The organism is Rhodococcus sp. AQ5-07 (assembly GCF_009707305.1).
In the GTDB taxonomy this organism is placed as follows: domain Bacteria; phylum Actinomycetota; class Actinomycetes; order Mycobacteriales; family Mycobacteriaceae; genus Rhodococcus_F; species Rhodococcus_F erythropolis.
Map to the genome: position 1 here is coordinate 3,263,874 of NZ_CP046099.1, position 114,155 is coordinate 3,378,028.

General features: G+C 62.5%; 112 protein-coding genes and 1 tRNA gene (2 of these 113 cut by a window edge). 55 read left to right on the top strand and 58 right to left on the bottom strand.

The genetic code is table 11. The annotated features are described in order from the left end of the window. The 4 genes from GJB56_RS14970 to GJB56_RS14985 form a co-directional block, all read left to right on the top strand. Window positions 1-900, top strand: partial view of an SDR family NAD(P)-dependent oxidoreductase gene (locus tag GJB56_RS14970; protein ID WP_021345227.1) — the 3' portion only. It extends 24 nt beyond the left edge of the window; 900 of the gene's 924 nt are visible here — the last part of the coding sequence; the start codon falls outside the window, past its left edge; it ends in the stop codon at window positions 898-900. Then, window positions 897-1,721 carry a DUF1295 domain-containing protein gene (locus GJB56_RS14975; RefSeq protein ID WP_113683251.1) on the top strand — a complete coding sequence of 275 codons (825 nt, stop codon included), beginning with the start codon at window positions 897-899 and terminating at the stop codon, window positions 1,719-1,721. The genes GJB56_RS14970 and GJB56_RS14975 overlap by 4 nt, the downstream gene beginning before the upstream one ends. Then, window positions 1,718-2,584, top strand: a complete 867-nt coding sequence (locus GJB56_RS14980) for an acyl-CoA thioesterase (RefSeq protein ID WP_020908689.1) — start codon at window positions 1,718-1,720, stop codon at window positions 2,582-2,584. Before GJB56_RS14975 ends, GJB56_RS14980 begins: the two co-directional genes overlap by 4 nt. Window positions 2,585-2,665: 81 nt before the next feature. Beyond that, a complete protein-coding gene (locus GJB56_RS14985) occupies window positions 2,666-3,682 on the top strand; it encodes a winged helix-turn-helix transcriptional regulator (protein WP_021345229.1) in 1,017 nt (338 codons plus the stop codon). Window positions 3,683-3,691: 9 nt separating this feature from the next. On the opposite strand, the gene GJB56_RS14990 is transcribed toward GJB56_RS14985, so the two are convergent. Continuing rightward, window positions 3,692-5,071 (bottom strand): LLM class flavin-dependent oxidoreductase, encoded by a 1,380-nt coding sequence (locus GJB56_RS14990; RefSeq protein WP_195849546.1) that lies wholly within the window; start codon window positions 5,069-5,071, stop codon window positions 3,692-3,694. Window positions 5,072-5,313: 242 nt separating this feature from the next. Between GJB56_RS14990 and GJB56_RS14995 the strand changes: the two genes are divergently transcribed. Further along, a tRNA-Arg gene (locus GJB56_RS14995) sits at window positions 5,314-5,389 on the top strand. A 49-nt stretch (window positions 5,390-5,438) separates the two neighbouring features. After that, entirely contained in the window at window positions 5,439-6,401 is a 963-nt protein-coding gene (locus GJB56_RS15000; protein WP_021332260.1) for a formylglycine-generating enzyme family protein, read from the top strand. 1 nt (window position 6,402) lies between these two features. Here the strand turns inward: GJB56_RS15000 and GJB56_RS15005 are convergent, their stop codons facing one another. Both GJB56_RS15005 and GJB56_RS15010 read right to left on the bottom strand, forming a co-directional pair. Then, window positions 6,403-7,320 carry a TauD/TfdA dioxygenase family protein gene (locus tag GJB56_RS15005; RefSeq protein WP_020970412.1) on the bottom strand — a complete coding sequence of 306 codons (918 nt, stop codon included), beginning with the start codon at window positions 7,318-7,320 and terminating at the stop codon, window positions 6,403-6,405. Window positions 7,321-7,355: 35 nt separating this feature from the next. Next, window positions 7,356-8,024: a TetR family transcriptional regulator gene (locus tag GJB56_RS15010; protein WP_021332258.1), complete on the bottom strand. Its 669-nt coding sequence runs from the start codon at window positions 8,022-8,024 to the stop codon at window positions 7,356-7,358. A gap of 205 nt (window positions 8,025-8,229) precedes the next feature. Here GJB56_RS15010 and GJB56_RS15015 point away from each other — a divergent pair, with 205 nt between their 5' ends. Continuing rightward, the gene (locus GJB56_RS15015) at window positions 8,230-10,566 is read left to right on the top strand and encodes an arylsulfatase (protein WP_113683253.1); all 2,337 of its coding nucleotides are present in this window, start codon (window positions 8,230-8,232) and stop codon (window positions 10,564-10,566) included. A gap of 73 nt (window positions 10,567-10,639) precedes the next feature. On the opposite strand, the gene GJB56_RS15020 is transcribed toward GJB56_RS15015, so the two are convergent. The 4 genes from GJB56_RS15020 to GJB56_RS15035 form a co-directional block, all read right to left on the bottom strand. After that, complete coding sequence (locus GJB56_RS15020) at window positions 10,640-12,142, bottom strand: DUF4153 domain-containing protein (protein ID WP_230090978.1); 1,503 nt, start codon at window positions 12,140-12,142, stop codon at window positions 10,640-10,642. Window positions 12,143-12,250: 108 nt separating this feature from the next. After that, window positions 12,251-13,246: a HAMP domain-containing sensor histidine kinase gene (locus tag GJB56_RS15025; protein ID WP_020908707.1), complete on the bottom strand. Its 996-nt coding sequence runs from the start codon at window positions 13,244-13,246 to the stop codon at window positions 12,251-12,253. Continuing rightward, the gene (locus tag GJB56_RS15030) at window positions 13,243-13,929 is read right to left on the bottom strand and encodes a response regulator transcription factor (RefSeq protein ID WP_020908708.1); all 687 of its coding nucleotides are present in this window, start codon (window positions 13,927-13,929) and stop codon (window positions 13,243-13,245) included. Before GJB56_RS15030 ends, GJB56_RS15025 begins: the two co-directional genes overlap by 4 nt. Before the next feature lie 65 nt (window positions 13,930-13,994). After that, a complete protein-coding gene (locus tag GJB56_RS15035; RefSeq protein WP_029255974.1) occupies window positions 13,995-14,528 on the bottom strand; it encodes an NlpC/P60 family protein in 534 nt (177 codons plus the stop codon). A gap of 250 nt (window positions 14,529-14,778) precedes the next feature. On the opposite strand from GJB56_RS15035, the gene GJB56_RS15040 reads away from it, so the two are divergent. Then, window positions 14,779-15,903: a serine hydrolase domain-containing protein gene (locus tag GJB56_RS15040; RefSeq protein ID WP_113683255.1), complete on the top strand. Its 1,125-nt coding sequence runs from the start codon at window positions 14,779-14,781 to the stop codon at window positions 15,901-15,903. A 5-nt stretch (window positions 15,904-15,908) separates the two neighbouring features. Here GJB56_RS15040 and GJB56_RS15045 read toward each other — a convergent pair whose 3' ends face one another. Beyond that, window positions 15,909-17,132, bottom strand: a complete 1,224-nt coding sequence (locus tag GJB56_RS15045; RefSeq protein WP_113683256.1) for an erythromycin esterase family protein — start codon at window positions 17,130-17,132, stop codon at window positions 15,909-15,911. A gap of 107 nt (window positions 17,133-17,239) precedes the next feature. Here GJB56_RS15045 and GJB56_RS15050 point away from each other — a divergent pair, with 107 nt between their 5' ends. Further along, on the top strand, window positions 17,240-17,962 hold the full coding sequence (locus GJB56_RS15050) for a TioE family transcriptional regulator (RefSeq protein WP_060938194.1): 723 nt from the start codon (window positions 17,240-17,242) through the stop codon (window positions 17,960-17,962). 4 nt (window positions 17,963-17,966) lie between these two features. On the opposite strand, the gene GJB56_RS15055 is transcribed toward GJB56_RS15050, so the two are convergent. Beyond that, a complete protein-coding gene (locus GJB56_RS15055) occupies window positions 17,967-18,614 on the bottom strand; it encodes a TetR/AcrR family transcriptional regulator (protein WP_060938193.1) in 648 nt (215 codons plus the stop codon). A gap of 77 nt (window positions 18,615-18,691) precedes the next feature. On the opposite strand from GJB56_RS15055, the gene GJB56_RS15060 reads away from it, so the two are divergent. After that, window positions 18,692-20,233: an MFS transporter gene (locus GJB56_RS15060; RefSeq protein ID WP_113683257.1), complete on the top strand. Its 1,542-nt coding sequence runs from the start codon at window positions 18,692-18,694 to the stop codon at window positions 20,231-20,233. On the opposite strand, the gene GJB56_RS15065 is transcribed toward GJB56_RS15060, so the two are convergent. Continuing rightward, window positions 20,133-22,415, bottom strand: a complete 2,283-nt coding sequence (locus GJB56_RS15065; protein ID WP_113683258.1) for an ATP-dependent DNA ligase — start codon at window positions 22,413-22,415, stop codon at window positions 20,133-20,135. The genes GJB56_RS15060 and GJB56_RS15065 overlap by 101 nt on opposite strands. 115 nt (window positions 22,416-22,530) lie before the next feature. Between GJB56_RS15065 and GJB56_RS15070 the strand changes: the two genes are divergently transcribed. After that, window positions 22,531-22,803, top strand: a complete 273-nt coding sequence (locus GJB56_RS15070) for a WhiB family transcriptional regulator (RefSeq protein WP_019744832.1) — start codon at window positions 22,531-22,533, stop codon at window positions 22,801-22,803. 65 nt (window positions 22,804-22,868) lie between these two features. After that, window positions 22,869-23,774 carry an ABC transporter substrate-binding protein gene (locus GJB56_RS15075; protein WP_020970424.1) on the top strand — a complete coding sequence of 302 codons (906 nt, stop codon included), beginning with the start codon at window positions 22,869-22,871 and terminating at the stop codon, window positions 23,772-23,774. 1 nt (window position 23,775) lies between these two features. Here the strand turns inward: GJB56_RS15075 and GJB56_RS15080 are convergent, their stop codons facing one another. The 12 genes from GJB56_RS15080 to GJB56_RS15135 form a co-directional block, all read right to left on the bottom strand. Next, on the bottom strand, window positions 23,776-25,431 hold the full coding sequence (locus GJB56_RS15080) for a substrate-binding domain-containing protein (RefSeq protein ID WP_113683259.1): 1,656 nt from the start codon (window positions 25,429-25,431) through the stop codon (window positions 23,776-23,778). A gap of 120 nt (window positions 25,432-25,551) precedes the next feature. Further along, window positions 25,552-25,983 (bottom strand): type II toxin-antitoxin system Rv0910 family toxin, encoded by a 432-nt coding sequence (locus GJB56_RS15085; RefSeq protein ID WP_003939735.1) that lies wholly within the window; start codon window positions 25,981-25,983, stop codon window positions 25,552-25,554. A gap of 73 nt (window positions 25,984-26,056) precedes the next feature. Then, entirely contained in the window at window positions 26,057-27,694 is a 1,638-nt protein-coding gene (locus GJB56_RS15090; protein WP_003939876.1) for a solute symporter family protein, read from the bottom strand. Next, on the bottom strand, window positions 27,691-28,053 hold the full coding sequence (locus GJB56_RS15095) for a DUF485 domain-containing protein (RefSeq protein ID WP_003939976.1): 363 nt from the start codon (window positions 28,051-28,053) through the stop codon (window positions 27,691-27,693). Before GJB56_RS15095 ends, GJB56_RS15090 begins: the two co-directional genes overlap by 4 nt. Before the next feature lie 162 nt (window positions 28,054-28,215). Further along, the gene (locus tag GJB56_RS15100; protein ID WP_019744836.1) at window positions 28,216-29,967 is read right to left on the bottom strand and encodes a sodium/solute symporter; all 1,752 of its coding nucleotides are present in this window, start codon (window positions 29,965-29,967) and stop codon (window positions 28,216-28,218) included. Between the two features lie 10 nt (window positions 29,968-29,977). Next, window positions 29,978-30,349 (bottom strand): membrane protein, encoded by a 372-nt coding sequence (locus tag GJB56_RS15105; RefSeq protein WP_003939880.1) that lies wholly within the window; start codon window positions 30,347-30,349, stop codon window positions 29,978-29,980. Further along, on the bottom strand, window positions 30,346-31,137 hold the full coding sequence (locus tag GJB56_RS15110) for a LytR/AlgR family response regulator transcription factor (RefSeq protein WP_113683340.1): 792 nt from the start codon (window positions 31,135-31,137) through the stop codon (window positions 30,346-30,348). The genes GJB56_RS15105 and GJB56_RS15110 overlap by 4 nt, the downstream gene beginning before the upstream one ends. 51 nt (window positions 31,138-31,188) lie before the next feature. Continuing rightward, window positions 31,189-32,406, bottom strand: a complete 1,218-nt coding sequence (locus tag GJB56_RS15115; protein ID WP_019744838.1) for a sensor histidine kinase — start codon at window positions 32,404-32,406, stop codon at window positions 31,189-31,191. Further along, window positions 32,403-32,789 (bottom strand): MmcQ/YjbR family DNA-binding protein, encoded by a 387-nt coding sequence (locus tag GJB56_RS15120; RefSeq protein ID WP_113683260.1) that lies wholly within the window; start codon window positions 32,787-32,789, stop codon window positions 32,403-32,405. Before GJB56_RS15120 ends, GJB56_RS15115 begins: the two co-directional genes overlap by 4 nt. Window positions 32,790-32,793: 4 nt before the next feature. Next, window positions 32,794-34,011 (bottom strand): lipase family protein, encoded by a 1,218-nt coding sequence (locus GJB56_RS15125; protein ID WP_019744840.1) that lies wholly within the window; start codon window positions 34,009-34,011, stop codon window positions 32,794-32,796. A gap of 15 nt (window positions 34,012-34,026) precedes the next feature. Continuing rightward, window positions 34,027-35,670 (bottom strand): Na+/H+ antiporter, encoded by a 1,644-nt coding sequence (locus GJB56_RS15130; protein WP_019744841.1) that lies wholly within the window; start codon window positions 35,668-35,670, stop codon window positions 34,027-34,029. Window positions 35,671-35,776: 106 nt separating this feature from the next. Next, window positions 35,777-35,968 (bottom strand): antitoxin, encoded by a 192-nt coding sequence (locus GJB56_RS15135; protein WP_003940164.1) that lies wholly within the window; start codon window positions 35,966-35,968, stop codon window positions 35,777-35,779. A gap of 180 nt (window positions 35,969-36,148) precedes the next feature. Between GJB56_RS15135 and GJB56_RS15140 the strand changes: the two genes are divergently transcribed. Further along, on the top strand, window positions 36,149-37,291 hold the full coding sequence (locus GJB56_RS15140; protein ID WP_046379031.1) for a GGDEF domain-containing protein: 1,143 nt from the start codon (window positions 36,149-36,151) through the stop codon (window positions 37,289-37,291). Window positions 37,292-37,297: 6 nt separating this feature from the next. On the opposite strand, the gene GJB56_RS15145 is transcribed toward GJB56_RS15140, so the two are convergent. Beyond that, entirely contained in the window at window positions 37,298-39,802 is a 2,505-nt protein-coding gene (locus tag GJB56_RS15145) for an HAD-IC family P-type ATPase (RefSeq protein WP_019744843.1), read from the bottom strand. A gap of 137 nt (window positions 39,803-39,939) precedes the next feature. Here GJB56_RS15145 and GJB56_RS15150 point away from each other — a divergent pair, with 137 nt between their 5' ends. Next, window positions 39,940-40,527 (top strand): hypothetical protein, encoded by a 588-nt coding sequence (locus GJB56_RS15150; RefSeq protein WP_020970431.1) that lies wholly within the window; start codon window positions 39,940-39,942, stop codon window positions 40,525-40,527. A 36-nt stretch (window positions 40,528-40,563) separates the two neighbouring features. Here the strand turns inward: GJB56_RS15150 and GJB56_RS15155 are convergent, their stop codons facing one another. Both GJB56_RS15155 and GJB56_RS15160 read right to left on the bottom strand, forming a co-directional pair. Continuing rightward, on the bottom strand, window positions 40,564-41,679 hold the full coding sequence (locus tag GJB56_RS15155; protein WP_092763063.1) for an MBL fold metallo-hydrolase: 1,116 nt from the start codon (window positions 41,677-41,679) through the stop codon (window positions 40,564-40,566). A gap of 62 nt (window positions 41,680-41,741) precedes the next feature. Beyond that, the gene (locus GJB56_RS15160) at window positions 41,742-42,473 is read right to left on the bottom strand and encodes an enoyl-CoA hydratase (RefSeq protein WP_019744845.1); all 732 of its coding nucleotides are present in this window, start codon (window positions 42,471-42,473) and stop codon (window positions 41,742-41,744) included. Window positions 42,474-42,585: 112 nt separating this feature from the next. Here GJB56_RS15160 and GJB56_RS15165 point away from each other — a divergent pair, with 112 nt between their 5' ends. After that, a complete protein-coding gene (locus tag GJB56_RS15165; RefSeq protein ID WP_113683261.1) occupies window positions 42,586-43,689 on the top strand; it encodes an NAD(P)-binding domain-containing protein in 1,104 nt (367 codons plus the stop codon). Continuing rightward, on the top strand, window positions 43,686-45,128 hold the full coding sequence (locus GJB56_RS15170) for a phospholipase D-like domain-containing protein (RefSeq protein WP_060938182.1): 1,443 nt from the start codon (window positions 43,686-43,688) through the stop codon (window positions 45,126-45,128). The genes GJB56_RS15165 and GJB56_RS15170 overlap by 4 nt, the downstream gene beginning before the upstream one ends. Before the next feature lie 4 nt (window positions 45,129-45,132). On the opposite strand, the gene GJB56_RS15175 is transcribed toward GJB56_RS15170, so the two are convergent. Next, on the bottom strand, window positions 45,133-45,669 hold the full coding sequence (locus GJB56_RS15175) for a DUF6630 family protein (RefSeq protein ID WP_230090980.1): 537 nt from the start codon (window positions 45,667-45,669) through the stop codon (window positions 45,133-45,135). Between the two features lie 349 nt (window positions 45,670-46,018). Between GJB56_RS15175 and GJB56_RS15180 the strand changes: the two genes are divergently transcribed. The 6 genes from GJB56_RS15180 to GJB56_RS15205 are packed head-to-tail and all read left to right on the top strand — an operon-like array spanning window position 46,019 to window position 51,657. Then, complete coding sequence (locus GJB56_RS15180) at window positions 46,019-48,865, top strand: HAMP domain-containing sensor histidine kinase (RefSeq protein WP_230090981.1); 2,847 nt, start codon at window positions 46,019-46,021, stop codon at window positions 48,863-48,865. Further along, window positions 48,862-49,278: a roadblock/LC7 domain-containing protein gene (locus tag GJB56_RS15185; protein WP_003940329.1), complete on the top strand. Its 417-nt coding sequence runs from the start codon at window positions 48,862-48,864 to the stop codon at window positions 49,276-49,278. Before GJB56_RS15180 ends, GJB56_RS15185 begins: the two co-directional genes overlap by 4 nt. A 5-nt stretch (window positions 49,279-49,283) precedes the next feature. Then, on the top strand, window positions 49,284-49,658 hold the full coding sequence (locus GJB56_RS15190) for a DUF742 domain-containing protein (protein ID WP_029255987.1): 375 nt from the start codon (window positions 49,284-49,286) through the stop codon (window positions 49,656-49,658). Further along, a complete protein-coding gene (locus tag GJB56_RS15195; RefSeq protein ID WP_003940118.1) occupies window positions 49,639-50,226 on the top strand; it encodes a GTP-binding protein in 588 nt (195 codons plus the stop codon). The genes GJB56_RS15190 and GJB56_RS15195 overlap by 20 nt, the downstream gene beginning before the upstream one ends. 40 nt (window positions 50,227-50,266) lie before the next feature. After that, a complete protein-coding gene (locus tag GJB56_RS15200; protein WP_019744851.1) occupies window positions 50,267-51,061 on the top strand; it encodes an MHYT domain-containing protein in 795 nt (264 codons plus the stop codon). Window positions 51,062-51,114: 53 nt separating this feature from the next. Next, complete coding sequence (locus tag GJB56_RS15205) at window positions 51,115-51,657, top strand: AAA family ATPase (RefSeq protein WP_029255988.1); 543 nt, start codon at window positions 51,115-51,117, stop codon at window positions 51,655-51,657. 7 nt (window positions 51,658-51,664) lie between these two features. On the opposite strand, the gene GJB56_RS15210 is transcribed toward GJB56_RS15205, so the two are convergent. After that, window positions 51,665-52,123, bottom strand: a complete 459-nt coding sequence (locus GJB56_RS15210; RefSeq protein WP_019744853.1) for a GNAT family N-acetyltransferase — start codon at window positions 52,121-52,123, stop codon at window positions 51,665-51,667. Between the two features lie 56 nt (window positions 52,124-52,179). Beyond that, window positions 52,180-52,806 carry a helix-turn-helix domain-containing protein gene (locus GJB56_RS15215; RefSeq protein WP_113683263.1) on the bottom strand — a complete coding sequence of 209 codons (627 nt, stop codon included), beginning with the start codon at window positions 52,804-52,806 and terminating at the stop codon, window positions 52,180-52,182. Between the two features lie 33 nt (window positions 52,807-52,839). On the opposite strand from GJB56_RS15215, the gene GJB56_RS15220 reads away from it, so the two are divergent. Continuing rightward, the gene (locus GJB56_RS15220) at window positions 52,840-53,868 is read left to right on the top strand and encodes an NAD(P)/FAD-dependent oxidoreductase (protein ID WP_113683342.1); all 1,029 of its coding nucleotides are present in this window, start codon (window positions 52,840-52,842) and stop codon (window positions 53,866-53,868) included. Between the two features lie 9 nt (window positions 53,869-53,877). Here the strand turns inward: GJB56_RS15220 and GJB56_RS15225 are convergent, their stop codons facing one another. Genes GJB56_RS15225 through ctaD form a run of 3 tightly spaced genes read right to left on the bottom strand, consistent with a single transcriptional unit; the run spans window position 53,878 to window position 56,623 of the window. Further along, window positions 53,878-54,297 carry a DUF5313 family protein gene (locus GJB56_RS15225; RefSeq protein ID WP_042451127.1) on the bottom strand — a complete coding sequence of 140 codons (420 nt, stop codon included), beginning with the start codon at window positions 54,295-54,297 and terminating at the stop codon, window positions 53,878-53,880. Window positions 54,298-54,349: 52 nt separating this feature from the next. After that, window positions 54,350-54,823: a MarR family winged helix-turn-helix transcriptional regulator gene (locus GJB56_RS15230; RefSeq protein ID WP_019744857.1), complete on the bottom strand. Its 474-nt coding sequence runs from the start codon at window positions 54,821-54,823 to the stop codon at window positions 54,350-54,352. A 45-nt stretch (window positions 54,824-54,868) separates the two neighbouring features. Continuing rightward, window positions 54,869-56,623: an aa3-type cytochrome oxidase subunit I gene (gene ctaD, locus GJB56_RS15235; protein ID WP_020970441.1), complete on the bottom strand. Its 1,755-nt coding sequence runs from the start codon at window positions 56,621-56,623 to the stop codon at window positions 54,869-54,871. 203 nt (window positions 56,624-56,826) lie between these two features. On the opposite strand from ctaD, the gene GJB56_RS15240 reads away from it, so the two are divergent. Beyond that, on the top strand, window positions 56,827-57,978 hold the full coding sequence (locus GJB56_RS15240) for an NADH:flavin oxidoreductase (RefSeq protein WP_113683265.1): 1,152 nt from the start codon (window positions 56,827-56,829) through the stop codon (window positions 57,976-57,978). A gap of 64 nt (window positions 57,979-58,042) precedes the next feature. Here GJB56_RS15240 and GJB56_RS15245 read toward each other — a convergent pair whose 3' ends face one another. Next, window positions 58,043-58,891, bottom strand: a complete 849-nt coding sequence (locus tag GJB56_RS15245) for an aldo/keto reductase (protein WP_113683343.1) — start codon at window positions 58,889-58,891, stop codon at window positions 58,043-58,045. Window positions 58,892-59,021: 130 nt separating this feature from the next. On the opposite strand from GJB56_RS15245, the gene GJB56_RS15250 reads away from it, so the two are divergent. The 3 genes from GJB56_RS15250 to GJB56_RS15260 all read left to right on the top strand — a co-directional run bounded on the left by GJB56_RS15250 (window position 59,022) and on the right by GJB56_RS15260 (window position 62,322). Then, window positions 59,022-59,618, top strand: a complete 597-nt coding sequence (locus GJB56_RS15250) for a class I SAM-dependent methyltransferase (protein ID WP_113683266.1) — start codon at window positions 59,022-59,024, stop codon at window positions 59,616-59,618. Window positions 59,619-59,707: 89 nt separating this feature from the next. After that, window positions 59,708-61,339, top strand: coding sequence for an ABC-F family ATP-binding cassette domain-containing protein (locus tag GJB56_RS15255; RefSeq protein WP_113683267.1), 1,632 nt, complete (start codon window positions 59,708-59,710; stop codon window positions 61,337-61,339). Window positions 61,340-61,482: 143 nt separating this feature from the next. Next, window positions 61,483-62,322 (top strand): aldo/keto reductase, encoded by an 840-nt coding sequence (locus tag GJB56_RS15260; protein WP_113683268.1) that lies wholly within the window; start codon window positions 61,483-61,485, stop codon window positions 62,320-62,322. Window positions 62,323-62,334: 12 nt separating this feature from the next. Here GJB56_RS15260 and GJB56_RS15265 read toward each other — a convergent pair whose 3' ends face one another. From GJB56_RS15265 to GJB56_RS15275, 3 genes are all read right to left on the bottom strand, one after another. After that, on the bottom strand, window positions 62,335-62,910 hold the full coding sequence (locus GJB56_RS15265) for a TetR/AcrR family transcriptional regulator (RefSeq protein ID WP_007733408.1): 576 nt from the start codon (window positions 62,908-62,910) through the stop codon (window positions 62,335-62,337). Next, the gene (locus GJB56_RS15270) at window positions 62,911-63,324 is read right to left on the bottom strand and encodes a VOC family protein (protein WP_021332241.1); all 414 of its coding nucleotides are present in this window, start codon (window positions 63,322-63,324) and stop codon (window positions 62,911-62,913) included. 74 nt (window positions 63,325-63,398) lie between these two features. After that, a complete protein-coding gene (locus GJB56_RS15275; RefSeq protein ID WP_029255992.1) occupies window positions 63,399-63,818 on the bottom strand; it encodes a hypothetical protein in 420 nt (139 codons plus the stop codon). Window positions 63,819-63,924: 106 nt separating this feature from the next. Here GJB56_RS15275 and GJB56_RS15280 point away from each other — a divergent pair, with 106 nt between their 5' ends. The 6 genes from GJB56_RS15280 to GJB56_RS15305 all read left to right on the top strand — a co-directional run bounded on the left by GJB56_RS15280 (window position 63,925) and on the right by GJB56_RS15305 (window position 69,561). Next, on the top strand, window positions 63,925-64,275 hold the full coding sequence (locus GJB56_RS15280) for a helix-turn-helix transcriptional regulator (protein ID WP_020970449.1): 351 nt from the start codon (window positions 63,925-63,927) through the stop codon (window positions 64,273-64,275). Beyond that, window positions 64,268-64,813: a hypothetical protein gene (locus GJB56_RS15285; protein ID WP_020970450.1), complete on the top strand. Its 546-nt coding sequence runs from the start codon at window positions 64,268-64,270 to the stop codon at window positions 64,811-64,813. The genes GJB56_RS15280 and GJB56_RS15285 overlap by 8 nt, the downstream gene beginning before the upstream one ends. A 43-nt stretch (window positions 64,814-64,856) precedes the next feature. Continuing rightward, a complete protein-coding gene (locus GJB56_RS15290; RefSeq protein ID WP_113683269.1) occupies window positions 64,857-65,753 on the top strand; it encodes an ABC transporter ATP-binding protein in 897 nt (298 codons plus the stop codon). Then, window positions 65,750-66,943, top strand: coding sequence for an ABC transporter permease (locus GJB56_RS15295; RefSeq protein WP_019744870.1), 1,194 nt, complete (start codon window positions 65,750-65,752; stop codon window positions 66,941-66,943). The genes GJB56_RS15290 and GJB56_RS15295 overlap by 4 nt, the downstream gene beginning before the upstream one ends. Before the next feature lie 93 nt (window positions 66,944-67,036). Then, window positions 67,037-68,524, top strand: a complete 1,488-nt coding sequence (locus GJB56_RS15300; RefSeq protein ID WP_113683270.1) for an acetyl-coenzyme A carboxylase carboxyl transferase subunits beta/alpha — start codon at window positions 67,037-67,039, stop codon at window positions 68,522-68,524. Beyond that, window positions 68,521-69,561 carry a hypothetical protein gene (locus tag GJB56_RS15305; protein WP_020908745.1) on the top strand — a complete coding sequence of 347 codons (1,041 nt, stop codon included), beginning with the start codon at window positions 68,521-68,523 and terminating at the stop codon, window positions 69,559-69,561. Before GJB56_RS15300 ends, GJB56_RS15305 begins: the two co-directional genes overlap by 4 nt. A 52-nt stretch (window positions 69,562-69,613) precedes the next feature. Here the strand turns inward: GJB56_RS15305 and GJB56_RS15310 are convergent, their stop codons facing one another. Further along, entirely contained in the window at window positions 69,614-70,885 is a 1,272-nt protein-coding gene (locus GJB56_RS15310) for an MFS transporter (RefSeq protein WP_020908746.1), read from the bottom strand. A 177-nt stretch (window positions 70,886-71,062) separates the two neighbouring features. On the opposite strand from GJB56_RS15310, the gene GJB56_RS15315 reads away from it, so the two are divergent. From GJB56_RS15315 to GJB56_RS15325, 3 genes are all read left to right on the top strand, one after another. Next, window positions 71,063-72,979, top strand: coding sequence for a propionyl-CoA synthetase (locus GJB56_RS15315; RefSeq protein WP_019744874.1), 1,917 nt, complete (start codon window positions 71,063-71,065; stop codon window positions 72,977-72,979). 93 nt (window positions 72,980-73,072) lie between these two features. After that, window positions 73,073-73,918, top strand: a complete 846-nt coding sequence (locus tag GJB56_RS15320) for a mycofactocin-coupled SDR family oxidoreductase (RefSeq protein WP_020908748.1) — start codon at window positions 73,073-73,075, stop codon at window positions 73,916-73,918. A 301-nt stretch (window positions 73,919-74,219) separates the two neighbouring features. After that, window positions 74,220-74,729, top strand: a complete 510-nt coding sequence (locus tag GJB56_RS15325) for a hypothetical protein (RefSeq protein ID WP_042952672.1) — start codon at window positions 74,220-74,222, stop codon at window positions 74,727-74,729. 7 nt (window positions 74,730-74,736) lie between these two features. Here the strand turns inward: GJB56_RS15325 and GJB56_RS15330 are convergent, their stop codons facing one another. Further along, window positions 74,737-75,123 (bottom strand): DUF1304 domain-containing protein, encoded by a 387-nt coding sequence (locus tag GJB56_RS15330; protein ID WP_113683271.1) that lies wholly within the window; start codon window positions 75,121-75,123, stop codon window positions 74,737-74,739. 87 nt (window positions 75,124-75,210) lie between these two features. Between GJB56_RS15330 and GJB56_RS15335 the strand changes: the two genes are divergently transcribed. Together GJB56_RS15335 and GJB56_RS31990 are read left to right on the top strand one after the other, a co-directional pair. Continuing rightward, window positions 75,211-75,804, top strand: a complete 594-nt coding sequence (locus GJB56_RS15335) for a TetR/AcrR family transcriptional regulator (protein ID WP_113683272.1) — start codon at window positions 75,211-75,213, stop codon at window positions 75,802-75,804. A 51-nt stretch (window positions 75,805-75,855) separates the two neighbouring features. After that, a complete protein-coding gene (locus GJB56_RS31990) occupies window positions 75,856-76,044 on the top strand; it encodes a GNAT family N-acetyltransferase (RefSeq protein ID WP_326839311.1) in 189 nt (62 codons plus the stop codon). Here GJB56_RS31990 and GJB56_RS15340 read toward each other — a convergent pair. Next, window positions 76,002-76,592 (bottom strand): TetR/AcrR family transcriptional regulator, encoded by a 591-nt coding sequence (locus tag GJB56_RS15340; RefSeq protein ID WP_020970457.1) that lies wholly within the window; start codon window positions 76,590-76,592, stop codon window positions 76,002-76,004. The genes GJB56_RS31990 and GJB56_RS15340 overlap by 43 nt on opposite strands. Window positions 76,593-76,704: 112 nt before the next feature. Here GJB56_RS15340 and GJB56_RS15345 point away from each other — a divergent pair, with 112 nt between their 5' ends. The 3 genes from GJB56_RS15345 to GJB56_RS15355 all read left to right on the top strand — a co-directional run bounded on the left by GJB56_RS15345 (window position 76,705) and on the right by GJB56_RS15355 (window position 79,049). After that, window positions 76,705-77,943 carry an MFS transporter gene (locus tag GJB56_RS15345; protein ID WP_046379047.1) on the top strand — a complete coding sequence of 413 codons (1,239 nt, stop codon included), beginning with the start codon at window positions 76,705-76,707 and terminating at the stop codon, window positions 77,941-77,943. Window positions 77,944-78,077: 134 nt separating this feature from the next. Next, window positions 78,078-78,524 carry a hypothetical protein gene (locus GJB56_RS15350; RefSeq protein WP_020970459.1) on the top strand — a complete coding sequence of 149 codons (447 nt, stop codon included), beginning with the start codon at window positions 78,078-78,080 and terminating at the stop codon, window positions 78,522-78,524. Between the two features lie 156 nt (window positions 78,525-78,680). Then, a complete protein-coding gene (locus GJB56_RS15355) occupies window positions 78,681-79,049 on the top strand; it encodes a VOC family protein (RefSeq protein ID WP_020970460.1) in 369 nt (122 codons plus the stop codon). A gap of 4 nt (window positions 79,050-79,053) precedes the next feature. Here GJB56_RS15355 and GJB56_RS15360 read toward each other — a convergent pair whose 3' ends face one another. Both GJB56_RS15360 and GJB56_RS15365 read right to left on the bottom strand, forming a co-directional pair. Continuing rightward, a complete protein-coding gene (locus GJB56_RS15360) occupies window positions 79,054-80,400 on the bottom strand; it encodes a cryptochrome/photolyase family protein (protein ID WP_113683344.1) in 1,347 nt (448 codons plus the stop codon). A gap of 10 nt (window positions 80,401-80,410) precedes the next feature. Then, a complete protein-coding gene (locus GJB56_RS15365; RefSeq protein ID WP_021345249.1) occupies window positions 80,411-80,998 on the bottom strand; it encodes a TetR/AcrR family transcriptional regulator in 588 nt (195 codons plus the stop codon). A 76-nt stretch (window positions 80,999-81,074) separates the two neighbouring features. Between GJB56_RS15365 and GJB56_RS15370 the strand changes: the two genes are divergently transcribed. Next, window positions 81,075-81,452 (top strand): DUF952 domain-containing protein, encoded by a 378-nt coding sequence (locus tag GJB56_RS15370; RefSeq protein ID WP_113683273.1) that lies wholly within the window; start codon window positions 81,075-81,077, stop codon window positions 81,450-81,452. On the opposite strand, the gene GJB56_RS15375 is transcribed toward GJB56_RS15370, so the two are convergent. Beyond that, the gene (locus GJB56_RS15375; protein WP_060938170.1) at window positions 81,449-82,444 is read right to left on the bottom strand and encodes a hypothetical protein; all 996 of its coding nucleotides are present in this window, start codon (window positions 82,442-82,444) and stop codon (window positions 81,449-81,451) included. The genes GJB56_RS15370 and GJB56_RS15375 overlap by 4 nt on opposite strands. An 89-nt stretch (window positions 82,445-82,533) precedes the next feature. Between GJB56_RS15375 and GJB56_RS15380 the strand changes: the two genes are divergently transcribed. Genes GJB56_RS15380 through GJB56_RS15390 form a run of 3 tightly spaced genes read left to right on the top strand, consistent with a single transcriptional unit; the run spans window position 82,534 to window position 85,194 of the window. Beyond that, window positions 82,534-83,109: a TetR/AcrR family transcriptional regulator gene (locus GJB56_RS15380; RefSeq protein WP_020970464.1), complete on the top strand. Its 576-nt coding sequence runs from the start codon at window positions 82,534-82,536 to the stop codon at window positions 83,107-83,109. Between the two features lie 40 nt (window positions 83,110-83,149). Beyond that, window positions 83,150-83,854: a response regulator transcription factor gene (locus tag GJB56_RS15385; protein ID WP_113683274.1), complete on the top strand. Its 705-nt coding sequence runs from the start codon at window positions 83,150-83,152 to the stop codon at window positions 83,852-83,854. After that, complete coding sequence (locus GJB56_RS15390; protein ID WP_113683275.1) at window positions 83,851-85,194, top strand: sensor histidine kinase; 1,344 nt, start codon at window positions 83,851-83,853, stop codon at window positions 85,192-85,194. The genes GJB56_RS15385 and GJB56_RS15390 overlap by 4 nt, the downstream gene beginning before the upstream one ends. Before the next feature lie 5 nt (window positions 85,195-85,199). On the opposite strand, the gene GJB56_RS15395 is transcribed toward GJB56_RS15390, so the two are convergent. Then, the gene (locus GJB56_RS15395) at window positions 85,200-87,476 is read right to left on the bottom strand and encodes a SulP family inorganic anion transporter (protein ID WP_019744889.1); all 2,277 of its coding nucleotides are present in this window, start codon (window positions 87,474-87,476) and stop codon (window positions 85,200-85,202) included. A gap of 318 nt (window positions 87,477-87,794) precedes the next feature. Here GJB56_RS15395 and mgrA point away from each other — a divergent pair, with 318 nt between their 5' ends. Next, on the top strand, window positions 87,795-88,826 hold the full coding sequence (mgrA, locus tag GJB56_RS15400) for an L-glyceraldehyde 3-phosphate reductase (RefSeq protein WP_113683345.1): 1,032 nt from the start codon (window positions 87,795-87,797) through the stop codon (window positions 88,824-88,826). Window positions 88,827-88,839: 13 nt separating this feature from the next. Here the strand turns inward: mgrA and ppk2 are convergent, their stop codons facing one another. Next, window positions 88,840-89,805 carry a polyphosphate kinase 2 gene (gene ppk2 / locus GJB56_RS15405; RefSeq protein WP_020970466.1) on the bottom strand — a complete coding sequence of 322 codons (966 nt, stop codon included), beginning with the start codon at window positions 89,803-89,805 and terminating at the stop codon, window positions 88,840-88,842. 211 nt (window positions 89,806-90,016) lie between these two features. On the opposite strand from ppk2, the gene GJB56_RS15410 reads away from it, so the two are divergent. After that, window positions 90,017-92,434, top strand: a complete 2,418-nt coding sequence (locus GJB56_RS15410; RefSeq protein WP_019744892.1) for a lysylphosphatidylglycerol synthase transmembrane domain-containing protein — start codon at window positions 90,017-90,019, stop codon at window positions 92,432-92,434. 9 nt (window positions 92,435-92,443) lie between these two features. On the opposite strand, the gene GJB56_RS15415 is transcribed toward GJB56_RS15410, so the two are convergent. Next, window positions 92,444-92,734 carry a hypothetical protein gene (locus tag GJB56_RS15415; RefSeq protein ID WP_029536907.1) on the bottom strand — a complete coding sequence of 97 codons (291 nt, stop codon included), beginning with the start codon at window positions 92,732-92,734 and terminating at the stop codon, window positions 92,444-92,446. Window positions 92,735-92,755: 21 nt separating this feature from the next. Beyond that, a complete protein-coding gene (locus GJB56_RS15420; protein WP_230090983.1) occupies window positions 92,756-92,983 on the bottom strand; it encodes a flavin reductase family protein in 228 nt (75 codons plus the stop codon). 192 nt (window positions 92,984-93,175) lie between these two features. On the opposite strand from GJB56_RS15420, the gene GJB56_RS15425 reads away from it, so the two are divergent. Then, window positions 93,176-94,387: a low temperature requirement protein A gene (locus tag GJB56_RS15425; RefSeq protein WP_113683277.1), complete on the top strand. Its 1,212-nt coding sequence runs from the start codon at window positions 93,176-93,178 to the stop codon at window positions 94,385-94,387. A gap of 10 nt (window positions 94,388-94,397) precedes the next feature. Here the strand turns inward: GJB56_RS15425 and GJB56_RS15430 are convergent, their stop codons facing one another. The 7 genes from GJB56_RS15430 to GJB56_RS15460 form a co-directional block, all read right to left on the bottom strand. Then, window positions 94,398-95,636 carry a helix-turn-helix domain-containing protein gene (locus tag GJB56_RS15430; protein WP_113683278.1) on the bottom strand — a complete coding sequence of 413 codons (1,239 nt, stop codon included), beginning with the start codon at window positions 95,634-95,636 and terminating at the stop codon, window positions 94,398-94,400. A 105-nt stretch (window positions 95,637-95,741) separates the two neighbouring features. Beyond that, entirely contained in the window at window positions 95,742-97,139 is a 1,398-nt protein-coding gene (lpdA, locus tag GJB56_RS15435) for a dihydrolipoyl dehydrogenase (RefSeq protein ID WP_113683279.1), read from the bottom strand. Between the two features lie 6 nt (window positions 97,140-97,145). Next, window positions 97,146-98,663: a 2-oxo acid dehydrogenase subunit E2 gene (locus GJB56_RS15440; RefSeq protein ID WP_113683280.1), complete on the bottom strand. Its 1,518-nt coding sequence runs from the start codon at window positions 98,661-98,663 to the stop codon at window positions 97,146-97,148. A 2-nt stretch (window positions 98,664-98,665) separates the two neighbouring features. Further along, window positions 98,666-99,715 (bottom strand): alpha-ketoacid dehydrogenase subunit beta, encoded by a 1,050-nt coding sequence (locus GJB56_RS15445; RefSeq protein WP_070385568.1) that lies wholly within the window; start codon window positions 99,713-99,715, stop codon window positions 98,666-98,668. A 10-nt stretch (window positions 99,716-99,725) separates the two neighbouring features. Continuing rightward, window positions 99,726-100,649 carry a thiamine pyrophosphate-dependent dehydrogenase E1 component subunit alpha gene (locus GJB56_RS15450; protein ID WP_044479496.1) on the bottom strand — a complete coding sequence of 308 codons (924 nt, stop codon included), beginning with the start codon at window positions 100,647-100,649 and terminating at the stop codon, window positions 99,726-99,728. A gap of 236 nt (window positions 100,650-100,885) precedes the next feature. Next, window positions 100,886-101,347, bottom strand: a complete 462-nt coding sequence (locus GJB56_RS15455) for an RNA polymerase sigma factor SigD (RefSeq protein ID WP_020970474.1) — start codon at window positions 101,345-101,347, stop codon at window positions 100,886-100,888. Between the two features lie 63 nt (window positions 101,348-101,410). Further along, window positions 101,411-101,977, bottom strand: a complete 567-nt coding sequence (locus tag GJB56_RS15460; RefSeq protein WP_019744902.1) for a hypothetical protein — start codon at window positions 101,975-101,977, stop codon at window positions 101,411-101,413. A 256-nt stretch (window positions 101,978-102,233) separates the two neighbouring features. On the opposite strand from GJB56_RS15460, the gene GJB56_RS15465 reads away from it, so the two are divergent. Genes GJB56_RS15465 through GJB56_RS15480 form a run of 4 tightly spaced genes read left to right on the top strand, consistent with a single transcriptional unit; the run spans window position 102,234 to window position 105,410 of the window. Next, window positions 102,234-102,890 carry a hypothetical protein gene (locus GJB56_RS15465; protein WP_230090985.1) on the top strand — a complete coding sequence of 219 codons (657 nt, stop codon included), beginning with the start codon at window positions 102,234-102,236 and terminating at the stop codon, window positions 102,888-102,890. After that, on the top strand, window positions 102,883-103,446 hold the full coding sequence (locus GJB56_RS15470) for a hypothetical protein (RefSeq protein ID WP_113683282.1): 564 nt from the start codon (window positions 102,883-102,885) through the stop codon (window positions 103,444-103,446). The genes GJB56_RS15465 and GJB56_RS15470 overlap by 8 nt, the downstream gene beginning before the upstream one ends. 12 nt (window positions 103,447-103,458) lie before the next feature. Beyond that, window positions 103,459-104,136 (top strand): response regulator transcription factor, encoded by a 678-nt coding sequence (locus GJB56_RS15475; RefSeq protein ID WP_020908777.1) that lies wholly within the window; start codon window positions 103,459-103,461, stop codon window positions 104,134-104,136. Then, complete coding sequence (locus GJB56_RS15480) at window positions 104,133-105,410, top strand: sensor histidine kinase (protein ID WP_020970479.1); 1,278 nt, start codon at window positions 104,133-104,135, stop codon at window positions 105,408-105,410. The genes GJB56_RS15475 and GJB56_RS15480 overlap by 4 nt, the downstream gene beginning before the upstream one ends. Window positions 105,411-105,474: 64 nt before the next feature. Here the strand turns inward: GJB56_RS15480 and GJB56_RS15485 are convergent, their stop codons facing one another. From GJB56_RS15485 to GJB56_RS15495, 3 genes are all read right to left on the bottom strand, one after another. Continuing rightward, the gene (locus GJB56_RS15485) at window positions 105,475-107,190 is read right to left on the bottom strand and encodes a glycerol-3-phosphate dehydrogenase/oxidase (protein ID WP_113683283.1); all 1,716 of its coding nucleotides are present in this window, start codon (window positions 107,188-107,190) and stop codon (window positions 105,475-105,477) included. Window positions 107,191-107,238: 48 nt separating this feature from the next. Next, window positions 107,239-108,747 carry a glycerol kinase GlpK gene (gene glpK / locus GJB56_RS15490; RefSeq protein ID WP_113683284.1) on the bottom strand — a complete coding sequence of 503 codons (1,509 nt, stop codon included), beginning with the start codon at window positions 108,745-108,747 and terminating at the stop codon, window positions 107,239-107,241. A 65-nt stretch (window positions 108,748-108,812) separates the two neighbouring features. Then, the gene (locus GJB56_RS15495; protein ID WP_019744909.1) at window positions 108,813-109,643 is read right to left on the bottom strand and encodes an MIP/aquaporin family protein; all 831 of its coding nucleotides are present in this window, start codon (window positions 109,641-109,643) and stop codon (window positions 108,813-108,815) included. Window positions 109,644-109,882: 239 nt separating this feature from the next. Between GJB56_RS15495 and GJB56_RS15500 the strand changes: the two genes are divergently transcribed. Further along, window positions 109,883-110,866 (top strand): sugar-binding transcriptional regulator, encoded by a 984-nt coding sequence (locus GJB56_RS15500; protein ID WP_113683285.1) that lies wholly within the window; start codon window positions 109,883-109,885, stop codon window positions 110,864-110,866. Here the strand turns inward: GJB56_RS15500 and GJB56_RS15505 are convergent. After that, complete coding sequence (locus tag GJB56_RS15505) at window positions 110,801-111,604, bottom strand: TetR/AcrR family transcriptional regulator (RefSeq protein ID WP_019744910.1); 804 nt, start codon at window positions 111,602-111,604, stop codon at window positions 110,801-110,803. The two genes, GJB56_RS15500 and GJB56_RS15505, sit on opposite strands and share 66 nt — an antisense overlap. A gap of 93 nt (window positions 111,605-111,697) precedes the next feature. Between GJB56_RS15505 and GJB56_RS15510 the strand changes: the two genes are divergently transcribed. Beyond that, complete coding sequence (locus tag GJB56_RS15510; protein WP_020970481.1) at window positions 111,698-112,651, top strand: ATP-binding cassette domain-containing protein; 954 nt, start codon at window positions 111,698-111,700, stop codon at window positions 112,649-112,651. After that, window positions 112,648-113,409 (top strand): ABC transporter permease, encoded by a 762-nt coding sequence (locus tag GJB56_RS15515; RefSeq protein WP_019744912.1) that lies wholly within the window; start codon window positions 112,648-112,650, stop codon window positions 113,407-113,409. The genes GJB56_RS15510 and GJB56_RS15515 overlap by 4 nt, the downstream gene beginning before the upstream one ends. A 92-nt stretch (window positions 113,410-113,501) precedes the next feature. Here the strand turns inward: GJB56_RS15515 and GJB56_RS15520 are convergent, their stop codons facing one another. Together GJB56_RS15520 and GJB56_RS15525 are read right to left on the bottom strand one after the other, a co-directional pair. Then, window positions 113,502-113,864 (bottom strand): FKBP-type peptidyl-prolyl cis-trans isomerase, encoded by a 363-nt coding sequence (locus GJB56_RS15520; RefSeq protein ID WP_019744913.1) that lies wholly within the window; start codon window positions 113,862-113,864, stop codon window positions 113,502-113,504. A gap of 101 nt (window positions 113,865-113,965) precedes the next feature. Next, a protein-coding gene (locus tag GJB56_RS15525; RefSeq protein ID WP_003940509.1) for a citrate synthase crosses the window boundary here: on the bottom strand, window positions 113,966-114,155 show its final stretch. 1,109 nt of this gene lie beyond the right edge of the window; 190 of the gene's 1,299 nt are visible here — the last part of the coding sequence; its start codon lies beyond the right edge, outside the window — the gene reads right to left on this strand; its stop codon occupies window positions 113,966-113,968.

Sequence of the window (114,155 nt, forward strand, 5' to 3'; positions counted from 1 at the left end):
CGCGTTGCCGTCGTCACGGGAGGGGGTAAGGGCCTCGGCCGTGCCGTCGCACTGCATCTCGCGAGCCGAGGGGTCACGGTGATCGTCAACAACCGAAATCGCACACTCGACGCGAGCGGCCGGGGCCCTGCAGATCAGGTCGTCGACGAAATCCTCGAAGCCGGTGGCCACGCCGTCGCCAACCACGACGACGTCACCGACCCCGAGGTCGGCCGAAAGTTGGTGGACGACGCTCTCACTCGGTTCGGACGACTCGATTTCTGCATCACCAGTGCCGCGGTCAGCGGTCCACAGATGCTCCATCGCACCACCGCCGAGAACCTCAGCACCGTCATCACGACAAACGTCGTCGGGACCGCGCTGGTTGCCGCCGAAGCCTCCCGAGTCATGCGCGAAGCCGGATTCGGCCGCATCGTGATGATTGCCTCGACCGCAGGACTGCACGGCGAACCCACCGTGTCCGCCTACGCCGCCAGTAAGGGTGCCGTCATCGCCCTGGGCCGCACCGCGGCAGGCGAAGGTGCGAGTCGCAATGTGTTCACCAATGTCGTACTGCCCTATGCCACTACGCAGATGACCGAGTCCGGAATGGACCCACGATTCATCGACATCATGGGGGCCGACCTGGTAGCCCCGGTGGTCACTGCCCTCGTCGATCCCGAGTCCACGACCAACGGGCAGGTGATCGTCACCGCAGGTAACGGGGTGCGTTCGGCCGACGCAGTCGAGGGCTCGACCGAATTCTTGCCCACCACCACAGAACTCGATGCCAAAGCGCTCGACGCACTGCTCGTGACCAGCCGGCTCGGCACTCCTCACACCTATCCGAGCGCACAGGAAGCCTTCGCGGACTTCGCTTCCGAACTGCTCGACCACCACAATCAGAAAGCGCGCGCATGACCGACATCCCATTGGGCGACCTTGCACTGAACTTCGGTGTGAGCGCACTCGCCGTGCTCGTCTTCATCGCAGTCGTGATGGCCGTAGCCATCCGGATGAACAATCACTCGATCATCGACATCTGTTGGGGGCCTGGCTTCGCCGTCGTCGCCGTCGTCTCGTACCTGACGTCCATCGGATCGGACGGCAACGATCTGCGTCGCCTCGTGGTGCTGGCACTGACCGTGGTGTGGGGAATGCGACTCGGCCTCTACATCGGTTTCCGAAACCGTGGGCACGGGCAGGACAAGCGCTACACTGCCCTACTCAAACATCAACAGGGACCGCTGGTTCCGTTCCTGATTCGCAAAATCTACGGCCTCCAGGGCGTCCTCATTCTCGTGGTGTCGCTGCCCGTCCAGTTCGCGATGTACGAGTTTCGCGCCCTCGGAGTCCTCGGTGCGATCGGCACCGCAGTCTGGACCGTCGGCTTCGTCTTCGAATCGGTTGGTGACTACCAACTTTCCCGATTCAAGGCAGATCCGGCCAATTCGGGAATGGTGATGGATCGTGGACTCTGGGCCTGGACCCGGCATCCCAACTACTTCGGCGACGCATGTGTCTGGGTCGGACTGTTCATCCTCGCGCTTGGTGATCCATTGGCGCTGATCACGATCGTCTCGCCGATCGTCATGATCAAACTACTGGTGAGCTACAGCGGTAAGGCCTTGCTCGAACGAGGCATGCGCAAGAGCAAAGGCCAGGCCTACGACGACTACGTCGCCCGGACCAGTGGCTTCTTTCCCCGTCCGCCCCGTCCGGCACGAAACCACGCGTCGTGAGCGCCCCCACGAGTGGTCTCGCTGACGTCTTCGATCTGGAATCGACCGGCCCGGACCGGTGGCAGGGGTCGAACGACGGTGTTCGTCTACCTCAATTGTTCGGCGGCCAACTGGTAGCCCAGTCGATTCTCGCAGCCGGGCACACGGTTACCGACGGCAAAGCGATCAGTTCCGTCCACACGCACTTCCTTCGCCCGGGGTCGACGAATCGCGCAACCGAGTTCTCGGTAGATCGCCTTCGGGATGGAAAACGCCTGTCCACCAGAGGCGTCGACGTCCACCAGGACGGACGACTCGTCTGCCGTTCGACGGTCTCTGCCTCCTCGATCGACGAGGGCATCACTCACAGTCGCGCCGTACCCGCCGCGCTCCCGCCCGCTGAGTGCGTGACGTTGCAGGAGTTGGCCGAGGCAGACGGCGGGCTGGGCGAGGTGTGGGAGGAGTTCTCCGCCATCGAGATTCGTGTGTCCCCCCTCGATTCGCAGTCCCCCACGACGCATTCGGCGGCGCCTCCGCGCAACATCTGGATGCGTTCGGCTCAGCGACTGAGCGACGATCCGCTGATTCACGTCGCTGCTCTCGCCTATGCCAGTGATCTGATGCTGATGGCAACCGCGCTGACTCCGCACGGCTACGACATCGGGCAGGAGCACTCGCTCGATACGGATTGGACGGGCGTGTCCCTCGATCACACGATGTGGTTTCAGCGTCCCGTGCGAGCGGACGAGTGGCTCCTCTTCGAGCATTCGACACCCACTGCTCATGCCGGCAGAGCAGTCGTGAATGCCGCGGTCTTCGATCAGTCCGGACTCCAGATCTGCCAAATCACCCAGGAAGCGTTACTCATTGCCCGTATCGAGTGATTCCCGACTCTTTCTGCAGACCACTCGGTACGGTCTCGCGGTGCCGCAGGGTTCGCGGCCTATGATTTCGGGGTGGTACGAGTGAATGCAACCGGATCTTCGGCGTCGGCCGGATCTCCGACACCCACGCCGTCGGTGGGCGTCACCGAGTTGCCTGCGGGCGGACCCAACGCACTGGCGGTCACGCTCGGGCTACTGGGAGACGAGTGGAACCTCTGGATTCTGCGGTTCGCCCTTTTGGGGTCGCGTCGATACAACGACTGGCTGGCTCTCGGGGGAATCTCCAACTCGGTGCTGTCCTCACGGTTGGCAGTCCTGACGGCCGGCGGAATGCTCGAGCGCCGGGAGTACCAGCAGAACCCGCCGAGGCACGAATACTCGGTCACTCGCAAAGGCCAGTCGATCTGGCCGGTCCTCATCACCATGTGGTCGTGGGAGAAGCAGTGGGCACCGAATGAAACCGCGCCACTACCGCCACTACGGCACAGCACCTGCGGAAACGACTTCACTCCGATCCTGCGTTGCAAGGAGTGCGGCGAGGACGTCGACGTGCGATCCCTGGACTCCCAAATGGGGCCGAGTGGGGACTTCTCACGCAGTGTGCCCGAAGCAACGTCGAGGCGCCGCTCCACCAAGTCCGAACGCCGACCGGAAATCCTGGCTCACACGATGGAACTCGTCGGCAATCGCTGGTCTGCAGCGATCATCGGGGCAGCTTTCCGAGGTGCCCGTCGTTACGGAGAGTTCGCCGAGATCACCGGTGCGCCGCCGGCAATCGTCGCCGATCGGTTGAAGCACCTCACCGAGATCGGTGTGATGGAAACGCGGCCGCTTCCGGATCGCCCACAGTGGTCGGAGTATCGACTCACCGACAAGGGAACCGCCTACTTCCCCGTCGTGATGTGCATGATCTCGTGGGGTCAGCGCTGGTTCAGATCCGCGGACGGTCCGGACATCGTTCTCCATCACAAGGCGTGTGGAAAACGGTTCGAAGCAAGGCTGGGTTGTAGTGCGTGTGGTGAGGAACTGAGGTCTTCGGACATCGAGGCGATCGACCTCACCACCTCGGTGCACGTGCCGGGGTCCGGCTGGTCCTGAGATCCCCACTCAGCCGGCAGTGCGGATCCGGTCGAAGCTCCGGCCTCGGTGTTCGAGCGGCAGCCTGTCCCCTCGCCCGAACAATTTGTTGCGCAGCGTCCCCGCTTCGTAGTCGCTCTGGTAGGCACCCCTCCTCGTCAGCTCCGGAATCACATGCTCCACAATGTCTTCGAAGGTTCCAGGAGTCACCGCGTACGCGAGATTGAAGCCGTCGACGTCGGTCTCGGCAACCCACTCCTGCAACTCGTCGGCGACCTCCGCGCCGGAACCGACAACGATCGGGCCGAGCCCGCCGATACCCGCCCACTCCGCGATGTCTCCCACCGTCCATTCGCCGCCCTTCTCGTCGGCCTGACGAAACGATGCGACCGCGGATTGAATGGCGTTGCTCTCGACGTTCCCGATCGGCTCGTCCGCTCGGTATCCGGAGAGGTCGATTCCCATCCACCCCGAAGTGAAAACGAGCGCGCCTTCACTACTCGCGTAACTGCGGTAGTCCTCGAGCTTCGCCTGGGCCAACTCGGGGGTTCGGTCGGTGATGATCGTCAACAGTGTGTAAATGCGGGCCGAGTACGGATCGCGCCCGACCTTCGTCAGTTCGTTTCGGATTCGGGCAACGGTGTCTTTGAGAATCGCCTTTGTCGGTGCACCCACAAAGATCGCCTCGGCATTCTCGGCGGCGAACCGAACCCCGCGTGGCGACGCGCCGGCCTGGAAGATGACCGGCGTCCGCTGCGGAGAAGGTTCGGAGATGTGGATGCCCGGAACCGTGAAGTGCTTGCCTTCGTGCTCGATCGGGTGAACTTTGGCGGGGTCCGTGTAGACCCCGGTGGTTCTGTCACGCACCACCGCGTCGTCTTCCCACGACGTTTCCCACAACTTGTAGAGAACTTCGAGGTACTCGTCCGCGTGGTCGTAGCGATTGTCGTGCTGGAGTTGGTCGTCCTCGCCCATGTTCCGTGCGGCCGACGGGAGGTATCCGGTGACCACGTTCCACCCGATTCGCCCGTTCGTCAGGTGGTCGAGGGTGCTCAAGCGCCGAGCGAACGGGTACGGATGCTCGAAAGCTGTACCTGCGGTGATACCGAAGCCCAAGTGCTCGGTCACGGCCGCCATCGCCGAGGCCAGCAGTAGCGGGTCCGAGACCGGTACCTGCGCGCCCTGCCGCAGCGCTGCGTCGTGATTGCCGCCGTACACGTCGTACGTTCCCAACACGTCGGCCAGGAACAGCCCGTCGAATCGTCCACGCTCGAGGAGTTTCGCCAATTCCGTCCAGTACCTCAGATCCGTGTACCTGGACGACTGGTCCTCCGGGTGGCGCCACAGACCTGGCGATTGGTGGGCGACGCAGTTCATGGCAAAGGCGTTGAAGCGGATTCTGCGGGTCATTCCCGCACCATGCCGTGCCTGCTCCGCAGTGACCACCATTGCGATCAGTGCGATCGGTTCGACTCCTGCTTGCACCCGGCGATACCGTCGACTTCGCGACCTCGTCGGCGGGCCGCTACACTGACTAGCGCAGCTGTGACGCCCGAGGCTTCGTGCCGACAGGTCGATCGGATGCAACAGCAGTATCGGGAAGCGAAAACCCCGGCAGCACAGGGTTTTCAGCACTTGTCGGTACGCTCCCCGCCCTCGTAGCTCAGGGGATAGAGCATTCCTCTCCTAAAGGAAGGGTCGCAGGTTCGAATCCTGCCGAGGGCACCAGGTGGGACTCTCCCCACATCGGCGTGACCAACGTGCCATTCTTGAATTCATGACGACGCCTCACTCCACGGCAACTCCCCCGAAGAACATGTCTTTGATCCCGGGTGGGACGTACTGGATGGGCTCCGAAGACTTCTATCCGGAAGAACGCCCAGTTCACCAGGTCACCGTCGACGGATTCTGGATGGACACGACGGCGGTGACAGTCGCCGAGTTCCGACGCTTCGTGAAGGCAACCGGCCACGTCACCACTGCTGAAATCGCCCCGGATGCCGCCGACTATCCCGACGCCGATCCAGCCCTCCTCGTCCCGGGATCGTTGGTCTTCAATTCGCCACCCGGCCCGGTCTCACTCGACGACTACACCCAGTGGTGGTCGTTCACCCCCGGCGCCGATTGGCGCCATCCCGAGGGCTCCGACAGCAACATCGGGGGACGTGAACGACACCCCGTCACCCACGTGTCGTACTTCGACGCCCAGGCCTACGCCGCGTGGGCCGGCAAGGAACTCCCGACCGAGGCCGAGTGGGAGTTTGCCGCCCGCGGCGGACTCGATCGCCAGGCCTACGTGTGGGGCGATCACGACTCTCCGGGCGGGCGGCCCGGTGGCAACGTATGGCAGGGCCAGTTCCCCTGGGAGAACCTGCTCGAGGACGGGTACGAGCGCACCGCTCCGGTCGGAAAGTTCCGGCCCAACGGCTACGGACTGTTCGACATGGCCGGGAACGTGTGGGAATGGACGGCCGATCACTACACGTCCGACCACGCCCACAGTTCCAAGAACGTCGCGCCGGCCTCGTCGTGCTGCATTCCTCGCAATCCCCGCGCGGAGTTCGCCACCGAGGCCTTGGCCGGCGAACCCTACGCACGACGGGTGATCAAGGGCGGCTCACATCTGTGTGCACCGAACTACTGCTTGCGATACCGCCCTGCCGCGCGGCAGGGCGAATCCGAGGAGTCCTCGACCTGCCACGTCGGCTTCCGGTGCATCATCCGCATTCCGCAGGAGTAGATCAGAAGGGCACGTCCCCCAGGATGGCCACCCGCTCCATGACGCGGCGATGTGGGAAGTAGTCGCTCGCAGCGTAGTGCTGGGTGGCCCGGTTGTCCCAGAAGGCAATGGAATTCGGCGCCCACTTGAAGCGGCACTGAAAGTCCGGGACCTTGACCTGCGCGAACAGCAGGTTGAGCAGATCGTTGCCTTCGACAGGATCCATATCCGGAATGTGGGTGGTGAAGAGGCTGTTGACGAACAGCGTCTTCCGCCCGGTCTCCGGATGCTTACGCACCATCGGATGCAGAACCGGCGGGTACTGCTCCTTCATCTGCTCCAACTTCTCCGGGCTCATGCCGCGTCCGAAGGACGGCACAAAATCGTGGATGGCGTCCTTGCCGTCGATCAAGTCCTTGATCTCGTCGGGGAGGCAGTCGAAGGCGTTACCCATATCGGCCCAGAGCGTGTCACCACCGGCAGGCGGTACGTCGATCGCCCGAAGTACTGAACCGAGTGGCGGCGTCTTCGTCCAGGTGACGTCGACGTGCCAGATGTTCTCCGTTCCTGGACTGTCCTCTCCGCGTTCGAATCTGACGACTGCCGGGACCTCTCCCTGCGGGAGAAGTGGATGGACCTCGAGTTCACCCCAATGGGCCGCGAAGTCACGATGATTCAAGCTCGAAATCGGCTGGTCCCGAAAGAACACGACCTTCCATTCGAGGAGGGCCCGGCGCACGTCCTCGATCTGCTCCTCCGACGGATCACGCAAGTCGATATCGCTGATCTCGGCACCGATGAACGGTGTGACGGGTGTCAGAGTGAACCGCTCGTACGGCCTCGATTCAACGCCTTCCGGATTGCGCCTCATTCCGCGTGGTCCGAATTCGATTGTGTGATTGCCGATTTGGACTGTTCGTGATGATGTAAGGGTAGCCATCGAATGACTCCGTCCTGTCGTGTCGTGTCGCGGGGTCACACGTCAGTCGACGCGTGCACCCGCTTTGCTCGTGTGCGTTTGTGTGCGCTTTGGGGCGCTGTCAGTGCTCCTACCGCGAGATCGACCAGATGATCCACCGTCGTATCGAAATCTGCCTGCACAACGGGGTTTTCGTCTTCGCGGCGCTGCTCGAAGATGGCCAGAGCAGAGACGCTCATGTTGAACGTCAGATCGATCCGTTCCACCGCGACGCGGCGGGGCAGATGCGGCAACGCCCGCGTCAACCTGCCGACTACCTCGTTGATTCCTTCACTGACCTCGCGAAACTCAGCACTCTGTGTATCTACTGACGGTGAAATTCTCGCGATGAACCGCGCATAGTTGGACCCGTCGACCGTCGCCATGAAATCGGCCAGCGGGTACAGGAAGGCTTCGACCAAAGCACGGACCAAGTCGGTCCGCCCACTGGCGTCGACGTCGTCGAGATACGTCAGTCGCGCTGCATTGATCTGATCCATCCGATGCCGGAATACGGCCAGCACCAGACCGTCTCGCCCGCCGAAGTGATACTGAACTGCAGAGTTGTTGCGCTGCCCGGCCGCAGTCGCCACGTCCCGCATGGACACTTCGTGAATACCGTGCTCGGCGAACATCCGCTCGGCGACGGCGATCATGGCGTTCTTGGCATCCAACGAGGCGGGCATATACCGACCATATAAGTCACTGACTTAATTTCGCAAGACCCACCCCCTGTGCGCGGTTAGGGAGTGCAGGGACTCCTTAACCACTCACAGGGGTGATTATCCCAGTCAGCGAGACCTACGCCGCCAACTGAATTCCGATCGATACGCTCCAGATTAAGACGACTGCTTAATCGACCCGGTTTTGCATACGCCAAGGAGCCTGCTGGTGAATCGCCATTCCATCCCGATCATTCCCGAGACGCCGAACGTCGCGGCCGCCGTGTACTACCCCGATCAGAATCCCCCGTACACCCGCCCGGAACCGCTTCGCCCGCCGGCCGGGGCCCCGAACGTGCTGCTGATCATGATCGACGACGTCGGATTCGGCGCACCCTCCGCGTTCGGTGGCCCGTGCCGCACGCCCACCGCCGAGCGTTTGGCCGAAACCGGCGTGAAATACAGCCGATTCCACACCACGGCTCTGTGCTCGCCGACGCGTGCCGCCACACTGACCGGGCGCAACCACCACAGTGTCGGTATGGGTGTCATCTCCGAAATGGCCAACGCGGCACCGGGATACAACGGTACCCGCCCTGCCTCTGCCGCCACGGTCGCACGCGTCCTGCAGGGAAACGGCTATGCGACGGGCGCTTTCGGCAAGATGCACCAGACCCCGACGTGGGAGACCACCGCTGCCGGGCCGTTCGATCGGTGGCCGGTCCGTGAGGGTTTCGACAAGTTCTACGGTTTTCTCGGTGCCGAGTCCGATCAGTTCACCCCGGTTCTCTACGAGGACTTCACGATGGTCGACTTACCCAAGACGCCACAGGAGGGTTACCACCTGTCCGAAGATCTCGTCGACCACGCGATCGAATGGGTCGAGGGCGTCAACACGATGGACCCGGACAAGCCGTGGTTCTGCTACCTCCCCTTCGGCGCGTGCCACGCTCCACTTCAGGTCCCGGACCGCTACCTGGACAAGTACGTCGGCGAATTCGATCACGGGTGGGATCGCCAACGTGAGATCACCCTCCACAAGCAGAAGGAACTGGGCGTCGTCGCTCCTGACACCGAGTTGGCCCCCTGGGCTCCGGGGCTCCCGCACTGGGACGAACTCGACGACGACCAGAAGAAGGTCTCGGCCCGTTTGATGGAGTTGTACGCGGCATTTCTCGAGCACACCGACGACGAGGTAGGCAGGCTCGTCGACCGGTTGCAGGAAATGGGTGTACTCGACAACACTCTGGTGCTCTACATGATGGGTGACAACGGCGCCTCCGCGGAAGGCGGCATGGAGGGCTCGTTCAACTACCTCGCCGGCCTCAACGGTTACAAGAGTGCGACATCCGACGTACTGGCGCGCTACGACGAATTGGGGACCGAAACCAGCTACCCGCACTATCCGGCGTCGTGGGCTCTGGCTCTCGACACCCCGTACCAGTGGGCCAAGCAGGTTGCGTCCCACTACGGCGGTACCCGAAACGGTCTGATCGCCCACTGGCCCAAGGGGATCGACAAGCCAGGCGTCAGGGAGCAATGGCATCACTGCGTCGACATCACGCCGACAATCCTGGAAGCTGCCGGTATTCCGGCACCGACCAGCGTCGACGGGGTCACCCAGAAACCGATGGAAGGCGTGGCAATGAACTACACCTTCGCCGAGCCCGACGCCGAAGAGCGCCACACCACACAGTATTTCGAGATCTTCGGCAACCGCGGAATCTACGATCACGGTTGGACCGCAGTCACGGCCCACCGCGCACCCTGGCTGATGGCCACTCACGGCCTCGAGCTCGCACCGATGAGCGAAGACCGTTGGGAGCTGTACGACACCTCGGTCGACTGGTCGCAGGCCCGCGATCTCGCGGACGAGCATCCCCAGATCCTGGCCCGGCTCAAGGAAAAGTTCCTCGTCGAGGCGGCCAAATATCAGGTGTTGCCGCTGGACGACAGAACGGTCGGTCGCCACGCCACCGCGGAATCACGACCCCCGCATCCGATGATGGGCCGAAAGACCCTCACGCTGTACCCACACATGAACGGCCTGGTCGAGAAAGCCGCGCCGACGTTCTTCAACCGCTCGTACACGCTGACCGCGAGTCTGGGTAGCGTCGCCGACGGCATGCTGGTCAGCCTCGGTGGCCGGTTCGGCGGATTCGCTTTGTACATACTCGATTCCGTCCCCGTCTACTGCTACAACTTCAGCGGCGGTGGTCGGACCTTCGTGCGTGGGCGCAACCCGCTGGCACCCGATGCGCGCGAGGTGTCCGTCCACTTCGAGTACGACGGCGGCGGAATCGGCAAGGGTGGAACCGCAACCCTGAGCGTCGACGACGAGGTGGTCTCCGAGGGTCGGATCGAGAAGACCACTCGGGCGATCTTCAGCATGAACGAACAGCTCGACGTCGGCATCAACCGGGGAAGCCCGGTCGCGGAAGAGTTCGCGGACAAGGGCACGTTCCGCTACGGCGGCAAACTCAACAGCGTGACGATCGACTTACGCTCCACCCGCGACGTGGTGTCCGCGGAGGAACGGGAGAAAATCTCACTCGCCGTGCACTGATCGAACAGGCGACGCTCGCCGATTGTGCAGCCGCGCGCGATATCTGCCGTGCGGCTGCACAATCGCCCTGCGTCTATCCGGCCGTGTACATCTGCAGGCACGGCCCGACCGGGCGAGCTTCCAGGATGTCGCGCGCCTTCTCACGCGCTGCGTTGAACTCCCAGGGCGCAGTGGTACCCGGCACTCCGAATCGATATCTGCTCAAGGCACATGAACGCTGCGGTTCCGGTAGACGATCCAAGGCAGGTACCGCGTCGACGGAGAGCCCGCGTAAGTAGGAAACGTCTATGCTCTTGCCGCCCTCGAACCGCTCCACGTTCTTTTGCGCGATGTACGCATCGGGGTTGAACACCGCGAAGGCAAGCAGCGCGACGGCCGAAGTGGCGAGAACAGCTGTGGGCAGCCACTTCCCGGACATCCGAATACCTGCGACGAGCAACAACACGAACACGAAGCCAAGAAGCAGCTCTGTCGCGAAGACGCTGACCCGGAGCACCGTGAAACCGTACTGATTCTCGTACAACCACATCCGGTGCACAGCGGACGCCACGATCACCAGGCTGAAGACACACAGGGCACCCAACAGTCCGCGGGCAAGACGCCTCGATCCAGCGTCGCGGCGGTCGATGTACCGCACTGCGACGGCGATGACGAGCAGCGTCAGCACGGTAACCGCCATGAGCTGCCAGAAACCCTCACGCGCGTAGTCCGCGTAGGTCAGTCCATCGGTCACCTGTACGTGCTCGTCTCCCCCGAACAGCGTCTTCGTCTGTACTGCAACAAAACCGAGGAACAGCACGTTGAGTACTCCGAGCGGGACCGCCCACTCCCACATCGGCAACGGCGTCGCCGGCGCAGGTGCAAACGCGTCCACCGTCGGCGTTCTGCGACGCAGGTACACCGCAACCAGCGTGCCGAACGCCATCACCACGCCGGCAAAGATCCGTGCCCCCGGGTTCGACACCGAGATGGCAGGAGCGAAGCCGCCGAAGATCTTCGCGAACTCCGGATCCGCACTCACGAACAAAGATCCGAAAATCAGCAGGAGAAGAATCGACACTGCGCTCACGACGACAACTCGCGCCGCCGGCACCCGCGGAGCGGAGCGGGTAGCAAGTTTTCGACGACGAACGAAGTTGACCGTACGGTGGGGTGCCCGCCAGGGAGCGAACATTCCCAGAAGTATTCCGGTCCACGTCCGCCCGCCGATCAGAGTCCACGTGAACAGAACCCACGCAGCTACGACGCAGAGGAACACCAACCACTCCGCACCGCGAACGGCGGCAACGCCCAGAAGTGCGAGCATCCCCATCGCGGCGGCCCACTGCGTCGTAGACATCCGCGGCGGCGTCAGAATCCCGAACACGATCACCACGCCGACACCGACGATCACGTACGCGATACTCACGAACCCTGGATCGAGCATCAGGGCCGCCAGCGCCCCAACGCCGCTCGCGCCGACGAGCATCGAGCGGGTGGCCATCGACGTGCGATCGGGACGCCAGAACCGGCTGGGTCGCTTGGGTTTTGCAACCGGTATCGGCGCTTTCGGCGGAATGATTATTGGAGCGCTCATGTGATCTCCCATGTTTCGGGTTCAAATTTCGGGTTCGGAACTACAGGCGAATGTCTGATGAAGGCATGCGCCATCGCGAGATCTCTCGATCTCGTTGGAAACTTTGATTCAGCTCTGCGGCAGCACTACTCGAATGCAGCAGCCAGACGGGGCATCGACGACGGCGATCCTGCCGTCATGTAATTCGACCGCCCACTTCGCGATCGCGAGGCCGAGCCCGGTACCCCCGTCGGTCGATCCGCCGCGGATGAAGCGGTCGAACACTCGCTCACGGGCTTGTGGCTCGATGCCGGGGCCGTCGTCGTGGACATCGAGCACCAACTCCCCTGCACTGCCGGTACGCACTCGGATGACAACTTTCGTGTCGACGTTCCCGTGCTGAACCGCGTTGTCCACCAGGTTGGTCACCACCTGATGGAGGCGATCCGGATCGGCTACCACGGACAATTTCGGAGGCTTGACGTCTATCTCGATGTCGCCCGCACTCACACTCGACAGCTCACGTAGGAACGGCTCGACCTCGAAACGGCGGCGCTTCAACGGCATGGCGCCACCCTCGAGTTTCGAGAGGTCGAGAAGGTCGGCCACCAGCGCTCCCAGTCGTTCCGTCTGCCGCAACGCCGATTTCATCATCGCCGGATCCGGTTCTTCGACACCGTCGACGACGTTTTCGAGCATGGCTTGCAAAGCGGTGATGGGCGTCCGTAATTCGTGGGAGACGTTGCCGATCAACTCGCGGCGGTACCGGTCGTCGGCCCCGAGGTCCTCGGCCATCCGATTGAACGCATGGGCGAGTTCGCCTACTTCGTCGCGGGAAGTCGCTCGTACCCGCCGCGAATAATCGCCGCGCGCCATCGCCTTCGCCGCGGCTGTCATCTCGCGAAGCGGTGACGTCATTCCGTGTGCGAGCACTTGTGTAACTCCGAGAGCGACAACCAGCGCCGTCAGGAGAGCAAAACGAAACGGTTGTTGCGACGTCAGCCAGAAACCGCCCGCGGCGAACAACAGCGCTGCGACAACCAGGAGGCCGACCTTCACTTTGAACGATCGCATCGGGTCCAGCGGCCGCGGCCACCGTGCAAAGAGTCGGTCGACGCCGCTCATCGCGGCACGTCCCAGGCGTACCCGACGCCGTGAACGGTCCGGATCACGGAAGGTCCGAGCTTGCGTCGTAGAGCCTTGACGTGGCTGTCGACGGTCCGACTACCCGCTCCCTCACCCCAGCCCCAGATCTCCTCGAGCAGCGACTCCCGCGGGATCGCCGCTCGCGGCCGCTCCGCCAGGTAGGCGATGAGATCGAATTCGGTGCGAGTCAGGTGGACTTCCTGCGTATCACGACGCACTCGACGTTCGGTCAGGTCGATCACGACGTCGCCGAACTCGAGCAAGTCGGCCACCGGGCGAGCAGCGTGCTCCGCACGATCAGCGCGCCGAAGCAATGCCTGAACACGGGCGACGAGGACACGCATGCTGAACGGCTTGCTCAGATAATCGTCGGCCCCGACGCCGAGACCGATCAGCATGTCGGTTTCATCGGCACGAGCGGTCAACATCAGCACGGGCACCGGGCGCACGGCCTGGATGCGGCGGCAAACTTCGAGGCCGTCGAATCCCGGCATCATCACGTCGAGCACCACTAGGTCGGCATCCATCTGCTCGCAGCGGGTCACAGCGCTGGGGCCGTCAAATGCCAACTCGACGTCGTAGCCCTCGGCACGCAGCCTCGCTGCGATGGACTCGCAGATACTGACCTCGTCGTCGACCACGAGCACTCTTCGCTGACTCATGGAACTGACTGTATTCGGCCCTCGTGGATGAACCTGGGAGGACTTGTGAAGGTTCTGTGCAGGTTCTAGAACCTGCGGATGTTGTTGATCGGCAGATCCGCCAGCGGCGTCAGTCCGGTCGGAACACCAACTCCGTAGGCGTTGAACACCATTCCGAATCCGGCGTAGATGCCGACGTGCGTCGCACCGGGGTAGAAGGTGATGACGTCGCCGGGCGCGAGGGCCCACCGAGGAACCGGCTGTCCGACGTTGGCCTGCTGTTGGCTGGTCCGTGGCAGATTCACTCCGGCCTGCCGAAACGCCCATTGCACCAGCCCGGAGCAGTCCCACGAGTTCGGCCCGACTCCGCCCCATTGGTAGGGCTTTCCGGTCTGAGTGCTCGCTGCTGCCAGCGCGATCAGGCCTGCCGGACTCGGAATGGGGAGGGCGGCTGATCCGCTGCTGATGCTTCCTGCGCTTCCCAGGCTGCCGGAGCTCCCGCTACTGCCACCGCTACCGAGGCTTCCCGGGTCGGCCGAGGCGGGGGCAGCGGAGAGCAACAGGACGCTTCCGGTCAGCAGAGCAGCGACCGTTCCCGTGCGGAGTGTCGACTTCTTCATGCATCCGTCCTTCGTGGGAGTCGTTTCGGCGCGCGGCAGCGCACCTCGATAGCCGTGAACTGGTAAGACACGTGAAAACAAACACTTCGTTCGGATGTTAACGGCGTAGACGTGGTGTTCGGACAGGAATCATTGATCCCATTTGTCGGTTTTCGACAAACAGGCCTTACGTCCCGGCCTGGCAAAGATCAGGGAATGATCGGGGATTTCCTGGATCCGTCGGAGCCAGCGGATCCCTAGATTCGAAATCATGCGCTCATACCTCCTTGTCGCCGCGGTCATCATCGGAGCCACCACGGCGCTGATCGGTTGCTCGACGCTCCAGCGCGCAGTGGAGATTCAATCGGATCTCGACGGACTCACCAGGTCGGGTGTCGTCGGGTCGATCGCAACACTCGACGACGGCACCACGACGGCTGTCATGACCAGCGGCGTACCCAATCGGACCAACGGCGATTCGATCGGCAAGAATGATCGGGTCCGGATCGGAAGTGTGACAAAGACATTCACCGCTTCACTCGTCCTGCAGTTGGTGGCCGAAGGCAAGGTCGACCTCGACGCACCGATCGAGCAGTACCTCCCGGGCCTACTGCACGGCAGTGACATGGACGGCAGTGGCACAGATGGCAGTGGCACAGATGGCAGCGCAATCACCGTGCGGCAACTGCTGCAACATCGCAGCGGCCTACCCGAGTTCGCCGGAGAACCCGGCGCCGACGAATGGATTGCCGCAAACGAGGACCGAACGCTGACGCCGTCCGCCGCGGTCGCCATCGCCCTCGGCAAACCGGCGCAATTCGTCCCCGGAACGTCGTTCGTCTACACCAACACCAACTACATCGTTCTCGGAATGCTCGTCGAATCGGTGACCGGCCGCAGCTACGCCGACGAACTTCAGTCTCGGATACTCGACCCGCTGGACCTGGAAGACACGTACCTCCCGGCGGCCGGTGAGCGCGACATCAGGGGCGATCACCTGACGGGCTATCAGGATCTCGATGGTGGCCTGACCGACGTTTCCCGCACGGAACCGTCGATCCCCTGGTCTGCCGGAGCGATGGTCTCGACGGGCACAGACCTGAACGCCTTCTGGCGTGCGCTACTCGACGGGCAGGTGGTGCCGGCCGAGCAGCTTGCCGAGATGACCACCCCTCAGGTCGGCGCCACCGAAGCCGAGGGGCTCGGGTACGGGATGGGCGTCGGCGCCACCGAACTTCCCTGCGGCGTCACCTATACCGGCCACAGTGGCGGGATCTACGGGTACTACACGCTGTCCGGTGCGACGCCGGATCGTGCGTTCACCGTGACGCTGACGTCGACGCCGAAGGACCAGCCGGACACCGTCGCGATACTCTCGCACGCGCTCTGCCCCTGACGCTGTTACCAGTACTGATGACGCTGCCCGTCAGTATCCGCGACGAAGATGACCGCGTCGGCGCCGTCCAACTCCGAAGGTTTCAGCGGCAGATGCCCTGGCAGGATCGCTTCTCCCGCGGTGATCGACGGGCCGAGCGCGGCTCGCAGGGCCGGAGTCGAGAACAGGGCACGCCGACCGGTCGCATCGGCCAACGCTCCCTGAAGCGTGCCCGGATCACTGTCGGGGTTGGCGTCGGTTGCCAAAAATACGTAACGCTCCCCGAGGAGAAGTCCGACAAGTGAGCCGGCGCTCCCCCAACTGACCACGTTGCCGTTGACCGGCATGTCGGACGGCATTCGCAAGAGATGGGCATTGTGTGCGAACAGCAGGCTCGGCCCGCGTCGCTGCTCCTGGGCGATGACCGCCAGCAGGTTCTCGGCCATCATCTCGGCACGCAGACTGAGCAGTGTTCCAATGCGATCAGGAGCGGAACTCGCCATCGCGGAGTGATACCGCAAGAGCCCCAGAGCGGTGCGTGAATGTGCAAGGGCCAGGTCGTACCCGGCAGGGTCGGCGGGTCGCAGCACTGGTGCGGCGCGCCGAAGGACGCTGCCGAGGTCGTCCGCAATGATGCGCAGGGCGCGAGCATGATCGGAGTTGCCGACGGACGCAGCCGGATCGAACATCGCCGCCGGGTTGGTCCAGTCGGCGTCCTGCCCCAGGAAGAGGTCGGCGTCGTCGAGAGATTGTGGCCGCAACGCGGCGGGCAGGAAGTCACCTGCCGCAGACAGTGCGCGGCGCGGGCTCGGTGCACCGGAGTACTCCACCGGAGCGTCGAAGCCGTAGAAGCGAACTCGGTCAGCCGGAGCGCGGCCGTCGTTGTACTCGCGTAGCCATTCGACGAGTTCGCGGTTTCCCGGTACCGCACCGAATCCGTGGCTGAAGCCTGTGGCGAGCACCTTCTCGATGTCCGCCTCTCCCCCGTTCACGTACTCGTCGACAAGCAATGCCGCAAAGACATCTGTTTCGAGCACGATCGACCGATATCCTCGTTCGACCAGTTGGCCGAGAAGTTCGTTGCGCAGCAACGGAAAAGCCTTGATCCCATGAGTCGGCTCGCCGAGAGCGAGCAGAGCCGGCACCTCGGTTCGTGCTGCGAGCACTTCGTCGACGGCACGACCAAGACTTGCCGCGTCTTCGAGTTGGCGGCCGAACTCACTCAGCGCTGAGGCAGTGGACATGATCATCCCTTTCGAAGGTGGACTGCCTTCGACAGTATCGTTGAAGATTCGAGTGAAACTTTTACAACAATTACCTGGGGTATACCGTGAAAAGCCTCAATCGGAGGTGATCAGTGCGGCCCATCGACCTTGCCCGTGAACACGGGTTGTCCGCACAGGCGATCCGCAATTACGACGACGCCGGCGTCCTTCCTCCGGCCGAGCGCAGCAACTCCGGCTACCGGCGATACACCCCAGTGCACGCGCAGGCCCTGCGCACTTTCCTCGCATTGCGCGGCGGTCACGGGCACCAGCGGGCCACGGAAATCATGCGTGCGACCAACCAGGGCGACACCGAGTCCGCCTACCGCCTGATCGACAGTGCACACGTGACACTGCTCGCCGAGCGAGGAACTCGCACCGAGGTAGCCGCAACGCTGGGGACTCTGTCCACCATGGCACCGGCGCTGGTCCACGGTCCAGCGCTGACAGTGGGTGAGCTCGCGCGCCGTCTCGGCGTTCACCCGGCGACACTGCGCACGTGGGAAGAGCACGGCATCCTGCACCCCGAGCGCGAACGAGCAACGGGTTATCGCGAATACGGTCCGGAGTGTGTGCGCGACGCCGAGATCGCGCGGCAGCTGCGGCGCGGCGGCTACCGACTGCCGCAAGTCGCCCAGTTTCTCGATTCGCTGCGCGAGGCCGGCGGAGCGGACTCATTGGCAGCGTTCCTCGAATCCTGGCAAGACCGGCTGGCCACACGCAGTCGCAACCTTCTCGCCGGCGCGGCTCAGCTCGATGCCTATCTCACGATGCTGGATCAGACCTCGCCTGGTTGCCGATCAGCAAACGGTTGAGGCGTCAGTTCACAAGCCGCGCAAGGCTCCTCACCATCTCACCGACGGTGTCGGTCGACGGCCACGGGAATTCCGGGAGATCGGCCCGCAACATCACCTGTCCGTGCAGCGAAGTCCAGATCGATACCGCATCGACAAAAGTGTCTGTGCTGGCCGACCTCCCAGCGGCGACGCACGCGTCAAGGTTGGTCACCAGCGTGTTGAAGGCGGCCAGTCCTCGCGTATCCGATTGTGGTGACCGACCTTTCGGCCTGGACCACCCGAACAAGACCCGATACCGAGCGGGCTCGGAAATGCCGAACTCGACGTATGCCGAGCACCCGGCATACAGACCCTCGACCGGGTCGGGGTGTGCGGAAACGGCGTCGGCCACGGCGAGATGCAACTGCTCCAGCGATTCGGAGACCACCGCTTCGACAATGGCATCGCGATCGGAAAAGTGTCCGTAGATAGATGGTGCGGATATCCCGACTTCGCGAGCGACCGATCGGAGCGTCACCGCCTGATCCGATCCGGTGCGGGCGATGAGCGTCGCCGCTGCGGCGACGATCTCTCCGCGGAGCCGTGCGCCGCTTCCTCTCGGATTTCGGGCGCGAGTACTCCGAGAACCACTCGTCCCAGTTTCATCGGCATCTTCGGAAACATCACTCACCCGACAAACTTTACACATGTAAGGCGAGGGGGTACGTTCTCATCACTAAACATTCGTAAGGTTACATTCGTAAGGACATGATGAATTCCCTCGAACCCACTGACCGGCGACGATGGGCAGCACTGGGCGCCCTCTGCACATCCCTCGTCGTAGTCACGATCGACAACACCATCCTCAACACCGCTATCCCGACCCTTGCCCGCGAACTGCGGGCGACCACCGTCGACCTGCAATGGATCACCAACGCATACACATTGGCGTTCGCCGCCTTGCTCATCACGGCAGGTGGACTCGGCGCGAGATTCGGTCACCGTCGGATACTTCTGACCGGCCTCACCTTGTTCGCCCTCGGGTCAGCCTTCGCTGCCCTCTCTCACACGTCGTTGCAGCTGATCGGCTGGAGAACAGTGATGGGGGCAGCCGCCGCACTGGTCATGCCGGCGACGCTGTCACTTGTCGTCTCGATGTTCGCCCCGCACGAGAGAGGCCGGGCGATAGGAATCTGGTCTGCAACCGCCGGACTGGGAATCGCGATCGGCCCCGTGGCCGGTGGCGTACTTCTCGAACATTTCAGTTGGGGAAGCGTCTTCTGGATAAACGTCCCACTGGTCGCCGTTGTGATAGCCGCGACGGTTTCTCTTGTGCCCTCAGCAGGAGGAATGGTCAAGGGTTCCTTCGACATCCCCGGACTCCTGTTGTCCGCCGGCGGACTGGCTTTGATCGTGGATGCCCTCACCCAAGCAAGCCTTCGCGGATGGTCGTCGCCCATCACGGTGCTGGAGATCGTCAGCGCAACAGCACTTCTCGCCGGGTTCGTCTGGTGGGAGCTGCGGGCCCCGGCGCCGATGACAGACGTGCGCATCTTCACCAGCCGAGTGTTCAGCATCTCCAATGCCATCTTGGCCGCAACGTTCTTCGCCTTGTTCGGTGTTCTCTTCACGTACACGCAATACCTCCAATTCGTTCGCGGTTACGGTCCATTGGTTGCCGGCGTCGGTGCAGTTCCGTTTGCACTGGTGATGGCGGCTGTCGCCTCCAGCAGCGATCGTGTGGTGGGCCGACTCGGGGTGCGCAGTTCGATCGCGGGCGGCCTCGCGGTCATGTCCGTGGGACTGTTGGTCTTGTCGATCGCCGCGGGTAGGTACGCACCGTTCGGGGTCCTGGCTGCGATCATGGCACTGGTTGGCGCCGGGATGGGGTTGGTCATGGCTCCGGCAACAACTGCGTCGATGTCGTCGGTTGCGCCCCAGCAGGCTTCGATGGCGAGTTCGATAAACAGTGTCGTACGGGAATTGGGTGGAGTTCTGGGCGTCGCCGTCGTCGGGACAGTCGTAGCAACGGTTTTCCGGTCCCGCTTCGAACCCGGAGTCGGCACTTCCACAGTCGATCTGGCGCAGATCCACGCCGACGCTCCCCCGGTGAGCATTGTGGCCGAGGCAGCGAATCAGGCTTACACTTCGGCGATGTGCATGGGGATCCAGATCTGTGCCGCAGCAGCGTTTCTCAGTGCGTTGGCCGTTATTGCCTTGTTTCCCGCACCACGTCGCCCGGCTTCTTGTCCTCCCGCAGACCCCGCCAACTCGGGTGGCGAAGGCGTCCGGTCGCCGTCCAATCCATGAACCGCGCCTCACCGACGAGTTCAGGCCGCACCCACACCGCACCCTTGCGGTCATCTGCTGGAAGTTCCTCCTCGAACGGACTTTCCTTCTGACGCAACGGTTTCAGCACCGCAAGCAGTGACTCCAAATCACGATCGCTGAATCCGGTACCGACGCGCCCCACGTAGGTCAATCCGTCCTCACCCGGAATTCCCATGAGCAGCGCCCCGATCCCCTGCGCTCGATTGCCCTGCCCGGTGCGCCACCCACCGATCACCACCTCTTGGGTGCGCCAGTTCTTCACCTTGATCCAACTCGACCCCCGCCGCCCTGGAAGGTAGACCGATGCACGACGTTTGGCGACAATCCCTTCCCACCCGGCATCGGTACTCACCTCCAAGGCGTTCTCCGCCGTGCCCTCGATCTGCGGTGGTACCTCGAGCTCACCGACCTTGCCCGCCAACGCATTCAACACGGTGCGGCGATCCGAATAGGACTTCCGCAGCAAAGACACTCCGTCGAGGTACAGAAGATCGAAGGCCAGGAACACCGGTTCCCCACCTCGCTGGAGGAGGCCGAAATCTGTAACTCCCGCGTCGTTGTACGCCACCACCTCACCGTCGAGAACCACGTCATGACCGTCCAGCACCTCGGCCAAACCGGCAAGGGCAGGATAGTCCCGGGTCTTGTCGTTACCCGCGCGACTGCGAAGCGACATTGTGCCCGAATGATATTCGAGAATCACTCGAATCCCGTCCCACTTTCCTTCGAAGGCCCACTCCTGCGGGTCGAGACCTTCGAGCGTTCCAGCGGTGGCAAGCATCGGCTCGAGATTCTTGGGAAACTCCGTTCCGAAACTCGCGTTCTGATCCTTCATCAGATGCATCAACCACTGATCACCCTTTGTCCGGATCAGCGCGAAGCGTCCCTGCACCCGCTCCCCACTCAAGCGCACGATCACCTCGTCTTCACGCCACTTCTCGGTCTCGTACGTCCCGGAATCCCAGATCGTCATCGAACCGCCGCCGTACTCCCCCTTCGGAATCGTGCCCGAGAATGTGGCGTATTCGAGCGGATGATCCTCGGTGTGCACGGCCAACCGATTTTCTCCGGCACTGGTCGGCACACCCTTCGGGACTGCCCAGGACACAAGCACACCATCCCGCTCGAGACGAACGTCGTAATGCAATCGTCTGGCGTGATGTTCTTGAATCACAAAGGTATTGCCCGCTGTCTCCTTGTCCACTGCAGCAGGGATCGGCTCCGGAGTCCGGTCGGCCGACCTCTTGTTGCGGTAGTGCGTCAACGTATCGGCTACAGACGCCGAGACCGGCGGATCCAGATCGCCCAGCAGATCACCGTCGGATTCGACGCGCTCCAGAACCTCGTCGAACAGCAGGTGGCGCAGTTTCGGATCGTCGAGTTCGTCCCAACTGCGCGGCGCGGCAACATAGGGTTGATCGCGACCGCGCATCGAATACGGCGCAATGGTGGTCTTGGCTGCGTTGTTCTGACTCCAGTCAACGAAGATCTTGCCTGCCCGGATATTTCGCGCCATCGTCGCGGTGACGAGATCCGGGTGAAGCTTCTCGAGCCCGGTGGCGATCTGCTTGGCGACAGTCGACGCACCACTGCCGTCCAACGCTCGATCCAATGGAACGTAGAGGTGGATTCCCTTGCTACCACTGGTTACCGGATAGGCCGTCCACCCCAGAGTTGCGACCAGATCTCGAATCGACCTCGCCACCTCGGCGCACTCGGTCAATCCGACACCCTCACCCGGGTCGAGATCGAATACCAGTCGTGTCGCCGGACCACGCTCGGAACCGTCGAATCGCCATTGGGGAACGTGTAATTCGAGTGCCGCCTGTTGCCCCAGCCACGCCAGGGATGCAACGGAATCGAAAATCGGGTAAGTGACGACGCGATCAGAATGTTGCAGCGACGCACGCGTGAGCCACTGAGGGGCAGACGACGCCAGGTTCTTCTCGAAGAAGGACTGACCGTCCACACCGTTGGGCCAACGCTTACGAGTACCAGGTCTACCGACGACATGCGGAAGCATGACTGCGGCGATACGGGTGTAGTAGTCGATGACTTCGGCCTTCGTGGTGCCGCTCTCGGGGTAGAGGATCTTGCCCAGATTGGTCACGGACACGGTTGTGCCGTCGAGAGTGATCTGACCCCGATCCGTCGTTGCCATCTCCTCATTGTGCTGGATAGCGCTGCGTCTGGCAGTAGAAATCTGATGGATCGGAAACCTGCCGCTGTGCCAGGCCACGGGCAAGACTGGATTCTCGATGGGAGAGGAGACCACGATGACAGTTCGCAGTTCCGTGGAGCCGTTGGTGGACAACAACTGGCGGATGTTCGCCACCTGTAAAACAGTGGACCCGGCGGTGTTCTATTCGCCGGGTGAAGAGCGCGGACGCAATCGGGCTGCACGGGAGAGTTCCGCGAAGCAGGTGTGCTTCCGCTGCCCGGTCATTCGGGACTGCCTGACCTTTGCACTCGAGACCGCTGAACCGCACGGAGTCTGGGGTGGGACGACACCGTCGGAGCGCCTTGCACTGCGACGCTCAGCTGCGTGAACTCCGCTCACACGAGACCCCCGTCACGTCCAGACCGGACAAACAGGCAAGATGGCCTAGTGCCTATGACACGACGCGCAGTTGCCGTGACCGCGATCTTCGCTTCCTCGATCTTGTTGGGCTCGTGTTCGTCGCAGCCGGAGGCACCTGCGGCAGCAGACACCACCACCACGGTTCCCGAGGCGTTCACCAAACTTCCCTCGACCACCGCAGTGGACAAGTGCGGACCCCAGAGCGGGACCACCCTCGAAGACGGTGTCCTGACCATCGCCACTGACTCACCGGCGTACGCGCCGTGGTTCGTCGACAACGATCCGTCGAACGGCAAAGGCCTCGAGGGTGCGGTGGCCCGGGCGGTCGTCGACAAGCTCGGGTACAACACCGACCAGGTTCGCTTCACCACTGTCGCCTTCAACGACGCATTGAAACCAGGCCCCAAGGATTTCGACTTCGACGTCAATCAGTTCACGATTTCCGGGGATCGCCGCGCGAACGTCGACTTCAGCTCGCCGTATTACGCAGTGGCGCAGTCGGTGATCGCCTCACGCGGAAGCAAGGCCGCCGGTGCAAAGAATCTTGCGGATCTGGCCGGCTACCGTTTGGGCGCTCAGACCGGTTCCACCAGCCTCGCGGCGATCACCGACACGATTGTTCCGACCACTGCGCCACGCGAGTTCGCGACCACGGACGACGCGAAAGCTGCGCTGGCCGCGGGCGAGATCGACGCATTGGTCGTCGACATCCCGACCGGATTTCACATCACCGAGAACGAACTGCCCGGGTCGGTCATCGTGGGTCAGTTTCCGCGGCCCAACGCAGTCACCGAATTCTTCGGTTTGGTGCTCGAGAAGAACAGTCCGCTGACCGAGTGCGTCTCCGCGGCCGTCGATGCGCTCTACGCCGACGGAACCCTCGAGAAGCTCGCAACCGAATGGATCACCGACAGCGCCGACGCACCCGTTCTCGAGTAGTTCAGCCGGCGCGCCCACTGATCGCGCCGACGAACACCTTCGGGATGTCTGCCGGTGTCGGAGCGAAGTGACTGTTACCGCCGGTGAGGGCCGAAATCTGCTCGAGCACATCGGTATCGGCATCATCGGTGACACCGATGGTGATGATCGGTACCGGCCGCGTCGGGTCCTGCTCGCGAGTCAGGGTGTCGAGAAGTTCCTGCAGGGCGATACCCGACGGATCGTCGTTGGCACCGTCGGTAAGCAGAATCACCGAATTGATCGAGGCCGGATCGTAGGACTGTTGCATGGACCGATACGCGGCGAGAACGCTGTCGTACAAACCTGTTCCGCCGCCGACGATCGAAGAGAGGTTGTCGATCCGAGACAGCAGTTTGCTCCGATGATCCGTGTCACCTTCAGTTGCATCCATACGGGCGACAGGTTCGAGTTCGCGGTAGTCCGTCCCGTCACCGAGGTCTACGGAGAACGCCCAGAGACCCAATTGTGCGTTGGCAGGAAACATTCGGATCGCGATGTCACCGGCCTGCGCCGTCGCGGCCATTCGAGTGACCCCGTCCTGCATGTAGTCCATGGACCCCGAGACGTCGACAACTGCCAGCGCGCGGGAAGGTCTGGACAGAATCTCGTACCGCGCAAGCGCTTTGGTGACCACAGACGGATCGGACGGCACCAGCGAGCCAACCTTTCCCACTCCACCCGCGACCGGTGGGGCCTGATCCGCGCCGCGGAACCCGAGGCCGGCAAGTACGGAACGCCCGGTGTCCGATGCCAGCGCTGCCGCCAGCAGTTTGCCGGCGTCGTCCGCCGCCGACGAGTCTGCACCCACACTTGCCAACGGGTAGTCCATGAAGACCGAACCGGACGACGGTACCGACGCGGTGAGTCGACTGTCCGCGTGTGCGGCGAGATAAGCCTCGAAGGTCTGCTCGGTAGTCACCGCGGTTCCACCGGACGCGTCCACGGTTTGGATGCGCCCGGTCGAACCGGTTTCCTTCAGATTTCCGTACTGCGCTTGTGCCACCGGGACCAGGGCTGCCGAGATGGATGTGAGGTCCCCGCCCCGCGACTGGGTCTCGGCAAAGGCCGCCACGATCGGCGCGCTGGAGACGGCACTGGTCAGGGGATCGCCGATGTGCAGCGATGGAGCGCCGAGGACATCCGTCCATGCGCCGGGTGCCTCGGTACCCGGCGCAGAGACGGCGACAACCGGGGTGGAGGCGACCGAGTTGCTGATCCGGCGAATCTCCTGCCCGCTCGCCGAAACCTTGTCCAGCCATTCGCTCGAATCAGGGATCCACAGTGCGGGCGCCGTACCGTCGGCGATCGCCGCGACGGTGAGCACGGGATCTTGCGGCGTCACGCTGAGCGAGCTGCATCCGAGATCCGCGGCGGGGATGGCAGCGGCGACAGCTTCGAGTCCCGAGGCGATCGACGGATCGGCCGCCACGGTCACGGTTTCCGGGTTGTCACAGTTGGTTGCCGTCGCAGCTGCAGCGGCGCCCGCACCGAGTTCTCCCTTGTCGCTGACGCTTTTGAACGTCACGGCAAATGCTGCGGTTCCACCGACTGCAACTACCGCCAAGAGTCCGATCAGAACCTGCACGGATCGAGGCATGGACGCAGGTGGTGCGCCGTACCCATGACGAGACGACATTGATCGAATCCTTTCCGGCGGGACCCGAATCAATAACCAACTGATGCCCGGTTTATCCCGCCGAAAAGAATCCTAACTCATGTTAGCGGTGAAGTAGCTCCATGTGGAAATCTCTACAAACTAGGTGTAGATCTGGACAAACTGGGCCAGCGACTTCTCCACATCGCCTTTGAGCGCCCGCGCCACACTCGAACCGATCGGGCCGAACAACGGCGCGCCGCCCAACTCGACTGTCAGCGCGAGTTCCGATCCGTCGCCCTTTGCCTTCACATCGAGTTCGAGACCGAGCTTGACCCCGCCCTTGCCGTCTCCCTTGAGCGAGATCGCCTTCGGGACGTCGTACTTCTTGATGGTCCACCGAACGCGGTTGCGCAGGCCTTTCACCGTCACGACCGAGCTGATCTCGGTGCCGACACCCAATTGCTCGGGAAGTTCACTGCGCCATCCGTCGTGAACCACGAGCCAGTTTTCGTAGCCGCTGAGATCGGAGGCCTTGTCCCACACTTCTTGAGGAGGAAGCGGAACGTCGATTTTCACTGTGAGCTTTGCCATGGCAGAACAATAAGCCCCGTGCGCCTTTTCCGTAACCAGAGGTACCAGAAAGACGCACGGGGCTTTGCCCCTCTTAGTGGCTGACGGCCTTTTCGACGCCGACGCCGGTGAGGGAGCGAACTTCCATCTCCGCCTGCTTTGCCGGATCTTCGATCTTGTTGCGTCCGATGTACGTACCGACGATGCCGAGGACGAATGCCAGCGGGATCGAGACGATGCCGGGGTTCGAGAGCGGGAACCAGGCGAAGTCGGAGTTCGGGAACATCGACGACGGCTTGCCCGACACTGCCGGGGAGAACACGATCAGCGTCAAGCAGCTGACCAAACCGCCGTAGATGCTGAAGAGCGCACCGGTGGTGTTGAACTTCTTCCAGAACAGCGAGTACAGCAGGGTGGGCAGGTTCGCCGAGGCCGCCACTGCGAAGGCGAGGGCCACCAGGAAGGCGATGTTCTGCCCCATCGCCATGATGCCGAGAACGATGGAGACGAGTCCGATGACCACGACGGTGATTCGAGAAACTCGAACCTGCTGCTCCTCGGTTGCGTTGCCGCGCTTGATGACACTGGCGTAGATGTCGTGAGCGAACGACGCCGAAGCAGTGATCGCGAGACCGGCAACGACGGCGAGGATGGTCGCGAACGCCACCGCGGAGATGATGCCGAGGAAGATGGTGCCACCGAGCTCGAAGGCGAGCAACGGAGCGGCCGCGTTCTCCTTACCTGGCGCTGCCAAGATCTTGTCCGGTCCGACCATGCTGGCCGCGCCGTAGCCGAGAACCAATGTGAAGAGGTAGAAGGCACCGATCAGCGCGATCGCCCAGGTCACCGAGCGGCGAGCTTCCTTGGCAGTGGGCACCGTGTAGAAGCGCATCAGCACGTGCGGCAGGCCCGCAGTGCCGAGCACCAAAGCGATTCCGAGAGAGATGAAGTCGAGCTTCGTCATTCCGGAAAGACCGTACTTGGCACCGGGTCCGAGGATGTCTCGTCCCTGCACACCCTTGGTGGTGGAACTGTTGACCATGTCCTGCGCATTGGCGAGCAACTGAGAGAAGTTGCCGCGCACTGCCCACAGAACGAGTACGAACATGATTCCGGCTCCGGCAACCAGCAGAACTGCCTTGACCATCTGTACGTAGGTGGTGCCCTTCATGCCGCCGACCAAGACGTACACGATCATCAGCACACCCACGATCGCGACGACGATCGACTGTCCCACCTTGCCGTCGATGTTGAGCAGCAGGGCGACAAGTCCACCGGCGCCGGCCATCTGGGCAAGAAGGTAGAAGAGGGAAACGGCCAGGGTGGACAGGGCTGCCGCCATGCGCACCGGACGCTGCTTGAGCCTGAAGCTCAGGACGTCGGCCATCGTGAATCTGCCGGTGTTCCTGAGCAATTCGGCGACCAGAAGCAACGCAACCAACCAGGCGACAAGGAATCCGATGGAGTACAGGAATCCGTCGTAGCCGTACACGGCGATCGCACCTGCGATACCGAGGAACGATGCCGCCGAGAGGTAGTCGCCGGCGATGGCGAACCCGTTCTGCGGGCCGGTGAACTGTCCACCGCCGGTGTAGAAGTCGGACGCCTTCTTGGTGGTCCGGCTGGCGCGGATGACCAGCGTCATGGTCACGACGACAAACGCGAGGAAGATCGCGATATTGAAGGCGGGGTTTCCTACGTCCGTTCCGGACGCGGCGAGTGTGGTGATCACTGTGCGGGACCTTCCAGTTCTTCACGGATGGCGGCGGAGCGGGGATCGAGCTCACGACCGGCGAACTTCACGTACCACGCGGTGATGGCGAAGGTCGTGACGAACTGCCCGAGGCCGAGGATGATGCCGAGATTGATGTTGCCGAGGACCTTGGTGGCCATGAAGTCGTGGGCATAGGTAGCCAGGACGACGTACACCGCATACCAGAGCAGGAAGAATGCAGTGATGGGGAAAACGAACTTGCGCAGACGCGTTCGGAGTTCCTGGAATTCGGGACTCGCTTGCATGTCTATGAATGCCTGGGCATCCGGGGTACGTCGCTCTTGCGGCGACCCCTCACTGATTTCTGCTGTGGACACTGCCGGCTCCTCGCCTCGCGTGTGAAGTGAACTACGCACAGACGTTAGTGAGATCGGAGTCACATGAAGACGCTGTGGCGCCAGTCACACGGTGAGCAGTCGCGCGCTGCGCCGAACGGTCAGGCAGGCGCGACCAACGGCAGAGGGTTCGGGCGGTGAAAGTCAGGGTTGGCGGAGATCGTCTTCGCGATCGGAGCCCATTCCAAGCCGTTCCGGGGCGTGCATCCGCGTGAAGATTCGCGCAATATCTGCCGGTATCTGCTTCGACGACACCTTGCTCACGACGATCATCGTGAGGAACGCCAGCGGCACGCTCACCGCGGCCGGGAACGCGAAAATGGCTGCCGGCCAGCCACCGAGGACGTCCTCCGACAAACCACCCAGGACGGCGACAGTGGCGGCAGTGCCCGCAACACATCCACCGACAACCATCCCTGCCCCGGCGCCGACGGCAGTCAGACCGCGCCACCAGATACCCAACACCAGCAGTGGGCAGAGCGTCGACGCGGCGACCGCGAACACCAACCCGACGGTTCTCGAGAGGTCGACCGACACCACCGCCAGCGACAGCACGAGCGGAACGAGCCCGGCCAGGAGCGCTGCAATACGGAAGTCTCGAACTCGTCCACGGAGAACGTCGGTACTGACGACGCCCGCGATGCTGACGAGCAATCCGGATGACGTCGACAAGAAGGCGGCAATGGCACCGGACGCGACGAGGGCTGCCAGCAGTTGTCCGCCCCACCCCGAGAACACCGAGCCCGGCAGCAGCAGCACCGCCGCGTCGGAGGTGCCGGTGATCAGAAGTTGCGGAACGTACAGGCGAGCGAAGACGCCGAGGAGGGTCGGAAACAGGTAGAACACGCTGACCAGACCGACAACTGCAAGCGAGGTCAGACGAGCGGCCCGGCCGTCGGGGTTGGTGTAGAACCGGACGAGAACGTGAGGCAGGCCGAGCGTTCCGAGGAAGGTCGCGAGCATCAGCGAGTACACCTGATACATCGGGTGCGGCCCGCCGAAACCCCAACCCGGGGTGATCCAATCCGAGTTCTGCGCGGGCGCTCCGGCGACGACGGGAACCGCGGCTCCCGCGTCGAGAACCATGGACATGCCTTCACCGAGGGTGTGCTCCCCCGGGCCAAGTGTCACGGTTCCTTCGACCACTCGCCCGTCGACTGTGCCGCCGCTGACCGTCACCGGCTCCGATACCTGGACGACGACGTCGGTGGTGATGTCGACGGTCGTCGCAGTGGTGACCGTCGGCGGCATCGACGCGCCGACGTCGTGATGATCGCCGAAGAAGTAGAAGGTCAGTGCCACAGCGGGAATCGCGACGGCAGTCAGTTTCAGCCAGTACTGGAAGGCCTGAACGAAGGTGATCGAGCGCATCCCGCCGCCGACGACGTTGGCGATGACGATGACCCCGACCGCGACCCCGCCGATCCAGCTGGGAACCCCGAGCAGAATGTTGAGCGTCAGTCCCGCGCCTTGGAACTGTGGAATCAGATACAGGATGCACACCATCGCGACGACGAGCATTGCGAGCTTGCGCAATCGCGGTGAGCCGAGACGGAATTCGGCGAAATCGGGGACGGTGTATGCACCGGAACGCCGAAGCGGTGCTGCGACGAACAGCAGCAGGGCGAGGTATCCGGCGGTGAATCCGATGGGATACCAGAGGGCGTCGGCGCCGTATTTCGCGACCAGCCCGGCCACGCCGAGAAACGAAGCAGCAGAGAGGTACTCACCGGAGATGGCCGTCGCATTCCACCGCGCGCTGACGGTTCTGGACGCGACGAGAAAGTCCGAGGTGGTACGAGCGAGCCGAACGCCGTAGATTCCGATAGCCACGGTTGCCACGGCCGCCGCAACGATGCCGAGCACCGTCAGCACCGGGATAGGTTGTCCTCCCACAGCGCCGCGCTCAGTCGTCCACGATGTCGTTGAAGTCCTGCTCGTTTCGCTCCGCACGACGCACGAACACCCAACCGGTGGTCAACAGCAAGGGATACACAGCGCCGCCCATCACGAGCCACGGCAACCGGATGCCCAGGACTGCGACCTCCGACAGTGTCGGGAAGAGGTGCGTCAGAAGCGGCACCGCACACAGGAGTCCGGCTGCGACGACGGCAAGGCGAATCGCCAGTCCCAACTGCGCGCGAACGAGACCGCGGATCATGGCGTCGCCGACTTCGGTCTGTTCCTGCACCTCCACCCGCGTACGGACGATCCGTGCGCCACTACGTTGCGCCAACACAACGCGCTCACGCTGCGGAGGATCGGACTGCGACGTCACCGTGACAACCAACTCTGCTTGGGCGCACGAACCAGTCGATCCTTGAGTTCACGGGTGTGTCTGCGGCTGACCGGAAGTTCGACGGCAGGCTTGTCTCCGTGCGGGCGCAGACAGACCACCAATCCGCTGCCTACTGTGCGGATGCCGGTGACCAGCGCCAAAGACACCAGGTAGGAGCGGTGCACGCGCAAGAAGCCCGCGTCGGCCCAGCGTGATTCGAGTGTCGAGATCGGGATGCGTACCAGGTGCGACTTCCCGGCGGTGTGCAAACGCGCGTAGTCCCCGTCGGCTTCCACCCACTCCACCGAGGAGCGTTGAACGAGCGTCGTAACGCCGCCCAGTTCCACCGGGATCACCTCGTCGGTGGACGCAGATTCGGGCTTGTTCTCGCTCTTGGTGCGCCCGGCCAATCCCACGATCCGTTGAACGGCCTGAGCGAGACGCTCCTCTCGGAGCGGTTTGAGTAGGTAGTCGACGGCACCGAGGTCGAATGCATCAACCGCTCGATCGTCGTGCGCTGTCACGAACACCACGGGTGGTGGCGTCGCGAAATTGGAGAGGATGCCGGCCAATTCGAGACCGTCGAGTCCGGGCATGTTGATGTCGAGAAATACCGCGTCGATGCTTCCACTGCGCAGTATCCGCAACGCAGTCGTCGCATCCGATGCCGTGTGAACGTGCGCCACCGAGTCCTCGGCGCGCAGCAAGAAGGCCAGCTCGTCGAGGGCTGGTTTCTCGTCGTCGACGGCAAGGACGGTCAGCTGGGCATCAGTGTCAGTCTCGTTCACAACAGGTCCATGTTCCCACGACGGTTTCAGCCTGATCATCGAAGGCGAGAATCAGACGTGAATACCCTGCTTGAACTTGGGAACACGCATGCTGACCTTCGTACCGGCACCCGGCGCTGTCTCCACCACGAGTCCGTAGTCGTTGCCGAACGCGGCACGAAGTCTGTCGTCGACGTTGGCCAAACCGACGTGAGCAGCTTCGCGTGCGCTGGGTCGTCCCGATCCCGACTCGATGGCGTCAAGTGAGCCGGAACGCAGTAGTTCAGGGTCCATCCCCACACCGTCGTCCTCGACGCTGATGATGCAGTCAGGTCCCTCGTCCGCGGCCACGATGCTCACGGTCCCGCCCTCCGGCTTACTCGAAATGCCGTGACGAACCGCGTTCTCGACCAGCGGCTGGAGAGCCAGGAACGGAAGAACCACGTTGAGCACTTCGGGTGCGATCTGAAGGCGGACGTTCAGCGCCTCCCCGAATCGCGCGCGTTCGAGGGTCAGGTAACGATCGATGTTGCGTAGCTCGTCGGCAAGCAGGGTGAACTCACCCGCAGATCGGAACGAATACCGGGTGAAGTCCGCGAACTCGAGGATCAGTTCTCTGGCCCGCGCCGGGTCGGTTCGGACGAACGACGCGACCGTGTTGAGCGCGTTGTAGATGAAATGGGGACTGATCTGCGCGCGGAGGGCACGCACTTCGGCGCGATCCAACAGGGCTCTGGACGCGTCGAGGTCGGCGAGTTCGATCTGGCTGCAGGCGTATCGAGCCACCTCGGTGACCGCTCCGAGCATTCCCGGCCACGGGTCTTCGCTGGTGACGATTCCCAGCACGCCGACCACGCCGATGTCCTCGATCAGCAGGGGCTGAGCGATCAGCGCTCGCACATGGTGATCGCTCGGTCCGCGCACCAGGTCCGAGTGGGTGACGAGCACCCGGCGTTCGCCTTCGATCGCGCGAATGGCGGCGTCGTGGAATTGATCGGACAACGCTTCGTGACGGCCGTCCCACGCCAGCAGATTTCCCGACGCGTCTGCGAGGCCCAGACCGGAACCGCCGGTCAGCTCGCGTAGGTGAGGCGCCGCCTCGGCGGCCGAATTCTTGTCGAGTCCACGCCGAAGTGGCCGCGCGGCAAGTGAAGCCGTATGGAGCGCGGCATGGACGGCACGCTCGGTCGGGGTGGTCACCTCACGTCTGGTGCGCATCCACACCGCTGTCAGTGCCCCGGCCACTGCGAGAATCAGCACGCTGAGAAGCGCGACCACGGCCGGACTCAACGCGAATCCTCGTCCAGTTTCCGGATCAGTGTTTTCGGGGCCACCGTGCGGTACGCATCTTCGACGACGTCGGCTACGTCGTTCCAGAATTTCTCGTCCTCGGTCTCGTCGGCACTCGGAACGTCGAGGTACACACCGATCCATCCCCGGCCACCCACGTACGGGGGGACGAAGAACCTCGTCGGATCGCGACTGACCCAATCTGCCTGCGCCCCAGGTGGGGCCGCGGCCCAGATCGCGAGGCGATCGTCGTGGTGGTGATCTGCCATGGTGACGAACTGCGGCGCTTTGCGCACGAAAAACGACGATTCACCGTGGCTGGCCCGCTCGGTTGCCTCTGGCAATGCCAGTGCCAGAGCGCGGATTCGTGCCGACGCCGTCATCGATTCACGACCCGCAGGTATTCGGTGCCGGAACACCTGCAAATCGATCCTTCACCCACGCAACAGCTCCCGGCACAGCGGCGCCGTCCGCGTGACCTTCGCCCGGTCGCGCCTGGAATTCGATGACGTCACCCTCGGCGCAGGCACGTTCGACGGCCGCCTCGGTCCATTCCGGACGGATGAGGTTGTCATTGGTACCGACGACTACGTACATCGGACCGCTCGCGCGTTGGCGTGGGAGAGCAACGTCGCTGAGCCACGCGTGAATTCGGTCCGCGTCCTCGGCGGTAGCTGGCCGGGTGTCGGCGGGCGTCACCTTTCCGACAAGACCCAACTTCTCCGTCGCGCGAGAGGTCAGGCACGAGGTGAGCAGGTCGTAGTTCTGCTCGAATGCGCCGCGCACGTAGTCGGTTCGTTCGAGCTCCGGATGGGTGAGGGACAGCCCTTCGAGTACATAGGGCAGCAGCAGTTGCTGAGGCAGTGACAGATTCACCTCGGAATCACTCGAGATGATCGGCGAGATGTCCGCTGCCGGGGACAGGTTTGCTGCACCGACGAATTCCAGTCCGTCGCCGTAGGTGTCGGCTTCCTCGGCCGCTGCCCAGGAAGCCTGCCCGCCTTGGGAAAGCCCCAGAGTTGCCCACCGAGTCGAGGTGTCCGGAACGACGTTGCGCGCCGCTCGAACCGCGTCGATGACGTTGAACGCCGCGGTGTCCGGTTGCAGGTAAGGATGCGGGTCCGGAGTGCCGAGGCCCTCGAAGTCGGATACAGCGACCACGTATCCCGAGTCGAGGAACGGCGCGACCAGGCCGATCGTGCCGAAGAGGGTCGGCGAGGTCGACGGCGCACAGTCGTCCGAAATACCCGTCGTGCCATGGCCGATGGAGACGATCGGCCAACCGCCCTCCGGCGGCGTTCCAGGCGGTGTGAACACGGTTCCCGATACCTGGGTCTCCCGGCCGTCGATACCGGAGGTGGAGCCGTACAGGATTTTCACCGCGCTCGCTCCGGACGCCGCCACTTCGGCTGTGCTGGTGAAGGGTTCACTGTCGAACACGACGCCGCGTTGCGCGCTGCTCTCGACCGGCGGGGTCGTCGTGGTTGCGTTGTCGGTGACAGAGACATCTGGCGAGGCATCCGATCCGCAGCCGACGCTCACGAGGAGCGCGCTCGCCACCACGACTCCCCAGCCTGCGCGAACCCTCGAACTCCGAACCGTCATACGCAGTGTTCCCCTCTATTTGCCCGCGCTGCCTGCTCGGCGACGCCTGACACGTTCCTCGGCTGCGGCCTCTTCGATGTCGAGTCCTTCCAATACGGTACGCAATACCTCGTCGTCGAGATCTCCGTCGTCGCGCGCGGCGATCAGTGCGACTCGTTGCGAGCGAAGGGATTGATGCCGGAATTTGTCGAAGAGCGCTCCGGCATTCCACAAGGCGGCCTCGCGATCGGCGTCCTCGTCGACCTCCTGGAGTTGAAGCCTCGCCTGCATCGAGCGGCGTACGCGCTCGACAATTGCCTGCAATTCCTTTCCGTCGATCCCCGACGGAGGGTGCGCAGCCGCGTCGGCCAACGCCTTCTCACCGGCTTTGCGAGAAATGTTGCGTGCCAACTCCATCTGTTCCTGGGTACGCAATTGTTCATAGGGATCCGCGACGTCGAGACGACGAATCAGGAACGGCAAGGTCGATCCCTGGATGAGCAGTGTCCCGACCGCGACGATGAACGCGATCGCCTGAATGACTCCGCGTCCGGGGAACGGCTCGCCGGACGAGAGCGCGAACGGGATACCGCCGGCCGCAGCAAGAGTGACGACACCACGCATTCCCGCCCACGAGACCACCAGATTCTGTTTCCACGTCAGTTGATTCTCGCGATCACGGCGCAGGGTTACACCGAATCGCACACGGGAGTAGCTCAGGAACAGCCACACCGGCCGAATCACGATGACCACGGCCAGGACTGCCAGACCGTACGCGAACACGTGAAGCACCGGAAGCCCGTCGGCGACAACATCGTCGATCACGAAGCTCAGTTGCAGCCCCATGTACGCGAAGACGAACATCTCGAGGAGCGTGTCCAGGCTCGACCACACCGAGCGCTCCTGCAGCCTGGTCATGATCGACGCGTCCGTCGAATAGTGTCCGATCACCAGACCAGCAACCACGACGGCCAGAACACCGGACGCATGTAGTTCTTCAGCGGCCAGGTAGGCAGCGAACGGAAGGACCAGCCCCAAGCCGGTTTCGAGTGGAGAGTCGTACATGCGGGCGCGAACGAACTTGACGACAAACGCGAGCACCAAGCCGACGACAACGCCGCCGATTACTTCGTACGCGAAGAACAACAGGGGCGAATCCGTCGCAATTCGCGTTCCGGTCACGGCAGCGACCGCGACGGTGAAGAGGGTCAGCGCGGTCGCGTCGTTGACGAGCCCTTCGCCCGTGAGGATGGCGATGACTCGTTTCGGGAGCCCGAGTTTCTGACCGACCGCCACCGCGCTGACGGCATCGGTCGGCGCGATCACAGCTCCGAGCACGAGGGCGGCGCCGATAGTGAACTCGGGAACCATCCATTCGGCGAAGAAGGCAACCACGAACGCCGTCACCAGCACCATTCCGACGCCGAGACGCAGAATGGGCGCAAGGTTGCGTTTGAAGGTCGCGACCGAGAACTTGAGAGCGGCCGAGTAGAGAAGCGGCGGCAGGACCACACCGAGAATGACGTGGGGGTCCAGTTCGGGCCGCGGCATACCGGGGATGAAGGAGGCGACCGAGCCCACGGTCACCAGGACCAGCGGGGCCTGCAGGTTTCGTCGATTGGACAGCCCGGTGACTGCAATGGCGGCAATGACAACCAGCAGAATCCAGGTGAAGTTCACGCGTTCATTCTGCCCGCCGACCCTGGGAGTTCACCCAGCGGACGCACAGAAGCCCGCAACCTTTTCGGTTACGGGCCCCTGAGCAACGGTATGGCCGAATCCGGTTTTACTGCTTTTCGGGAACAGCCTTCTTGGCGGCCTCGGCTGCCTTGTCGATCTGATCGCCGTACTTGTTGCCGGTCTTGTCGTCGGCGATGTCGGCCACCTTGTCGATCGCGTCGTGAACCTTGTCGGAGTTCTCCGCTGCGAGCTCCTGGCCCTTTTCGACCAATCCCTTGACGTTGTCCAAGAAACCCATGTCCGTGTCCTCTCCCGGTGCTGACGCACATCCTTCGGCGGAATCGTTCCTCCGCGCCCTTCGATTCTCACAGGTCGACGGCCTCTACGCCAGAAAGCAGGTCCGTGCGTTCGAGCCGCGCGCAACTCGAGGTAGCGTTAACCCGCCAATAGCTGATTGATCACCCATCGACATCGACAGGTGCCCGGATTGAATGCAGGACTGCGCGGGACGGGGAGCGACCCCCACCCCACGCGTGAACTGCTGTCCCGGTGGTGGTCGGATCGCACCGATTACACCTGGCTCCCCCGATTCCTCGACACTCGCGGACTGACCGTTCCCGGACGCAAATTAGTCGCGGTGTGGTGTTTTCTCTTCGCGCTGATCGCGGCGACCATGCAGTTGAGCCGCTTCGGTTCCGATTCCGCCCTTGCACGGTCCATCCTCGCAGTCGGGACCATCAGCGGGGTCTATGCCGGTTGCCGTTGGGTGCGAAACGAATCGTGGCCCACCTGGCGCCAATCCGTGGCCTTTGTCGTCTGGGCCGACCTCTGGCTCGCCGTCACGCTCTTCTTCGCGGTTCGCACAGCGTTCGTCGGAACGCTGGGTTGCGTCCTGTTCATCATGATCGGCTTCTACACGGCGATAGTTCACAGTCCGCGTGTGGCCGTGACCCACATCGGCTGGGCTCTTGCTGTCTGCACGACGCTCGCTGCCATGGCGATGTCCGAGCCGGTCAACGACGACTGGGTGGTCGTGAATCTCTATCTGATGGTTGCCGGTGTGGTTTTCTCCACCGCGTGGATTCTGCAGATCGTCTGGCTGCGCCTGACCGACGACGCACGAAACGCTCACCGGGACTACCTCACCGCGACACTCAATCGCCGCGGACTCCAGGACGAGGCACAGCATCTGCTGCGCAGTGATCGAACGCAGGCTCTGATCGCACTGCTCATCGACGTCGACTCGTTCAAAATCCTCAACGACACGCACGGTCACGTAGCAGGTGACGACGCGTTGACCGCTGTCGCTGACCGCCTCATCGCTGCCGCCGGGCCCGAGGCAGTGGTGGCGCGAATCGGCGGCGACGAGTTCGTCGTCCTGCGCGGAGTCGATCGAGGAGATATCGAACAGGTCGCCACCGAGATACATTCGGCGGTCTCGTCCGACTCCGATCCCTATCCCGTATCCGCCAGTACCGGCGTCAGCGTCTACCTCTGTCCCGAGACGGACTTACCGGATCGGGCTGTCAACGAACTGATCGAGCACGCAGACAATGCGATGTACCGGGCCAAGAAGCGCGGCGGCGATCGCATTGCCTGGGTGCAGATGTTCAGGCGCTGAAACTATTTACTCACTGTGGGCGTGGTGATGCTCGCCGGGCAGGTCGTCGGGCGTCGCGAAAATCTTCCGCTTCTCCCCGTGCAGGCGTGCGCTGATCCACCACGAGAGTTCCACGAGCACAACGCCGATAGCGCCGAGGGTGATCGCGAGCGTCGTCGCAGCGACGTTGCTCGGATCAAGCTTGAAGAACTCACGAGTGAACGGCAGCGCGAACAGGATGAGGTACCCGGCAACCGAACCGCCGATCAGAACGAGCTTCCACCACACGTACGGCCGAGCAACGACGGCCAGGACCCACACGGCGATCATGATCAACGTGATGAGTGCACTGGTTCCGGCCTGGATCTTCTGGGTCTCCGTCTGGTCGGGGCCTTGGTAAGCCAACACGTAGGAGATGAACGTGGTGATGCCGATGATCAGGCCCGACGGCAACGCCAGACGCATCACGCGGGAGACGAAACCGGTTCGGGCGCGCTCGTTGTTGGGGGCGAGAGACAAGATGAAGGCCGGGATACCGATCGTGAACCACGCCGCGATCGTGACGTGGCGGGGCAGGAACGGGTACGGCAGCGGTTCGAAGTCGAAGACCTGGGACAGGACGCCGGTGATGCCGATCAGGAACGCAAGCACCACCGAGTAGACGGTCTTGGTCAGGAACAGATTCGACACACGCTCGATGTTGCCGATCACTCGGCGGCCTTCCGCGACGACGTACGGGAGCGTCGCGAACTTGTTGTCCAGCAGCACGATCTGGGCCACGGCTCGGGTAGCCGGGCTGCCCGAACCCATCGAGACTCCGATGTCGGCGTCCTTGAGGGCGAGCACGTCGTTGACGCCGTCACCGGTCATCGCGACGGTATGTCCGCGAGACTGCAAGGCAGCGACCATTTCCCGCTTCTGATCCGGTCGTACTCGACCGAACGTCGTTGCTCCGTCGAGAGTGTCTGCCAGCTTTTCCTGATCGCTGGGAAGATCCCGCGCGTCGATGGGACGGTCACCACCCTCGAGCCCGAGGGAACCGGCAACGGCACCGACGGAAACCGCGTTGTCGCCGGAAATGACCTTGACCGCGACCTTCTGGCTGGCGAAGTACTCCAACGTCTCCTGCGCGTCCGGACGCACCTTCTGCTCGAGTACGACCAGAGCCTCAGGGGTGACGGTGCCCGGCGCGTCGGCGTCGTCGACGGGAAGGTTGCTGCTGCCGAGCATGAGGACACGAAGCCCGCTCGAACCCACTTCTTCTGCCTTGCGGGCCATCTCCGAGTCGGGATCGAGCAGCACGTCCGGGGCGCCGAGCACCCAGTTGCCGTGACTGCCGTACGACTGGCCACTCCACTTCTTCGCCGAGGAGAACGGCGCGAGCGCGGTGGCTTCGCCCCAACCGGAATCGTCGGAGAGAGACTCGCGAATCGCCAGAACGCTCGCGTTGGGGCGAGGGTCGGACGCAGCCATCGCGCTCAACGCGGACTTGACTGCAGACTCCCCTGATCCACCCGGCGCGACATCGACCTCGGACAGGCGCATGCCGTTCTCGGTCAGCGTTCCGGTCTTGTCCGCGCACACCACGTCGACACGTGCCAAGCCTTCGATCGCCGGCAACTCCTGAACGAGGCACTGGCGCTTGCCCAATCGGATGACACCGACCGCAAAAGCAATGGACGTCATGAGCACAAGGCCTTCGGGAACCATCGGAACCAGCGCTGCCACCATGCCGTTGAGCGCGGGTCGGATCGGCAAGCCGATCGTGAAGAGCTGATTGAAGATGATCAGCGCTCCCGCCGGAATCATCAGATAGGTGATGAATTTCAGGATCTTGTCGATACCGCTGCGCAGTTCCGAATGCACGAGGGTGAACTTGCTCGCCTCTTCGGCCAGCTTGGCCGCGTATGCATCTCCACCGACCTTGGTGGCGCGGTACGCGCCGCTGCCTGCGGCAACGAAACTGCCCGACAGCACTTGCTGGCCGCTCGCCTTGTGAACCGGATCAGCCTCACCGGTGAGCAGCGATTCGTCGACCTCGAGTGCGGCAGAACTGACCACCTCACCGTCGACGACTATCTGGTCACCGGATCCGAGTTCGATAATGTCATCGAGCACAACATCTTTGGGCGCCATTGCCACGGCGACGCCGTCACGCCTGACCATGGGCTTGGCCTGACTCACGATGGCCAGAGCGTCGAGCGTGCGCTTGGCGCGGATCTCCTGGATGATGCCGATACCGCTGTTCGCGATGATCAACAACCCGAACATGCCGTCGATGATCGAACCCGTCGCGAGCACGATCACCAACAACACGGTCAGGATCGCGTTGATGCGAGTGAAGACGTTGCCGCGAATGATGTCCTTGACCGAGCGGGACGCCCGGTCCGGTACATCGTTGGTTTGTCCCGACGCGATCCTTGCTGCAACCTGATCGGCGGTCAGACCGCGGGCGACGTCGACGTCGTCCGGCAATCGCTCAGGCGCTACCGCCACTGCTGTCTCTTCTGAACTGGTGTGCTCGTGAGCCATGGTCAAAGATTACGCACCCGGAGCAACTAATCAGGGTCGGACTCGTGTGGCAATGACGGCTACACGAAGATCACACCCGTGGGCCGCGGTTCTGCGATGCTGGTCGGAACGAGCAGAGAAGGCCATCGAGGAACGGTATGAAATACGTCTACAACGGTCTCGACGAGGCGCTTCGATGCGAACGGCCCGTCGACCTGCCGATTTCTCTCGACCTCAACCGGACCGACAACGTGGTTGTCTGGTTGTCGGCGATTCGCGTCTACTCGTTCGGGATGATGTTCGCGATTGATGCCCGCTACGGAGATCCGGCACTCTCGCTGAGTCTCGGCACTTACGACGGGCGTCCCACGTTCACACATTTCAGCGCGCCGCTACTCCTCGGCCTCGGTTTCGCGGACGGATCATCGGTGACCACCGCGCAAAGAACGCGAGGCTCGCTGCTTGAGTTACGCACGGCTGAAAGCCGCTCGGGCTCAGTGCGCGGTGAGTATTTGCTGGCTCCGATACCGCCTGCCGGGCCGATCGATGTCGCAACTGCATGGCCTCAGCTGGGAATGGACGAGAAGGTTGTCACCCTCGACGGAGAAGGCATCGCATCCGCATCCGAAAGTGTCACACAACTATGGGAACCGAAACGACAACCCGATCCCGACCTCACCAGTGAACACGTGACACATCAACTGCAGTACCAACGTGGGGGTTGGTTCGGAATCCGACTGGATTGAGGAAGATCCCGGGTGACTTTCGAGCAAGGGCCGCAGTCAGCCCAGCGGTATCCACCACTTCGACGGCGGTGTCGGTGACAACGCGTCGATCCTGCCGCCAGGCATCGGGACCGACACTGTTGTGCCCGCCTCTGCGGCCGACTCGTTGAGGCGAATGATCGGCTCCGACCACGAGTGAAACGCGAGGTTGAAGGTCGCCCAGTGGATCGGGACGAAGACACCGCGCGATCCGTCGCCCTTGTTGAGGTCGATGTGTGTCTGCACTGCCTCTTCCGGATTCATGTGAATGTCCGGCCAGCGCACGTCGTACGCGCCCACGGGGAGAAGCGTCAGATCGAAAGGCCCATAGGTTTCACCCAACTGTTCGAAACGTGATGTGTATCCGCTGTCTCCGCCGAAGAACACCCGGTGCTTCGGACCGGCGAATACCCACGACGCCCACTGCGTCGTGTTCCGGACGAGGCCACGACCGGAGAAGTGACGAGCCTCGGTGCACGTGAGAACCAGGTCGTCGATTTTTGTCGACTCGTCCCAGTCCAATTCCACGATCCGGTTCTCTGGCACCTTCCAGTGCCGCAGGTGAGCCCCGATACCGATCGGAACGACAAACGGAGCGGTCTGGGTGCGAGTCAGAATCTTGACCGTCGCCATGTCGAGGTGGTCGTAATGATCATGCGAGATGACTATCGCATCTACCGTCGGTAGATCAGCCAAGGCCACTGGAGTGGGATGCATCCGTGCGGGACCTACTGTGGCCGAGGGTGATACGCGTTCGCTCCACACCGGATCGGCGAGAACGCGGTAACCGTCGACCTCGACGAGAACACTCGAATGGCCGTACCACGTCACGGCCGCGTCACCCGCTACCGACGGCGCCAGCGGAGTGGCCAACGGAATCGGCTGACGCGGCCGACCCGTCGACCCCCGTGTAGCCATCGACTTGAACATCCCGGCATCGGTGCCCGGAATCAGAGTGCTGCTGGGCTCCGAGTTGTGGAACTGGCGGTCCCGGTATCGCGGGGACATCGCCGCATACGGTTGCACTGTGTTTCGCGACGCCCCGATCTGCGTCGGGATTCCCCATGCGGCTCGCGCCACCCACCCTGTCGCCGCGGCAACAGCCGCAACTCCGAGAACCGTCGTCTTCTTCATTCAGACGAGCGTAGCCACTATCTGTCCCGCGTGCCTGGTGCCTGTTTTCCCTGCAACGAGCTTTACTTTCCCTTGAATACGGGAGGGCGGTTCTCGATGCGGGCGGCGCGGGCTTCCTGGACGTCCTCGCTGAGCCAGGCGGCGTGGAGGGCGTCGAGTTGCTCGGGAGACTGTTCCTCCATGGTGCCGTCGTCGTTGAGAACCATCTTCATGTGCCGCAACGACAGCGGTGCGAGATTGGCGATGCGGTGCGCCCATTCCTGAGCGTCGTCGAGGGTTCCGAGCTTGTTGGCGAGACCGCGCGTGAAAGCTTCCTCGGCGCCGATCTGTTCGATGCCGAGCAGAATGGTACGCGCCGGACCGCCGCCGACCAGCGACGCGAGCCGACGCATGGTCCACTTGTCCACCGAGACTCCGAGGGTGGCCGCGGGGATTCCGAAGCGAGCGGTCGGTGCCACGACGCGCAGATCCGACGCGATGGCCAGCTGGGTACCGGCGCCGATGGCCGGACCGTTGACAGCGGCAATGACGGGGATGGGCGCCGTGTCGATCGACCGGAGCATTTCGAACAAGCGGTCGGTGAAGCCCTCCATGTAGACGTCGCCGGACAGGTCCGCGCCTGCACAGAACGCCGATCCCTCACCGGTGATGACGACAACGTGCGCATGCTCGGCGACTGCCGCGTTCATCGCGTCCCGTATTGCGATGCAGAGTTCGGCGCTGAGCGCATTACGACGCTCGTGACGCTGCAACTCGATGGTCACGACGTTGCCGTCACGGGAGAACCCGATCATGTCCGCTCACTTTCGTTTCTGGAAGGCTCGACACACGGGAGTTCCGAGGCGCCGCTACCGTCCGCATACTTCTCTGCAGCTAAGTTCTGTACATCAGGAGGTTAGATTACCGATGAGTACAGACGACCTTGCCGCACAGCAACCACACCCGGTTGACGTGGTGGTGATCGGCGCGGGACAGGCCGGACTCTCCGCCGCGTACTACCTGCGCAAGTTCGGAATCGAACCCGAATCGGGGTTCGTGGTGCTCGATCATGCGTCCGGTCCGGGCGGAGCGTGGCAGTTCCGCTGGCCGAGCCTGACACTGAGCACCGTCAACGGTGTGCACGACCTCCCGGGAATGTCCTTCGCGGAAACCACCGGTACAGACGCCGAACAAGTGCCTGCATCGGTGGCGGTCCCCCATTACTTCGAACTGTACGAAAAGCAATTCGAACTTCCCGTCCACCGCCCGGTACACACACGGGTGGTGTGTCCGAGGGAAGAGCGACTGCGAATCGAAACCGACCAGGGGGTGTTCGCGGCGCGAGGCTTGATCAACGCGACGGGAACCTGGGAGCGCCCCTTCATCCCCCACTATCGCGGGGCCGAGTCCTTCCGTGGCCGACAACTCCATACGAAGGACTATCGAACCGCTGCGAAGTTCGAAGGCAAACATGTTGTGGTGGTCGGCGGCGGTATCTCGGCCGTCCAACTGCTCGACGAGATCTCACGCGTCACGACCACTACCTGGGTGACGCGGCGCGAACCCGAGTTCCGCGACGAGCCGTTCACGCCGGACATCGGCCGCGCTGCGGTTGCCATGGTCGAAGATCGTGTACGACGCGGCCTGCCACCGGGATCCGTCGTCTCGGTGACCGGCCTCCCCGTGACGCCTGCCATCCGGGCAGCGCGAGAGCGTGGTGTGATGAATCGACTGCCGATGTTCTCCGAAATTCTTCCGAACGGCGTGAAGTGGGCCGACGGTACCGTCGTCGACGCCGATGTCATCTTGTGGTGCACCGGTTTTCGTAGCTCAATCGATCACCTGGCGCCGTTGCACCTGCGCGGACCGGGTGGCGGAATCCCGATGACCGGGCGCCTCGCCACGCAGGTCGAAGCCGACCCTCGCGTGCACCTGGTGGGATACGGACCGTCGTCGTCGACGATCGGAGCCAACCGCGCCGGCCAAGCGGCGGCGCGCGAACTGACCGCGTACCTGGGAATCGGCGAATGAACAGAATACTGATTCCGGGCGAAACCTGCTGGCGCATCGAACCGGCGGACAATCTTGCCTGCATCGTCGACGCCGCTGACTACTTTCATCATGCGAAGTCCGCAATGCTGCAAGCGGAAAAGCGAATCATGTTGATCGGCTGGGACTTCGACACGCGCATCAAACTCGAACCAGGCAAGCAGACGCTCGACGGCCCCAACCGATTGGGAATGTTCCTCCGCTGGCTGGTCCGCGAGAAACCCGACCTCGAAATCCTCGTACTCAAATGGAACATCGGCGCGTTCACCGCAATTGGGCGCGGCATGACTCCCGTCTTCGTGTCCAACTGGCTGACCGACGAGCGCCTTCGGTTCGAGATCGACGGTGCCCACCCGGTTGGTGCGGCGCACCATCAGAAAATCATCGTCATCGACGACGCTCTGGCATTCTGCGGCGGCATCGACATGACGGTGGACCGCTGGGACACCTCGGATCACGTCGACCGCAACGACTACCGGATCACACCGAGCGGAAGACGTTACGGCCCTTGGCATGACGCAACCACGGCGGTCGACGGCAATGCTGCCGCGGCCATCGGCGAATTAGCGCGGGCACGCTGGAAATCCGCAACCGGAGAGGACCTCCCACCGGTCCAGAGCACGGCGACGCCGTGGCCGGTCAATTTGGCTCCCACCTTGCGCGTCGTCGACGTGGCCATCGCCAGAACGCTGCCGGAACTCGGCGAACGCACAGAGGTACGCGAGATCGAGGCGCTCTATCTCGCGGCCATCGCCGGGGCAGAACACACGCTGTACATCGAAAGCCAGTACCTCGCCTCACGCACGCTGGCCGAGGCGATTGCCGCGCGTCTACGTGAGGCCGACGGGCCGGAGATCGTTCTGGTCATTCCGCGCAATGCCGATGGATGGCTCGAACAAAAGGCGATGGACGGGGCACGCCACGACCTGCTGCATTTGCTGTGGTCGGCCGATATCCACGACCGGTTCGGTGCGTTCTATCCCGTGACCTCTTCCGGCGCACCAATTTACGTGCATGCCAAGGTCCTCGTGATGGACGATCGCCTCCTGCGAATCGGGTCGTCGAACCTCAACAACCGTTCGATGGGCTTCGACACCGAGTGCGACATCGCCGTCGAATCCGACGACGACGCAGATGTCGAGTTGCGCGCCTCGATCATCGGATTGAGGCGCCGGCTACTCAGCGAGCACCTCGACGTCACCGAGGAAGAAGTCGACGACGCGTTGGGTGAGCAGTCACTGTTGTCGACGGTTCGCGCTCTCTCGACCTCCGACGCTCGCAGTCTGCGCGAATTCGACCGGAATACAGTCGACGGCGAAGACCACGTGCTCGCTGAAAATGCACTGATGGATCCCGAGCGCACGCCGCCCAGACTGAGCGATCGAATCGAAGGATTGCGCCGCCTGCTCGGCAAACGCTGAGACTCTAGAACACGCGCACGCAGTGCCCGGCTGCCAGCGCGAGTTCGACGAGTGTTGCACCGTGAACACTCGGGACGAGCGCGATGAGAAACGTATCGCTGTCGCTGTCGAGCCAGGCAAGTGAAACGCCCGTCTCGGTGATGTTGTCGCCGACTCGAGCGAGAAGCGATTCGAGTCCGGCAGATCGATCGAAGGTCATGGCAAGACTCTGCGCCCACTCCCACGATCCTGCCGGCGCCGACTTGAGCGCTCTCAGCTGACCGAGAACCTCGGCAGCGTCCTCGTTCCAGTCCACCCAGACCAGGAGTTTTCGGTCGTGCAACGCGTCGACGAGAGCAAACCACGCCAATTCCGGGTGCGGCTTCTCGAGCGTCTGTGAGTACAGCTCGTTCTGTACTTCGACATACCGTTCCGGATAGTCGATCGCGAGAGTCACACGGTCGATGACGACAGTGCTGTCAGGGGCGAGCAGTTCGGCGATCGCGCGCAACGCGTCGCGAGCAGGTCCACCCACTATGGCTCCAAGGTTCGATTCGGTCATCGGTGCGGTTTCCACAGTCTGACATGCGAGTGCGCCTCGTTCGGACGTGTCCTCGATGTCAGGTCCTGAGGCGGATCCCTCCGGAGATTCCCGCGCGCCGCACATCAACGAGTCGACGAGTTACCGAATCGAACAACCCGGCTATCCCATTCGCCGCACTTGTCCGTTTACCCTTTCACCTGGCCTTACAATCCGGATATAGTCGTCGGCGATCCATGAAGCAACTGGGATGTAGCGAGCCAGCGAACAGTCTGTTACCGTTCAGCTAACTACCCCTTCTGGTCAAACCGGATTGAAGGGGTTCGGGCAATGACCCACGGGGGGTTGACGTGAAGGGGCCATGTTCCGCATGAAACACGATTCACACACGACAACCTCTTGGTGGTCGATCGGCGAATGGCGCCTGGGTTGGAAGGTCATCGCCGTTCTGGCATTGCCGATGATCGTCGCCGTCGTCCTCGGCGCACTTCGAGTTCAGACAGAACTCGAAGAAGCCGCACAGCTGAGTTCCTCGTCCGAGCGTGCCCTCGCAGTGCCCGCGGCGATCAACCTCGAATCCGCACTGTACGAACTCGCCGAAGCCGCATCGGCACGCACTGACACCGGCCCGGCAACACAAGCAGTTTCGGACGCAATGGACCAACTGGTAGACGCCGCGCGCGCGTTCCAGTCCGACGGCGACCTCAACGACCAAGTGACTTCGGCGCTCGCCGAGAGCCGTTCCATCACCGAGGAGATCGCCGCCGGCGCGGTGGCTCCCGCACGCTTGGTTTCGCGGGTCGGCGAAGTCTCGCGCGCACTCTCGAGCACCTTCACCAGCGTCGTCGAGCATTCTCAACGCCCTGTCCTGCGCAAACAAGGTGGTCGACTCTCCGCACTCTGGGAAGCGCGACGAGCGCTGGCCGAACAACGAATCCTCTTCGGCTCCGGTGATCCGGACCAGCAAGCTCGTACGTCGATGGTCAGTGCTGCCGGTGCCGAACTGGTCGCTCTGAACAACATTCTGGCCATCGACGGGAGTAACGACACCGTCCAGACCCTCAGCAACTCTGCTCAGAACCGGATCAACGCCCTCGGATCGACTCCTTCGACCTCTCCTCTGGGGAGCCGCGTCGGCGCCGATCTGAAATCCGGAAACGACCAGTACAACAGCCTGACCGACACCACCGTCACCGAGTTCGGCGACACCGTCACCGCCGAATCCAATGCAGCACGAACCGCAGCACTCCGTGACACTGCAATCGTGCTCGGCGCGGTCCTGCTGGCACTGGCCATCGCCCTCGTCATCAGCCGATCGCTCATCGATCCGATCCGCCGGTTGCGATTTGCCGCATTGCAGGCCGCACGACGCGGACTCCCCGACGCGATCGAACGAATTCGCGCAGGTGCCAGTACCGACGAACTCGACTTCGCCCGTGTCCCGATCCGCACCCACGAGGAAATCGGCGAGCTTGCACGCGCGGTGGACGACATGCACGGTCAGGCCATCACGCTTGCCGGCGAGCAGGCCACCCTGCGGCGCCAGGTCAACGACATGTTCGAAACGCTGTCGCGGCGTAACAAGTCCCTCGTCGACCAGCAACTCGGTTTGATCGAACAGTTGGAGCAGGACGAAGACGACCCGCGTCGCCTCGAGAATCTGTTCCGGCTCGACCACATCGCCGCGAGAATGCGTCGAAACGGCGACAACTTGCTGGTTCTCGCCGGAACCGATGTACGCCGCGCCAGGACCGCCCCCGTCGCTCTCGGCGATACCCTTCGCGCCGCGGTATCAGGAGTCGAGGAGTATCGACGCGTCGAACTCGGGCAGATCCCGCCCGGAGTCGTCACCGGTCATGCTGCCCCGGACGTCGTTCACCTCATCGCTGAGCTGCTCGACAATTCTCTGCGGTACTCCCCACCGGAGACCACCGTCTCCATCAACGCTGCCCGCACTATCGACGGCTCCATGATCGTCGAGATCGCAGATCTCGGTATCGGCATGTCGCCTGCCGATATCCTCGATGCCAACGAGCGCCTCGCCGCCGGCGGCGAGATGAGCGCGGATACAGCGCGTCGCATGGGTTTGTTCGTCGTGAGCCGAATCAGCCGTCGCTACAACATCTCTGTGCGCCTGCGCCCGACGGCAACGTCATCGACGCACAGCGGCATCACCGCAACGGTGCTCCTACCGACGTCGATACTCGATTCGTCTCGGGGACCCGAGATCCGCACGCCGCGAACCGGACCCGTTCCCACGCTCGATCGGACTCCCCCTCCCACACCGCCTGCACCGTCATGGTCACAGCCCGTCCCGACCGACTCCGCACCCCCGCGGCCTGCGACCAGAAGTTTCGCTGATCTCCCGCGTCGAACGCCCGGTAACAGTACCGATCGGACCGAGACGTTCGCCCCGATCACACCGCAATCCACTCCTACGGCAACAGCGCCTTCGGGATTGCCACGTCGCACTCCGGGCACAAGTGGAGTACCGGCAGTCAGCACCTCGACTCCGACCACTGCTGCACCCGCCACCTCGGTGTCGTCCTTCGCTCCTCTGCCCGATCCCGAAGGCGCAAGCACATCGACGTCCCTTCCCGTTCGTACTCCGTCGCCGGAATTCACCTCGCCGGCACAGGGTCCCGAGATCCCGGTGGGTCCACAACCGTCGACAACCCCGCCGCCGCGGCACCGGCTCTCAGCCCCGACGCCGACAAATACTGCGGCATTCTTCTCCTCACGCACCCGTGACGGGCTCTCTGCTCGCTCATCGGCGAGGGCTGACGGCGCGGGCGACGGCAACTCGAACGGCGTAGCCTCTGCTCCGACCACGATGCCGATTTTCGCCCGGATGGTGTCGGAGTGGCTCGTGGATCCGACGGCGGAGACTTCAGCGGCTTCCACCGGCAGTTCGTGGACCACCGACGCGGATCAAGGCTGGCTGGCCGCTCGGACCTCGTTCGAGATGCCGGTCACCAAGATCGCCGATTCCGGTCTGCCCATTCGAGACCGCGGAGCCCGCCTGGTTCCTGGTGCCGTCGGCGGAGGCGGTACGGCGCAGCGCCATGCATCCAATCCGGCGGACGTCCAACGTGGTTGGAGCAGTTACCAATCCGGAGTACAACGAGGGCGTCGGCGCGCCGCCGACCATCAGCCCGATGGCGGACAGTCTTTCGAATCGTCCACGATGTTGCACAACGATGAAGGAGAACAGTGAACACTGTCGGAGCCCAAGAGACTCCCCGCGCACTCGACTGGCTGGTTTCGGCTTTTGCCCGAGACGTGCCGGGTGTGAGTCACGCGATCATCGTCTCAGCCGACGGGTTGTTGACCGCCTCGAGCACACACCTTCCGCTCGATCGGGCGGATCAATTGGCCGCTGTCACTTCCGGACTCGCCAGCCTGTCCGCGGGGGCGTCACGCCTCTTCGACGGTGGGGCCGTCATGCAGTCCGTCGTCGAGATGGAGAACGGCTACCTGCTTCTCATGGGCGTCGGTAGCGGCGCTTACCTTGCCGCCCTCGCTGTCGCCGGATGCGACATCGGCCAGATCGGTTACGAAATGGCGACTCTCGTCGATCGCGTCGGGACCACGATGGACATTGCCCCGCGAACGTCGCAGGGTATTTGAGTTCGATGCCTCACCATCAATCCGAGTACGACGACGCCGAACCCAGCTTGGTCCGGCCGTACGCGCTCACCGAAGGTCGGACCCTGCCGTCCATCGACCTCCCGCTCGAAGCGATCATCGCGACGATCGAGGACGTGGTCTCGAACAATCTTGCACCGCAGGATATTCGTGCATCGATCGTCGCACTCTGCGAGAAGCGGATCTCGATTGCCGAGATCGCTGCCCACCTCGGTGTTCCGATCGGAGTCGTGCGGGTACTGGTTGCCGACCTCGTAGTAGCCGGATCACTGGAAATACATGCCACTCTGCGAAGCGACGCATCTCGAGTCGAGCGACGCGAACTGATCGAAAGGACCCTCAGTGGACTTCGGGCACTCTGACTCATCGTCTCGCGTGAAATCGACAAAAATCGTGATCGCCGGGGGTTTCGGTGTTGGCAAGACAACGCTTGTGGGGACCGTCTCTGAAATCGTCCCCCTTCGCACGGAGGCAATGGTCACCGACGCCAGCGACGGTATCGACAATCTCGGTTCCACTCCCGACAAGAGCACCACGACGGTCGCGATGGACTTCGGGCGCATCACTCTCGCCGACGACCTGGTCCTCTATCTGTTCGGAACCCCGGGACAGCGCCGCTTCTGGTTCATGTGGGACGACTTGATCACCGGTGCGATCGGTGCGGTCATTCTGGTCGACACGCGCCGCCTGGAAGACAGCTTCGCTGCAGTCGACTTCTTCGAGGCGCGAGGGCTCCCGTTCATTGTGGCGGTCAACCGTTTCGACGGCGCACCAATCCATTCGGCGAGCGATCTCCGGCAGGCATTGGCGCTACCCAACCGCGTTCCCATGATCGAGATCGACGCCCGGAACCGCGAATCGGCCAAACGCGCGCTGATCGCCGTCACCGAGTACTCCCTCGAACGACTTGCAGCTGAAGCAGTCGTCTAGATGAATCACCAGATGCGAATCGTCGCCGAAAGGAACTGGCATGTCGGATGAAATGCACCATTTCTCGATGGGAATCTGGCTGCTCGGGCTCGCCTACGTCGTGTCCGTGGTCGGGTCGGTAGTCGGCCTGGCGTGCACCAGGCATTCAGCGTCGGCGACGACAACCGCCACACGCATGCGATGGCTGGCCATGGCTGCCCTGTCGATCGGTGGTGTCGCCATCTGGCTGATGCACTTCATCGCCATGCTCGGCTTCGCAGTCCCCGGCAGTCCCATTCGATACAACCTCGGATGGACCGTGATCTCCGCGATCATCTCAGTAGGTGCTGTTTTTGTCGGTCTGCTGATCATCGGGACCGAATTCCGCTGGACGCGGCTTCTGATCGGCGGCGTGGTGACCGGTCTCGCCGTGAACATCATGCATTACACCGGCATGCGCGCCTTGCGCTTTCAGGGTGAGATCCACTACGACCTGCTCTTCGTTGCATTGTCGGTTCTCATCGCAGTCGTCGCCGGAACCGCTGCACTGTGGTTCACCATGGTGCTCGAGTCCACGATTCTGCGTTTTGTCGCCGGAATCATCATGGGCATCGCCGTCGTCGGTATGCACTACACCGGAATGGCCGCAGTCGAGGTTGTTCACGACGCGGCAGCCCCGGCGCCGCAGGGACTCGAAGTGTTCTCATTCCTCTTCCCCGTCTTCGTTCTCGGCCTGCTGGCGTTGGCAGTTCCGATTGTCGCCGTGCTGACAGCACCCAACCGTGCGACGGCACGGATGGAATCCGCCGCCGACGACCTGGCGTTCGAAGCACGAGAGTTCGCGACCTCGAACTGAGAGGAGTACGGGGCGAGTCGATGTGAATCGACGACGCCCCGTACATTGCGGGGATGGTGGATGCCGTACACAACCCCCAGCCGTCGGCCGACGCGGCACTGGTCGTGATCGGTGGTTTGCCGGCCACCGGCAAATCGACGATCGCGCGGGTGCTTGCTCAGCATCACAAGATCCCCTACGTGCGGATCGATACCATCGAACAGTCGCTGATCCGCAGCGGTATCGCTGATGTATCCGGGACCGCCGGATACATCACCGGGTACGCGCTCGCCGCCGAACAATTGCGACTGGGACTCTCGGTCGTGGTCGAATGCGTCAACCCAGTCGAGGCGACACGAAACGCCTGGTCCGCTACCGCACAACATAATTCGGCGCGCTTGCTCAGTGTCGAAGTCATCTGTTCGGATCCCGACGAGCATCGCAGACGCGCAGAACGGCGAGTCGTCGACATCCCGGATCTTGTACTACCTACGTGGCAGGAAATCCTGGATCGAGACTACGAGCCGTGGACCACGGAACGGCTCGTGCTCGACACCGCAATCATGAACTCCGAGAGCGCAGTACGACGAATAACTGCCAGAATGTTCACCGAATGAGAGCTGCTCACAGGGTGAGAACGAAGAATGCACTGTTCGGATCTTCGCGGTAGTTTCCGAACGGTGGAGACGGGACGAACCCGAATCTCGCATACAGTCGGCGTGCCGGATCGAAGAAGTCCTGTGTGCCGGTCTCCAATTCGAGTTGCCGGTAACCTCGTTGTCTCGACTCGTCCACGACGTGTTGAAGAAGTCGCGTACCCACGCCACGCCCTCGAGCTACCGATGAGGTTCGCATCGACTTGATCTCGCCACCGGTCGACGACCGTTCCTTGAGTGCAACACAACCGAGTAGATCGTCACCTTCGCTCCACAGCGTCCACATGGTCACGGAGCTATCCGTCAGCCCGGTGATGTCCAGCGCGTGAACGCTGTCCGCGGGCGAGGTCGCATGCATGTCGGCGAGATGTTCGGTCAGTAGAGCACGGACCACATCCCGACTCAGGTCGTCAATTTCGATTCGCACGGATCCTCACTGTCCTCTTCGCTTCCGGCAGCATCGAATGAAAGTATGACTGGCCATCACTTCGGCGAAGGCTTGGCCCGCACGTGGATGCGTTCTCCTTGGGGGCCGAACAGACTCAGTACCTCGACCGGGCCGCCGCCGTCACTACCGAACCAATGCGGGTTTCGGGTGTCGAATTCAGCAGCTTCACCCGTACCCATCACGATGTCGTGATCGGCCAACACCAACCGCAACCTCCCCGACAACACGTACAGCCATTCGTAGCCGTCGTGCACTTGCGGGTCGGGGTCCGTCTGGCTTGCCGGGATGGTCATCTTGAATGCCTGCAGCCCACCGGGTTGCCGAGTCAGCGGCAATACCGTTCGCCCACTGACGCTTCGAGGCGCACTCTGGATACGTGGATCGGCGACCTGTGGTGCCGCCACCAGTTGGTCCAACGGCACTTGGTGGGCAAGCGCGATCGGAAGCAGCAACTCCAGACTGGGTCGACGCTCCCCCGCTTCGAGCCTCGACAGGGTGCTCTTCGAAATACCGGTGGACTCGGACAGCGCTGTGAGCGTGACGTTCCTCCGTGTACGAATGCGTTTGAGGCGCGCGCCGATCTGCGAGATGGCGGCATCGATGTGCGGACCGTTGACATTCATGGTGCCGAGTCTGACGACGATTCCCAGAAATGGCAACATTAGTTGCTGATGAACCTCCTCCGCAAGCAATCTGTGCTCATGCGAACACACACTGAAACAGAGATCCTCGACGCCGTGATCGTCGGCGGTGGCGCCGCCGGACTCAGCGCAGCCCTGGTGTTGGGTCGTGCTCGGCGCTCGGTCGCCGTCATCGATTCCGGCAAACCGCGCAACGCACCGGCAGCACACATGCACGGTTTCCTCTCGCGAGACGGCATGGCGCCAAGTGAGTTGCTGGCCGTCGGACGCAGCGAATTACAGACGTACGGAGTCGAATTCAAACGCGACGACGTAGTCGACATCTCCTGGCGCGGTATCGAACCCGGCTTTGTCGTCGAACTGTCGGGAGGCACGACGCTCGAAACCCGTACTGTGCTGGTTGCCACCGGCCTACGGGATTCACTCCCGGAAATACCAGGCATCCAGGAGCTTTGGGGGCAAAGCGTGCTCCATTGCCCGTACTGCCATGCGTACGAGATCAGCGACCAACCGATCGGCGTTCTCGGCGGCGACGCTCGCGAGATGTCACTTCACCAGGCGTTTCTACTCCGACAGTGGTCGTCGGATGTGACGTTCTTCCCCGACAAGATCTCGCTCACCCCCAACGAACGCGCGCGACTGGCTGCCCGAGGAGTGACGGTTGCCGACGGATCGGTATCTGGATTGGTCTGCGAGAAAAGCAAACTGAAAGCCGTCGAACTCGACAACGGCCAACTGGTTGCGCGCTCAGCACTGTTCGTTGCGCCGCGTTTCGTTCCGAACGACGCACATCTGACGCGACTCGGCTGCAAAGCCAGCCCCACGGGATTCGTGGCTGTCGATCATTCCGGCGCCACCAGTGTTCCCGGTATCTGGGGCGCCGGCAACGTCGTCGACCCTCGCGCACAGGTAATCAATGCTGCGGCTGCAGGTTCAACCGCGGCGATCGCAATCAACGGATACCTGGTCGAGCAGGACGTCGACTCGGCTCTTCGCTCGACCGACCCTGAAGGTGGTTTCTCGGCGGCCATGGAGCAGGGCGTCTGCGAGATGAACGGCGGCAGCGCCCTTCACGGCATCTGACCGAAGCGTCTAGGTCGCGGGGCCGCCGTGCAACTTCTCGTAGGCGGCCTTCTCGGCGTCGTGGCGCGAGATCTTCTTCGGGTTCTCGAGGTCGGAAGGCAAACCGTGACGCTCGAGGCGACGCGACCTGTTCTGAGCCATGTAGGAGACCGAATAGAACAGCGCCAGAAGCACTCCGAGCAGCACCATCGACGCCCGCAGGGCCCACGGCCCGGGGAAGAGCATGAAGGCCGCGAAGACGGGAATGAACGGCACCATGCTGCGGATCAGGTGACGTGGCACAGCCCAGTCACCGATCAGGTCGTTTCGCACCCAGTCCTGCATCGAATCGGGCAACTTGCGCCCCACTGAATAACCCAACCACTGAAGGGGATTCGGGCTCGTGCGTTGCTTTTTGGAAGTCACGGAAGTCACCTGTTCGGTACGCATCGGTCTTGACACAGTCGTCACGTTTCTTTCAGATGTGGTCATCACATTTCTCTCATTGGTCCAAAGCGCCGGCGCGGAGCGCGGCCTCGTTGACCCGCGTCAGAACGTTGTGGAGTTCTTCGAGTTCGGCGAGGCTGACGCCGAGCTTCGCGACAACCGCCGGCGGGATCTTCTCCGCCTCGTCACGCAGTGCCACACCGGCTTCGGTGAGGTCGACGTCGAGTTGACGTTCGTCGGCGCGGCTACGGGTTCGCGTGATCAACCCGGACGCCTCGAGTCGCTTGAGGAGCGGCGAGAGTGTCGGCGAATCGAGCTGCAATGCCTGCCCGATTTCCTTGACCGCCATCGGCGACTTCCCCCACAGGGCAAGCATCACCAGATACTGGGGATGTGTGAGGCCCATCGGCTCGAGCAGTGGCCGGTAGACGGACAGGACTGCCCGGTTCGCGACCGCAAGTGCAAAACACACCTGCCGGTCGAGAGCCAGCGGATCGTCCATCTGCGTCTGCGGAGCCTTCGTCGTCATGACTCCGATGTTACCAGATTGATTAGTGCAGTAACTATTATCGCACTAATCAATCTGGCGATGATCATCACTCTTCTCCAACGTCGACGTGGGTTGCCCGGTGAGGCCCACGTGCGCTTCCGCCCTCATTCGCTCCACCATGTGCGGGTAGTGCAGCTCGAACGCCGGACGCTCGCTACGGATGCGCGGCAACTCGGTGAAGTTGTGACGCGGCGGTGGGCAGGTGGTCGCCCACTCCAGCGAGTTTCCGTAACCCCACGGATCGTCGACGGTGACCACCTCGCCGTAGCGGTAACTCTTGAAAACGTTCCAGATGAACGGCAGTGTCGACGCGCCGAGCACGAAGGCGAAGATCGTGGACACCGAGTTCAGCACCGTGAATCCGTCCGAGGGCAGGTAGTCGGCGTAACGACGGGGCATACCTTCGCCACCGAGCCAGTGCTGGACGAGGAAAGTGCCGTGGAAGCCGACGAACGTGGTCCAGAAGTGCCACTTGCCGAGGCGCTCGTCCATCATGCGACCGGTCATCTTCGGGAACCAGAAGTAGATACCGGCGTACGTGGCGAACACGACCGTACCGAAGACCACGTAGTGGAAGTGGGCGACAACAAAATACGTGTCGGTGACGTGGAAGTCGATCGGCGGACTCGCGAGAATAACGCCCGACAGACCACCGAAGAGGAAGGTGATCAGGAAGCCGACCGAGAACAGCATCGGCGATTCGAAGGTCAACTGCCCCTTCCACATCGTGCCGATCCAGTTGAAGATCTTCACACCTGTCGGCACGGCGATCAGGAACGTCATGAACGAGAAGTAGGGCAGGAGAACAGCACCCGTCGCATACATGTGGTGAGCCCACACCGCGATGGACAGAGCTGAGATCGCCAGTGTCGCGTAAACCAAACCGGTGTATCCGAAGATCGGCTTACGGCTGAAGACCGGGAAGATCTCCGAGACGATGCCGAAGAACGGCAGCGCGATGATATACACCTCGGGGTGCCCGAAGAACCAGAACAGGTGCTGCCACAACAGAACTCCACCTGACGCTGGGTCGAAGATGTGTCCACCGAGATGGCGGTCGACGAACAGTCCCATGAATGCGGCGGTCAGTAGCGGGAACGCCATCAAGATCAGGATGCTGGTGATGAAGATATTCCAGGTGAAGATCGACATCCGGAACATCGTCATGCCTGGTGCGCGCAAACAGATCACCGTGGTGATCATGTTGACCGCACCGAGAATAGTGCCGAGACCGCCTACTGTCAGTCCGAAGACCCACAGGTCGGCTCCGACGCCGGGGCTGTGCACCGCACCCGACAGCGGGGTGTACGCAGTCCAACCGAAGTCGGCAGCGCCGCCCGGCGTGAGGAATCCGCCGAGTACGATCAAACCACCAAAAGTGAAGAGCCAGAAGCCGAATGCGTTCAAGCGCGGGAAGGCCACGTCCGGGGCACCGATTTGCAGCGGAAGTATGTAGTTCGCGAAGCCGAAAACGACGGGCGTCGCGTACAGCAACAACATGATCGTGCCGTGCATGGTGAACAACTGGTTGAACTGCTCGTTCGAGAGGAACTGCATCCCGGGGACAGCCAGTTCCGCACGCATGAACAGGGCCATCAGGCCGCCGATCAAGAAGAACACGAAAGCCGTGATCATGTACATGATCCCGATCTTCTTGTGATCGGTGGTCTTGATCATGTCGAACATCCACGACCCCTTGGGATCACGACGCTTCGGGTACGGCCGCTCCGGAATCGGCTCCAGCTCTCCGGTCCGCTCGTCCGGCACCGTTGTTGTCATGCTCGCGCGTCCTCTTTCGTGCTCGATACCACCCTCAAGAACTTTCCGCACGACCATATCGCATGTTAATAGTTAATGCACAAACTAAGTTTGGTCGACGTGGACATCAATCGAAAACCGAACGTACGCAACCTTTTGCAGATTTCGGTGAGATAAAGTCAGGCGGCGGAATAGGTCAAGGGTCCGCCGCGTTGAACAAACCCGTGACTCTTCCCGACACATCGACAGCACCCGAGGCCCCCGCGTTGCGCGGCCTCTTCGAGCCTTTCGAGGTCAAATCACTCTCGTTGCGCAACCGTTTTGCGATGGCCCCGATGACTCGCGCCTTCTCTCCTGACGGAATCCCCGGCGCCGACGTGGCCGAGTACTACCGTCGTCGCGCAGCGGGCGGGGTCGGCCTGATCATCACGGAAGGCACCTATATCCCGGACCCGGCAGCCGGCCCGCACACCCGCGTACCGCGCATCTACGGTGATTCGAGCCTGGGCGGCTGGAAGTCGGTAGTCGACGCCGTGCACGCCGAGGGTGGATCGATCATTCCTCAGCTGTGGCACCTCGGAGTCGAGCGCGGCGAAAACTCGCGTCTGAACCCCGAGGTCGAAACCGTCAGCCCCTCCGGCCTGGCGCTGGACGGCACCCGTCTGGGACGAGAATTCACCACCTCGGATCTCGACACCTTGAAGCAGTCGTGGGTCGACGCCGCACTCAACGCGAAGAACACCGGTTTCGACGGGCTCGAGTTGCACGGAGCGCACGGCTACCTGCTCGACGAATTCCTGTGGGCCGGAACCAATGTCCGCACCGATGAATACGGCGGATCACTGGAAGCCCGCACCCGTTTCCCGGCCGAGGTCGTCGCCGCAATCCGAGAGGCTGTCGGAAACGAGTTCGCGATCGTCTACCGATTCTCGCAGTGGAAGTCCGGCCACTACGACGCTCGTATCGCCCAGAGCCCGGCTGAACTCGGCCGCATCCTCACTCCCCTGGTCGACGCCGGCGTCGACGTTCTGCATCCGTCGACGAGGCGCCACTGGGAACCGGCGTTCACTGAACTCGACGGTGAAGACGGCAAGCTCGGCCTCGCCGGCTGGACGAAGAAGCTGACCGGGTTGCCGACCATCACCGTCGGCTCGGTCGGACTCGACTCCGTGTTCACGACGGCATTCACCGGCGACGCCGCATCGGCTGTCACGGGGCTGGAGCGTCTCGAAGCTCAGTACGATAGGGGTGAATTCGACATGGTTGCCATCGGACGCGCGCTGCTCGCCGATCCCGAGTGGGTCGAGAAGCTCCGCACCGGACGCGCGGACGAGCACATCGCATTCACTGCAGAACATCGCACGCACCTGAACTGACCTCGCACGACAGAACGGCACTCCCGCGATTGCGGGAGTGCCGTTCGTGGGTCTACCGGAAGTTCTAGCTGCCGAGCGTGACCGGGTCGGCGCCGATGCGGCCGGCCGGGTCGTCGAGAGCACCGATCGCGTTGATCTGTTCCGGCGTCAGTTCGAATCCGAAGACATCGAAGTTTGCGGCGATACGTTCGGGGGTCACCGACTTCGGAATCACCACGTTTCCGATCTGCAGGTGCCAGCGAATGATCACCTGAGCCGCGGTGACGCCATGAGCGTCGGCGATAGCGGTGATGACGGGGTCACCGAGAACAGTTCCCTGGCCGAGCGGGCTCCACGCTTCCGTCGCGATTCCCTTGCCGGTGTGGAAGGCGCGCAGTTCGGCTTGGTTGAACTTGGGGTGAAGCTCGATCTGGTTGAGGACCGGCACCTCACCGGTTTCACCGATGACACGCTCGAGGTTCTCGATGGTGAAGTTGGAGACGCCGATGGATCGAACCCGTCCGTCCGCCTTGAGCTTCTGGAATGCCTTGAAGGTCTCGACGTACAGGTCCTTGGACGGAACCGGCCAGTGGATCAGGTACAGATCGAGGTAGTCGAGACCCAACTTGTCGAGGCTGGCGTCGAAGGCGGCAAGCGTCGAGTCGTAGCCCTGATCGTCGTTCCACAGTTTTGTCGTGATGTACAGGTCTTCGCGGGCGATGCCGGATTCGGCGATCGCGCGGCCGACGCCCACCTCGTTGCCGTAGATCTTGGCGGTGTCGATACTGCGGTAACCGGTCTTCAGAGCGGTGGAGACGGCTTCCTGCGTCTCGTCGTCCGGAACCTGGAACACACCGAATCCCAGTGCGGGGATCGTCTTACCGTCGTTCAGAACAATGGTCGGTACAGAGGTCACATCGTTGGTCTCGGTCATATGTGGATCCAACGCACGGGCGCCAGGAGGCATTCCCCACCGAACCTCCTCTTCGCACCCTTGTCGAACCCGAAATGCCGGTCTACCTTGGAATACAAGTAATCGAATCGCCTCGAGAAAAGAGAGAGCGATGAATCTCGGATATCGTCTCGCCTACAAGGTCGGCGTCACTCCATGGGAGCACACCGGTCACGGCTTCGACGCTCAACTGTCCGGCCTTCTGGATGCGATTCCCCTCCCTGAAGGTGGCCGCGCACTCGATATCGGTTGCGGCACCGGACGCCATTCCATCGAGCTGGCGCAACGCGGGTGGCACGTCACCGGCGTCGACGCCGAACAGGAACCGTTGGACAAAGCGCGCATTCACGCGCGTGAAGCACACGTCGACGTCCGGTTCCTCCACGAGGACGCGGCAGACCTGCACATTGCTGTCGACGGCGGGCACATGCTGGTGCTCGACATCGGCTGCTTTCACGGGCTCACCGATCATCACCGACGGGACTACGGGAGGTCGGTCAACGCGATCACCGCACCCGGGGCGTCCATGGTGATGTTCGCATTCGGGCCAGGTCACCGTTGGCCGATGCCACATGGCGTCTCCGAGGAAGACGTCATGCGAGTATTCGACGGTTGGTCGATGGCCTCGAGTACGGCCGCCGACGTGAGTGAATCGCCACTTCCGGTCCGTGCGGCACATCCGTGCTGGTACCACCTGGTCCGTGACTGACTGCTGTGCGCCTTTATTAACCGCCCGCGGTTAATAAAGGCGCACAGCACCGATTAACACAGGCGCACAGCTCCGGGGATACTTCTCAGGTGACTGCAACACTGCGCATCAGCGGCCTCTCTGCCTCCCGGGGAGAACGCACTCTGTTCTCCGACCTCGATCTCACCGTCGCGCCCGGCGACGTCATCGGCCTCGTCGGCGCGAACGGCGCCGGCAAGTCGACGCTTCTCACTGCACTGGCGGGAATCGGAACTGCCGACGTCGAAGGTTCGATCATCCTCAGCCCGCCAGACGCTGCGGTGGGTTATCTCGCACAGGAACCCGACCGCATCGAGGGCGAGACCGTCCTCGAGTTCCTCGGCCGACGCACCGGCGTCGCGCACGCCGAGGCGGTCATGAACGCCGCGGCCGAAACCCTGGCTGAAGCGGAGGAGGATCTGTACTCTCCGGCTCTCGAACGCTGGCTGGCTCTCGGGGGCGCCGATCTGTTCGAGCGCGCTGAGAAGGTGGTCGAAGAACTCGGACTCGGAGTTCCGCTCGAAGCTCACATGACGGCGTTGTCCGGCGGTCAGGCCGCACGCGCCGGGCTCGCGTCGCTGTTGCTCTCGCGCTACGACATTCTCCTGTTGGACGAACCCACCAACGATCTCGACCTGCGGGGTCTCGAGCAGTTGGAGCGATTTGTCGCCGAGACCCGAGCGGCGCTGGTTGTCGTGAGCCACGATCGCGAGTTCCTCTCGCGCACCGTCACGGGGATCGTGGAACTCGATCTGGCACAACAGGACATCGCCGTTTACGACGGCGGCTACGAGTCGTACCTCGCCGAACGCGAGATCGCCCGCCAGCACGCACGCGAGGCGTTCGAGGAATACGCAGGCACCCGCTCCGATCTCGAAGATCGCGCACAGATGCAGCGCAACTGGATGGAACACGGCGTCCGCAATGCGCGTCGTAAGGCCAAGGACAACGACAAGATCGGACGCGGATTGCGGACCGAGTCGACGGAGAAGCAAGCCGCGAAGGCACGCCAGACCCAACGTCGCATCGAGCGACTCGAAGTGGTCGAGGAACCGCGCAAGGAGTGGGAACTTCGCATGGAGATCGCGGCGGCTCCGCGGTCCGGATCCGTTGTCGCAACCACGAATGGTGCCAAGGTAACGCGCGGTCAGTTCACGTTCGGTCCGGTCACGACACAGATCGACTGGGGCGATCGAATCCTCGTCACGGGCGCGAACGGGGCCGGCAAGACCACCCTCCTGAACGTCCTGCTCGGCAAACTCGTCCCGGACGAGGGCATCGCATCCTTGGGTTCCGGTGTCGCGATCGGTGAGATCGATCAGGCGCGTGGATTGTTCGAAGGTAATCAACCAGTCGTCGAGGCCTTCGGCGCTCAGGTTCCGGACTGGCCCGATGCCGATGTCCGTACTCTGCTCGCCAAGTTCGGCCTGCGCGGACACCACGTACTCAGATCTGCCGCTTCCCTGTCCCCCGGCGAAAGAACAAGGGCTGCACTTGCTTTGCTCCAAGCTCGCGGCGTGAACCTACTGGTACTGGACGAGCCGACGAACCATCTCGACCTTCCGGCGATCGAACAGCTCGAGCAAGCGATGGAATCCTTCGAGGGAACCCTCCTCCTGGTCACTCACGATCGACGCATGCTGCAGTCCACCCGAAGTACGCGCCGGTGGCGAATGGAGAACGGACAGCTCTTCGAGGAGTAGCCAACCGACTCTGCTTGCGCAGACAACCCGCGTGTGCAACTATTTATCAGGCGCACGCAATAGTTGCATGCGCGGCATAGGTGGGCACGGGCGACACGATCGCCCGTCGAACCGCCACACCCAGTCTTGAAAGGCGCTCTTCAATGTTGTCGATCCCCGACCGCACACTGACTCACGGAACCACCGGCGAACCGATCACCATCCCGCAACTCGGGTACGGCGTTTTCCAGGTACCGGACGCACAGACCGAAGAGGTCACTGCCACCGCTCTCGAGATCGGCTACCGCCACATCGACACGGCCGCAATCTACGGAAACGAAGCCGGTGTCGGCCGCGCCATCGCTAGTTCGGGTGTTCCGAGGTCAGAGCTTTTTGTCACCACCAAGTTGTGGAATGACGATCAGGGCCACGACCGAGCGCTCGCCGCGTTCGACACGAGCCTCGACAAGCTCGGCCTCGACTTCGTCGACCTGTATCTGATCCACTGGCCGGCACCGGCAAAGGGCCTGTTCGTGGAGACGTGGGCCTCTTTCGAGGAGATCCTCGCCTCCGGCCGTGCCCGTGCGATCGGCGTGTCCAACTTCCTGCCGGAGCACCTCGAACTGCTGGCCGAGCACAGCTCGATCACCCCGGCCGTCAACCAGATCGAATTGCACCCCAGACTGCAACAGCACGCGTCACGGGAGTACGCGCGAAGTCGCGGCATCGAAATCGAGGCATGGAGCCCACTGGGACAGGGAACTATCCTCGACGACCCGACCATCGGGAACATCGCTGCAGCACACGGAAAGAGCCCAGCGCAGATCATTCTGCGCTGGCATCTCGAACAGGGACACACCGTTCTGTCGAAGTCGGTGACACCTGCCCGCATGCGCGACAACGCCGCAATCTTCGACTTCGCACTCGATACCGACGAGTCAGCTGCCATCGCAGCGCTGAACACCGACAGCCGTGTCGGACCCGATCCAGTCGAATTGAACTGAATCGAAACGGCTTCAGGAATTTTCGTGAGGAGTCAACGTCAGCAGCACGGAATCGACGGACTGCTCGGCCAGGAGCGCGTCCAACGGTAAGTGACGGAACAACGCTCGGTAATAGATCGGCGACGCCAGGGCATCCAGGACGAAGTCCAGGTCGAAGTCGCTCCGAATGTCGCCGCGTAGCCGCGCCGATTCCAGCACTGCCGCAGTGGAATCGCGTCGTGGCTGAAAGAATGCCGACTGGAAATCCCGCGCCAATTCCGGGTCCGCCGCCAGATCCGCGACCAACGCGGGCAGGATCCGCCCAACTACCGTTTCACTCAGCCCCACAACCAATGTCGTGATGCCGGCGACCAGGTCTGCCCTGAGATCGCCGGTGTCCGGCGTTGGATCAGTGCCGATGTGCGCCACGACGACGTCGACCACCAGATGCCGCTTCGACGGCCATCTCCGGTAGATGGCGGGTCGGTGCACGCCAGCTCTCGTCGCCACCGAACCGATCGACAGCTCCGCATAACCGTTCTCCCCCAACAACTCCAGGGTTGCCGCCAGTACGGCGTCGTCGATCCGCTCGTCGCGGGCGCGCACCATCTACAGCACCGGTCGCGGCATGAGCACCAGACGCCAGCCGTCGGGATCTTCGAAAGTCATCCCCGCATTCTCCTCCCAGTACGGATTCTCGGCGCCAACGGGTTCGTGCCCTGCTTCACCCAACCGCTGAACTACCTCGTACATCGCCGATTCGCCGGCGAAGTAGAGCACCAACAGGTTGTCCTGCGTCGGCGCCGGGCACGGGCTTCCGTCTTCGTGGGTCGTGAATTCGAGGTGATAGTTCGAATCCGGCAGCCCCAGCATGATTCCGTCGTACCCGGCATGACCGGAGAACCGGTAGAGCTCGGGCAATCCCAGACAGTCGCGATAGAACGCAATCACGTCGTCGAGCCTGTCGGTGGGTCGCGCTACGCGCACTTGCACTACTGCGAGGTCGTTCGGCCAAGTTGTCATTACCAAACAGTACAGTACGTACCGTAATGTTTCGAGAAGATGGCCGCCAGCCTCCCGACGCCAGCTCGCTGCAACTACAAGCGATCATTCTCCGGAAACGCCGCTTTGGGCATGAACTTCGGCCTGGCGAACAGCACAGAGAGATTGGTGGGCTGCGACTCAACCGGGCGATCGGACCGATACAGCAAGGCCTGCTGCGGGGTACTCACCCATTCGCTGGCGAAAATCTCACCGATACGGCCCACCGGCACGTGCGATCCATCCTCGAGTCGAACGGTGACGTCTGCCCCGGCGTCCGACTGGCCGTACACGACCCACCACGATTCACCCTCAACATCCCCTGGAGTGTGCTGACCGATACCGATGACGGCACCTTTTTCCATCGCATCGCGCCAGACCACTTCACGCCCTTGCGGTCCCACGCTGTAGCTACCGTCCTCGCGCACCTGCACGACGAGGCAGGACTTCTCGAGCACCAACTTTTCGACCACCATGCGACGCCCCTTCTGTTGCCCGAACCCTATCCGCCGACACCACCCAGAAACGGCATCTTCGCGGTTCATGTTGACAAACTGTTGGGTTTTTACAACACTTTGATGCATGAGCCCAGTCCGACGGGGAGACGCGCTCCCCATCTTCAATCGCATCGGAGTGCTTCGCGCCGAGCGGAAGATGAGTCGGGCCCAGCTTGCACAACTCGTCGACGTCAACCCGCAGACGGTGGGGGCGCTCGAACGCGGCGATCACTACCCCAGCCTGGATCTCGCGTTCAGGATCTGCTGGGTGTTCGACCTTCCGGTCGAAGCGGTGTTCTCCCGGACGGAGTTCGGGCCGCTGTCGACGGAGGTCTACCGGAATGCACTGTCGACGGAGGTCTACCGGAATGCACCGTCGACGGAGGTCTACCGATCTGACCGCACTACCGAGGGGAGTGAAAAGCCCAGTGCCTGAATCAAATCTGATCGACCGCTACCAGGCCCACCGCACTCGGCGGTTCCTGCAGAACGAGGAGACGTTCCGACATTGGCTCCCGAATTGGCGAACCCGTCGACGTCGGCGGATGCTCGTCATCGCCCTCGGAGTCCTGTTCGCCACGATGGTTGCCATCGGCATAGCGTGCCTGTTCAACCCACTGTTCGCGGTGGCGTGGCCGGTCCTCACCCTGTTGTTCCTACCGACGTGGTCTTCACTTCAAATCGTGTCGGGCAGGCAAGGGGATGCGCCGCGGCATGCGCTGGACGAATGGGAGATCCAGCAACGCAACGACGCCCGTTCCGTCGGGTTGAGCGTGACTCAATCGTTGGTCTTCATTGTCGCCATTTTCCTCATTTTCACCTCGTCGGTGCAGTGGAATGTAGAGAGACTGCCTTACTCGGGAGGTTTATTGGCACTGACTGCAATGCTGATCGGCGCGTGCACGCCCGCGATGATTCTCTCGTGGACCAATCCAGACCCGGATCCGATTGATTCCGAAGAGTTCGACCTCTGACCCGTATTACCGAAGCGCACCACTCGACCGATGGGAAGGACCCATGTCAGCCACCCTCACGATCGACGGCATCTCGAAACGCTACGGCGACGTCGTTGCACTCGACAACCTGAGTTTCGAAGTGCGACCAGGCGAGATCTTCGGATTCGTCGGCAGCAACGGCGCCGGCAAGACGACCACGATGCGCATTGCGCTGGGTGTGCTCGGAGCAGATTCGGGGGAAGTTCGCCTCGGCGGCAAACCCGTCGACCTCGACGTGCGTCGCACTATCGGATACATGCCGGAGGAACGCGGCCTCTACCCCAAGATGAAGGTGGGCGCGCAACTTTCCTATCTGGCCGAGCTACATGGGCTCTCGAAAGCCGACGCGCACGCGGCGACAGAGCGATGGACCGAACGTCTGGGTATCGCCGAACGCGTCAAGGACACCGTCGACTCCCTGTCCCTCGGTAATCAGCAACGTGTGCAGCTCGCGGCCGCACTGGTTCACGATCCAGCGGTACTCGTTCTGGACGAACCGTTTTCGGGCCTTGACCCCGTAGCGGTCGATGTCATGAGTGACGTGTTGGTCGAGAAGGCTCGCACCGGTGTTCCCGTAATCTTCTCCAGCCACCAGCTGGATCTGGTGGAGCGCCTGTGCGATCGCGTGGGCATCATCAGCCGCGGCAGCATGCGAGAGATCGGAACCGTCGACGAACTACGAGGCAAGGGCGACGGCCGAATCGAAATCTTCGCCCCTGACGCGCCGGTCGGCTGGGCGCACCACCTGATCGGTGTCACCACACTGAGCCACCTCGACGGTCGAACGCTCCTGAGCGTCGACGGAACCGCCGACGATCAGCAGATCCTGCATGCAGCGTTGAAAACCGGACCGGTGCACGAGTTCACGCTACGACGTCCGTCACTGACCGATCTGTTCCGAGAGGTAGTAGCCGCATGAGCAACCAGTTGAGCGGAGGTCGAGCCATCGGGTTGGTCGCCCGACGCGAATTCATGACGCAGATCTCGAAGAAGAGTTTTGTGATCAGCAACGTCATCATCCTGGTCGCGATCGTCGGCGGCATCATCGCCTTCTCACTCTTCTCCGGCGGCGACGAGGACAAGTCGAAGATCGGCTTGGTCGGCAACCAATCACTCAGTGCCACGATGGTGTCCATCGGCGACACCCTCGGAAATCCGGTGACGGTGACGGAGGTTTCCGACGACGGAACCGCGCGTAACCAGGTCAAGGACGGCGACCTCGACGTGGCCGTGATCGCTGGATCGGGCGGCGGCGTCACTGTCGTGACCAAGAAGGAAGTGCCCACGAATCTGCGCGCCGTCATCGAGAGTTCCGTTGCACAACAGGCACAATCGAATGCGCTCTCCGCCGCGGGGATCGATCCGGCACAGCTCGCCGAAGCCACGTCCACCGCAGTGGTCACCATCGATGCCATCGATCCCCCGGATCCCGAACAGGGCCAACGCATAGCGATGTCGATCGCTGCTGTGGTGCTCCTGTACATGCAGATCCTGCTGTTCGGAACGTACGTGGCGATGGGCGTCGTCGAGGAGAAGTCCAGTCGCGTGGTCGAGCTGCTGCTCTCCACTCTTCGTCCGCTGCAGTTGTTGTGGGGCAAGGTTCTCGGAATCGGTGCTGTCGGCCTGATGCAGATGGCTGCCTATGCCGTCGCGGGCGTCGCCACCGGACTCGCGACGGGCGTCCTGACCGTGACGGGCACCGCGATCGGCGTTCTGTTCGGCACTCTCGGGTGGTTCATTCTCGGCTTCCTCTTCTTCGCCGTGCTGTACGCCGCCGCCGGGTCCATGGTCTCGCGGCAGGAGGACGTCAACGCCACCGCGATGCCTCTCGCGCTGCTCGTCATGGCGATGGTCAGCGTGGCTTTCGTTTCGGTGAGCAATCCAGAAGGAACCCTGAGCAACGTGTTGAGTTGGATTCCGCCGTTCTCGGCAATCCTCATGCCCCTGCGCATTTCCGCCGGTGTTGCTTCTCCGTTCCAGATCGTGGGAACCATTCTGCTGATGCTGGTCGTGACTGCTGCGCTGTCGATGATCGCGGCAAAGATCTACCAGCGCTCCATCCTTCGTATCGGCAAGGTCGTTTCATGGAAAGAGGCGTTCGGACGCTGATTCTCCGGCGCACAACTGGCGCCACGCGATCCCGACGGCACCCCGTCCAGGTAGGTTCATCCTGGACGGGGTGCTGCTTACTTGGAGGACGTTGTGCGAATCTCGGCCGAAGAACTACTCACTGCGGTACTCGATTCCGAGAGCTTCGTCTCTTGGGACTCCCCGCCCGTCGACGTCGGACCTGGCCCGAAATACGCAGAAGACCTGGCGAAGGCCCGCGAGAAGAGCGGAGTGGACGAGTCCGTCGTCACCGGTGTCGGTACGGTTCGGGGCCGTCGAGTCGCGGTAATTGCCTGTGAATTCAGCTTTCTCGCCGGTTCCATCGGAGTCGCCGCGGCCGAGCGGATCGTGACCGCCGTCGAACGTGGTACGGCAGAACAACTCCCGCTGCTCGCCTCGCCCACCTCCGGCGGAACGCGGATGCAGGAGGGCACCGTCGCCTTCGTTCAGATGGTGAAGATCGCTGCGGCAGTGGCTGTTCACAAAGCGGCACACCTGCCCTACCTGGTATACCTGCGCAATCCCACCACCGGCGGGGTCTTTGCCTCGTGGGGATCCCTCGGCCACATCACCGTCGCGGAACCCGGTGCTCTGGTGGGATTCCTCGGACCCCGTGTCTACGAATCGCTGTACGGCGAAAAGTTTCCCGACGGTATCCAGACGTCCGAAAACTTGTATCGCAACGGCGTTATCGACGGCGTCGTACCCGTCGACCGCCTCCGTCTGCTGGTCAATCGAGCGTTGTGCGTGCTCACCGATCCCCCGGCCCCGGCGGCCACGGACCCGATTCCCTCACCCGAGATTCCCGATGTTCCCGCCTGGCAGTCGGTGATGCTCTCGCGCCGGGCCGATCGACCCGGCATCCGGCAGTTGCTCCGCCATGCCGCAACTGAACAGGTACCGCTCAGCGGCACCGGGCAGGGTGAAACCGACAAGACGATCTTGCTCTCGCTCGCCCGCTTCCGAGGCTTTCCGTGCATCCTGCTCGGCCAGGACCGCAGTGGCCAATCCGCGCTCACCACGATGGGACCGGCCGCGCTCAGGGAAGCGCGACGGGGCATGAAACTTGCCGAAGAACTACAACTCCCGCTTGTCCTCGTGATCGACACTTTGGGCGCGTCGCTGTCCAAAGAAGCTGAAGAACGTGGACTGGCCCCTGAGATCGCCCGTTGCATCGCCGACCTCGTGACGCTGAAGACCCCGACAGTGTCGGTGTTGCTCGGTCAGGGAACAGGCGGCGGGGCGCTCGCGCTGCTGCCCGCCGATCGGGTACTCGCGGCACAGAACGGGTGGCTCGCTCCCCTGCCGCCGGAAGGCGCAAGCGCGATCGTCCATCGCGACATCAGTCACGCACCGGAGATGGCGGCAGCGCAGGGCATTCGTTCGTTGGATCTGCTTCGAGACGGCGTGATCGACGCGATCATTCCCGAAACGCCTGACGCGGCCGACGAACCCGTGGAATTCTCCAAGAGGGTAGGGGCTGCGATAGCGCACGAACTCTTCATGCTTGCCGAAGAGTCGGACACCGATCGCCAGTCCTCCCGTATCGCGCGCTATCGAAACCTGGGAGTTCCGCAATGACGACGAAGGACCGGAATGCGCTGACGCTGCCGCACAGTTACGACCGCGCGGCACTCGCTCGTTTCGAATTGTTCCTGTTCGCGGGCATCGCCACCGTGTTGATCACCCGCGCTTATCTGGCGGCAACGGGCTATCCCCAGATCGGGGGCGGCGCCCTCCACATCGCACACGTTCTCTGGGGCGGATTGCTGATGGCCGTCGCCATCGTCGCGACCGCCATCACCGAAGGCTCTCGCACGCGTGACCTGGCCACGCTCGTCGGCGGAATCGGATTCGGTCTCTTCATCGACGAGGTCGGAAAATTCGTCACCGCCGACGTTGATTACTTCTACCAGCCTGCCATCGCGATCATGTACGTCGTCTTCGTTCTCTTCTATCTTGCCGCGCGCGAGGTGGTGATTCGGCGCGGAATGAATGATCGTCATCGGCTCGCCATCGGGGCGCGAGCGCTCTCGGACCTCGCTCTCGGTCAGCTCGACGAGATCCAGTACAACCACGCCCTCCGCGTACTCGACGGCGTCGAAGACCGCAGCCTCACCGACCTCGTCGATTCGATCAAAGCCGGCCTGCATTCACAGACTCCGCCGACCGGCGGTATCGAATCGAAGATCACTCGTGGCCGCAACGCGTTCTTCCACCGCGCCGAGGAACTGCTCCGGCACCGTGTCGTCCGCCGACTGGTACTGACCCTGTTCGTACTGCAGGCTCTTCTGGCGATTGTCCAGGTGATCTACGCGTTGGTGTCCGAGAACGTCGTCGAGGCCGACGACGTCTCCGACCTGGTGGTCCAGATCTCCACCGTCGCAACCGGAGTTCTTGTGGTTCTGGGAGTGTGGTTCCTCTTCCGCGGCCCGTACCTGCGAGCCCTGAGACTCCTGCGTGCATCCCTCATCGTGAGTCTCCTGGTGACGCAGGTCTATCTGTTCACGCAGGACCAGTTCGGCGCGCTTTTCGGTTTCGCAGTGTCACTGTTCATGCTCGCGACACTTCGCATCGCGATTCGAAGCGAAGAGGCCGCCGCGGCTCTACCGCAGTAATTCTCTACCGCAGTAATTCTCTACCGCAGTAATTCTCTACCGCAGTAATTCTCTACCGCAGCGAGATCGCCGGCCGACTCGGTAGATCGCGGATCCCGCGGAGCGGGCCTAAGAGCAGGACCAATCCACACGGCGCGATCAGGCAGGCCATGATCCACATCGTCCCGCGCGGTCCCACCGCGTCGCCGAGGTAGCCTGCCGTCAGCGCACCGAGCGGAATGCTGCTGTGCAGCAGGAACATACTCGTTGCCACTACTCGTCCGAGGCGGTCCGGCGGACAGTAACTTTGACGGAAACTGCCGAGCACCACGTTGCACGACACGACACCCGCAACCATCACCATGCCGCCGATGCAGAACCAGAACAGGCCGGCACCGTACGTCGTCAGAGGCGCCAACAGGATGAACGGTCCCGTCACCAACTGACAGATGAGAACGCTTCGGGCAGTGCCGAATCTGCGGCCGAGCGGGCGCGCGATCATCGATCCGACAATTCCGCCCACCCCGGCAATCGCCAAGAGAAGCCCGAGTCCGAACTCCCCCACACCAACCGTCTTTTCCAAGAACACGATCTGAATCGTGGTGTACCCGGTGAGACCGAAATTGAGCAGAGTGCCGTAGACGACGATTGACCGCAGATACGGATCACCGGCAACGAATCGCAGTCCGAGCGCAATCTGCCGTCGCAACGGTTCCCGCTGATTCTGTCCGCGATGGACGGTCTCCTGCACACGAATCAGCCAGATGCATACGAAGCAGAAGGCGAACGTGAACGCGTCGACAACCAGACCGGCCGCAAGCCCGACAGTTGCAACCACCAGCCCACCGACGCTTGGGCCGATCACCCGAGTTGCGGCCTCGGCGCCCTGAATCTTCGAGTTCCCTTCGACAAGATCCGCTTCGGCGAGCACCGTGGGGAGATACGAGTGATAGGCCGCCTGGAAGAAGACCGTGGCTGTACCGGTGAGCAGCGCGACCAGGAGCAGGTGGCCGTATGTCATCGCCTCCAGGAAGCCGGCGATCGCGAGGCTCGCGAAGAGCAGCGCGCACGCAGCGTTCGCGATCATCATGATCGGACGCCGTGGCAGCCGGTCGATCCAGGCACCGGCAGGTAGTCCGACGATCAACCACGGCAACCACACTGCCGATGCCAGCACACCGATCTGGAAGCTACTCGCGTCCAGTTCGCGAAGCGCGACCAGCGGCAGTACGACGGTCGTGACACCGTTTCCGATACCGCTGACTGCGTCGCCGGTCCACAGCAGTCGGAAGTCACGCAGAGCGAGGACTCCCCAGAAGCCTGCGCGTTGCGCTGCACCTGTCACATCGATCCCCCTTTCCGTCCCTGGCTTATCCCACCCCTACGCGCCACTGGCCGACGGGACAGGCCCGCCCGGCGCAAAGGGACGGTACCCGCACCGCTACTGAGGCGCACCGCACTGACGGTGACCTAAGGTGTTTCAGGTCACCGGTAAGCGAAGTTCACGAGAGGACACACGTCGATGAGCTCTTCCGAGCAGGCGTCCCACACCACGTATGCCGACGCATATCGCGAGAGCATGGATCAGCCGGAGAAGTTCTGGCTCGACGCTGCGCGTGCCGTCGACTGGGATGTCGCCCCCACGAAGGCTCTCGACGATTCTGCCGCGCCGATCTATCGCTGGTTCCCGGATGCTTCGCTCAACACCAGCTTCAATGCCCTCGATCGGCACGTCCGCGACGGCCGCGGCGATCAGACCGCGTTGATCTTCGACTCCGCGATGGTCCCAGCCAAGACGACCTACACCTACGCCGAATTGCTCGAGCAGGTCTCACTCTTCGCCGGCGTCTTGAAAGATCAGGGTGTGGTGGCGGGCGACCGCGTGATCATCTACATGCCGATGATCCCCGAGGCCGCGATCGCGATGCTCGCGTGTGCACGTATCGGCGCGGTGCATTCGGTGGTGTTCGGCGGCTTTGCGGCCAAGGAACTCGCAACCCGTATCGACGACGCCGGTCCAGTGGTGCTGGTGACGGCGTCCGGCGGCCTCGAACCCGGACGAACAATCGAGTACCTGCCGATGGTCGAGAAGGCTCTGCAACTGTCCGCCACGCCCGCGCACACCGTGATCGTGAAGAATCGCGAGCAGATTCCCGGCGCAGCTGCCGACTACAAGTCAAGTGCCGCAGCCTGGTTCGACTGGGACGAGCTGATCGCCGATGCAACTCCTGCTGACCCGGTGTCGGTCGCCGCGACGGATCCGCTCTACATCCTCTACACCTCGGGAACGACCGGTAAGCCCAAGGGCGTCGTTCGGGACAACGGTGGCCATGCCGTTGCCCTGACGTGGACGATGAAGAATCTCTACGACATCAGCCCCGGCCAGGTCTGGTGGACCGCCTCAGACGTCGGCTGGGTGGTCGGCCACTCCTACATCGTCTACGGGCCATTGCTCGCCGGAGCTACGACGGTCATGTACGAAGGCAAGCCCGTCGGGACCCCCGATGCAGGTGCATTCTGGCGCATCATTTCCGAATACAAAGTGTCGGCACTCTTCACCGCTCCGACAGCGATCCGCGCGGTCCGCAAGGCCGACCCGGATGCAAAAGAGCTTGCCAAGTACGACATCTCGTCGCTCGACACACTGTTCGCGGCCGGCGAGCGCTTGGATCCCGACACCTACGAGTGGGCTACTCGGATTCTCGATCGCCCGGTGGTCGATCACTGGTGGCAGACCGAAACCGGTTGGGCCATCTGCGCGAACCTGCGTGGCCTCGAACCGATGGAGATCAAAGCAGGCTCACCCACCGTCGCCTGCCCCGGATACCGCGTCGAAATCGTCGACGGCAAGGGCGAACTCGTGGGTCCGGGCACCGAGGGCAACATCGTGATCGGCCTGCCGCTTCCTCCCGGAACACTCGCCGGACTGTGGCGTGACGAGGACCGATACGTGAAGTCCTACCTGTCGACGTTCGAAGGCTATTACCTCACCGGCGACTCCGGATACATCGACGAGGACAACTACGTCTTCGTGCTCGGACGAAGTGACGACGTGATCAACGTTGCCGGACATCGCCTTTCGACCGGAAGCATGGAGGCCGTCGTCGCCGGCCACCCGGCTGTCGCCGAATGCGCGGTCATCGGCATTCACGACGAACTCAAAGGGCAACGCCCCAGCGGCTACGTCGTGCTCAAGTCCGGCGTCGACATCGATCCCGAAACACTCCGACAGGAACTGGTCGCCCGGGTGCGAGACCAGATCGGTGCCGTCGCCACGTTCCGGGACGTCACCGTCGTCGCTGCACTACCGAAGACTCGTTCCGGCAAGATCCTCCGCAAGACCATGCGGCAGATTGCCGACAACGAGGAGTACACGGTCCCGTCGACCATCGAGGACGCGAGCGTACTGGACGAGTTGTCCAAACTCCTTCGCGGATAAGGATTCAGAGAATTCCCCTGCCTGGCTCGCACCGAACGTAGCAGTATGAACACGTTCCAGTTTTCAACGATTCAGACGGGCAGGGGAAGTTCGATGGGCAATTTGGACGGTCAGGTCGCATTCATCACCGGAGCGGCGCGCGGTCAAGGGCGCGCACATGCCGTCAAGCTCGCGTCCGAGGGCGCGGACATCATCGCGGTGGATCTGTGCGCGCCGGTCGCAACGGCGGGGTACGACATGGCCACCGAAGCCGACCTCGACCAGACCGTCGCCCTGGTCGAAGCTCAGGGCCGGCGCATCGTCGCATCCGTCGCGGACACTCGCGACCTCGATGCCCTGAAATCAGCGGTCGACGCCGGAGTCGAGAAACTCGGCCGACTGGACATCGTGATCGCCAACGCGGGAATCGCGGCGTCGGCGAAATTGTCCTGGGACCTGAGCGCCGAAGAGTTCCGCGAGCTGATGGACATCAACGTCACCGGCGTTTGGTTGACGACCAAGGTGTCGATTCCGCACATCATGAACGGCAATCGAGGTGGATCCATCGTGTTGATCAGCTCGATGGCCGGGCTTCGAGGCGTGCCGGGTATCGCACACTATTCCGCGTCGAAGCACGCCGTTCGGGGGTTGGCGAAGTCTCTGGCCAACGAACTCGGCTGGGCGGACATTCGGGTCAACTCTGTACACCCGGGCAATGTGCGAACGACGATGATCGACAACGAACCGATGGTTCGTGCGTTCCGTCCAGACTTGGAGAATCCTGTCCTCGCCGATACCGCTCCGATCATGTCGAAGCTGAATCTGCTGCCCCACCCGTGGGTCGACCCCGAAGTGATTGCGGATGCGGTGTTCTATCTGGTGGGGCCGGCCGGGCGCGGGATCACCGGCATCGCGTTGCCGATCGATCTCGGCACCTCGGAAAAATTCGCCGGCGGCTGAAGGCCCGAACTGATGCAGAATTGCCTCTGCCGGATGGGTCTCGAGCACCATCCGGCAGAGGCAATTCCGGCTTGATCAAGCCTTCGTAGCAACAGAACAAGTAGTCGACAACCTCATAGGCGCTCCTCGTCTGGCGTGGGAAAAACCGTTGTGGGATGCGCAACAAACCCAAGACCCAGCGTAGAAGCATTTGGCCGCAAACGCGCGTCATTCGGCACTATTTTTTTGGATTCGGGCATACTGGACAACGCTCCCACCACGTATTATGGACCCGAGTTCACACTTACAGGGGGTAGGCACAGTGACGGTCAAATACGCCGCAAAAGACCCGATTCACGGAAAAGTCGAGATCTCGTTCGATGTCGACACGGGGGTCGTTGACGTCCGAAACGGCAACTCACACGCTCTGCTGACGCGTCGAGTCGATTCCCCGCGCCGCGAAGGCACACCCATCGGAACGCGCGCCGCCGCCGACTTGTTCTTCACTGTCGGTGGCGACGAAGTCGAACTCACTGTCGGCAAAGGGTTTCTGTCCCGTCGCTCGTACTCTGTCTCGGCACTCGTCGACGGCGTGAGTTTGAACTTCGCCCCAGTCGACGACGCGAACAGTGCATTCACCCGCGACGGATTGCGGATCGGGCACTTCTCCAAGAACGAGGAATCCGATCCCAGACAGACCGACGCAGTCTGGTCGAGCACGCCGAGCACCGACGAACTTGTCATCGGTTACGCCCTGGCCGAAGCCTTCGATTGCGGAGCACTCAACGGTGCTTTTGCGTTGATCGAATCACTGGTGCTCGGCGGCGGATAGAGACCACTCAAAGCAGGTGGATTACCAGCAGAACAACGGCAATAGCTGGGAAAAGCATCTGCACGACGGCTGCACGGGCTTTGTCGGGAGACGAGAGAATCAGCACCAATCCCGCGGCAACCATCGATCCTGTGCCCGCCAGGACGAGGGCAATTCCGACCGACGCGGAGCCGGTCGCCGCAATCACGATGCCGACCGCTGACACGATCGCCAGGAAAAGGTTGTAAAAGCCCTGGTTGAAGGCGAGCGGCTGCGTGGTGATCGCCTCTTCCTCGGACTTCACGCCGAACGTGGCGCGGGTCTTCGGTGCCGTCCAGAGAATCGATTCGAGGACAAAAATGTATACGTGCACTGCTGCGGCCAGTCCCGCGAAGATGTAGCCGGCGACGATCATCGGTGAGCTCCTGTTGCTTCGAGTGAATTCTGTATCGTTCGGTCCAATATATACTGGACCGAACGATACAGAAAGAGCGAGGCTTTGATGGGCAGATCACAAGAATTCGACACAACAGCCGTGGTCGCTGCCGCTTTGGACGTTTTCTGGGCACGCGGATACGAAGGCGCCTCACTCGGCGACCTCGAATCCGCGACGGGGCTGAGTCGGTCAAGTCTCTACAACTCGTTCACCAACAAGCGCGGATTGTTCGACGCCGCCGTGCAGATGTACCTCGAACATGTCATCCGGCCACGTCTGCGCGGCCTCACGACAAATCCCGGGGCAGACGCCGTCGACGACTACCTTTACTCGCTTGAGCACGCGATCGGCACCATGACCGCCGACTCGCCTCGGCGCGGTTGCCTACTTCTCAATACGGCTGCCGGACTCGGCGCGCACGACGATGCGGTGGCAGCCGTGATCCGCGCCTATCGGCAAGAACTTGCCGTTGCAATTCGCAGCGGGCTACAAGCCACATTTCCGACCGAGACAGACGCCACGCTCTCAGACCGCACTCGAATCCTTCTCTCCTGCACAGTAAGTGCACTGGTCCTCGCGCGAGTTGACACCGAAGAGGCGATCGCAACTCTGGAATCCGCGCGCCGCCTGAACGCAGAGTGGCAGAGCCGGAACACGTAGGCCGTAACTGCACTGTCCGAGTGGGCATTCCGCGAAGTAGGGTTTCACCGACTGGAACTCGAGCACTCGATCCACAACCCACGATCGTGCCGAGTCGCCACCAAAGCAGGCTTCAACGAAGAAGGTGTTCGACGAGGCTCCGCCAGGCACGCCGACGGCTGGCACGACATGCATGTCCACGCCCGACTACGTAGCGATCAGCCTTCGGCACCGACCCGCGCCGCGAGCGCAAGTGTCTGATCCACCAATTCCGCAACTCGCTGCGGCGCGACCGGTTCGAGGTCGAACAGAATTCGGTAGATGATCGGTGCCACCACGTGGTCCACTACCGAATCACCATCCACGTCAGCAGCTTCCGGCCAACGAGCTAGTATCACGTCGATCTGTGTCCGACAGAAAAAGGCGCACTTGAACTTCTTCGTGCCGTCCGGTGCGTGCGTCTGGTCGTCGCTCATCAGCACATCTCGCAGCGATGCGCGACCGACGGGTGCAGACATCTCCTCCAGATAGTCCTGCGCCCAGATCGTCAGATCCCCTCGGAGCGAACCCGTTTCACGCGGGTCGGCGTCCGGTCGCAATCTCTCGATCGAGACGTCGGCAAAGACTTCGTTGATGTCGCCCCACCGCCGATAGATGGTCGACGGGGTCACACCCGCATCGGTCGCGATCATCGGCACCGTGATCTCTGCCCGATCACGCTGTTCCAACAACTTGCGCGCCGACGCATGCACTGCCTGTTGGATGCGCGCACTGCGGCCACCGGGGCGCGGACCTGCGGACGGACTCATAAATCAATACTAACGCAAAGATGTTGCATTAGGCTACGGCCAGGCGTAGCGTCCCAAACGCAAAGTATTTGCGTTTGAAGTCTTCACCACCCGCACGGGAAGCGCTACGACAATGACAACGACCATTTCACCACCGACCGAGAGCACTTCACGCCCACGCTTGGGGCGAGGCGTCGCTTTCACACTCATCGCCGTCATCATCGCTACGTTCCTGGGCGCCTCCGCGACCCCGACACCGTTGTACGAGCACTATCAACAGTTGTGGGGATTCTCCTCGCTCGCGTCGACGCTCGTGTTCGGCATCTACGCTCTCGCATTGCTCGCCACGCTCTTGACCGCCGGATCCCTGTCCGATCACATCGGCAGGCGCCCGGTCCTGCTCGGAGCGCTCGCCTTGGAGGCGGTCTCGCTCGCCCTGTTCGCCTCCGCCGATGGTTTGACCATTCTGCTGATTGCCCGGGTCGTGCAAGGTGTTGCCACCGGCGCTGCAATCAGCGCTTTGGGTTCGGCGTTGATCGACCTCGAACGCACTCCGGGACGCGGATCGATCATCAACAGCGTTGCTCCGACAGTGGGGCTTGCCGTCGGAGCCGTGGGTTCGAGTCTCATCAGCGAGCACCTGCCCAGGCCAACCAGCACTGTCTACCTGGTCCTTCTCGTACTCGTCGTCCTCGAGATCCTCGGGGTTTGGGCCGCTCCCGAGACTTCGGGCGGACGCCCCGGAGCCTGGCAGTCGCTACGCCCCACCCTTGCTGTTCCTCGCGAGGCCCGAACCATGATTGCGCTCACCGCACCGTGCCTGATCGCGGTCTGGGCGCTGGGCGGTTTCTACCTCTCGCTCGGACCGGCGCTGGCGCGCAACGCACTTGACGTTCACAGCTCGCTCATCGGTGCCATCATGGTCGCAACACTGACGGGATTCGGAGCCGCAGCCGTGCTCACCTTCCGCAAACTCGGCGGCCGAACCGTGATGCTGATCGGAACCACCGCCTTGGTGCTCGGGGTGGCAGTCACACTCATCGGTGCTGAAACATCCTCTGCAGTATTGATTCTGGTTGGTACGGCTGTTGCCGGGATCGGCTTCGGAGCAGGATTCCAGGGAACCATCCTCACTGTCATGCCGCTGGCCGAGAACCACGAACGCGCGGGGTTGTTGTCCACCGTCTACGTCATCGCATATCTGGCCAACAGCCTTCCGGCATTGCTGGCCGGCTACCTGGTCGGCAAGGTGGGGTTGGTGGATACGACGCGTGGCTACGGAGCACTCGTCATGGTTCTCGCGGCCGCCGCACTGATCGGACTGCTGGTCACCGGCGAGCGAAAGGTCGAAGCTGTCTCCGTGTCGGAGTAGGTGTCCCCCGATCGGTGGACACACCGTTCCTCCTGCACAGGGTCCCGGAAGTGGACATACGACATCGATCCGCTCCGACATAGTTGTCTTCGAGAGAGCCAACCGAACGCTCACCCGGACAAAGGACACCGACGATGACGAACCCACGCTACGTAGTTGCCGCAATCACAGCTCTGGCCGCCGGCGCCCTCACTTTGGGATTGAGCGGAATCGCCAGTGCCGGAACTCTTCCCACGACCGGCAACACCATCACGATGACGATCAGCAACGACACCGAACAGACAATTCATCTCGAAGGCGCCGACAACCCCTACGGACAGTGGATGCAGAGCCCACGCCAGTCGCTCGCGCCCCACGAGACCGAGATCGTCACGGCATACAACCAGGACCCGCGCGGCCTGACGGTCGACGTCGTCTATTCCACTCCCGGCGGCGGACAAGCCGTCTTCATGGCCAACGACTATCCGCAGTTCGACACCGACGGAACTCGCACCACCGACCCTGATCACTACTTCATCTCGAGCTACATCGACGGCTACTACCCGAACCTGAGCGTCGGGTACCACCTCAGTGCGGTGTGACTGCAGCAGTCGTCATAAGTAATCCATCTGCCTCTCAGACGCACTTGTTCTTGGACATTCGTCCGGCGCGCGGGGATTGTTGAACACAGCCCCGCACGACCAGGCACACGCCCCGCTGCCGGTGGCCCGAACATCAACCGGAGAGGGAAAACCACAGTGCGACTACCCAACCAGTTTCTGATCTACGTCAGCGATGCCGCCTCCGCAGCAGCGTTCTACGGCGAATTGTTCGACGCGAAGCCTGAGGTCCTCAGCCCTCGGTACATGACCTTCGACCTCGGCGGCGGCGTGGTCCTTGCACTGTGGAGTGGCAAGTCCCGCGACCTCGATCCCGCGACTCCGCGCAATTTCGAAGTCGGCATATTGGTCGACGGCGGGAGCAATGAAATTCGGGCGATCTACGACGAGTGGGTGGCCAAGGGTGTCGAGGTCGTCGAAGAGCCAAACGAAGATGTCTTCGGTCTGACATTCGTCATTTCAGATCTGGACGGAAACCGCCTCCGCGTAGCGCCCGCAGATCACTGAGCACTCAGCCCTTGATCTCGCCGTACCGGCGCAAGGCTTCCTCACGCTCATGAGCGTGATCGACGATCGGGTCCGGGTAGTCGACCGGGCGCATCGCCTTCAACGAGTGGACGGCCTTCCCGGGAACATCGCGGAGTTCGGGAACCCACCGACGGACGTATGTGCCGTCGGGATCGAACTTCTCCCCCTGCGTGATGGGGTTGAAGACGCGGAAGAAGGGCGAAGCATCTGTGCCCGACCCTGCAGTCCACTGCCACCCGTGCTGATTGGAGGCCAAGTCGCCGTCCACCAGATGCGACATGAAGAACCGTGCGCCACGCCACCACGGAATGTGTAGGTCCTTCACCAGAAAAGACGCGACGATCATTCGCACCCGATTATGCATCCAGTTCTCGGCCGCGAGTTGCCGCATGCCGGCATCCACGATCGGGAAGCCGGTCTTGCCCTCACACCAGGCCGTGAAGGCGGCGTCTGCGTCCACTCCACCGTCGTGACGTAAACGGTCGAACTTGTCGTCGTAGTTTTTCCGCGCGCTGTCGGGGCGTTGAAACAGGATGTCTGCGTAGAAGTCTCGCCACGCCAACTGGCGACGGTAAGCCTGAGCGCCGTCGCCCAGTCGCTTGGAGAGATCTGCCAACATCGTTCGCGGATGGATCGTGCCGTACTTGAGCGGAATCGACATCCGGCTCGTGGTGTCGAGGTCAGGCCGATTTCGTTCGTCGTCGTACCGGTCAAGATCGTTCTCACAGTATTCTTTCCACTGTTCGAGGGCGCCGACCTCACCGACGAAATCGCTGACGGAGGCGGATGGCGCGGGGATACTCACCCGGCGCGGGCCACCCTCCTTGTCGCTCGGATCGAACCAACGGACCGTCTGCGCATCGGTCGACGCGGGGCCCCGCCAACCGTGTTCCATCCACTGACGGAAGTACGGTGTGAACACCTTGTACGGATCACCGTCCGCCTTGGTGACGCGTCCGGGCGCCACGGCATACGGAGATCCGGTGGCGATCAACTCCACCTGCTCCGCCACGGCCACGTCGCGCCGTCGGCCGTAGGGTCCGTAGTCGGCACTGATGTGAACTTCTTCGGCGCCAACGGATTCCGCTACACGGGGCACCACGTCCGCCGGATCACCTCGAACAACCATCAGTTTTCCGTCGAGTTGATGATCGAGCGCCGTCAAGTTGGCGAACAGTTGATCCTGACGGGGTGAGCCTGCCGGTCCGAGCAGGTTCTCGTCGAGAACGAACAAACCCAACGTCCGCCCGCCAGCATCCGACGCTGCACTCAGGGTGGGAAGGTCACCTACCCTCAGATCACGTCGAAACCAGACCACAGAGTTACTCACCCAGTCGAGCCTACCGATCAGATCCCAGAACGCATCCCACCGCACGAGCTGCAAGTTGCGCAGCTCGTTCTGTTGTCGGTTCGGAAGCGAGCCCGAGCAGTCGCTGCCGGTGCTCCTCCCCGAGCAGCAACGTGTACAACTGATCCGCGCACAGCGCAGCCTTCTGGCCGTGCTGATCGATCAATATCTTCTCCAGAAAGGCGATCGACTTGGCCGGGCCGGATTCGTAGAACGCGGCGGCCAGTTCCGGGAACTGCACGGCCTCGCCGATCATCATGCGGTGCAGCGCAATCGAGTTGTCGCTGTGCAGGGCGACGACGATGTCCACTGCAGCGGCGAGCAGGTCCGACTGGTCGCCACCGGCGTTCTCGACATACGCGTGCTGACGCGAAACAGCAGCAGCGAAGACTGCGGATTTGTCGCCGAAATAGCTGTACACGGTGCGTTTGGCGACGCCGGCCGCCGTGGCAATGGCGTCGATGGTCGTTCGAGCGAACCCGACTTCTCGAAACGAGTCGACCGCAACGTCGAGAATCTCGTTGCGTCGATCAGCTCGCTCCGCGTCGCTGGTTCTCCCACGTCTGCGCGGTTGCTCCATCAAGTCCCCTACTACCGTGCCACTCAATTAATGCTACGTTGACGTTTCATTATTTCGAACACTACAGGAGCACTGCATGACCGGACAACGACTCGTCCACGTCGCCATCGCCGACGACTGGGAAGCGTGCAAGCGTTTCGGTGAGTACGAGGTCTCGACGCGCGGAATCAGTTACGACGAGGCGGGATTCATTCGCGCAACCACCCCGGACGCGCTCGCTTCGGTGCTCGATCTGGTGTTCGGCGACCTCACGTTGCCACTGATCGTCGCCGTCATCGACCAGGACGCTCTGACCTCCGCAGGCATCGACGTCGAATGGGAGGCGGGAAAGCCCCGAATCCTCCGACCCCTACCGATGGACGAGGACACCGTGGTCGCCGAACTGGTCGTGGAACGCGTTGACGGGGTCTGGCCGATTCCCGACCTGACCCCGTACGCAAGCCCCGCCGGCTAGACCAGCGCAGCCTCGGGTTCGACCACGGGGGTCGACGCCTTCTTCCGGCCGGCGGCGACGCACAGCGCGATCCCGACGGCAATCCAGCACACCAGCACCAGAAGTGGCGTGGCGGCGCCATGGCCGTCGAAGAACGCCATCGAACGGACGGATGCTCCTGCGGCGCCAGGTGGGAGCAGCTGCCCCAATGCACCCCAGCCTGCGGGCAACCACGCGGCAGTTGTCGCCATCCCCGAGAGTGGGTTTCCGATGAACATCATCGTGACGGCACCCAACGCGAATCCCTTCATCCCGAGCAGGGATTCGAGTCCCAGAATGGGCAGCGAGATGGCCGACATGCCCATGGTGAGTGCGAGCGCGGTGAGCAGGTAGTTTCCGTCAAGACTGTTGGTGCCGAACTGCAGAATGGCAGTCAGTGCAAAACCCGCGACAACCGCGACGCCGGCAGCGCCCAACACTCGCTTGACAATGCTCCGCGGAAACAGTTGCACGAGAACAACAGCAGGCATGATTCCGCCGAACACCAAGGGCAAGGCCAATGCCGTGAGCCCAGCACCGGTCGGGTCGTCCGCAGTCAGCGGCACAACGTCTTCGACGGGCACCTTTGCCCCCGAGGCCTCCGAGAGGCCGTTGGCCACCCCGGTCAGGGTCTGGGCGATCGGGGTTCCGCCTGCAGTCGCGATCAACACGTGAGGACCGTTGGCATCAACGGCGATTCCGCCGACCACGTCGCGATTCCGAATCGCGTCACGCAGGGCGTCGGCGTCAGCGAATTCTCGAGTATCGAAGGCGCCTTGCTTACTCGCCTCGAGCGAGGTGCTGATCTGTTCGGTTGCCGGAGCTGGACCGGTGATGCCCAACTTCAGTTCGTGCGGGCCACTGTTGACCGAGGGCAGTACGAAGGCAAGCAGCATCAGCCCGATCACGGCGGACAAGCCCAACACCACAGCCACCAACTTCTTGCGGTCCCGTGCTTCAACTTCGGCGTTCATAACTACCTTCCCTAAGTGGAAGTTTTTCCTCCACTATTTGTGGAAGATATTCCTCCGGTTATGATGAGCTGTCAATACCGGAGGTGAATGTGCGAGCCGATGCACGTGAACGCAGAAACGCAATAGTCGACGCCGCACGAGCGGTGTTCACCGAGCGCGGGCACGACGCGCCCCTCGACGCAGTCGCAGAACTCGCGAAAGTGGGCATCGCCACGCTGTATCGGAACTTTCCGACGCGCGAGGACCTCGTGACCGCCGTCGCCGTCGCAACACTGACCGATGTTCGCGAGGCTGCCGACATCGCACTCACGGCAATGTCCACCGATCCCACAAACGCGTGGCACACGCTGGTGGACCGCCTCGTGGAACTGCGCCTGGGTGCGCTCATTCCTGCACTGGTGGAACGCAGTTTCACCGAGCTGGCCCCCGAAGTTCTGGCGGTGCGTGAGGTGACGAAATCGAAGATGACCGCGACGATCGGCGCCGCTCAGAGCGCCGGACTGGTTCGCGCCGATCTGCAACCGCTCGAATTCGTCATGGCTCTGGCCAAACTGACGCGCCCGCAAATCGAATTGTCCGACGAGGCCATGCCGAACCTGGTCCCGCGGTTGGTCGCGGTGTTCATGGCCGGTTTGCGTCCGGACGGTACCGACTTGCCGGTCTGATCGGCGAAACCCGACGTACCAGGCAAGGCACAATGGGGCTGTGACCGAGATACCGAGAATCCTCGTAGTCGACGACGACGCAGACGTCCTGACCTCACTCGAACGCGGATTGCGGCTCTCGGGATTCACCGTACTGACGGCAGTGGACGGCGCCGACGCGCTCCGAGTGATCTCCGACAAGCGACCGGACGCGGTAGTCCTCGACATCAACATGCCGGTGCTCGACGGCACCGGTGTGGTGACGGCGCTTCGTGCCGCCGGCAACGAAATCCCGATCTGCGTGCTCAGCGCACGCAATTCGGTCGACGATCGCATCGCCGGGCTCGAATCCGGCGCAGACGACTACATGGTCAAACCGTTTGTCCTCGCCGAACTGGTTGCCCGGATCCGCGCAATGCTCCGTCGCAGTAACACTCCGGCCGGCGATCACTCCGAGGGAACGAACACCCTGCGGGTCGGAAACCTCGACATCGACCTCTCCGGTCGCCGGGTTCGTGTCGACGGCAAGGAAGTACCGCTCACCAAACGCGAATTCGAGCTACTCGAAGTGCTCGCACACAATTCCGGCATCGTGCTTACTCGCGAACGTCTCCTCGAACTCGTGTGGGGCTACGACTTCGTGGCCGACACCAACGTCGTGGACGTCTTCATCGGCTACCTGCGTCGAAAGTTCGAATCCGGCGGTTCACCTCGTCTGCTGCATACCGTTCGCGGCGTCGGGTTCGTGCTTCGGGAGAACCCGTGAAGCGTCGCCGCTTCTCACTACGAACTCGCGTTGCCGCGGCCGCGGCACTGGGGGCGACGTTCATCGTCATCGCACTCGGTGTGGTCGTTGCATTGGCTATCGCACGAAACAATCTGGCGCAGTTGGACCGTCGATTGGAGACGGCATCGACGGTCATCGTGGCCAATGCGGCTACAGCGGGACCTTTTCTCGGCGCGTTCGGAGACGGCGGAGCGTTCTCCGTGACCATCCGCTCCGACACCGACGGAACCGTCAAATCCAGTACCCCGACGCGACTGCCCGAATTACCGGTGGGCGCGGCGACCGTCGACGTGGACGGTACGAAGTACCGGGCTTACACCGCCGAGGCCGACGGGATCAATGCCCTGGTCTCGCTGGCGGTTCCCTATGCCGAGGCGCGGGACATCACGGTCGACCAACAGCGTCAGGTTGCGTTCTTCGGCGTCGGAGCCGTAGCGGCCGCAGCCGCGTTGGGATGGTTGTTCGGTGGCCCGGCGGTGCGCCCACTCGTGGAATTGACCCGCCGGATCGCCAGGCGAGATCCCGATCTCGCCACCGAGGTTTCCGGCATCCGTGAAGCGGACGAGCTTGCCGCAGCAGCAGAATCGATGCTCAGCGACGTCGCCCGGGCACAGGCCGCGACCAACTCGGCCCTTGCAGCCGCTCGGGACTTTGCTTCCGCGTCGGCTCACGAACTCCGAACTCCGTTGACGGCGATGCGAACCGACATCGAAGTGTTGTCCATTCACGATCTCGACCACGAGCAGCGACGTGAGATCCTCACAGATCTGGCCCGCGCACAGGGCCGCGTCGAATCGACTCTCCGGGACCTGGAGCGACTGGCGAAGGGCGAGTTGTCGACGGCTGAGGACTTCAAGGACACCGATTTGACCGAGGTCTGCGACATCGCGGCCGACGATGCACGACGCCACCACCCGAGCGTCGATGTCAGCGTCGTCACGGTGGATTCCCCACTCCCCTATTGCATCCGGGCCCTTCCCGGCGGAATCCGGTTGATCCTCGACAACGCGATCACCAATGCAGTCCGCCACGGCGGCGCGAGCACGGTGCGCATCACCCTCGCCCGCCCGGTCGATTCACCGGACACCGTCACGATCACGATCGACGACAACGGTTGCGGAATACCGGCCGAGGAACGCTCGAGCGTCTTCGAACGCTTCACTCGCGGATCGACGGCAGGCAAGACGGGTTCCGGTTTGGGCCTGGCGCTGGTGGCGCAGCAGGCGGCCCTGCACGGCGGACGCACGACATTTCACGACAGTCCGCTCGGCGGGGCTCGCCTGCTGGTCGAACTCAGGGATCAGCCCGGACCCGAATAGCGCCTTCAGGTCTCGATCAACTCGCCGATCCCTGACGCTGTCACTTCGATGACCCGAGCCGAGCCGATGTCGAAGAACAGTCCGGCGATACGCAGGCGACCATCCACACGGGCCTGACCCACCAGAGGATGGCGTTCGAGAGTCTGCAATTGGACTGCAACATTGACCATTCCGAGCTGATCGACCTCCGAGAAACCTGCCTCGGCTGCAGCACGCGCGACCGGATGGCCACTCGTGTACGCCTGCAGACTCGTCTCCGCATGCCTCAACCACTCACCGACAACTCCCGATTCCGACGAACTGTTCGTCAGGAGTGCTTGCATCGCTCCGCAGCCCGAGTGTCCGCACACGATCACCGAACTGACACCCAACTCGTCGATCCCGAAGGCCAGTGCCGCTTCCACCGACGTATCGCGGCCGCCGGCAGGAACCAAGTTTCCGACGTTGCGCACAGTGAACAGGTCACCTGGGCCACTGCTCGTGATGATGTTCGGCACCACTCGCGAATCTGCGCAGGTAAGGAAAAGAGAGTCGGGATTCTGGCCGTCGCGCAACTGATCCATGTGCGGCCGTATCGCTTCGGCGCGATGGCGATGATAGTTGGACACCCCGTCGAGAATGGGTCGCAAGGCTGGCGGGCTGCTCAGATTCCTTCCCGAAGCCTGTGGTTGCCAACTACCCCACGGAGCGAGCAATCCGCGCAGGTCGGTGACTGCGGCGCCGCGCTTCGGCGGACCGGTGGTCGCGCTCTCCATACTCACCGAGCCAACTTCGTCGATGATCACCGAACCACCTGCCAACTCGTACTGCCTCGCCCACTCTTCGATGACGTCGAAGACGGCATGGTCGAGGAAGTCGACGGACAACTCGACGGTGACGTCGGACCGCGGCGGGATGCCGGCGAGTACCGAGGTGAGCTTGGGCAGCACCAGGAAGGTGCACGACCCTTCGACCAGCACCCGCCACTTCCCGGAATCCTTGTCACCCAACTCTTCTGCCGTGACCGATGCGCGGATGACACGCCACACCAGGAGGGCGATCGCCAACGCCAATCCGATCAGCACGCCCTCGAGCAGGTTCAAGAACACGACGCCGACCACCGTGATGCCGTACACCCACAGATCACCGGTCCGTCGCGCCAACCGAATGTGCGCCAGCTTGACCAGTTGAATGCCGATGACGATCAACAGTCCGGCAAGCGCAGACTTCGGAATCTGCTGCACCAACCCGGCGAGCGCAGCCGAGAACAGCAGAATCCACAGGCCGTGCATGATCGACGACGCACGGGACTTCGCCCCGGCTTCGACATTGGTGGCGCTGCGTACGATCACACCCGTGACGGGCAGGCCGCCAATCGCCCCGGACACCATGTTCGCAGTACCTTGGCCGAGCATCTCGCGATCGAAGTTCGAGCGCGGGCCCGAGTGCATCTTGTCCACAGCCACGGCCGAGAGCAGACTCTCGACGCTGGCGATCAGGGCGATGGTCAGGATGCCGGTTGCGACGCCGAGCCACTGGCCGTCCGGCAGAGCGGGAAGTCCGATCGAGTCCAACAAAGATCCGTCGAGAGCAATACGTTCGACGTCGATCGGCAGCAGGAGCGAAGCGAGAGTTGCCAATACGATGCCGACCAATGCCGCCGGCACCTTCCGGACGCCCGCGGGGAGATAGCGCCACCCGAGAAGAGTGGCGATGACAACGAGTCCGATCATCAAGTCCTCGACGTGCAGGGCACCGATCTGTGCGGGCAACTGCCGTAGATTGTCCAGCGCCGAACTGGCCGAGCTTCCGCCCAACAACACGTGAACCTGTTGTAGCGCAATGGTGATGCCGATACCGGCGAGCATCGCATGCACCACCACCGGCGCAATAGCCAGTGCCGCACGGGCAATTCGGCTGAGCCCGAACACGATCTGCAGAATTCCGGCGCCGACGGTGATCAGGCAGGTGACTTTCCACCCGAACTTGCCGATCAGTTCGGCGACCACCACGGTCAGGCCGGCTGCGGGACCACTGACTTGCAGCGGTGAACCTCCCACCGCTCCGGCCACTACTCCGCCGACGATGGCGGCGATCAGACCTGCCATGATCGGCGCCCCGGAGGCGATCGCAATTCCCAAGGACAAGGGAAGCGCCACCAGGAAGACGACCAGCGACGCCGGCACGTCGTATCTGATCAGTTGCTCGAGATAACGCCGGCTTCCACCACCCGGCGGAGACGAATCCCCCACGACGGCTTCGTCTGCGGATGATTGTGCGTGCACTACGGACTGCGTCGACATAGATCTCCTCGCCGGACCCCGGATCCGGCTGCTGGGCAACATGTTCGAAGCGAATCGGCGATCGGTATCGCCGATCGACTGTGACCATGGTAACCGCGATTCCTTACTGTTCCCTTAGATGCGAACCCGGACGTGGTCGACGTCACCGCCGCCCGGCACTGTGACTCGAACCTGAACGTCGGTCCAGAAGAGCGATCGAATTGCTTTAACCCGCAAGCATTTTCGTACGGGCCGCCCGAGTTTTCAGCACACCTGAATGCCGTCGGCGATAATGGTCGGGAGTAAATGCTCAACCACAACGATGTGAAGGCAGGCACCATGTCCGATCAGTACGTCGCCGCGCAGGACCGCTACGAAGCCATGCCCTACCGCCGAACCGGTCGGAGCGGTCTCAAACTCCCGGCGATCTCGCTCGGGCTCTGGCACAACTTCGGCGACGACGTACCGATCGAGAACCAGCGCGCAGTCCTGCGGCGGGCATTCGACCTCGGAATCACGCACTTCGATCTGGCCAACAACTACGGGCCGCCGTACGGAAGCGCCGAGACGAACTTCGGCAGGATCCTGCGTGAGGATTTCTCTGCGTACCGCGAGGAATTGGTCATCTCGTCGAAGGCCGGGTGGGACATGTGGCCCGGTCCTTACGGGTTCGGCGGTTCCCGCAAGTACTTGCTGTCATCCCTCGACCAGTCACTCAGCCGACTCGGAGTCGATTACGTCGACATCTTCTACAGCCATCGCCCCGACGCCGAGACTCCGATCGACGAGACCGCAGGCGCGCTGATCAGTGCCGTTCAGCAGGGCAAGGCGCTGTACGCGGGTATCAGTTCGTATTCGCCGGAGCGCACCCGTGAAATCGCCGCACTGCTCGCCGCTGCGGGGGTCCCTTTGTTGATCCACCAGCCGAGCTATTCGATGCTGAATCGGTGGATCGAGCAGGACCTGCTTTCGGCTGTCGACGATCTCGGAGTGGGCGTCATCGCGTTCTCGCCGCTCGCGCAAGGCATGCTCACCGACCGGTATCTGAACGGCGTCCCCGAGAATTCTCGCGCCGCCCAAGGTAAGTCACTCGATCCGTCGTGGTTGACCGACGACGCTCTCACCCACATCCGCGCGCTCAACGACATCGCGGCAGACCGCGGCCAGTCGCTGGCTCAGCTGGCACTGAGTTGGGCACTCCGCGATTCGCGGGTCACCTCGGTATTGATCGGTGCATCCAGCGTCGCCCAACTCGAAGCCAACGTCGGCGCGCTCGACAATCTCGAATTCAGCACAGCCGAACTGGCCTCCATAGATCAGCACGCAAAGGACAGCGGCATCAATCTGTGGGCAGAGGCCAGTTCGATCTGAGCGATCACCTGCGCTAGAGCTGAGGCAACTCCACGTTCACGTGCTCGCCCTCTTCGAATACGGCCGAAGCAGGCCCGACGATCAAGGGATCCGGAGTACCGACTGCCCGGTGATCCTTGTTGGGATAGTCGAAGCTGGCGAGCACGTGACGCATCGCTTCGAGGCGGGCGCGCTTCTTGTCGTTGCTCTTGATCACCGTCCAGGGCGCATCCCCGGTATCGGTGTAGAAGAACATCGCTTCCTTGGCCTGCGTGTAGTCGTCCCACTTGTCGAGCGAAGCCAGATCAGTCGGTGAGAGCTTCCACTGACGCACCGGGTCTGTTCGACGGGCTGCGAATCGCGCCAACTGCTCTTCCCGGCTGACCGAGAACCACAGCTTGTGCAGATGGATCCCGGAGTTGACGAGCATCCGCTCGAAGTCCGGGGTCTCTCTCATGAACTCGAGGTACTGAGTCGGCGTGCAGTAACCCATCACTCGTTCGACACCGGCGCGGTTGTACCAGGACCGGTCCATCATCACGATCTCGCCGCCGCTGGGTAGGTGTGCGACATACCTCTGGAAGTACCACTGCGTTCGCTCGATGTCTGTGGGCTTCTCGAGCGCGACGACCCGGGCACCACGAGGATTGAGATGCTCGGTGAACCTCTTGATCGACCCGCCCTTACCGGCAGCATCGCGACCTTCGAAGATAATGAGCACTTTCTGCCCGGTTTCCTTGACCCACAGCTGCAGCTTGAGCAACTCGATCTGCAGACGCCGCTTCTTCCGCTCGTACTCGCGGCGCGACATCTTCTTCTCGTACGGATAGCCCTGCTTCCAGGCATCCGCGAACTCTGAGGGCTCGAGTCCGCCGAGCTTGTGCTTGAGACTCGAGAGCTCGTCGATCTCGGCCGCATAGTCCTCGGTGACGGAAATTCTGGTCGACGGGGTCGGCAGGTCAGGAACCCGACCGTCCACACCGCTGGAGTCGGGGCTCATGAATACGCACTCCCTGTCGTCGAAATGAACGAACGTCCGGAAAGTGAATTTTACGCGCCGAAGCCCTCCGCCGCGGGGCCGAAGCGAATGTTGCTTGGCATCGAGGAGGTAACGACAGGTCCGGCTTCCCAGGCGCCGAACCCCCACGCGGTACCTTGATCGAGGTAACTGAGACGGTCGGTAACCCCCGAGAGAAGAGAGTTCTGGCGAGATGCGAGTAGACGGACGGGAGATCCCGGTAACGGGAAGCCTCCTGCCACCACTGCACCGCCGTACGAGCGACATCATGCGGGTCGCGATCGCTGCCGTGCTGCTCGGCGGCGTCATCGCGGGCTCTCTGATCACCCGAAGTCAGTGGGACGCCCTCGAAACGTCGGTGTCCAACATCGTCGGAGTGCTGTCGCCGAGCCTGTCCGACACTGTGTACCTCCTCTACGGCATCGCAATCCTGGCGCTACCGTTTGCCATTCTGATCGGGCTCATCGTGGGGCGCCGATGGAAGTTGCTGGCCGGATACGCCGCTGCCGGCCTGTGCGCCGGACTCGCGCTGTCGTTCACCGGTACAGGACTCGCCGCACCCAAGTGGCACCTCGACGTCCCCGACCGACTCGACGCCACGTTCCTGTCCCAATTTCTCGACGATCCGCGGTGGATTGCGATGCTCGCGGCGGTGCTCACCGTCTCGGGTCCGTGGCTACCGAAAAAGTGGCGACGAGCCTGGTGGACGCTGCTTCTGCTGTTTGCGCCCATTCACCTGATCGTCAGCTCGATCGTTCCCGCCCGATCGATGCTGGGACTCGCCGTCGGCTATCTGATCGGCGCGGTGATCGTTCTTGCCGTCGGCACACCTGCCCTCGAAGTGCCGTTGGACTCTGCAGTACGCGTGCTCGCGCGGCGTGGTTACCGCGTCACCGCTTTCCGCGTCGTGAGTCCCTCGGGAATCGGCCCGCTGGTCATGTCCGCCGACATCGACAAGGCTCCGGACGACGAACCGTTCGACGAACTGATTGTCGAGTTGTACGGACAGAACCAGCGAAGCAGCGGAGCAATTCGACAGACGTTCCGCTGGATCTCGTTCCGGAACCGTGAAACTCCTCCCCCTTACGGATCGCTTCGGCGCGCCGTCGAACATCGCGCGCTGATGGGTATCGCGTTCGCCGACATCGGTCTGGCCAGTTCCAAAGCCGTCGCCATCTCGGTGCTCGATCGCGGATGGGAGATGTACGCCCGCCCGAGCCCCCGCGGTATCCCACTTGCCGTCGCCGTCGAAAACCAGGCGGACGAGGAAGAATCCTCCAAACTGATCGACGCGTTGTGGCAAACACTGCACACCATTCACGTACATCAGATGGCGCACGGTGACCTGCGCGCTTCCGAGATTCGCGTCGAGGGCGGAACGATCCTCTTCGGCGGCTACGCGTACTCCGAATTCGGCGCCACCGAAGTTCAGATGCAGTCCGACAACGCCCAACTTCTTTTTGCCACCGCATCACTGTTCGGCGTCGACGCAGCGGTGGACGCCGCGATTCGTGCGCAAGGCGCAGACACGATTCTCGCTGCCTCCGGCCGATTGACCACCTCGGCGTTGCCCAACCGAATTCGGCGGACCGCCGAGGATTCCGCAAAATTGATGACCGAGATCCGAGACGAGGTCGGCGCGAAGAACGGGATCGAAAAGGTCGCTCCCGCACAGGTCACCCGATTCAGTCGCAATCAACTGATCCAGCTCGTTCTGCTCATCGGATTGGTCTACGTCGCCTATCCCTTCATCAGCCAGGTACCCGCATTCATCACGGAGTTGAAGACAGCCAACTGGTGGTGGGCACTGCTCGGCCTCGGCGTCTCCGCACTGACGTACGTCGGCGCGGCAGCGGCCCTGTGGGCCTGTGCGTCGTCGATGGTCAGTTACCGCAACCTCCTGATCATGCAGGTGGCCAACACCTTTGCCGCGACGACCACTCCGGCCGGAGTCGGCGGGCTCGCCCTGAGTGTGCGGTTCCTGCAGAAGGGCGGGCTCGGTACCGTCCGTGCAACGGCCGCAGTCGCGCTTCAACAGACGGTTCAGGTGGTCACCCACGTCGGCTTGCTGATCTTCTTCTCGATCGTCGCCGGACGCGATACGAACCTCTCGCACTTCATCCCGGGATCCACTGTTCTGTATCTGGCGGGTGGCGTCGCGCTCGGAGTTCTCGGTGCATTCATGTTCATTCCGAAACTTCGTGGGTGGCTGCGCGACGATCTGCGTCCTCAGATCACCGAGGTGTTGGGTGAACTGAGCCAACTTGCACGAAACCCGACCCGATTCCTCATCATCGTGGGCGGCAGCGCTGCAACAACTCTCGGTGCCGCCCTGGCTCTGTGGGCAAGCGTCGAGGCATTCGGCGGCGGAACGACGTTCATCACCGTCACCATCGTGACGATGATCGGTGGAACCCTCGCCTCGGCAGCTCCGACACCGGGTGGCGTCGGAGCCGTCGAGGCCGCCCTCATCGGTGGCCTGTCCGCGTTCGGATTGCCGGCAAGCATCGCTGTGCCGTCGGTTCTGCTCTACCGAGTCCTGACCTGCTGGCTCCCGGTGTTCTGCGGCTGGCCGACGCTGCGATGGCTGCAGAAGAACGACATGGTCTGAGCGTTCCCGCTACTGCCGGCGAACGATGTGCGCCCGCAACGCTTCACCGTCGTCGTCGACCCAGCCCTTGCTTTGGGCGTAGTCGACCATCGCCGCCACTCCGTCGACGTCAGTGGCGCTCTCGCGAACACGGGCCACCGAGATGAATGCACTACCACCGCTGACGTATCCGTAATTCCGAAGGCGCAAGAGCTCGTCCAGTTCGGAATCGGCGATGTCGCCGGTCACCTCGACGTGAAAGGCCTTCAGGTTGTCCACATCGCGGACGCTGACGCGGCCGTTGTCCACCAGTACATACATGGCTTTCCTTTCCTGGATCACTCACGACGGTGAGTGCGTACCGAATACACGCCGGTGATAGGCCAGTGGATTCGCCTCGCAGTGCCAGGCGTCGTCCACCGATCCTGTCACGATCTTGTGATCACCACCGTCCACGACGGCGTCCACGGTGCACACGATCCAGATGGGAGCGTCCGGCAGTCTCGGTGAGCACACGTGCGCCATGGCTTCTCGAAAACACAACGCCCTGTTGCCCTGTGGATCGTTCACGACGTCAGCCCTTGTCTGCCAACTCTTGTGCGTACTTCTTCGTCATGTGGTCGACGGCGTCGAGTTGCGCCTTCGCATGCCCCTCCCGGACGGCGCGCGCGTGAGCGCGGACAGCATCAGCACAACTTCGAAAAAACGGACAACTTCGCTGCCTACCAGCACTGTTGATGCCGATAACCGATACTGAGCTCTATGTCGGAACTCGGAAATGAACCAGACTCGAAGCAGAAGGCGGTGCTCGAGCGACACGCGTCATGGATCGAATTGTTCTTCGACCTGGTCGTGGTAGCCGGTATCGGTCAGCTGGCTCACCTGCTGCACGGTTCGCCGTCGTGGTCGGATGTCGCGCTCTACGCCTTGCTCTATCTCGCGTTCTGGACCGCATGGGCGACGTTCACGATGTACGGCAACGTTGCCGGCGACCGCGTCCGAATCCCGAGCATGCTGATCGCCATGTTCGGACTGGCAGTCATGATGGCGGCCGTGGCCGGCATCCACGACAACCATGCGCTGGCCTTCGCTGTCGCCTACGTGGCCGTACGCCTGCTGGCGAGTCGGGTGTGGCACAACGGCCAGATAGTAGTGGACTGGCCGATCGCCCAGATGTCTCTCGGTGTGATCCCGTGGATCGTCTCGTTCTGGTTCGAGGGCGAAACTCGTTTCTGGCTCTGGACCGCCGGCGTGACTATCGACCTGCTGATCATGTTTGTCGTCTCCGGCAGCGCGATCATGGAAGACGCGCAGGAAAAGCTCGACCGCATCATCAAGGTTCGCGGGTTCAAGGACGACCGGATGCCCGAACTCGAAGCCCTGCACTCCGATCGGGCTCATCTTGCCGAGCGGCTGGGCCTGTACGTCATCATCGTGCTGGGTGAGGGTGTGATCCTCGTGATCTCTGCGGCCTCGAAGCTCACCTGGGACTCCACGGTCGTCAGCCTCGCAGTCGGATCGTTTGTCCTGCTCTCGGGTATGTGGGCACTCTCGCTTCTCTACGGCCACGCCGGTGTTCCGCACCTGCAGCCCGAGAAGTTTCCCGCTCGCATCGACATGGCACTGCACTGTTTCACCACCGGCGCTATCGCGGTTCTGGTCGCGGGCCTCGGAGCGGCCACCGAACACGGCGCGGAACACACACCCGCGAACCTACGGTGGTTGTTGTGCGGAAGCATCGCAGTCTATTTCGGAATCAGCACCGTGGCGGGGCTGTTTGCGCGATCGGACCGACGGTGGCTGCTCGGCTGGGCGCTCCCCTGCACCGCCGTCCCCATCGTCATGGGCATTGTCGGCACGCACATGAGCGCCACGTGGATCATCTGGGTGCTGGTGGCCACCGTGACCTGGCAGAACGGCTACGAGTATGCGCAGGTGCGGCGTTCGCGCCGCTCTGCTGTGCGCCTTTATTAACCCCCCGCGGTTAATAAAGGCGCACAGCAGGGACGATTTTTACCCGCACCGCCGGGTCGAAGCGATAGGGCTGAGCCAGCACGATTCCAGCCAATCGCTTACGCAACCTCGACATCTCGGCCCGGACGGTCACCGTCTTGCGCGGATCGCCGAACAACTCTGAGGCGAGCTGCGAGGCCGTGAGGCCATCGGGCGCCTGTGTCAGAGCCAGGAGGATCTGCGAATGGCGCGGGCTGAGGTCGATACTCCAACCTCCCAAGTCCGAGGAGTACCGCAGTTCCATCGCATTCGGATCTCGCAGGTCCAATTCGACTTCGGCACAGACATTTCCAGACGCCGGGTTCACCTGAGGACGGATGAGCCAGCCGCCCGGCAGTGGCTCGCACATACACAATCCGAGTGACGGGAGCCAATGCTCGCCGCTGCTCATCGCTTTCGGTAGTGCAATTCGGTAGATCGGCGCCATCGAGTCCACCGCAGCAACCCAGCCACTACGGTCCACAACCATTGTCGGCTGACTCGCGCGAGCCAGCGTCGACGCCGAGATCATCCGAAGCCGATCCAATCCGATTCGATGCTTCTCCCGCAGTGCGGATTCCGCCAGCCTGGCCACACTGTCCACCAAAGCGAGAGTGGACGGGTGGACAGTGCCTGCGGCGCCGGCGACGTTGACGACGGCGAGCGCCCGGCGACTACGCGGATCCCGAACCGTCGCCCCGGAGCAAGTCCACGGATGCTGCGAGCGCGAGTAGTGCTCGGCCGAGAACACCTGCACTGCCGAACCTGATGCCAACGAAGTACCGATCCCGTTGGTACCGACAGCTTCCTCGGTCCACGACGCACCCTCGATCATCCCGAGGCGTTCGGCCCGATCCAGCATTCGACCGGGCCCGTGGCGCCAGAGGATGCGACCCTGTCGGTCCGCCACCACTATCAAATTCGCGTCGTCCGGGCCGACGAGCGGCGCCAGACCGCGTACCGCCTCGTCGAAGATCTCAGTCATTCCGGCCGCACCCCGACTCTCTTCGATCTCCGAGGCACGAGTGGTCTTCGTGATCGAACACCGCTCCGGATCGAGACCGAGGGCGCGCAGACGCGACCACGAATCGGCGATCACGGAGCGCGGGCGCGCGGGCGGTTTGCGCCCGGACATCGTTGCTTCGTACACGGATTCGAGAACACGTGCGTACTGCGCCGGGTCTTCACCACTACCCAGGGCCGGTTCGAGTCGATTCGTTGCGCCGATCACACTCCAGTCCTATGTGATGGGGTCATCGAAAGCGAGCGTTGCACCCGGTTGCAGAGTTGTCCGCGTGCGTGAACGTAGGACGGCGTTCACGCACGCGGACTGTGCTCATGCGTTGAGGGGTCTCCCCAGCGCCGAGAGCACAGACTCGTGCATTGCCTCCGAGAGCGTCGGATGAGCAAACACGACCTCGGCGAGATCATCGCTGGTGGCTTCGAGGGATCGGGCGATACCGAAACCCTGGATCTGCTCGGTCACATCCGGACCGACCATGTGCGCGCCGAGCAGTTCCCCGGTATCGGCGTCGAAGATCGTCTTGACGAAGCCTTCGGCCTCGCCGATCGCCAATGCCTTGCCGTTCGCCTGCAGGTCGAAGTGTCCGACCCGCAGCGTGCGACCAGTACCGGCGCACTGCTTCTCCGTCAGACCCAGACTCGCCACCTGCGGGCGGGCATACGTGCATCCCGGAACGTAGTCGCGATCGAGCGGATGAACATCGGGCACGCCTGCCAGCTTTTCGACGCACAGGACAGCTTCGTGACTTGCCTTGTGCGCCAGACATGGAGCGCCCGCGACGTCACCGATTGCGTAGATCCCGAAGGCACTGGTACGGCACCACTGGTCGGTGACGATCGCACCACGCTCGATCTCGACGCCCAGAGCCTCCAACCCCAGATCCTCGACGTTGCCGGTGATCCCGGCAGCCACCAATACCCGGTCCACGGTCACCGCCTGGACACCGTCGCTCGTCTGCACGTTCACTTCGACGGCGTCGGCGCCGACGGTCACCGCCGACACCGAGGCTCCGGTGTGAATCGTGATGCCACGCTTCTCGAACTGCCTGCGAACGAACGCCGAAATCTCTTCGTCCTCCACCGGCATGATGTGTGGTGCCATCTCGACAATGGTCACCTCGGTGCCGAGATCGCGGTACAGGCTGGCGAATTCGACTCCGATCGCGCCGGACCCGATCACGAGCAGCGACTTCGGTAGTTCCTTCGGGACGAGTGCGTCGAAGTAGGTCCACACCCGATCACCGTCGGGGGCAACCCCGGGAATCGAACGCGGCCGGGCGCCGGTTGCAATGATCACGTGGTCGGCTCGATACGTCTGACCTTCCACGGACACGACGCCCTTGTCCACCAACTTCGCGGTGCCTGAGATGACGTCTACGCCGTTCTTCTTCATCAGGTAGGCAACACCGCCGGACAATTTCTCCGAAACCCCTCGGCTGAACGACACCAACTTCGAGATGTCGAACTGGACAGACGCCGAACTGAATCCGTATTTGTCGAGTTCACTCAAGGTATGCGCGACGTCCGCGCCGTGAAGCATCGCTTTGGTGGGGATACAACCCCAGTTGAGGCAGATCCCGCCGAGGCGATCACGTTCTACCAGCGCAACGTTCAACCCCAACTGGGCGGCCCGGATCGCCGCCACGTAACCACCGGGGCCACCACCGATGACAAGAACGTCGTACTTCTTCGACGTATTGCTTTCCACCACAGCCCCTTACACCAGCATCAGCGCGGGAGAAGCGACAAAGCGCTGGAGCTCCCGAAGGAAGGTCGCGCCCAAGGCTCCGTCGATCACCCGGTGATCGCACGAGAGGGTCACGGTCATCACGGTCCGGACGGAAACACTGTCGCCGACCACCACGGCCCGCTTCTCCCCCGCACCTACGGCGAGGATCGCTCCCTGGGGCGGGTTGATGATCGCGTCGAATGCCTTGATCCCGAACATGCCGAGGTTGGACACCGTGAACGTTCCGCCTTGGAATTCTTCGGGGCGGAGTTTGCCGGTCTTCGCCTTGGTGGCCAACGAGAGCACCTCACCGGAGATGTCCGCCAACGACTTGGTGTTCGCGCTACGCACGATGGGCGTGATCAGCCCGGTCGGAAGTGCAACTGCCACCGAGACATCCGCCGACGCGAATCGAAGAACCGATTCGTTCGCAGCATCGAATTGGACGTTCACGTCCGGCACCTTCATCAGCGCAGCCGCGCAGGCCTTCACGATGAAGTCGTTGACCGACAGCTTGACCGCCGGGACAGTCGAATTGATCTCCTTGCGCAGAGCGAGGAGCGCATCGAGCTCGAGATCCGCCGTGAGCCGGAAATGGGGAGCCTGCTGCTTGGACGCCTGCAACCTGCCGGCGATTGCCGATCGCATGGGCGTGAACGGAATTGTGTCGTACTCGGGTTCGACGGCAATGGTTCCTGTCTGAGCCGCCGCTTCTGGCAGGAGCTGCGCGGAACGAGCGGCGTCGTGCACGTCGGCGACGCAGACGCGCCCCCGAGAACCCGTCGGACGACAATCGTGCAGGTTTACGCCCAGCGATCGGGCAGTTCTGCGTGCGACTGGGGTGGCAGGCACGGCACTGTCGTCGGCGGTTGATCGCAGCGGGAGGCCGGATCTCGTGGCCGGCACGGCTGGCGCAACAGTGCCACCGCCGTCACGAATCGCGTCGTCGATGTCTCGGACACTGATCCGCCCGAGTGGGCCGGTACCCACTACGGCGGCGAGATCGATTCCGAGCGCTTCGGCGCGTCGGAGTGCTCGAGGACTCGCAAACACGTCGCTCTGCGTCGTGCCCTGCAGAACACTCGGTACGACGGTGGAACCGGTTGGTGCAGGTTTCGCTGCAACAACCACCTTCGCAGCGGGTGTAGCCGTAGGTGTCGCGGGAGCCTCCGGTTCGGCAGCTGGTGACGGTGCCGGCTCTTCCGCCGGCGCGGTTGCGCCGCGAGCGGCGAGGAACTGCTCGATCTCCGCATCCGTCGTGGACGCATCGGCGGACACACCGATCACGGCACCGACGGGCAGAGTCTGCCCCGGTATGCCGACGATCTTGCGGAGAACACCGTCGAACGGCGCCTCCAGCTCGTTGGTGATCTTGCTGGTCTCGATCTCACAGATCAACTGGCCCTTGGTGAACGAGTCACCTTCCTCGATGAGCCACGCGTTGACCAACCCCTCCTCCATGGAGAGCCCCCATTTGGGGATGTCGATAGCTTTGATGTCAGCCATGATCAGGCTCTCACCAGCTTGCGAACCGACTCTTCGATGCGCGCAGCGTCAGGCAGCCAGGCAGTTTCGAGGGTCGGTGAGAACGGAACCGGAGTATGTGGCGGCGTGATCAGTTCGATCGGCGCTTTCAGGTAGTTGAATCCCTTGGTGGCGATCAGCGCGGCCACGTCGTGCCCGAAACCGCAGCGGGCGGCGGATTCGTCGACGATCACGACGCGTCCGGTCGATGCGACGGATTCGAGGATGCCGTCCTCGTCCAATGGTGAGACGGTACGAGGATCGACGACCTCGACCGAAATACCCTCGGCAGCCAGCTTGTCCGCTACGTCGTTGGCGCGGTTCACCATTGCGGACAAAGCGATGATCGTGACGTCGTCGCCCTGCCTGGTGTAGTTGGCGACGCCGAAGGGAATCGCGTACGGCTCGTCCGGCACCTCGCCCTTGAGGTCGTAGAGCACCTTGTGCTCGCAGAACACAACAGGATCGTCGTCCCGGATGGCCTGGATGAGAAGGCCTTTGGCGTCGTAGGCGTTGGACGGCGCGACCACTTTCAGGCCAGGCACCGCGGCAAACACGTTGTACGGAGACTGAGAGTGCTGCGCAGCGGCGGAGAAGCCGGCGCCGATCATGCCTCGCACCACCAGCGGAGTTCTGGCTTTGCCACCGAACATGTAGCGGAACTTAGCAGCCTGGTTGTAGAGCGCGTCGTAGGAGACTCCGAAGAAGTCCATGAACATCAGCTCGGCGACCGGCCTCAGCCCGGTCAGTGCGGCTCCGGCAGCCATTCCGATGATCGCGGATTCGGTGATCGGGGTATCGATTACACGCTCCGATCCGAACTCCGTCCACAATCCCTTGGTGACGCCCAGGACACCGCCGAATGCCTCGATCTTCTTCGTCTCCAGATCGGGATTGGTACCGGCATGCCCACCGCGTACGTCCTCACCGATCAGGACGACGCTCGGATCTCGTTGCATTTCTTGAGCGATGGCCTCTTTGACGGCCTCGCGGTAGGTCTTCTTCGACACGTTCTCGGCTTCCACGCTTGTCATCTCGGGCTCCTCAGTACGACACGTAGACATCGGTCAGCAGATTTTCGACTGGTGGGTACGCTGCGGCGCGCGCCTTCGCCACCGCCTCGTCCACCAGCACTCGCGACTGCTCGTCCACCGCGTCCAGATCAGCGGTGCTGACCTTCTTCGCATCCACACTGCTACGGAAATTCTTGAGCGGATCCTTGGTTTCCCGCAGTTGCGCAACCTGTTCCGCCGTGCGATACAGCTGCGCGTCACCCTCGAAGTGGCCGTGCCAACGGAATGCGGCCGCCTCGATCGTGGTGGGGCCACCGCCGGTCCTGGCTCGCTCGGATGCTTCCGCCATCGCGTCGTAGACCGCGAAGAAGTCGGTGCCGTCCACCTTGACGGCAGGCATTCCGAAGGATGCAGCGCGGGCGGCGATGTCGGGTGCGCCCACCGCGTAGTCGGTTCCTGTTGCTTCACCGAATCCGTTGTTCTCGATCACGAAGACGATCGGAAGATCCAGCACCACAGCCATGTTCATCGCCTCGAAGACGGTTCCCTGGTTGGATCCACCGTCTCCCGTGAACGACGCTGCGATGACGCCGTTTCGAAGTGTCTTGCCACTCAGTGCAGCGCCGATCGCCAACGACGGGGCTCCGCCGACAATCGCATTGGCACCCAGCATTCCCACGGACAGGTCGGCGATGTGCATCGACCCACCCTTACCGCGACACAGGCCGTCGTCCTTGCCGAAGATCTCGGCCATCATGCCGTTCAGATCGCAGCCCTTGGCGATGCAGTGCCCGTGACCGCGGTGAGTGGATCCGATGTAGTCGGCGTCGCTCAGGTTCTCGCACACTCCCACTGCGATGGCTTCCTGGCCCGAGTAGAGGTGAATGAAGCCGGGGATGTCACCGGTTGCATTCTCTTCGTGCAATCGATCCTCGAACGCGCGGATGCGCGACATCTTCTCGTACGCCTTCAGCAATGCATCCCGGTCCAGCCCTGAATGAGGCTTGGCCCCGGTCTTTTTCGATCCTGACGTTGCCGGCTTCTGCGCCGTCCGTTGAACCACCGTCACACTCCTCGTTCTCGATCACTCGTCGCCATGCAGTGTCGTGTAGGTCACGGGCGAAGAGAAAGAGTTGCGTGAGGTTGCCGGGAGTTGCGAAGGGTTGCAGCTGTTGACTTTCGAGCGTTGACTCAGGCGCCGCTGAGGCTGCCGCGTCTGATCTTGGACAGCGCGCGGTGTTGTACGAGTTCGACGGCGCTCGTTGTTGTTCTCAGTGACAGCGCCGTCTCACGCACGTCGAAACCGACAACGATGCGAGCTACCAAGACATTGCGTTCGACGGCCGACAGATCGCCGAACGGCAGAGTGAGTCGACTGGATGCGGGTAGCGAATCGATTTCGCGACTGATCGCGTCGTACAGATGCGCGAGGAACGCTTCTCCGGCGCGTCGTCGTCGCTGGATATCGGCCAGGACGGAACCGCAAATGCCGACGGCAATACGGTCAGCGTCGACCGGTCGCAATTCGGCACGACAGCGCCGCGTCACCAGAGGCACGATGCGTTGAAGGAGTTCCGCAATCGCGTCACGATCCCCTCGGGACGCATCGTCGGCAACACCGTCGATCGAACGTCCACCTGCCCTGCTTGTCATTCCGATCTCCCCCTGGTTCCACCCTTGGTCGAATTCCCGACTACTGCTCAGGTTTCGAGCTCGCTAGGGGCGTATCGGCTCGGGGCAGATCCCGGTTTGTTCCCCGATGATGTTGATCTCGGCGTTGGAACGAGGGTCAGCGCCGTAGTTGATCTGGTCAGTGCACTTCTCGGGGGGTTCGACGGCACCGGATGGGAGCGGGGCCGGGCATGAACCCATCTGCTCTCCGATGCTGTTGATCTCTGCATTCGAACGAGGATCGCCCGCATAGTTGATCTGATCGGTGCACTTGGTCGACCCGGTAGCCGGACCAGGGGCCGCAGGGGCAACTGCGCTGGCCGAGACCGGCGTCCAGGCCGGTGCTGCTCCACCCGCCGGGACTCCCGGGGTGGATTCGTCCGCGCTGCCGGCCGAATTCGAATTTTCGACTGTCTCCGACGTAGGTGCCACCGTGGTCAGCGGGGGTGTGGTCGCGGACGCCGCGACCACTGACGTAGCCGTCGAACCGTTTTCAGGTGCAGTGGTGTCTTCACTCGAACACGCGGTCATGGCGCACGCGCTTCCGATCGTCAGTACGGCAAGCAACACTCGCAGGCGCCGAGACTTGTTGGTCAGCAGAACATCAGGCATGTGCTCTCACGCTCCTCGATACAGAAATTCGGGTCCGTTCACCTCAAATGGCGAACATCGACGTGACTCACTCTAAAAGCCTGATTCCATCGGTTTCGTAACAGAATTCCGGCGGTCGCGTACCAACTCTCAACGGTCCCGACATTCATACGATTACGTAACGGTGGGTGGCGAAACGCCGATATCGAGATCACGTGTGATCCTATGAAAAGTGCGCATGCCGATGAGACAGTTCGCACCGGCCGGGGAGGGGAAAGTGTTGTATCGGAATGAGATCTGCGAGGGCCGAACAGGCCGCACTCGCAGGCTGTTCGGTACGGCACTCGCGACAGCGGCCGTCGGAGCGTCCGTGATCACCGGATGCGGGTCCACTCAGGGTGTTGTGATCGAAGGCGATGTCGCTTCCACCGGATTGTCCGTCACACAGCCCGCCGACCTGGCCAGACGGGTTGCCGAGAATTCGAGGCTGGGCCGTGCGCTTCTCGACGACCCAGGGGTGTCGGAGGGCGTGAAGACAGAACTCCGATCGTGCCCGGACTGGTATCCGATCTCTGTCGGATCCATCCTTCTCGATCCAGGCGCACCTCGTATCGTGCCGGAGACCGAACTGGTCGTCATGAATGTGTATCCGTGCCAACCTGCCCACCAACCCGGGACCGGAGTATCGATTTCGGTCAACCTCGCCGGCTACGTCTACCGCAGCGGCAAGGCCAGTTCGAGTGAAGACAATCCCGAACTGGGTGAGCGCCTGTTCTCCGTCGAAGAGCGCGGAAAATTCATCGTCAGCGGTCAGCGCGCCGCGAGTTTGTCTGTCCTGGAAACGGATCCGCGACCACCGGAGTTCGAATGTTGCCCGCGTCCGCCGCTGCGAACCGAGTTCCACTGGGATGGAACGGAGTTCATCCGTGATTGATCGCCGTCGCCGCGCGATGCTCGCCGGTCTTTGCCTGCCGGTCGCGTTTGCTCTCGCCTCCTGTTCCACCGAGCCTGAATCAGAACCCACTCCGAATATCGCAGCATCACTCGACCCCTCGGATCTCTCACAGGGCTTGAGCATCGATCCTGTTGCCCTCCTCAGAGCAGACCCGGAAGTGTCCGATGCGGCCAAGGACAGTCTCCGACTGTGCGGGGATGCGAACTTCCCCTTCGAAATCCGGTACTCCCACGTGACGGACGCCGTTTGGCAAGATGCCGTCGTCAATGTCTTCACCTGCGAGTCTGTCGGCATCTGGGGACGACCGGCCCCACCGGTCAGCTTCATGGTCGCCGGATTCGTCTACCAGATCGACGAATCGGGCGCTCACAAAGTCTTCGGAGTGCAAGACCCAGGACGCTACGTCGTCGGCTCAACCGGAGGATTGTCGGTCATGGTCGACCTGTGCAAAGACCCCGGCATTCCGGAGTTCTGTCAATCGTCGACTGCATACAAGTGGACCGGTGAAGGGTTTGAGAGTGTTCCGTTCCCATGAAAGCGAAGGCCGATGACCGATCCGTTGATTTTGCTGGTCGAAGACGACGCTGTCATCCGCGAAGCAACGCAATTGAATCTCGAACGCAACGGGTTTCGGGTGATCACCGCATCGGGTGGGTTGACCGGAATGGATTTGGCGGTCGACGCCAAGCCGGATATCGCCGTCCTCGACGTGATGCTTCCCGACCTGAACGGAATCAGCCTGTGCCGACGCATTCGTGAGGAACTGTCGGTGCCGGTCATCATGCTGTCCGCGCGCGACGACCCGGTCGACATCGTTCTCGGATTGGAAGCCGGTGCCGACGACTACGTCACCAAGCCCTTCGACAGCGGTGTCCTGGTGGCCCGTATCCGAAGTGTGCTCCGGCGGGTCGAATCCCATTCCGGTACGGAGAAAGACATCGTGACTCTCGGCGATCTGGAGATCGATCGCGAGTTGGTGACCGTCACGCGTTCGGGCGCCGAAGTGGCACTCACCCCCACTGAAATGAAGCTGCTCCTGATCATGGTAAGTGTGCCGCGCAAAGTCTGGTCTCGCTCCGAACTGCTCTCGGACGTCTGGGATTACGACTGGGGCGGCGATACGCGCATCGTCGACGTTCACATTCAGCGATTGCGCACGAAGATCGGCTCCGAACAGATCCGAACCGTCCGGGGGTTCGGCTACACGATGGACAACCATCGGTGAGATCGCGGGATCTCGCCGCCAAGCTCCCGTCCACCGGGAGGCGGTTGTCGTTTCAGTGGAAGATCGCTGCAGCGATCACGTTCGTGATTGCCGTCGCCTCGATCACGCTCAGTACCGTGATGCATCAAACCTTTTCACACAACCAAGAGGATGCAGCGCGGGCGGCAGCGGATCGCAATCTCCAACTGGTGCTGCAGGACGAAACGGGCAGCATGCGTGCGCTGTTCCGCGCCACCACAGATGGTCTCGACGTTCCGGAAGAGTTGCGTCAGGCCGTGGCGGGCGGCAAACGTGCCACCTACCTTGTCAACAGCGGGGACCAGCCATTTGTCTGGGCTGCTGCCGACGTCAACACTCAGGTGGTGGCGATTCGCGTCCCGTACACCGCGCAGCGGGAATCGATCGCCAGCGTCGATCGGACACTTCGCAATGCCACCATCGCAGTGATCGCAGCGGGTGCCGTCCTGGGTGTGCTGCTTGGACTCGCGATGTCGTATCGATTGCGCTCGGCCGCCCGTGCGGCTCGCAAAGTGTCCACCGGAGCGAACATCCGCGTCCGCTCGGTCACCTGGTCGCTTTTCGACGACGAGATCACCGAGCTGGCGGATGCGGTCGACGCAATGTCGGATGCGCTGCGGGGACAATTGGACGCCGAGAAGCGCGTGACAGCCAACATCGCGCATGACCTCAGAACACCCATCTCCGGACTGGTCGGCGCCGCAGAGCTTCTGCCGCCAGGTAGGCCTACCGAATTAGTGCGCGACGGCGTCCATAAACTCAGAAGGCTTGCCGAGGACGTCATCGAAGTGGCCCGCCTCGACACCACGTCCGAGCACGCTGACATCCAATCGGTGGAACTGGCACCGGTGGTTCACCACGCGATTTCCACCACCGGGGTGGAGTGCGAAGTGAGAGTTCACGGGACGCCTGTGTCGTACACCGACGCACGTCGGCTCGAGCGGATCATCGCCAACCTGATCTTGAATGCTCGAAATCACGGAAAGCCGCCGATCAATGTCGACGTCGACCACTCCCGCATCACGGTGCGGGATCGGGGCAGCGGGTTCACTGAAGAGTGGCTTCGTCAGGGGCCGAAGAGATTTCAGACCGATTGCGTCGAACGCGGCCCGAACTCGGGCCTGGGCCTCGGCTTGACGATCGTAGTCGGGCAAGCGGCGGTCATCGGCGCTCGTATCAACTTCTCGAACCATCCGAACGGCGGCGCTGTGGTGACGATCGACCTCCCCGAATGCCCGCCAGACGAGTTCGCTTGACACCGAGCCAGTTCGGCCGATCGGCCGGGACGCAGTGCCCCGGCCGATCAGTGGTGTCTCAGGTTCAAACCTGTCCGACAGTGACTCCGGTGCGAACGTCCGGTGCACCAAGGCGCGCCGCATCAGCGGTCAGGTCATCGGGCTGCTCCTGCGATTCCCGCTCGGCTGCAACACGCAACCGGTAGTGTTCGATCTCCTCGGCAATGTGCTCGGGAGTCCAACCCAGCACCGGCGCAACCAGTTCGGCTACTTCCGCGGCTGCCGCGTCGCCGCGGTCGGTCACCTCGATGGAGATGCGGGTACGACGGGTGAGGATGTCGTCGAGATGCTGCGCACCCTCGTGACTCGCGGCGTAGTGAATCTCCGCCCTGAGGTACTCAGGGGCGGAGTCCAACGGCTGCCCCAGTTCAGGCCTCGCCTCGATGAGTTCGAACAACTCGTCAGCCAAAGTGCCGTACCGCCCGAGTAGGTGCTCGATGGTCGAAACGTGGAGCCCGGTGCGCTCAGCGGTGAGATGCCGATTGTTGTGTGCGGCAAAATAACCGTCGGCACCCACCAGCTGGATACGCTCGGTGCAGGACTTCGGCACCTTCTGTTCGAGTCCGTGTACCGCGGAATCGACTGCGTCCTTGGCCATCACGCGGTAGGTCGTGTACTTGCCACCGGCGACCACCGTCAACCCTCGAACCGGACTCGACACCGCGTGCTCACGCGAGAGAGTGCTGGTCGAGTCCGATTCGCCGAACAACAACGGACGCAGTCCCGCGTACACACCGACAACGTCCTCGTGCGTCAACTCGTCCTGGAGCAGCTTGTTGACATGTCCGAGGATGTAGTCGATATCGCTTCGGCTCGCTGCCGGATGCGCGAGGTCGAGGTTCCAGTCGGTGTCCGTCGTACCGATGATCCAGTGGCTTCCCCACGGGATCACGAACAGCAGACTCTTCTCGGTCCGCGTGATGATTCCGGTAGAGGAGTTGATGCGGTTTCGCGGGACGACCAGGTGCACACCTTTCGAAGCGCGAACCTGGAATTGCCCTCGCCCACCGACCATTTCCTGGATCTCGTCGGTCCAGACCCCGGCGGCGTTGATGACCTGACGAGCACGGATCTCGAACGCGCGACCCGTTTCCAGATCCACTGCCTTCACTCCGACAACGCGGTCCTCCTCACGGAGAAAACCGATTACGCGGGTGCTGTTCACGCACAGTGCGCCGTATTCGGCTGCTGTGCGCGCCAGCATCATCGTGTGGCGGGCGTCGTCTACCTGGCCCTCGTAGAACTTGACCGAACCCCTGATAGCATAGCGCTTTCCGGAAGGGAACGACTCGAGAGTCTTCTTCTTTCCCACATGCTTGTGGTGTGAGGGAACCCCGCGGCCTGCGCCCATCACGTCGTAGACGCCGATGCCCAGACCGACGTACGGCCGGTCGATCAACTTCTCGAGCGGGTAGATGAACGGCACCGGCTTCGCGAGATGCGGGCACAGCGAGTTCAGAACCAGCGAACGCTCACGCAGTGCCTCGAACACGAGCGCAAAATTGAACTGCTCCAGGTAACGCAGTCCGCCGTGGAACAACTTGCTGGACCTGCTCGAGGTTCCGGACGCGAAGTCACGAGCCTCCACCAAGCCCACCTTCAGACCACGAGTTGCGGCATCGAGCGCGCTACCCGCGCCGACCACGCCACCGCCGATGACCAGGACGTCGAGTTCGGTTTCTTCCAACTTCTTCAGCGACTCCGCCCGCGAGGACGGACTCAATGCTTGTGCTGTGCTCATGAAAAGGGTTCCTTCACTTGAAAATAGGTAGAAATTCGGGCGCCGCTATCAGTCTGCGTCGACCCAGTCGAGTGTCCGAGTGACGGCTTTCTGCCAGCCTGCGTACAGCCGCTCACGCTCGGCCGAATCCATCGACGGCGTCCAACTCTTGTCCTTCGCCCAGTTGCTGCGAATGTCGTCCTCGCTCTCCCAGTACCCGACCGCGAGACCAGCGGCGTACGCAGCGCCCAATGCCGTGGTCTCCGCAACGACAGGGCGGATCACCTCGACGTCGAGCAGATCGGCCTGGAATTGCATGAGGAGTTCGTTCGCGACCATTCCGCCGTCGACCTTGAGTACCTTCAAGTCGACGCCCGAGTCGAGGTTCATCGCCTCGATCACCTCACGGCTCTGGTACGCAGTCGCTTCGAGTACCGCCCGGGCAAGGTGCCCCTTGTTCACGAACCGGGTCAGACCGACGATGGCACCGCGGGCATCCGCGCGCCAGTGCGGTGCGAACAGACCCGAGAACGCAGGCACGAAGTACGCGCCACCGTTGTCGTCCACAGAGCGCGCATTGACCTCGATGTCGGCCGCGTTGTCGATCATGCCGAGGTTGTCCCGAAGCCACTGGACCAGCGAACCGGTCACGGCGATCGATCCTTCCAGCGCGTAAACCGTTGGCTGCTCACCGATCTTGTAACAGACCGTAGTCAACAAACCGTTCTTGCTCATCACCTTTTCGGTGCCGGTGTTGAGGAGCACGAAGTTGCCGGTTCCGTAGGTGTTCTTCGCTTCTCCGGGTGAGAGGCAGGCCTGACCGAAAGTCGCTGCTTGCTGATCGCCGAGGATTCCGGCGATCGGGACGCCGGACAACGTTCCGCGTTCGCGTACGAATCCGAAAGTTTCGGACGAGCTGCGAATCTCGGGGAGCATCGATTCGGGGATGCCCATGTCGGCGCAGATCGCCGAATCCCAAGCGAGAGTGTCGAGATCCATCAACAGGGTGCGCGACGCATTGGTGGGGTCGGTTGCGTGCACTCCGCCGTCGACGCCGCCGGTCATGTTCCACAGCACCCAGGTGTCCATCGTGCCGAAGCACAACTCTCCTGCGTCGGCCTTCTCACGCACACCCTCGACGTTGTCGAGAATCCACTTGACCTTGGGACCCGAGAAGTACGTGGCCAAAGGCAATCCGGTGACTTCGGTGTACTTCTTCGGCCCGTCCTCGCCGGCGAGTGCAGTACAGATTCGATCGGTGCGTGTGTCCTGCCAGACAATTGCGTTGTAGACGGGTTTTCCGGTGGCGCGTTCCCACACCACCGCTGTCTCACGCTGATTGGTGATGCCGACGGACGCGATATCGGCCGCGGTCAGGTCTGCGTTTGCCAAAGCGCCCGCGGTGACGTTGCGGACGTTGTCCCAAATTTCGATCGGATCGTGTTCGACCCAGCCTGCCTGCGGAAAGATCTGTGTGTGCTCGTGCTGTTCGACAGCGACTACGTGCCCACTGTGATCGAAGATCATGCAACGTGTGGAGGTGGTTCCCTGGTCTATCGCGGCTACGAACTGCGTCATCGTGCTACCCCTTTGGTATCGAAAGAAAGTACGAGAGATTGACTGTCAGAGATAATGTTTCGCGGTCACGCCGGTATCGACGCCGGCTCTTCGGTCGCTTCCTCCGCCGACTCCTCGTCAGGCAGGAATCTTCCAACCAGCTTGTCGTAGAGGAACACTCCGATCGGAGCGCCGATCAGGGGTCCCACGATGGGCACCCAGAAATACAAGCTCCCGTACTGATCTCGCCAGGCGCTGCCGTAGCCGGTGATGAAGGACGCCAGTCGTGGCCCGAAGTCGCGCGCCGGGTTGATGGCGTACCCCGCGTTGGTCGCCCAGGCGAATCCGATTCCCACCACGATCAATCCGACGACAAACGGCGCGAGATTCGCGAGCGGCGGAGTTCCACGAGAATCGGTGACCGCAACGATGAGGAACAACAGGATGGCGGTGCCGATGATCTGATCGATCAGAGCCGAGCCGAGACTGACCGGAAGCGTTCCGTTTCCGGGCATCGTCGAGAAGATCGTCTGGGTGGCGGTTGTGTGTCCGGGATCGATCGCATTGAGCATGTCATTGTAATTCCACCGGACGATCAACGCGGCGACAAAGGCTCCAGCGGTCTGCGCCAGGGTGTACGGCAGCACCTTGCGCCAGGAGAATCCCCGGAAGATCGCGAAGGCGAAGGTCACTGCGGGGTTCAGATGAGCACCCGTCACCCGGCCTGCGACATAGATGCCGAACATGACGCCGAGTCCCCAGGCCCACGCAATACTGTCGTGTCCGCCGAGACCCCCACCGCTCCCGCCGGACACAACCTGCGCCACAACTCCGACGCCGAACAAGATCAAGATCATCGTTCCGGCGAACTCGGCTGCCAACTCGCCTGGAAGCCCCAATCGCTTGGCTTTCTCCATCCCCACCCTCACTTCGTTGTGATGCATGTCATAGTTTGGATTGCTGCACCCGTAGCGTAAAGCCCATTGCACATTCACGCATAGCTCGTGCACATATGTGCAAATGCGTCATTTGCGCACCGTAACGCGGGTAACAGACACACTTCTGGGACTTTGCGTGATCGAGCGGCTCAACCTGGTTCTACTCGGATAAGATTCGGTTCAGTGCTCTTGCACGTACGTGCAGACAGGACGAACCCATGGAAACTCCCACTTCCGACTCCGCTACCTCCGATCCGGCGGACCCTCGCATCGCCGACGCCGTTCAGGCCGCACGCCTCTATTACTTCCAGGACCAGACCATGGCTGCCATCGGCCGCGACATGGGGGTGTCCCGATCCACCGTCTCCCGATTGATCACCTACGCGCGCACCTCAGGCCTCGTCGAGATCAAGATCAGCACCCCGCACGGCCAGGCTCCTCGCATCGAACGCGAGTTCTCGGAACGGTACGGAGTGCGCGCCCACGTGGTGACGGTGCCGGAACTGGTGGGCGATCTCGAGCGACTCGAGAAGGTCGCAACCTTTGCCGGACGCCTGCTCGCGTCGTTCTTCGACAGCGATATGGTGATGGGGATCGCCTGGGGAACCACTCTCAGTGAAGTCAGCAAGCACCTTGCCCCCAAACGCACGTACAACTCGTACGTCGTGCAACTCAACGGCGCAGCGAACACTCGCACCACCGGAATCTCGTACGCCAGCGACATCATCAGAACCATCGCCGACGCCTACGGCGCTCTCCCCCAAGGATTTCCGGTCCCCGCATTCTTCGACTACCCGGAGACCCGGGAGCAGTTGTGGCGCGAACGAAGTATCAAACGCGTACTGGACATGCAAAAGCGAATGGACCTGGCAGTCTTCAGCATCGGCGTACCGGGCGGCAACGTCCCGAGTCACGTCTACACCGCCGGATACCTCGAACCCGATGAAGCAGAAGCACTTCGACGCGACGGAGTAGTCGGCGACATCGCAACCGTATTCTTCCGGTCAGACGGGAGCTACCGCGGAATCGAACTCAACGAGCGCGCGAGCGGCCCACGACTGGACCTTTTCGAGAAGGTCGCCAGGCGCGTGTGCATCGTCGCCGGAAAAGCAAAACTGCCCGCGCTGGAGGGCGCACTACGGGGCGGGCTGATCACCGACCTGATCATCGACGACGTCAGTGCCACCGCGTTGGTGTCCTGACCGCTGCACCAGCTTCTCGATTCCGTCGAGCAGTAAGCCAAGCGAGAAACTGAAATCGAAGGCATCGTCGCCGGCGGCCTCACCCTCCGGGCTGCCGTCCTCGAAGCCACCCTCCTCGATTGCGGCACTCAGGTGGGGGAATTCCTCCCGATTGATGACACGAGCAATGAGAGCACCGTATGCGACGTCGTCATCTTCCGACTGCGCTGAACGAGTAGCCAGGTCAGCCGAGAATCGGGCGCGGCCGATGACGAACAACGACACGTTGGTCACCACCTGGAACTTCGACGCGGCACTCAGGGCGACACCGTCGAGGGCGCTCAGACCCGCGTCGAGCCACGCCATGTTGTTGGGCCCGGTCGGCGGAGCCGTGATGGGCAGCTTGAGCCACCACGGTCGACTCAGCATCGTGGCATACTCCTGATTCGCCCACGCCTCGAGCTTGACGCGCCAGGTCACGCCGTCGGGAATCACCGGCGGTGGCCCGATCACCCGATCCGAAATCAGTTCGATCAGTTCGTCTTTGCTTGCCACGTAGCGGTAGAGCGACATGGTCGTGAACCCGAGCGCTTTGGCCACGCGGCCCATCGACAGAGCCGTGACACCTTCCGCGTCGGCCAACTCGATCGCGGTGTCGAGAATTTGCTCGAGACTGAGCCCCTTCTTGGGACCCCGCGTTCCCGGCTGGTCCAATCCCCAGGCCAGTTCAACTGCTCTCGGTAGCGCTCCGCGATCCATAAGCTCCCACTCTTCACTCTTGCCATCATCCTAGAACTGTGTACGCTATAAACACGAGTTTGTGACATACACAGTTCTTACTTGGAGGTCTCGATGTCAGGAACGATCCCCGCAATCTCGGTCCGCGGACTCCGTAAGCGCTACGGCGATCAACAGGTACTGGGTGGACTCGACCTGTCGGTCCCGGCCGGATCGGTGTACGCACTCCTCGGCGCGAACGGCGCCGGAAAGACCACGGCCGTAAGAATTCTCACCACCCTCATCCCCTTCGACGGAGGCGAGGTCACGGTCGCGGGGCATTCACTGCCCGGAGATCCACAGAACGTTCGGCGGCGCATCAGCGTGACCGGGCAGTACGCGGCCGTCGACACCTTGCTGACCGGATTCGAGAACCTGATCCTACTGGGCGAACTGAATCACCTGGGCCGGAAGAACTCCCGTCGCCGTGCCGAGGAATTGCTCGACCAGTTCGATTTGACGGACTTCGGCGACAAACGCGCCGGCGACTACTCGGGCGGCATGCTCAGACGACTCGACATCGCAATGAGCCTCGTCGCCCGACCGGACGTCGTCTTTCTCGACGAACCCACCACCGGCCTGGACCCGCGGAGCCGCCACGAAATGTGGTCGATCGTTCGAGGACTCACAGCGTCAGGCGTCACCATCTTCCTCACCACCCAATACCTCGACGAGGCAGACGAATTGGCCGATACAGTCGGCGTGCTGAGCGGCGGTCGCCTCGTCGCCGAGGGAACACCGGACGAACTCAAACGCCTTGTTCCCGGCGGCCATGTCGCTCTGCAATTCGAGAACCTGGCTCAACTCGAACTCGCCGCGGCATCACTGCCGCAGGCGCATTCGAATGCCGAGACCTTGACCCTGCACATCCCTTCCGACGGGGCGGTTCCTTCGATCAAAGCCATCCTCGACTCGATCGACGATCCGTCGATCACCGTCGAGAAGTTCTCCGTTCACACTCCGGATCTGGACGACGTGTTCTTCGCGCTCACCGGATCAGGCCAACCCGAGATTGCGAGCGTTCGATGACCTCCACCATTGCAATCGATTCCGCGGTGATGCTCCGCCGGAATCTCAAACACGTTCTGCGCAGTCCGGATTCGATGATCACCGCGATAGCCCTTCCGGTCATGCTCATGCTGCTGTTCGTCTACGTCTTCGGCGGCGCCATCAACACCGGTAGCGAGTACATCGACTACGTCGTGCCAGGAATCATCCTTCTGTGCGCCGGATTCGGCGCCTCGACCACCGCGGTCAGCGTCTCGAGCGACATGAAGGACGGGATCATCGACCGTTTTCGGACCTTGGCGATCTCTCCGTCGTCGGTCCTGACCGGTCATGTACTGGCCAGCGTCGTCCGCAACGTCCTGACTACGGCGATCGTGGTCGTCGTTGCGCTGATCATGGGATTTCGCCCGACCAGCGATCCGTTGCGCTGGCTCGGCGTCGCCGCTGTGATCGTCGCCTTCGTCTTTGCCATGTCGTACCTCTCGACAGCTTTGGGGCTCTTGGCCAAGAACCCGGAGGCTGCAAGCGGATTCACCTTCGCCATCATGTTCCTGCCCTACGTCAGCACTGCTTTCGTACCGGCTGAGACCATGCCGTCCTGGCTGCAGGGATTTGCCCGGCACCAACCGGTAACCCCGATCATCGAGACGGTGCGCGGACTCCTGATGGGCACGCCGATCGGGAACAGCGCGGCCATCGCCCTCGCGTGGTGTCTGGGCATCGCCGCCGCGGGATTCGTGTGGTCGAACTGGCTCTACCGACGAAAGACCGCGAGCTGACCACACAAGAAAGCCCCACACCTGACGGTGCGGGGCTGCTTGCGCTGTGCGCCTTTATTAACCGCGGGGGGTTAATAAGGGCGCACAGTGAATTACTTGGCTTCCAGCAGATCGATCACGAAGACCAAGGTCTTGCCGGAAAGCTGGTGCCCTGCACCGGCGGGGCCGTATGCCAGCTCCGGCGGAATGGTGAGCTGGCGACGTCCGCCGACCTTCATGCCCGGGATGCCGTCCTGCCAACCCTTGATCAGGCCACGAAGCGGGAACTGAATGGACTCGCCACGGCTCCAGGAAGAGTCGAACTCTTCACCGGACTCGAACTCGACACCGACGTAGTGAACGTCGACGGTGCCACCGGGAACGGCTTCGGCGCCTTCTCCGACAACCAGATCCTTGATGACCAGATCGGTCGGCGCGGGGCCTTCCTGGAACTCGATTACGGGCTTGCTACTCATGGGTCCTCCTCGTTGAGGCGAAATGTTGGGTACAGAAGACTAGCGGGTGGTGATATCGCTAGGTCACGCGTCAGCGGGACGTGATGTCGCTAGGTCACGCGTCAGCGGGACGTGATGTCTCTGTAGTCACGCTCGGTGTAGCCGGTGTAGATCTGGCGCGGGCGGCCGATCTTCGTAGCCGGATCCTCGTGCATTTCACGCCAGTGCGCAATCCAGCCGGGCAGACGGCCCATGGCGAACAGCACCGTGAACATGCGCGGCGGGAAGCCCATCGCGCGGTAGATGAGGCCG

What these genes read in the sequence shown, in the direction of transcription:
- GJB56_RS15045 (WP_113683256.1), bottom strand. Translation starts at nt 17,132, where the DNA reads ATGATCATGTCCACTGCCTCAGCGCTGAGTGAGTTCGGCCGCCAACTC.
- GJB56_RS15290 (WP_113683269.1), top strand. Translation starts at nt 64,857, where the DNA reads ATGTCAGCCACCCTCACGATCGACGGCATCTCGAAACGCTACGGCGAC.
- GJB56_RS15445 (WP_070385568.1), bottom strand. Translation starts at nt 99,715, where the DNA reads ATGACAAGCGTGGAAGCCGAGAACGTGTCGAAGAAGACCTACCGCGAG.
- GJB56_RS15075 (WP_020970424.1), top strand. Translation starts at nt 22,869, where the DNA reads ATGACACGACGCGCAGTTGCCGTGACCGCGATCTTCGCTTCCTCGATC.
- GJB56_RS15295 (WP_019744870.1), top strand. Translation starts at nt 65,750, where the DNA reads ATGAGCAACCAGTTGAGCGGAGGTCGAGCCATCGGGTTGGTCGCCCGA.
- GJB56_RS15265 (WP_007733408.1), bottom strand. Translation starts at nt 62,910, where the DNA reads ATGGTGCGCGCCCGCGACGAGCGGATCGACGACGCCGTACTGGCGGCA.
- GJB56_RS15160 (WP_019744845.1), bottom strand. Translation starts at nt 42,473, where the DNA reads ATGATCGGGTTCTCCCGTGACGGCAACGTCGTGACCATCGAGTTGCAG.
- GJB56_RS15025 (WP_020908707.1), bottom strand. Translation starts at nt 13,246, where the DNA reads ATGAGCGGCGTCGACCGACTCTTTGCACGGTGGCCGCGGCCGCTGGAC.
- GJB56_RS15060 (WP_113683257.1), top strand. Translation starts at nt 18,692, where the DNA reads ATGATGAATTCCCTCGAACCCACTGACCGGCGACGATGGGCAGCACTG.
- glpK (WP_113683284.1), bottom strand. Translation starts at nt 108,747, where the DNA reads ATGACGCAGTTCGTAGCCGCGATAGACCAGGGAACCACCTCCACACGT.
- GJB56_RS15245 (WP_113683343.1), bottom strand. Translation starts at nt 58,891, where the DNA reads ATGACCGAGACCAACGATGTGACCTCTGTACCGACCATTGTTCTGAAC.
- GJB56_RS15135 (WP_003940164.1), bottom strand. Translation starts at nt 35,968, where the DNA reads ATGGGTTTCTTGGACAACGTCAAGGGATTGGTCGAAAAGGGCCAGGAG.
- GJB56_RS15035 (WP_029255974.1), bottom strand. Translation starts at nt 14,528, where the DNA reads ATGAAGAAGTCGACACTCCGCACGGGAACGGTCGCTGCTCTGCTGACC.
- GJB56_RS15320 (WP_020908748.1), top strand. Translation starts at nt 73,073, where the DNA reads ATGGGCAATTTGGACGGTCAGGTCGCATTCATCACCGGAGCGGCGCGC.
- GJB56_RS15250 (WP_113683266.1), top strand. Translation starts at nt 59,022, where the DNA reads ATGAATCTCGGATATCGTCTCGCCTACAAGGTCGGCGTCACTCCATGG.
- GJB56_RS15200 (WP_019744851.1), top strand. Translation starts at nt 50,267, where the DNA reads ATGTCGGATGAAATGCACCATTTCTCGATGGGAATCTGGCTGCTCGGG.
- GJB56_RS15330 (WP_113683271.1), bottom strand. Translation starts at nt 75,123, where the DNA reads ATGATCGTCGCCGGCTACATCTTCGCGGGACTGGCCGCAGCAGTGCAC.
- GJB56_RS15030 (WP_020908708.1), bottom strand. Translation starts at nt 13,929, where the DNA reads ATGAGTCAGCGAAGAGTGCTCGTGGTCGACGACGAGGTCAGTATCTGC.
- GJB56_RS15165 (WP_113683261.1), top strand. Translation starts at nt 42,586, where the DNA reads ATGAGTACAGACGACCTTGCCGCACAGCAACCACACCCGGTTGACGTG.
- GJB56_RS15010 (WP_021332258.1), bottom strand. Translation starts at nt 8,024, where the DNA reads ATGCCCGCCTCGTTGGATGCCAAGAACGCCATGATCGCCGTCGCCGAG.
- GJB56_RS15410 (WP_019744892.1), top strand. Translation starts at nt 90,017, where the DNA reads ATGCGAGTAGACGGACGGGAGATCCCGGTAACGGGAAGCCTCCTGCCA.
- GJB56_RS15270 (WP_021332241.1), bottom strand. Translation starts at nt 63,324, where the DNA reads ATGACAACTTGGCCGAACGACCTCGCAGTAGTGCAAGTGCGCGTAGCG.
- GJB56_RS15315 (WP_019744874.1), top strand. Translation starts at nt 71,063, where the DNA reads ATGAGCTCTTCCGAGCAGGCGTCCCACACCACGTATGCCGACGCATAT.
- GJB56_RS15000 (WP_021332260.1), top strand. Translation starts at nt 5,439, where the DNA reads ATGACGACGCCTCACTCCACGGCAACTCCCCCGAAGAACATGTCTTTG.
- GJB56_RS15450 (WP_044479496.1), bottom strand. Translation starts at nt 100,649, where the DNA reads ATGTCGCGCATCCGCGCGTTCGAGGATCGATTGCACGAAGAGAATGCA.
- GJB56_RS15260 (WP_113683268.1), top strand. Translation starts at nt 61,483, where the DNA reads ATGTTGTCGATCCCCGACCGCACACTGACTCACGGAACCACCGGCGAA.
- GJB56_RS15345 (WP_046379047.1), top strand. Translation starts at nt 76,705, where the DNA reads ATGACAACGACCATTTCACCACCGACCGAGAGCACTTCACGCCCACGC.
- GJB56_RS15230 (WP_019744857.1), bottom strand. Translation starts at nt 54,823, where the DNA reads ATGACGACGAAGGCTCCGCAGACGCAGATGGACGATCCGCTGGCTCTC.
- GJB56_RS15375 (WP_060938170.1), bottom strand. Translation starts at nt 82,444, where the DNA reads ATGAACGCCGAAGTTGAAGCACGGGACCGCAAGAAGTTGGTGGCTGTG.
- GJB56_RS15350 (WP_020970459.1), top strand. Translation starts at nt 78,078, where the DNA reads ATGACGAACCCACGCTACGTAGTTGCCGCAATCACAGCTCTGGCCGCC.
- GJB56_RS15020 (WP_230090978.1), bottom strand. Translation starts at nt 12,142, where the DNA reads ATGAGCGCTCCAATAATCATTCCGCCGAAAGCGCCGATACCGGTTGCA.
- ppk2 (WP_020970466.1), bottom strand. Translation starts at nt 89,805, where the DNA reads ATGAGCCCCGACTCCAGCGGTGTGGACGGTCGGGTTCCTGACCTGCCG.
- GJB56_RS15080 (WP_113683259.1), bottom strand. Translation starts at nt 25,431, where the DNA reads ATGTCGTCTCGTCATGGGTACGGCGCACCACCTGCGTCCATGCCTCGA.
- GJB56_RS15425 (WP_113683277.1), top strand. Translation starts at nt 93,176, where the DNA reads ATGTCGGAACTCGGAAATGAACCAGACTCGAAGCAGAAGGCGGTGCTC.
- GJB56_RS15085 (WP_003939735.1), bottom strand. Translation starts at nt 25,983, where the DNA reads ATGGCAAAGCTCACAGTGAAAATCGACGTTCCGCTTCCTCCTCAAGAA.
- mgrA (WP_113683345.1), top strand. Translation starts at nt 87,795, where the DNA reads ATGTCCGATCAGTACGTCGCCGCGCAGGACCGCTACGAAGCCATGCCC.
- GJB56_RS15205 (WP_029255988.1), top strand. Translation starts at nt 51,115, where the DNA reads ATGGTGGATGCCGTACACAACCCCCAGCCGTCGGCCGACGCGGCACTG.
- GJB56_RS15510 (WP_020970481.1), top strand. Translation starts at nt 111,698, where the DNA reads ATGTCAGGAACGATCCCCGCAATCTCGGTCCGCGGACTCCGTAAGCGC.
- GJB56_RS15460 (WP_019744902.1), bottom strand. Translation starts at nt 101,977, where the DNA reads ATGCCTGATGTTCTGCTGACCAACAAGTCTCGGCGCCTGCGAGTGTTG.
- GJB56_RS15065 (WP_113683258.1), bottom strand. Translation starts at nt 22,415, where the DNA reads ATGGCAACGACGGATCGGGGTCAGATCACTCTCGACGGCACAACCGTG.
- GJB56_RS15150 (WP_020970431.1), top strand. Translation starts at nt 39,940, where the DNA reads ATGAAATACGTCTACAACGGTCTCGACGAGGCGCTTCGATGCGAACGG.
- GJB56_RS15275 (WP_029255992.1), bottom strand. Translation starts at nt 63,818, where the DNA reads ATGGTGGTCGAAAAGTTGGTGCTCGAGAAGTCCTGCCTCGTCGTGCAG.
- GJB56_RS15305 (WP_020908745.1), top strand. Translation starts at nt 68,521, where the DNA reads ATGACGACGAAGGACCGGAATGCGCTGACGCTGCCGCACAGTTACGAC.
- GJB56_RS15505 (WP_019744910.1), bottom strand. Translation starts at nt 111,604, where the DNA reads ATGGATCGCGGAGCGCTACCGAGAGCAGTTGAACTGGCCTGGGGATTG.
- GJB56_RS15155 (WP_092763063.1), bottom strand. Translation starts at nt 41,679, where the DNA reads ATGAAGAAGACGACGGTTCTCGGAGTTGCGGCTGTTGCCGCGGCGACA.
- GJB56_RS15225 (WP_042451127.1), bottom strand. Translation starts at nt 54,297, where the DNA reads ATGCGTACCGAACAGGTGACTTCCGTGACTTCCAAAAAGCAACGCACG.
- GJB56_RS15340 (WP_020970457.1), bottom strand. Translation starts at nt 76,592, where the DNA reads ATGAGTCCGTCCGCAGGTCCGCGCCCCGGTGGCCGCAGTGCGCGCATC.
- GJB56_RS15500 (WP_113683285.1), top strand. Translation starts at nt 109,883, where the DNA reads ATGGAAACTCCCACTTCCGACTCCGCTACCTCCGATCCGGCGGACCCT.
- GJB56_RS15070 (WP_019744832.1), top strand. Translation starts at nt 22,531, where the DNA reads ATGACAGTTCGCAGTTCCGTGGAGCCGTTGGTGGACAACAACTGGCGG.
- GJB56_RS15040 (WP_113683255.1), top strand. Translation starts at nt 14,779, where the DNA reads ATGCGCTCATACCTCCTTGTCGCCGCGGTCATCATCGGAGCCACCACG.
- GJB56_RS15365 (WP_021345249.1), bottom strand. Translation starts at nt 80,998, where the DNA reads ATGGAGCAACCGCGCAGACGTGGGAGAACCAGCGACGCGGAGCGAGCT.
- GJB56_RS15415 (WP_029536907.1), bottom strand. Translation starts at nt 92,734, where the DNA reads ATGTATGTACTGGTGGACAACGGCCGCGTCAGCGTCCGCGATGTGGAC.
- GJB56_RS15335 (WP_113683272.1), top strand. Translation starts at nt 75,211, where the DNA reads ATGGGCAGATCACAAGAATTCGACACAACAGCCGTGGTCGCTGCCGCT.
- GJB56_RS15440 (WP_113683280.1), bottom strand. Translation starts at nt 98,663, where the DNA reads ATGGCTGACATCAAAGCTATCGACATCCCCAAATGGGGGCTCTCCATG.
- GJB56_RS15455 (WP_020970474.1), bottom strand. Translation starts at nt 101,347, where the DNA reads ATGACAAGCAGGGCAGGTGGACGTTCGATCGACGGTGTTGCCGACGAT.
- GJB56_RS15520 (WP_019744913.1), bottom strand. Translation starts at nt 113,864, where the DNA reads ATGAGTAGCAAGCCCGTAATCGAGTTCCAGGAAGGCCCCGCGCCGACC.
- GJB56_RS15370 (WP_113683273.1), top strand. Translation starts at nt 81,075, where the DNA reads ATGACCGGACAACGACTCGTCCACGTCGCCATCGCCGACGACTGGGAA.
- GJB56_RS14990 (WP_195849546.1), bottom strand. Translation starts at nt 5,071, where the DNA reads ATGACCCGCAGAATCCGCTTCAACGCCTTTGCCATGAACTGCGTCGCC.
- GJB56_RS15485 (WP_113683283.1), bottom strand. Translation starts at nt 107,190, where the DNA reads ATGAGCACAGCACAAGCATTGAGTCCGTCCTCGCGGGCGGAGTCGCTG.
- GJB56_RS15515 (WP_019744912.1), top strand. Translation starts at nt 112,648, where the DNA reads ATGACCTCCACCATTGCAATCGATTCCGCGGTGATGCTCCGCCGGAAT.
- GJB56_RS15170 (WP_060938182.1), top strand. Translation starts at nt 43,686, where the DNA reads ATGAACAGAATACTGATTCCGGGCGAAACCTGCTGGCGCATCGAACCG.
- GJB56_RS15145 (WP_019744843.1), bottom strand. Translation starts at nt 39,802, where the DNA reads ATGGCTCACGAGCACACCAGTTCAGAAGAGACAGCAGTGGCGGTAGCG.
- GJB56_RS15175 (WP_230090980.1), bottom strand. Translation starts at nt 45,669, where the DNA reads ATGACCGAATCGAACCTTGGAGCCATAGTGGGTGGACCTGCTCGCGAC.
- GJB56_RS15120 (WP_113683260.1), bottom strand. Translation starts at nt 32,789, where the DNA reads ATGACGGCGTCGGCACGAATCCGCGCTCTGGCACTGGCATTGCCAGAG.
- GJB56_RS15215 (WP_113683263.1), bottom strand. Translation starts at nt 52,806, where the DNA reads ATGTTGCCATTTCTGGGAATCGTCGTCAGACTCGGCACCATGAATGTC.
- GJB56_RS15180 (WP_230090981.1), top strand. Translation starts at nt 46,019, where the DNA reads ATGAAACACGATTCACACACGACAACCTCTTGGTGGTCGATCGGCGAA.
- GJB56_RS15495 (WP_019744909.1), bottom strand. Translation starts at nt 109,643, where the DNA reads ATGGAGAAAGCCAAGCGATTGGGGCTTCCAGGCGAGTTGGCAGCCGAG.
- GJB56_RS15395 (WP_019744889.1), bottom strand. Translation starts at nt 87,476, where the DNA reads ATGTCGACGCAGTCCGTAGTGCACGCACAATCATCCGCAGACGAAGCC.
- GJB56_RS15125 (WP_019744840.1), bottom strand. Translation starts at nt 34,011, where the DNA reads ATGACGGTTCGGAGTTCGAGGGTTCGCGCAGGCTGGGGAGTCGTGGTG.
- GJB56_RS15280 (WP_020970449.1), top strand. Translation starts at nt 63,925, where the DNA reads ATGAGCCCAGTCCGACGGGGAGACGCGCTCCCCATCTTCAATCGCATC.
- GJB56_RS15190 (WP_029255987.1), top strand. Translation starts at nt 49,284, where the DNA reads ATGCCTCACCATCAATCCGAGTACGACGACGCCGAACCCAGCTTGGTC.
- GJB56_RS14975 (WP_113683251.1), top strand. Translation starts at nt 897, where the DNA reads ATGACCGACATCCCATTGGGCGACCTTGCACTGAACTTCGGTGTGAGC.
- ctaD (WP_020970441.1), bottom strand. Translation starts at nt 56,623, where the DNA reads ATGACAACAACGGTGCCGGACGAGCGGACCGGAGAGCTGGAGCCGATT.
- GJB56_RS15005 (WP_020970412.1), bottom strand. Translation starts at nt 7,320, where the DNA reads ATGGCTACCCTTACATCATCACGAACAGTCCAAATCGGCAATCACACA.
- GJB56_RS15475 (WP_020908777.1), top strand. Translation starts at nt 103,459, where the DNA reads ATGACCGATCCGTTGATTTTGCTGGTCGAAGACGACGCTGTCATCCGC.